At 56.1% G+C, this 115,343-nt stretch carries 98 protein-coding genes, 3 tRNA genes, 3 pseudogenes and 1 CRISPR repeat array (2 of these 105 only partly in view); of the genes and pseudogenes, 52 read left to right on the forward strand and 52 right to left on the reverse strand.

Annotated features, from left to right (window positions below; translation table 11 throughout):
• A protein-coding gene (locus HMPREF1292_RS02345; protein WP_023018573.1) for an MFS transporter crosses the window boundary here: on the forward strand, nucleotides 1-892 show its 3' portion. Its footprint begins 473 nt before the window's first position; 892 of the gene's 1,365 nt are visible here — the last part of the coding sequence; its start codon lies off the left edge, out of view; its stop codon occupies nucleotides 890-892.
• Between the two features lie 224 nt (nucleotides 893-1,116).
• Here HMPREF1292_RS02345 and HMPREF1292_RS02350 read toward each other — a convergent pair whose 3' ends face one another.
• Genes HMPREF1292_RS02350 through HMPREF1292_RS02360 form a run of 3 tightly spaced genes read right to left on the reverse strand, consistent with a single transcriptional unit; the run spans nucleotide 1,117 to nucleotide 3,029 of the window.
• Nucleotides 1,117-1,947: a VOC family protein gene (locus HMPREF1292_RS02350; protein ID WP_021352049.1), complete on the reverse strand. Its 831-nt coding sequence runs from the start codon at nucleotides 1,945-1,947 to the stop codon at nucleotides 1,117-1,119.
• Nucleotides 1,947-2,267, reverse strand: coding sequence for an RNA-binding S4 domain-containing protein (locus tag HMPREF1292_RS02355; RefSeq protein WP_023018574.1), 321 nt, complete (start codon nucleotides 2,265-2,267; stop codon nucleotides 1,947-1,949). Before HMPREF1292_RS02355 ends, HMPREF1292_RS02350 begins: the two co-directional genes overlap by 1 nt.
• Nucleotides 2,268-2,300: 33 nt before the next feature.
• A complete protein-coding gene (locus HMPREF1292_RS02360; RefSeq protein WP_023018575.1) occupies nucleotides 2,301-3,029 on the reverse strand; it encodes an SDR family oxidoreductase in 729 nt (242 codons plus the stop codon).
• 32 nt (nucleotides 3,030-3,061) lie between these two features.
• Between HMPREF1292_RS02360 and HMPREF1292_RS02365 the strand changes: the two genes are divergently transcribed.
• Entirely contained in the window at nucleotides 3,062-4,114 is a 1,053-nt protein-coding gene (locus HMPREF1292_RS02365) for an AbrB family transcriptional regulator (protein WP_023018576.1), read from the forward strand.
• Nucleotides 4,115-4,646: 532 nt separating this feature from the next.
• Here the strand turns inward: HMPREF1292_RS02365 and HMPREF1292_RS02370 are convergent.
• Complete coding sequence (locus HMPREF1292_RS02370) at nucleotides 4,647-4,922, reverse strand: hypothetical protein (RefSeq protein WP_023018577.1); 276 nt, start codon at nucleotides 4,920-4,922, stop codon at nucleotides 4,647-4,649.
• A gap of 249 nt (nucleotides 4,923-5,171) precedes the next feature.
• Here HMPREF1292_RS02370 and HMPREF1292_RS02375 point away from each other — a divergent pair, with 249 nt between their 5' ends.
• Genes HMPREF1292_RS02375 through HMPREF1292_RS02385 form a run of 3 tightly spaced genes read left to right on the forward strand, consistent with a single transcriptional unit; the run spans nucleotide 5,172 to nucleotide 7,768 of the window.
• Entirely contained in the window at nucleotides 5,172-6,002 is an 831-nt protein-coding gene (locus tag HMPREF1292_RS02375; protein WP_023018578.1) for a MetQ/NlpA family ABC transporter substrate-binding protein, read from the forward strand.
• A gap of 30 nt (nucleotides 6,003-6,032) precedes the next feature.
• Nucleotides 6,033-7,091 (forward strand): methionine ABC transporter ATP-binding protein, encoded by a 1,059-nt coding sequence (locus HMPREF1292_RS02380; protein ID WP_023018579.1) that lies wholly within the window; start codon nucleotides 6,033-6,035, stop codon nucleotides 7,089-7,091.
• Entirely contained in the window at nucleotides 7,091-7,768 is a 678-nt protein-coding gene (locus HMPREF1292_RS02385; RefSeq protein ID WP_023018580.1) for a methionine ABC transporter permease, read from the forward strand. Before HMPREF1292_RS02380 ends, HMPREF1292_RS02385 begins: the two co-directional genes overlap by 1 nt.
• A gap of 566 nt (nucleotides 7,769-8,334) precedes the next feature.
• Here the strand turns inward: HMPREF1292_RS02385 and HMPREF1292_RS02390 are convergent.
• A complete protein-coding gene (locus HMPREF1292_RS02390; protein ID WP_023018581.1) occupies nucleotides 8,335-8,682 on the reverse strand; it encodes a hypothetical protein in 348 nt (115 codons plus the stop codon).
• 120 nt (nucleotides 8,683-8,802) lie between these two features.
• Nucleotides 8,803-10,600: direct repeats of the CRISPR family, unit length 28 nt; unit sequence GGCTCATCCCCGCATGCGCGGGGAAAAC.
• A gap of 367 nt (nucleotides 10,601-10,967) precedes the next feature.
• Here HMPREF1292_RS02390 and cas3 point away from each other — a divergent pair.
• The 8 genes and pseudogenes from cas3 to cas2e all read left to right on the forward strand — a co-directional run bounded on the left by cas3 (nucleotide 10,968) and on the right by cas2e (nucleotide 19,943).
• Nucleotides 10,968-13,760, forward strand: coding sequence for a CRISPR-associated helicase Cas3' (cas3, locus tag HMPREF1292_RS02395; RefSeq protein WP_156912280.1), 2,793 nt, complete (start codon nucleotides 10,968-10,970; stop codon nucleotides 13,758-13,760).
• Nucleotides 13,761-13,805: 45 nt separating this feature from the next.
• On the forward strand, nucleotides 13,806-15,518 hold the full coding sequence (gene casA / locus HMPREF1292_RS02400) for a type I-E CRISPR-associated protein Cse1/CasA (RefSeq protein ID WP_023018587.1): 1,713 nt from the start codon (nucleotides 13,806-13,808) through the stop codon (nucleotides 15,516-15,518).
• Nucleotides 15,511-16,128, forward strand: coding sequence for a type I-E CRISPR-associated protein Cse2/CasB (gene casB, locus HMPREF1292_RS02405; RefSeq protein WP_023018588.1), 618 nt, complete (start codon nucleotides 15,511-15,513; stop codon nucleotides 16,126-16,128). The genes casA and casB overlap by 8 nt, the downstream gene beginning before the upstream one ends.
• A 26-nt stretch (nucleotides 16,129-16,154) precedes the next feature.
• Nucleotides 16,155-17,285 (forward strand): type I-E CRISPR-associated protein Cas7/Cse4/CasC, encoded by a 1,131-nt coding sequence (cas7e, locus tag HMPREF1292_RS02410; protein WP_023018589.1) that lies wholly within the window; start codon nucleotides 16,155-16,157, stop codon nucleotides 17,283-17,285.
• Between the two features lies 1 nt (nucleotide 17,286).
• Nucleotides 17,287-18,009: a type I-E CRISPR-associated protein Cas5/CasD gene (gene cas5e / locus HMPREF1292_RS02415; RefSeq protein WP_023018590.1), complete on the forward strand. Its 723-nt coding sequence runs from the start codon at nucleotides 17,287-17,289 to the stop codon at nucleotides 18,007-18,009.
• Complete coding sequence (gene cas6e / locus HMPREF1292_RS02420) at nucleotides 18,006-18,653, forward strand: type I-E CRISPR-associated protein Cas6/Cse3/CasE (RefSeq protein ID WP_023018591.1); 648 nt, start codon at nucleotides 18,006-18,008, stop codon at nucleotides 18,651-18,653. The genes cas5e and cas6e overlap by 4 nt, the downstream gene beginning before the upstream one ends.
• A 5-nt stretch (nucleotides 18,654-18,658) precedes the next feature.
• A pseudogene (gene cas1e / locus HMPREF1292_RS02425) lies at nucleotides 18,659-19,602 on the forward strand (type I-E CRISPR-associated endonuclease Cas1e).
• Nucleotides 19,599-19,943 carry a type I-E CRISPR-associated endoribonuclease Cas2e gene (cas2e, locus tag HMPREF1292_RS10620; protein WP_023018594.1) on the forward strand — a complete coding sequence of 115 codons (345 nt, stop codon included), beginning with the start codon at nucleotides 19,599-19,601 and terminating at the stop codon, nucleotides 19,941-19,943. Before cas1e ends, cas2e begins: the two are co-directional and overlap by 4 nt.
• Nucleotides 19,944-20,015: 72 nt before the next feature.
• Here the strand turns inward: cas2e and HMPREF1292_RS02430 are convergent, their stop codons facing one another.
• Nucleotides 20,016-21,731 (reverse strand): DUF885 domain-containing protein, encoded by a 1,716-nt coding sequence (locus tag HMPREF1292_RS02430; protein ID WP_051137423.1) that lies wholly within the window; start codon nucleotides 21,729-21,731, stop codon nucleotides 20,016-20,018.
• Nucleotides 21,732-21,943: 212 nt separating this feature from the next.
• Here HMPREF1292_RS02430 and HMPREF1292_RS02435 point away from each other — a divergent pair, with 212 nt between their 5' ends.
• On the forward strand, nucleotides 21,944-23,191 hold the full coding sequence (locus HMPREF1292_RS02435; RefSeq protein ID WP_023018596.1) for an ROK family protein: 1,248 nt from the start codon (nucleotides 21,944-21,946) through the stop codon (nucleotides 23,189-23,191).
• Nucleotides 23,192-23,292: 101 nt separating this feature from the next.
• On the opposite strand, the gene HMPREF1292_RS02440 is transcribed toward HMPREF1292_RS02435, so the two are convergent.
• The 3 genes from HMPREF1292_RS02440 to HMPREF1292_RS02450 are packed head-to-tail and all read right to left on the reverse strand — an operon-like array spanning nucleotide 23,293 to nucleotide 24,943.
• Nucleotides 23,293-23,811 (reverse strand): gamma carbonic anhydrase family protein, encoded by a 519-nt coding sequence (locus tag HMPREF1292_RS02440; RefSeq protein ID WP_021352842.1) that lies wholly within the window; start codon nucleotides 23,809-23,811, stop codon nucleotides 23,293-23,295.
• Between the two features lie 39 nt (nucleotides 23,812-23,850).
• Nucleotides 23,851-24,471, reverse strand: coding sequence for an HAD family hydrolase (locus HMPREF1292_RS02445; RefSeq protein ID WP_023018597.1), 621 nt, complete (start codon nucleotides 24,469-24,471; stop codon nucleotides 23,851-23,853).
• A gap of 46 nt (nucleotides 24,472-24,517) precedes the next feature.
• Nucleotides 24,518-24,943, reverse strand: a complete 426-nt coding sequence (locus tag HMPREF1292_RS02450) for a hypothetical protein (RefSeq protein WP_051137350.1) — start codon at nucleotides 24,941-24,943, stop codon at nucleotides 24,518-24,520.
• A gap of 403 nt (nucleotides 24,944-25,346) precedes the next feature.
• On the opposite strand from HMPREF1292_RS02450, the gene HMPREF1292_RS02455 reads away from it, so the two are divergent.
• The 5 genes from HMPREF1292_RS02455 (at nucleotide 25,347) to HMPREF1292_RS10350 (ending at nucleotide 31,819) form a co-directional block, all read left to right on the forward strand.
• Nucleotides 25,347-27,257: an HtaA domain-containing protein gene (locus HMPREF1292_RS02455; RefSeq protein ID WP_084521396.1), complete on the forward strand. Its 1,911-nt coding sequence runs from the start codon at nucleotides 25,347-25,349 to the stop codon at nucleotides 27,255-27,257.
• Between the two features lie 153 nt (nucleotides 27,258-27,410).
• Nucleotides 27,411-28,469: a hemin ABC transporter substrate-binding protein gene (locus tag HMPREF1292_RS02460; RefSeq protein WP_027018376.1), complete on the forward strand. Its 1,059-nt coding sequence runs from the start codon at nucleotides 27,411-27,413 to the stop codon at nucleotides 28,467-28,469.
• Nucleotides 28,450-29,580 (forward strand): iron ABC transporter permease, encoded by a 1,131-nt coding sequence (locus HMPREF1292_RS02465; RefSeq protein WP_023018601.1) that lies wholly within the window; start codon nucleotides 28,450-28,452, stop codon nucleotides 29,578-29,580. The genes HMPREF1292_RS02460 and HMPREF1292_RS02465 overlap by 20 nt, the downstream gene beginning before the upstream one ends.
• On the forward strand, nucleotides 29,580-30,395 hold the full coding sequence (locus HMPREF1292_RS02470) for a heme ABC transporter ATP-binding protein (RefSeq protein ID WP_021352848.1): 816 nt from the start codon (nucleotides 29,580-29,582) through the stop codon (nucleotides 30,393-30,395). Before HMPREF1292_RS02465 ends, HMPREF1292_RS02470 begins: the two co-directional genes overlap by 1 nt.
• 197 nt (nucleotides 30,396-30,592) lie before the next feature.
• Nucleotides 30,593-31,819: an HtaA domain-containing protein gene (locus tag HMPREF1292_RS10350; RefSeq protein WP_023018602.1), complete on the forward strand. Its 1,227-nt coding sequence runs from the start codon at nucleotides 30,593-30,595 to the stop codon at nucleotides 31,817-31,819.
• A 219-nt stretch (nucleotides 31,820-32,038) separates the two neighbouring features.
• Here the strand turns inward: HMPREF1292_RS10350 and HMPREF1292_RS02480 are convergent, their stop codons facing one another.
• The 4 genes from HMPREF1292_RS02480 to nrdI all read right to left on the reverse strand — a co-directional run bounded on the left by HMPREF1292_RS02480 (nucleotide 32,039) and on the right by nrdI (nucleotide 37,755).
• Nucleotides 32,039-33,529, reverse strand: a complete 1,491-nt coding sequence (locus HMPREF1292_RS02480) for a hypothetical protein (protein ID WP_156912277.1) — start codon at nucleotides 33,527-33,529, stop codon at nucleotides 32,039-32,041.
• A 260-nt stretch (nucleotides 33,530-33,789) separates the two neighbouring features.
• Nucleotides 33,790-36,099 (reverse strand): HtaA domain-containing protein, encoded by a 2,310-nt coding sequence (locus tag HMPREF1292_RS02485; protein ID WP_023018604.1) that lies wholly within the window; start codon nucleotides 36,097-36,099, stop codon nucleotides 33,790-33,792.
• 189 nt (nucleotides 36,100-36,288) lie between these two features.
• Nucleotides 36,289-37,293, reverse strand: a complete 1,005-nt coding sequence (nrdF, locus tag HMPREF1292_RS02490) for a class 1b ribonucleoside-diphosphate reductase subunit beta (protein WP_021352852.1) — start codon at nucleotides 37,291-37,293, stop codon at nucleotides 36,289-36,291.
• 3 nt (nucleotides 37,294-37,296) lie between these two features.
• Nucleotides 37,297-37,755, reverse strand: coding sequence for a class Ib ribonucleoside-diphosphate reductase assembly flavoprotein NrdI (nrdI, locus tag HMPREF1292_RS02495; protein ID WP_021352853.1), 459 nt, complete (start codon nucleotides 37,753-37,755; stop codon nucleotides 37,297-37,299).
• A gap of 703 nt (nucleotides 37,756-38,458) precedes the next feature.
• Here nrdI and HMPREF1292_RS02500 point away from each other — a divergent pair.
• Nucleotides 38,459-39,724, forward strand: coding sequence for a triacylglycerol lipase (locus HMPREF1292_RS02500; protein WP_023018605.1), 1,266 nt, complete (start codon nucleotides 38,459-38,461; stop codon nucleotides 39,722-39,724).
• Between the two features lie 66 nt (nucleotides 39,725-39,790).
• Here the strand turns inward: HMPREF1292_RS02500 and HMPREF1292_RS02505 are convergent, their stop codons facing one another.
• From HMPREF1292_RS02505 to bioB, 3 genes are all read right to left on the reverse strand, one after another.
• The gene (locus HMPREF1292_RS02505) at nucleotides 39,791-40,756 is read right to left on the reverse strand and encodes a Sir2 family NAD-dependent protein deacetylase (protein WP_126850135.1); all 966 of its coding nucleotides are present in this window, start codon (nucleotides 40,754-40,756) and stop codon (nucleotides 39,791-39,793) included.
• A gap of 87 nt (nucleotides 40,757-40,843) precedes the next feature.
• Nucleotides 40,844-41,092, reverse strand: a complete 249-nt coding sequence (locus HMPREF1292_RS02510) for a hypothetical protein (RefSeq protein ID WP_369707187.1) — start codon at nucleotides 41,090-41,092, stop codon at nucleotides 40,844-40,846.
• A gap of 87 nt (nucleotides 41,093-41,179) precedes the next feature.
• Nucleotides 41,180-42,160 carry a biotin synthase BioB gene (bioB, locus tag HMPREF1292_RS02515; RefSeq protein WP_023018607.1) on the reverse strand — a complete coding sequence of 327 codons (981 nt, stop codon included), beginning with the start codon at nucleotides 42,158-42,160 and terminating at the stop codon, nucleotides 41,180-41,182.
• A gap of 198 nt (nucleotides 42,161-42,358) precedes the next feature.
• Between bioB and HMPREF1292_RS02520 the strand changes: the two genes are divergently transcribed.
• Nucleotides 42,359-43,060: a PaaI family thioesterase gene (locus HMPREF1292_RS02520; RefSeq protein WP_023018608.1), complete on the forward strand. Its 702-nt coding sequence runs from the start codon at nucleotides 42,359-42,361 to the stop codon at nucleotides 43,058-43,060.
• Between the two features lie 36 nt (nucleotides 43,061-43,096).
• On the forward strand, nucleotides 43,097-44,437 hold the full coding sequence (locus HMPREF1292_RS02525) for a M20/M25/M40 family metallo-hydrolase (protein WP_023018609.1): 1,341 nt from the start codon (nucleotides 43,097-43,099) through the stop codon (nucleotides 44,435-44,437).
• 7 nt (nucleotides 44,438-44,444) lie between these two features.
• Here HMPREF1292_RS02525 and HMPREF1292_RS02530 read toward each other — a convergent pair whose 3' ends face one another.
• From HMPREF1292_RS02530 to HMPREF1292_RS02545, 4 genes are all read right to left on the reverse strand, one after another.
• The gene (locus tag HMPREF1292_RS02530; protein ID WP_023018610.1) at nucleotides 44,445-45,491 is read right to left on the reverse strand and encodes an iron ABC transporter permease; all 1,047 of its coding nucleotides are present in this window, start codon (nucleotides 45,489-45,491) and stop codon (nucleotides 44,445-44,447) included.
• Between the two features lie 2 nt (nucleotides 45,492-45,493).
• Nucleotides 45,494-46,585 (reverse strand): hemin ABC transporter substrate-binding protein, encoded by a 1,092-nt coding sequence (locus tag HMPREF1292_RS02535; RefSeq protein ID WP_023018611.1) that lies wholly within the window; start codon nucleotides 46,583-46,585, stop codon nucleotides 45,494-45,496.
• A 1-nt stretch (nucleotide 46,586) separates the two neighbouring features.
• Entirely contained in the window at nucleotides 46,587-47,270 is a 684-nt protein-coding gene (locus HMPREF1292_RS02540) for a heme oxygenase (biliverdin-producing) (RefSeq protein ID WP_023018612.1), read from the reverse strand.
• A 306-nt stretch (nucleotides 47,271-47,576) separates the two neighbouring features.
• Nucleotides 47,577-47,661: transfer RNA gene (locus HMPREF1292_RS02545), tRNA-Leu, on the reverse strand.
• A gap of 305 nt (nucleotides 47,662-47,966) precedes the next feature.
• Between HMPREF1292_RS02545 and HMPREF1292_RS02550 the strand changes: the two genes are divergently transcribed.
• The 8 genes from HMPREF1292_RS02550 to crgA all read left to right on the forward strand — a co-directional run bounded on the left by HMPREF1292_RS02550 (nucleotide 47,967) and on the right by crgA (nucleotide 58,170).
• Entirely contained in the window at nucleotides 47,967-48,872 is a 906-nt protein-coding gene (locus HMPREF1292_RS02550; protein ID WP_023018613.1) for a DUF3662 and FHA domain-containing protein, read from the forward strand.
• A 29-nt stretch (nucleotides 48,873-48,901) separates the two neighbouring features.
• Nucleotides 48,902-49,369 carry an FHA domain-containing protein gene (locus HMPREF1292_RS02555; RefSeq protein ID WP_023018614.1) on the forward strand — a complete coding sequence of 156 codons (468 nt, stop codon included), beginning with the start codon at nucleotides 48,902-48,904 and terminating at the stop codon, nucleotides 49,367-49,369.
• The gene (locus HMPREF1292_RS02560) at nucleotides 49,370-50,950 is read left to right on the forward strand and encodes a PP2C family serine/threonine-protein phosphatase (RefSeq protein ID WP_023018615.1); all 1,581 of its coding nucleotides are present in this window, start codon (nucleotides 49,370-49,372) and stop codon (nucleotides 50,948-50,950) included.
• Nucleotides 50,951-52,459, forward strand: coding sequence for an FtsW/RodA/SpoVE family cell cycle protein (locus HMPREF1292_RS02565; protein ID WP_023018616.1), 1,509 nt, complete (start codon nucleotides 50,951-50,953; stop codon nucleotides 52,457-52,459).
• Nucleotides 52,456-53,883, forward strand: a complete 1,428-nt coding sequence (locus HMPREF1292_RS02570; RefSeq protein ID WP_023018617.1) for a penicillin-binding transpeptidase domain-containing protein — start codon at nucleotides 52,456-52,458, stop codon at nucleotides 53,881-53,883. Before HMPREF1292_RS02565 ends, HMPREF1292_RS02570 begins: the two co-directional genes overlap by 4 nt.
• 3 nt (nucleotides 53,884-53,886) lie before the next feature.
• On the forward strand, nucleotides 53,887-55,716 hold the full coding sequence (locus HMPREF1292_RS10625; RefSeq protein WP_023018618.1) for a serine/threonine-protein kinase: 1,830 nt from the start codon (nucleotides 53,887-53,889) through the stop codon (nucleotides 55,714-55,716).
• A gap of 2 nt (nucleotides 55,717-55,718) precedes the next feature.
• Nucleotides 55,719-57,782 carry a Stk1 family PASTA domain-containing Ser/Thr kinase gene (gene pknB / locus HMPREF1292_RS02580; protein WP_023018619.1) on the forward strand — a complete coding sequence of 688 codons (2,064 nt, stop codon included), beginning with the start codon at nucleotides 55,719-55,721 and terminating at the stop codon, nucleotides 57,780-57,782.
• 115 nt (nucleotides 57,783-57,897) lie between these two features.
• Nucleotides 57,898-58,170: a cell division protein CrgA gene (crgA, locus tag HMPREF1292_RS02585; protein WP_023018620.1), complete on the forward strand. Its 273-nt coding sequence runs from the start codon at nucleotides 57,898-57,900 to the stop codon at nucleotides 58,168-58,170.
• Between the two features lie 18 nt (nucleotides 58,171-58,188).
• Here the strand turns inward: crgA and HMPREF1292_RS02590 are convergent, their stop codons facing one another.
• The 3 genes from HMPREF1292_RS02590 to HMPREF1292_RS02600 are packed head-to-tail and all read right to left on the reverse strand — an operon-like array spanning nucleotide 58,189 to nucleotide 60,116.
• Nucleotides 58,189-58,893: a hypothetical protein gene (locus HMPREF1292_RS02590; RefSeq protein WP_023018621.1), complete on the reverse strand. Its 705-nt coding sequence runs from the start codon at nucleotides 58,891-58,893 to the stop codon at nucleotides 58,189-58,191.
• Between the two features lie 3 nt (nucleotides 58,894-58,896).
• Entirely contained in the window at nucleotides 58,897-59,718 is an 822-nt protein-coding gene (locus tag HMPREF1292_RS02595) for a hypothetical protein (protein WP_126850004.1), read from the reverse strand.
• Nucleotides 59,715-60,116, reverse strand: coding sequence for a GntR family transcriptional regulator (locus HMPREF1292_RS02600; RefSeq protein WP_023018623.1), 402 nt, complete (start codon nucleotides 60,114-60,116; stop codon nucleotides 59,715-59,717). The genes HMPREF1292_RS02595 and HMPREF1292_RS02600 overlap by 4 nt, the downstream gene beginning before the upstream one ends.
• A gap of 187 nt (nucleotides 60,117-60,303) precedes the next feature.
• On the opposite strand from HMPREF1292_RS02600, the gene HMPREF1292_RS10355 reads away from it, so the two are divergent.
• The 3 genes from HMPREF1292_RS10355 to HMPREF1292_RS02615 all read left to right on the forward strand — a co-directional run bounded on the left by HMPREF1292_RS10355 (nucleotide 60,304) and on the right by HMPREF1292_RS02615 (nucleotide 62,462).
• Complete coding sequence (locus tag HMPREF1292_RS10355) at nucleotides 60,304-60,687, forward strand: hypothetical protein (protein ID WP_023018624.1); 384 nt, start codon at nucleotides 60,304-60,306, stop codon at nucleotides 60,685-60,687.
• A gap of 78 nt (nucleotides 60,688-60,765) precedes the next feature.
• Nucleotides 60,766-61,290 carry an RNA polymerase sigma factor gene (locus tag HMPREF1292_RS02610; RefSeq protein ID WP_023018625.1) on the forward strand — a complete coding sequence of 175 codons (525 nt, stop codon included), beginning with the start codon at nucleotides 60,766-60,768 and terminating at the stop codon, nucleotides 61,288-61,290.
• Nucleotides 61,290-62,462, forward strand: a complete 1,173-nt coding sequence (locus HMPREF1292_RS02615) for a hypothetical protein (RefSeq protein ID WP_023018626.1) — start codon at nucleotides 61,290-61,292, stop codon at nucleotides 62,460-62,462. Before HMPREF1292_RS02610 ends, HMPREF1292_RS02615 begins: the two co-directional genes overlap by 1 nt.
• A gap of 682 nt (nucleotides 62,463-63,144) precedes the next feature.
• Here the strand turns inward: HMPREF1292_RS02615 and HMPREF1292_RS02620 are convergent.
• Nucleotides 63,145-63,675, reverse strand: a complete 531-nt coding sequence (locus tag HMPREF1292_RS02620) for a peptidylprolyl isomerase (protein ID WP_023018627.1) — start codon at nucleotides 63,673-63,675, stop codon at nucleotides 63,145-63,147.
• 172 nt (nucleotides 63,676-63,847) lie between these two features.
• Between HMPREF1292_RS02620 and HMPREF1292_RS10360 the strand changes: the two genes are divergently transcribed.
• The gene (locus HMPREF1292_RS10360) at nucleotides 63,848-64,942 is read left to right on the forward strand and encodes a YihY/virulence factor BrkB family protein (RefSeq protein ID WP_023018628.1); all 1,095 of its coding nucleotides are present in this window, start codon (nucleotides 63,848-63,850) and stop codon (nucleotides 64,940-64,942) included.
• A 73-nt stretch (nucleotides 64,943-65,015) separates the two neighbouring features.
• Here the strand turns inward: HMPREF1292_RS10360 and metE are convergent, their stop codons facing one another.
• Both metE and HMPREF1292_RS02635 read right to left on the reverse strand, forming a co-directional pair.
• Entirely contained in the window at nucleotides 65,016-67,313 is a 2,298-nt protein-coding gene (metE, locus tag HMPREF1292_RS02630; RefSeq protein WP_023018629.1) for a 5-methyltetrahydropteroyltriglutamate--homocysteine S-methyltransferase, read from the reverse strand.
• A gap of 127 nt (nucleotides 67,314-67,440) precedes the next feature.
• A complete protein-coding gene (locus tag HMPREF1292_RS02635) occupies nucleotides 67,441-68,409 on the reverse strand; it encodes a methylenetetrahydrofolate reductase (RefSeq protein ID WP_023018630.1) in 969 nt (322 codons plus the stop codon).
• A 332-nt stretch (nucleotides 68,410-68,741) separates the two neighbouring features.
• Between HMPREF1292_RS02635 and HMPREF1292_RS02645 the strand changes: the two genes are divergently transcribed.
• The 3 genes from HMPREF1292_RS02645 to HMPREF1292_RS02655 all read left to right on the forward strand — a co-directional run bounded on the left by HMPREF1292_RS02645 (nucleotide 68,742) and on the right by HMPREF1292_RS02655 (nucleotide 71,350).
• Nucleotides 68,742-69,707 (forward strand): hypothetical protein, encoded by a 966-nt coding sequence (locus tag HMPREF1292_RS02645; protein ID WP_023018632.1) that lies wholly within the window; start codon nucleotides 68,742-68,744, stop codon nucleotides 69,705-69,707.
• A gap of 254 nt (nucleotides 69,708-69,961) precedes the next feature.
• Nucleotides 69,962-70,198: a hypothetical protein gene (locus tag HMPREF1292_RS02650; protein ID WP_021352486.1), complete on the forward strand. Its 237-nt coding sequence runs from the start codon at nucleotides 69,962-69,964 to the stop codon at nucleotides 70,196-70,198.
• Between the two features lie 9 nt (nucleotides 70,199-70,207).
• Nucleotides 70,208-71,350 (forward strand): glycosyltransferase family 4 protein, encoded by a 1,143-nt coding sequence (locus HMPREF1292_RS02655; protein ID WP_023018634.1) that lies wholly within the window; start codon nucleotides 70,208-70,210, stop codon nucleotides 71,348-71,350.
• 35 nt (nucleotides 71,351-71,385) lie between these two features.
• Here the strand turns inward: HMPREF1292_RS02655 and HMPREF1292_RS02660 are convergent, their stop codons facing one another.
• The 8 genes and pseudogenes from HMPREF1292_RS02660 to HMPREF1292_RS02695 all read right to left on the reverse strand — a co-directional run bounded on the left by HMPREF1292_RS02660 (nucleotide 71,386) and on the right by HMPREF1292_RS02695 (nucleotide 79,462).
• A complete protein-coding gene (locus HMPREF1292_RS02660; RefSeq protein ID WP_232218001.1) occupies nucleotides 71,386-72,222 on the reverse strand; it encodes an ATP-binding protein in 837 nt (278 codons plus the stop codon).
• 1,320 nt (nucleotides 72,223-73,542) lie between these two features.
• Nucleotides 73,543-73,848 carry a hypothetical protein gene (locus tag HMPREF1292_RS02665; protein WP_023018637.1) on the reverse strand — a complete coding sequence of 102 codons (306 nt, stop codon included), beginning with the start codon at nucleotides 73,846-73,848 and terminating at the stop codon, nucleotides 73,543-73,545.
• Nucleotides 73,849-74,205 (reverse strand): hypothetical protein, encoded by a 357-nt coding sequence (locus HMPREF1292_RS02670; protein WP_023018638.1) that lies wholly within the window; start codon nucleotides 74,203-74,205, stop codon nucleotides 73,849-73,851. It lies immediately after the preceding gene.
• A gap of 52 nt (nucleotides 74,206-74,257) precedes the next feature.
• Complete coding sequence (locus HMPREF1292_RS02675; protein WP_023018639.1) at nucleotides 74,258-74,944, reverse strand: DUF305 domain-containing protein; 687 nt, start codon at nucleotides 74,942-74,944, stop codon at nucleotides 74,258-74,260.
• 48 nt (nucleotides 74,945-74,992) lie between these two features.
• Nucleotides 74,993-77,123 (reverse strand): annotated as a pseudogene (locus HMPREF1292_RS02680) (copper-translocating P-type ATPase).
• A gap of 51 nt (nucleotides 77,124-77,174) precedes the next feature.
• Nucleotides 77,175-77,501 carry a heavy-metal-associated domain-containing protein gene (locus HMPREF1292_RS02685; protein ID WP_023018642.1) on the reverse strand — a complete coding sequence of 109 codons (327 nt, stop codon included), beginning with the start codon at nucleotides 77,499-77,501 and terminating at the stop codon, nucleotides 77,175-77,177.
• A gap of 114 nt (nucleotides 77,502-77,615) precedes the next feature.
• Nucleotides 77,616-78,743 (reverse strand): cell wall metabolism sensor histidine kinase WalK, encoded by a 1,128-nt coding sequence (locus HMPREF1292_RS02690; protein WP_023018643.1) that lies wholly within the window; start codon nucleotides 78,741-78,743, stop codon nucleotides 77,616-77,618.
• Complete coding sequence (locus HMPREF1292_RS02695) at nucleotides 78,740-79,462, reverse strand: response regulator transcription factor (protein WP_023018644.1); 723 nt, start codon at nucleotides 79,460-79,462, stop codon at nucleotides 78,740-78,742. Before HMPREF1292_RS02695 ends, HMPREF1292_RS02690 begins: the two co-directional genes overlap by 4 nt.
• A 403-nt stretch (nucleotides 79,463-79,865) precedes the next feature.
• Here HMPREF1292_RS02695 and HMPREF1292_RS02700 point away from each other — a divergent pair, with 403 nt between their 5' ends.
• The 7 genes and pseudogenes from HMPREF1292_RS02700 to HMPREF1292_RS02725 all read left to right on the forward strand — a co-directional run bounded on the left by HMPREF1292_RS02700 (nucleotide 79,866) and on the right by HMPREF1292_RS02725 (nucleotide 83,994).
• Nucleotides 79,866-80,441, forward strand: coding sequence for a CueP family metal-binding protein (locus tag HMPREF1292_RS02700; RefSeq protein ID WP_023018645.1), 576 nt, complete (start codon nucleotides 79,866-79,868; stop codon nucleotides 80,439-80,441).
• Nucleotides 80,442-80,512: 71 nt separating this feature from the next.
• Nucleotides 80,513-81,994 (forward strand): multicopper oxidase family protein, encoded by a 1,482-nt coding sequence (locus HMPREF1292_RS02705; RefSeq protein WP_023018646.1) that lies wholly within the window; start codon nucleotides 80,513-80,515, stop codon nucleotides 81,992-81,994.
• A gap of 42 nt (nucleotides 81,995-82,036) precedes the next feature.
• A pseudogene (locus tag HMPREF1292_RS11495) lies at nucleotides 82,037-82,223 on the forward strand (hypothetical protein); the annotation flags it as partial.
• A 101-nt stretch (nucleotides 82,224-82,324) separates the two neighbouring features.
• Nucleotides 82,325-82,612, forward strand: a complete 288-nt coding sequence (locus HMPREF1292_RS11500) for a DDE-type integrase/transposase/recombinase (RefSeq protein WP_023018648.1) — start codon at nucleotides 82,325-82,327, stop codon at nucleotides 82,610-82,612.
• A 79-nt stretch (nucleotides 82,613-82,691) separates the two neighbouring features.
• Nucleotides 82,692-82,874, forward strand: a complete 183-nt coding sequence (locus HMPREF1292_RS11505; protein WP_369707188.1) for an integrase core domain-containing protein — start codon at nucleotides 82,692-82,694, stop codon at nucleotides 82,872-82,874.
• Nucleotides 82,875-83,037: 163 nt separating this feature from the next.
• Nucleotides 83,038-83,397 (forward strand): helix-turn-helix transcriptional regulator, encoded by a 360-nt coding sequence (locus HMPREF1292_RS02720; RefSeq protein WP_021352515.1) that lies wholly within the window; start codon nucleotides 83,038-83,040, stop codon nucleotides 83,395-83,397.
• Entirely contained in the window at nucleotides 83,398-83,994 is a 597-nt protein-coding gene (locus HMPREF1292_RS02725; RefSeq protein WP_021352516.1) for a cadmium resistance transporter, read from the forward strand.
• A 588-nt stretch (nucleotides 83,995-84,582) separates the two neighbouring features.
• Here HMPREF1292_RS02725 and HMPREF1292_RS02730 read toward each other — a convergent pair.
• The 5 genes from HMPREF1292_RS02730 to gyrA all read right to left on the reverse strand — a co-directional run bounded on the left by HMPREF1292_RS02730 (nucleotide 84,583) and on the right by gyrA (nucleotide 88,340).
• Nucleotides 84,583-84,774 (reverse strand): hypothetical protein, encoded by a 192-nt coding sequence (locus HMPREF1292_RS02730; protein WP_232218002.1) that lies wholly within the window; start codon nucleotides 84,772-84,774, stop codon nucleotides 84,583-84,585.
• 371 nt (nucleotides 84,775-85,145) lie between these two features.
• Nucleotides 85,146-85,218 (reverse strand) — tRNA-Ala (locus HMPREF1292_RS02735).
• A gap of 13 nt (nucleotides 85,219-85,231) precedes the next feature.
• Nucleotides 85,232-85,305: transfer RNA gene (locus tag HMPREF1292_RS02740), tRNA-Ile, on the reverse strand.
• Between the two features lie 79 nt (nucleotides 85,306-85,384).
• Nucleotides 85,385-85,735, reverse strand: a complete 351-nt coding sequence (locus HMPREF1292_RS02745) for a DUF3566 domain-containing protein (RefSeq protein ID WP_021353187.1) — start codon at nucleotides 85,733-85,735, stop codon at nucleotides 85,385-85,387.
• Nucleotides 85,736-85,739: 4 nt separating this feature from the next.
• On the reverse strand, nucleotides 85,740-88,340 hold the full coding sequence (gyrA, locus tag HMPREF1292_RS02750; RefSeq protein ID WP_021353186.1) for a DNA gyrase subunit A: 2,601 nt from the start codon (nucleotides 88,338-88,340) through the stop codon (nucleotides 85,740-85,742).
• Between the two features lie 367 nt (nucleotides 88,341-88,707).
• Between gyrA and HMPREF1292_RS02755 the strand changes: the two genes are divergently transcribed.
• Nucleotides 88,708-90,357, forward strand: coding sequence for an ATP-binding protein (locus tag HMPREF1292_RS02755; protein WP_023018650.1), 1,650 nt, complete (start codon nucleotides 88,708-88,710; stop codon nucleotides 90,355-90,357).
• 21 nt (nucleotides 90,358-90,378) lie between these two features.
• Here HMPREF1292_RS02755 and pdxS read toward each other — a convergent pair whose 3' ends face one another.
• The 6 genes from pdxS to dnaA all read right to left on the reverse strand — a co-directional run bounded on the left by pdxS (nucleotide 90,379) and on the right by dnaA (nucleotide 99,129).
• Nucleotides 90,379-91,269, reverse strand: a complete 891-nt coding sequence (gene pdxS / locus HMPREF1292_RS02760) for a pyridoxal 5'-phosphate synthase lyase subunit PdxS (RefSeq protein WP_023018651.1) — start codon at nucleotides 91,267-91,269, stop codon at nucleotides 90,379-90,381.
• A 90-nt stretch (nucleotides 91,270-91,359) separates the two neighbouring features.
• Nucleotides 91,360-93,387 (reverse strand): DNA topoisomerase (ATP-hydrolyzing) subunit B, encoded by a 2,028-nt coding sequence (gyrB, locus tag HMPREF1292_RS02765; RefSeq protein ID WP_023018652.1) that lies wholly within the window; start codon nucleotides 93,385-93,387, stop codon nucleotides 91,360-91,362.
• A gap of 133 nt (nucleotides 93,388-93,520) precedes the next feature.
• On the reverse strand, nucleotides 93,521-94,198 hold the full coding sequence (locus HMPREF1292_RS02770) for a DciA family protein (RefSeq protein WP_023018653.1): 678 nt from the start codon (nucleotides 94,196-94,198) through the stop codon (nucleotides 93,521-93,523).
• On the reverse strand, nucleotides 94,195-95,529 hold the full coding sequence (gene recF, locus HMPREF1292_RS02775) for a DNA replication/repair protein RecF (protein WP_023018654.1): 1,335 nt from the start codon (nucleotides 95,527-95,529) through the stop codon (nucleotides 94,195-94,197). Before recF ends, HMPREF1292_RS02770 begins: the two co-directional genes overlap by 4 nt.
• A complete protein-coding gene (gene dnaN / locus HMPREF1292_RS02780) occupies nucleotides 95,529-96,716 on the reverse strand; it encodes a DNA polymerase III subunit beta (protein ID WP_021353388.1) in 1,188 nt (395 codons plus the stop codon). Before dnaN ends, recF begins: the two co-directional genes overlap by 1 nt.
• 706 nt (nucleotides 96,717-97,422) lie before the next feature.
• Nucleotides 97,423-99,129, reverse strand: coding sequence for a chromosomal replication initiator protein DnaA (gene dnaA, locus HMPREF1292_RS02785; RefSeq protein WP_369707189.1), 1,707 nt, complete (start codon nucleotides 99,127-99,129; stop codon nucleotides 97,423-97,425).
• An 867-nt stretch (nucleotides 99,130-99,996) separates the two neighbouring features.
• Between dnaA and rpmH the strand changes: the two genes are divergently transcribed.
• From rpmH to HMPREF1292_RS02815, 7 genes are read left to right on the forward strand one after another with little or no spacing between them, the layout of a single operon-like run.
• Nucleotides 99,997-100,140 (forward strand): 50S ribosomal protein L34, encoded by a 144-nt coding sequence (gene rpmH / locus HMPREF1292_RS02790; RefSeq protein WP_021353386.1) that lies wholly within the window; start codon nucleotides 99,997-99,999, stop codon nucleotides 100,138-100,140.
• Nucleotides 100,141-100,143: 3 nt separating this feature from the next.
• Nucleotides 100,144-100,566 carry a ribonuclease P protein component gene (rnpA, locus tag HMPREF1292_RS02795; protein ID WP_024272831.1) on the forward strand — a complete coding sequence of 141 codons (423 nt, stop codon included), beginning with the start codon at nucleotides 100,144-100,146 and terminating at the stop codon, nucleotides 100,564-100,566.
• A 59-nt stretch (nucleotides 100,567-100,625) separates the two neighbouring features.
• Nucleotides 100,626-100,868 carry a membrane protein insertion efficiency factor YidD gene (gene yidD / locus HMPREF1292_RS10635; protein WP_338133609.1) on the forward strand — a complete coding sequence of 81 codons (243 nt, stop codon included), beginning with the start codon at nucleotides 100,626-100,628 and terminating at the stop codon, nucleotides 100,866-100,868.
• A 19-nt stretch (nucleotides 100,869-100,887) separates the two neighbouring features.
• On the forward strand, nucleotides 100,888-101,895 hold the full coding sequence (gene yidC, locus HMPREF1292_RS02800; RefSeq protein ID WP_021353384.1) for a membrane protein insertase YidC: 1,008 nt from the start codon (nucleotides 100,888-100,890) through the stop codon (nucleotides 101,893-101,895).
• Entirely contained in the window at nucleotides 101,895-102,497 is a 603-nt protein-coding gene (gene rsmG, locus HMPREF1292_RS02805) for a 16S rRNA (guanine(527)-N(7))-methyltransferase RsmG (RefSeq protein ID WP_021353383.1), read from the forward strand. The genes yidC and rsmG overlap by 1 nt, the downstream gene beginning before the upstream one ends.
• A 10-nt stretch (nucleotides 102,498-102,507) precedes the next feature.
• Complete coding sequence (locus tag HMPREF1292_RS02810; RefSeq protein WP_023018657.1) at nucleotides 102,508-103,446, forward strand: ParA family protein; 939 nt, start codon at nucleotides 102,508-102,510, stop codon at nucleotides 103,444-103,446.
• Between the two features lie 16 nt (nucleotides 103,447-103,462).
• Nucleotides 103,463-104,689 carry a ParB/RepB/Spo0J family partition protein gene (locus tag HMPREF1292_RS02815; protein WP_023018658.1) on the forward strand — a complete coding sequence of 409 codons (1,227 nt, stop codon included), beginning with the start codon at nucleotides 103,463-103,465 and terminating at the stop codon, nucleotides 104,687-104,689.
• Between the two features lie 220 nt (nucleotides 104,690-104,909).
• Here the strand turns inward: HMPREF1292_RS02815 and HMPREF1292_RS02820 are convergent, their stop codons facing one another.
• The 7 genes from HMPREF1292_RS02820 to HMPREF1292_RS02850 all read right to left on the reverse strand — a co-directional run.
• The gene (locus HMPREF1292_RS02820) at nucleotides 104,910-106,094 is read right to left on the reverse strand and encodes an N-acetylmuramoyl-L-alanine amidase (protein WP_023018659.1); all 1,185 of its coding nucleotides are present in this window, start codon (nucleotides 106,092-106,094) and stop codon (nucleotides 104,910-104,912) included.
• A 149-nt stretch (nucleotides 106,095-106,243) separates the two neighbouring features.
• Nucleotides 106,244-106,567 carry a thioredoxin gene (trxA, locus tag HMPREF1292_RS02825; protein WP_021353377.1) on the reverse strand — a complete coding sequence of 108 codons (324 nt, stop codon included), beginning with the start codon at nucleotides 106,565-106,567 and terminating at the stop codon, nucleotides 106,244-106,246.
• Between the two features lie 185 nt (nucleotides 106,568-106,752).
• Complete coding sequence (gene trxB, locus HMPREF1292_RS02830) at nucleotides 106,753-107,682, reverse strand: thioredoxin-disulfide reductase (RefSeq protein ID WP_021353376.1); 930 nt, start codon at nucleotides 107,680-107,682, stop codon at nucleotides 106,753-106,755.
• Between the two features lie 127 nt (nucleotides 107,683-107,809).
• Nucleotides 107,810-108,373, reverse strand: a complete 564-nt coding sequence (locus HMPREF1292_RS02835) for an RNA polymerase sigma factor (protein WP_021353375.1) — start codon at nucleotides 108,371-108,373, stop codon at nucleotides 107,810-107,812.
• A gap of 138 nt (nucleotides 108,374-108,511) precedes the next feature.
• Nucleotides 108,512-112,177 carry a murein biosynthesis integral membrane protein MurJ gene (locus HMPREF1292_RS02840; protein ID WP_023018660.1) on the reverse strand — a complete coding sequence of 1,222 codons (3,666 nt, stop codon included), beginning with the start codon at nucleotides 112,175-112,177 and terminating at the stop codon, nucleotides 108,512-108,514.
• 15 nt (nucleotides 112,178-112,192) lie between these two features.
• Nucleotides 112,193-114,538, reverse strand: coding sequence for a hypothetical protein (locus HMPREF1292_RS02845; RefSeq protein ID WP_023018661.1), 2,346 nt, complete (start codon nucleotides 114,536-114,538; stop codon nucleotides 112,193-112,195).
• Nucleotides 114,535-115,343, reverse strand: partial view of an NUDIX hydrolase gene (locus tag HMPREF1292_RS02850; RefSeq protein WP_023018662.1) — the 3' portion only. Its footprint extends 22 nt past the window's final position; the window shows 809 of its 831 coding nt (coding positions 23-831); its start codon lies beyond the right edge, outside the window; its stop codon occupies nucleotides 114,535-114,537. The genes HMPREF1292_RS02845 and HMPREF1292_RS02850 overlap by 4 nt, the downstream gene beginning before the upstream one ends.

Consider the following 115,343-nt stretch of genomic DNA (forward strand, 5'->3'; position numbering starts at 1 on the left):
TGGCCCGCAGGTCGGTGTGCCTATGGGTCTACTCATGTCCTCTGGTGTTCTGTCGATCATGAACACCATCGCACCAGGTGACGCATTCCTGGAGTGGGGTTGGCGTATCCCGTTCCTGTTCAGCATCGTTCTGGTGGTCATTGGCTATGCCGTGCGCATGGGCGTCGACGAATCCCCGGTTTTCCGCGAGATTTCTGAACGCAAAGACGCCGAAGCACCCAATCCCATTGGCATCCTATTCAAGCGCTATTTGCCACTCGTATTCACCGCAGCGCTGGTCTTCGCGGGTAACGGAGCCGTGGGTTACATGACCACTGGTGGGTACATCCAGAACTACACCACCAATCCAGAAGGCCCCATTGGTCTGGCTCGTGGCGATGTCCTAAACGCTGTCACCTTATCTGCTGTGACCTGGCTCTTCTCGACGCTATTTGCTGGGTGGGTCTCCGACCATATCGGACGACGAATGACGTACCTGATCGGCTTCGTGCTGCAGGGCATCGGCGCAGCCGCACTATTCCCGCTGGTGAACACAGGCTCATTGGGCATGCTCTACCTGGCACTCATCGGTCTAACCGTCGGTTTGGGCCTAACCTACGGTCCACAGTCCGCGCTGTACGCGGAGCTATTCCCGGCCTCAATTCGTGCTTCCGGCGTATCCATCACCTATGCCATCGGGTCCATCTTTGGTGGTGCCTTCGCCCCAATGATTGCCGCCGCTCTGCTGGAAGCTACCGGCACCACGTTTGCAATCTCTGTTTACCTAGTCGGCATGTCCACTGTCGGGTTCGTCTGCACCTTCCTGCTGCGCGAGCGCAAAGGCATCCCGTTGGGGCCAGAGCAGGAAGCACAACAGATGACTGGACACTTCACTTTCGGCAAAAATTACTGACCGCAGTTATTCCCCAAGCACTGTCAGCGGGACGACGAAAACGCCGCAGAAATTGACTGGTCAAGATGGCGTTTTTGATAATCATGCACACCCTCAGCCTAGCAGCCTGCGGCATTTCTCCACTTCTGACTACTGGATTTCTCCAACCCTGCCTACCGGATTTCTCCACCAGAAGGTGCGGCATTTCTCCACCCAGATCTATGGCACGAAACTACGACGCAAGCCTACGGCAGGTCGATGCCGTCCAGGGGATCTTCTTCGCGGCCTTCCTCCGGTGCTTCTTCTACCTCGCACAAAGTGACGGTGGCGCCGGTCGGATCCGCGATCAAGCACAGTCGCCCGAACGGCGAATCCCACGGCTCGCGGATCACTTCCCCACCCAGCTCGGCACAACGACGCGCGGCTTCGTCAGCATCGGAGACTCCCAGATACGTCTGCCAAAAGCCCTTGACCTGCGGCGGGAACTGCCCTTCGGCCTTCCACAGGCCCGCGAAAGGTGCGCCGTCGGCCATCGCCGCGGCATACGTACCATTCGGATACACGCCGTCGGCATCGGCTTCGTCGTCGGTCAGCGTGCGGATGCCCCAGTCGAATAGCTCGTGATAAAACTCCACCGCATCCTCAAAACCGGCATTGCAGGTCAACTCATGCCACACCGGGGTCGACGGCTCACCAGCAGCGATGAACTTATCCTCACCCTTCGGCTGCAACAGGCCAAACAGGCCACCGGCGGCGTCGGCAAGCACGGTCATAGTGCCCAGCTCCACCTCGCGCGGGTCCGCCAACACACTGCCGCCGAGCTTCTGCACCTTCGCGATGTCACCGGCGATATCGGCGCTCAAGAAATACGTCACCCAGGTATCCGGCGCATTCGTGCCTTCCGGCTGCGGAATCACCCCGGCAACCGGCAAACCCTGCAGGCGCGCGATGCGGTAATCATCACCGCTGATCTCCCAGCCCAACAGCTCGGAATAAAACTCGGCCGCGGCCTGCGGGTTCGAGGTGGTCAGATCCGTCCAATAAGGCATGCCAACTTCGGCAATAAATGCGGGCATTACAGGTTCCTCCACTTCTCGGGATCAAAATCGTCATCGGCGGTGGCTTCGTCAAAGTAATCGTCATCAGCGAGATCATCGCCAAGATCATCTGCCGCAGCCACCAGCACGCATTCGTCGTCAATGCACACCACATCGCCAGGATGCAGCGCGGCGCCACGCTTGTCGACGGGCGCGCCGTTGACAGTCACCGCACCGGCAGCAATCAGCTCTTTCGCCTCCCCACCGGTGGCGACCAGGCTGGCCAGTTTGATGAATTGGCCCAGCTTGATCGACGCACCACTGATGTGGATCGAGGGGTAATTATCCGCAGTCGTCATAGCGGCCAGGTTACCGAACCGCGGCGGTATTCCTTACACCTGGTCGCGCGGGGTGATCTGCATGGTGTCGATGTTCATGTGCGCAGGCAACGCCACAACCCAGCGCACGGCCTCGGCGATATCCTCAGCGCTCAGATTCAGCTTGTCGGCATAGACCTCGGCGGCTTTTTCAGCATCGCCGCGGAAGCGATTCAGCGAAAACTCCTCGGTGGCCACCCGGCCGGGATCGATCTCTGTCACCCGCAGCGTACCCGGGTGTTCCAAGCGCAGCACCCGGTTGAACGCGCGCACCCCGTGCTTGGCGGCGTTATAGCCCGCACCACCGGCATAAGGAGTCCAACCAGCGACCGAACCAATATTGACCACCAGGCCGGCGTTACCGTCCACCGCCAACAGCGACGGCAAAAACGCTTTGGTCACGCGCACCGTACCCGCGACGTTGACCTCATACATGCGGTCCCAATCTTCCAGCGAGGATTCCGCGATCGATTCCAAGCCAATCGCACCACCGGCGTTGTTCACCAGCAGGTCGATGCGCCCAACGGCAGCCGCCAGCTTGTCGACGCTTTCCTGGCTGGTCACATCCAGCTGGTGCGCGGTGGCACCGATTCGTTCTGCGAGTTTCTCCAGCCGATCCATTCGGCGGGCAGCGATGACCACGCGCCAGCCGTCGTCGGCAAGAGCTTTCGCGGTGGCGGCTCCGATACCAGAGGACGCGCCGGTAACCAGGGCGGTTTTCTGCTGAGTAGTCATGGCCCACATGGTAGTGGACGGGCGGACTACAGTGGATAGCGATGAGACCGCATTCCTGGCGATGGTTCCTGCTCGCACCGGCGTCCGTGGCGCTCGGGTGGGCGCTGGATGCGGTGGGGTTGCCCGCGGCCTGGATCATCGGCGCGATTGTGGTGGCGGGCACGTGGAGCTTGTCGACGGGCGAGCAGCTGAATGTGCACCCGCTGTTTTATCGGTTTGGGCGCGGGATCATCATGACGCTGGCGGCGGTGCCGTTGACGCAGATTCCGGCTGCTGACCTGCTGCATTTCCTGCTTCCCGGGTTGTTTGTGACCGCGTTTACCGTGACCGTGGGGGTGGCTGGTGGCGTGCTGTTATCGCGTGCGCAGCCGCGGCACATCAGCCCGGAAACGGGTGTGCTGTCTATGTTGCCGGGTGGGGCGTCGGTGGTGTCCACGTTGGCGATCGATTTCGGGGCGAATTTCCGCTACGTCATGCTCACGCAGTATTTGCGGGTGCTGGTGCTGTCGCTGACGCTGCCGGTGATCGTGCATCTGTTTATGAGTGGGCAGCTGCACGAGGAGGGTTTAAGCAACGATAGCCCCTGGTGGATGCTGCTGGTTTTCGCCGCGATCGCCCTGGGCGCCGAGCCGGTGGCGCGGAAGTTGCGTGTGCCCGCGGCGACGGCGTTAGGGCCGCTGTTGGCGACGGTGTTGGCGGCCGCGCTGCTTCCCGACGACGTCGAAGTGGCACCGCCGGCGTATTTGGCGATTGTCGCGTTTTTGTCCATCGGCTGGGTCTGCGGTGGTTCTTTGCAGCGCGATACGCTGGCGTTTTTCGCGAAGCAGTTGCCTGCGACTTTCGCTTTCTTGGGTGCACTGATGGCGGTGTGTGCGCTGAGTGCGTGGCCACTGACGGGGTGGCTGGATATCTCGTATTTCGAGGCCTACCTGGCCACCAGCCCTGGTGCGCTGGAGACGGTGTTGGCGTTGTCCGCGGAAGGTAGCGCAGGCGCCGAGGTGGTGGCGATCCAAATCATCCGTTTATTGGCCGTGTTATTGCTGGCTAGCTGGTTGCCGCAGGTGCTGCATGGGGTGCGGAAACTGCGGCGGTAGGTGCGGTTCGGCCGGTGGGCGCGGTTCGAACTGAGGCCAGACCTAACAAAAATAATAAGCGCTGAAGTCTCGTGGAAGCTGCTATCGTTCACTCAAGACATATAAAGTAAGGAGCGGCTAATTATCTATAAGGCGTTACTCAATGGACTACTTGGAATAGCCATTGGCGGAATTGCGATCCTTATAGTGTGGGTCACGCTTCCCTCCCCTGAGTCTCCTTGGTTCTTCTTTGCCGCTTTTCTAGCAATAACCGCTGTCAGTGCTGTAGCTGAAATCATCCAAGGTTTAACAAAAAGAAAGAGAAAGAAGCCGGATTCAGGCCCAACCTGAACATAACACTCAACATAACACCGGTGTTATGTTATGTGGGAAGTTAAGGTGTTATGTTCGCTCACTACACTCATTTTTGGCGACATGCCAGCCCTTTGACCAGTAGCTTTAGCTCACCCGGCGCAACATAACACTACTTAACACAGGGTGTTATGTTATGTGAGAAGTTGAAAATTCACTCATCACCTCCACTACCCATTTGTCACTCCCGATACGCACGTGCCGCGTCTTCGTTCACCACTTTCGCAACGATTTCCATAATGACAAATATCGCGTAAGCTACCCCGCCCGCAAGTATTGCGCTAACAATCACAGTGGCGGAAATGAGAACGCCAGCAATAGCGCTTCCAGTGTCGTCTAAAGCAATAAAGAATGCGAGCACCCCGGCAATCACGCCGGCGCCAGTAGCGTAGCTGGCTAGTTTTTGCAGCTTCTCAGCAGTTTTGGTGTGGTGAGTGAATGGTGCATTGAATGTCATATTGCGACTCCTTATCGTTGGTTTCATTTCCCACCATTAAGCCTACGAGAACAGTGCACATACACCACACCCACATCGAACAATTAAGCGAATAAGCGCCATTAAGTAAGACAATTCCGCCATTCCGTACCGCTCTGTCTATACTTTTTGAACTATTTGGTCTACTGTGTGTAGACGTACGATTTCCTGCCAAGAAATCAGAACGAAACCAAACCCATTCGAAAAACAACCACGGACAAGGACCTACAAATGAAACAAACATTTTCCAAGATCACCGCAACAGTGGCAGCTACTGCTACCGCCTTTACCCTCAGCGCGTGCGCCGGTGGTGATGCCGACGACGAGAACACAATTAAAGTCGGCACTTCCCCCGGCCCCTACTCGGAATTATTTAAAGACGGTATTGCGCCAATCTTGAGCGATGAAGGTTACACCATTGATTACACGGACTTCTCCGAGTTGCGACAGGCCAACGTTGCCCTCACGGAAGACCGAGTTGACCTCAACGTCGACCAGCACATTGCGTACATGGACGTCTACAACAATGAAACCGGCGCTGACCTGATCAACCTCACCGATGTTCCGACGGTAAAGACCAAGATCTACTCAAAGTCCATTGGCTCTCTCGACGGCGTCGACAAGGGCCAAACCGTGGCCATCCCACAAGATGCTTCTAACCAAACCCGCGCATTCCGCATCTTGGTCAAGCTCGGCTGGCTGACCATGAATGATGATGCCGACGAGAAGCTCCTCACCGTTAATGACATCATGGAAAACCCACACGACCTGAAAATCCAACCGATGGATTCGGCCACGATCCCACGCGCCCTGGACGACGTTGATTGGGGCATCATCCCAGGTTCCATTTCCTATTCTTCCGGTGTGGACCCTGCGCTTGCCCTGGAAAGTGAGGATCTTAGCGACGACCTGATCTTGCAGGCAGTAACCACCGAAGATAAGAAGGATGCCAAGTGGGCACAGGCTGTCATCGATGCGTACAGGTCAGAAGAGTTCCTTGACTTCCTGGAGGGACAGAATGAGGACGACTACTGGTTCATCCCAGAGTCCCTAACCAACTAGTCCGGCCGCACCCTGATCTGCACATCTGCCATGCCTGAAGTATTATTTCGCGATTTACATAAGACGTTTACCAGTAAATCTGGTGAAATCAACGCGCTGCAAGACATCAACCTGGAAATACCGTCTGGTTCGATCTTTGGGGTCGTCGGCACCAGTGGCGCTGGCAAGTCCACGCTGCTGCGCGCCATCAACGGCCTGGAAAAACCAACCAGCGGTACGGTGCGCGTACTCGACCAGGACCTCGGCGCACTATCAAAAAAGCAGTTGCGTGGTCTACGCAGCGAGGTCTCCATGGTCTTCCAGCATTTCAACCTGCTAGAGACCCAAACGGTGGCGCAAAACGTCGCCATGCCACTGGTGCTCGCGAAAGCGAAGAAGCGTGAAATTGAGCAGCGCGTCACCGAAGTTCTGGAGATGGTGGGGCTAGCGGAACGCGCCGATCACCTGCCCAAACAGTTATCTGGCGGGCAAAGGCAACGCGTCGGCATTGCCCGTGCGCTAGTGACCAATCCGAAGATCTTGCTGTGCGACGAACCCACGTCTGCACTGGACCCGTTGACCACCGGCCAGATCCTCGATCTGATCATGCGGGTCAACGAAAAGCTTGGGATCACCGTCATTATCATTACCCACGAGATCGGCGTGATTGCCCGGATCGCCGACACCGTGGCGGTTATGGAAAACGGCCGGATCATCGAAAAAGGCTCGGTGACGGAGGTTTTTGCACACCCACAGCAGTCACTCACGCGCCGGTTCGTGGAAAATGTTCTGCCGCATTCGCTTCCCGACGCTGTACAAGAAGTGACCGACAATGCCGGTTACGGGGCAGTCGTTCGCTTGGTTCACAGGCACGGTGCTGCGAAAGACCTGGTTAATCACCTGGTTAACAAAGGCATTTCTACCGATATCATTCACGCCTCCGATACCCTGCTGCGCTCGGGAACTGTCGGGACTCTGGTGCTGGGTCTCACGGTCCACAATGCTGCGCACAAGACCACGGGCAACGATGCACAGGCCTCCAGCCTGCTCGACGAGGCGGTGCGGTGGATGAATGAGCAAGCCGATATTGATGTGGAGGTAGTCGGCTAATGGATATTACGCAGATCCTGGATACCAAGGTCACCCTGGAACAATATGCCGAGGCGGGCTGGCAAACCTTATACATGGTGGGGTTTTCCCTGTTGTTGGGCACGCTGGGTGGTATCCCATTGGGCATCATTTTGGTGCTGACCCGCCCACACGGTTTGTACCCGCAGCGCGTTCTTTTCCAGACCACTAACTTCCTAGTGAATACAGTACGTTCGCTGCCTTTCGTGATTTTGATGGTGGCGATCATCCCGTTCACCCGCGCATTGGTGGGCACTTCGATTGGCATGACTGCCGCGCTCGTGCCGCTGACGATCTTTATCGCGCCGTTCATGGCACGTCTCATCGAACAATCTGTGCTTGAGGTCAACGAAGGTATTTTGGAAGCGGCCGAGTCCATGGGGGCGTCGCTGTGGCAGACGATCCGGTACTTTTTGCTTCCTGAAGCCAAAAGCTCGATCATTTTGGCGCTGACCACGTCGACAATCACCCTGATTTCGGCCACGGCTATGGCCGGCACCATCGGTGGTGGTGGCGTTGGTGACCTGGCAGTATCCTATGGTTACCAGCAGTTCGATTCTGTGGCGATCATCCTGACCGTCATCATCTTGATCATCGTGGTGCAGGTGATCCAGGCGTTGGGCAATAAGCTCGCGCAGCGCGCTCGTAACGACGCCTAACCGATCGTGGGGACAGCCGCGCACAGATTCTGCCCTACCCCGCAATATGTTCCGCAGCCCGCGAATCATCCGGCAGCAGCGCACTCGCCTCACCGTGGGTGGTGATCACCAGCGCATCACGTGCACGCGAGGAAGCCGCATACAGTGAAGTGCCCTAAGAATTATTACTGGGCATACCAAAGTATTTCAGTCCGAAGTTCCATAGTTTTGACGCGTATACCCTGAGGAAAATATCAAAAGCCCCAAAAAGAGGAAAACACCGTACGGTATATACGACTTCACCATTACATATATCGTCAATGCGTAAAGAATAGATGACAATATATACAGTGTGGGACTTAACCTATCTATACCATTTGAAAACAGCTGAAATATTTTTTCACAAAGGTTGCAAATGTTAGAAATAGGGAAAATATCGTCGTACAGAAAAGTAGTACAACGGGGAATATCAAGTATTCAAACTTCCTTATTTTAATCCCAAAATCTAAAACTGCTCCTGCGAACCACTCATCCCCGCATGCGCGGGGAAAACCTACGGCATTGCAAATTGGGGAGAAGAATTAAATTCACGCCGCGACGAACTCAAAAACCACACCCCGCCGTGTAAGCTCCATCTTCACATGACCAAGCAACGTCTGGTATTCAAACGCCCTCATGCCCGTACGCTCACGGCACCGCGCATTATCATAAAAATAAGGCAGCAGACCACTGCGCTCCACCTCGGCGATAAGATCATCCGCGCGCTCAACCATTTTTTCCCACTTGCCCGAAATCCACTCAGCAGCATCAGCCGGGGGCTTATTCACTGTCTCCCACCGCTGCGCAGTCCTCACATTCACATAACACGCATTAGCCACATCCTGGGCCGATAGCCCCAGCGCAATGCGGAGTACGCGAAATTCACTAGATTCCATAATTATTTTTCTTCCTTTCGATTGTCTCGCCACACCTGTACCTGTGGCCTTTCGTCAATGTCGCCATCACTGCTACCGGCTGTATGGGGCGCGATAAAAACCGGTTTACGAAGCGCCCGGGGCTCATCCCCGCATGCGCGGGGAAAACCGTCGGCGTTTGGCATTCAGTCAACCTCCCGGGGGCTCATCCCCGCATGCGCGGGGAAAACAGTCATAGTGTGCCCTCTCCAAAACGGCTACAGGGCTCATCCCCGCATGCGCGGGGAAAACGTCGCAGCACTAGCCACCGCCGCCATAATCATTGGGCTCATCCCCGCATGCGCGGGGAAAACAACAACATCGTTGAAATGCACTGTGAGGGCGGGGGCTCATCCCCGCATGCGCGGGGAAAACGAAGCAATGTCGTGGGCTTCGCGCATGCAGTAGGGCTCATCCCCGCATGCGCGGGGAAAACTATCGCGGGCGAAGCGGAAACCCCACACAATTAGGCTCATCCCCGCATGCGCGGGGAAAACCATTCGGTATACCGTCTCGTCGCCGTATTCGAGGGCTCATCCCCGCATGCGCGGGGAAAACACAGTCCGGTCAACCGAGGCCCTAAAGTCCTCGGGCTCATCCCCGCATGCGCGGGGAAAACTTGAAACCCGGCCAAGCATTCCGGCCGACATGAGGCTCATCCCCGCATGCGCGGGGAAAACCCAGCAATACGAAGAGCACGCGAAGGACAACGGGGCTCATCCCCGCATGCGCGGGGAAAACCATTCGGTATACCGTCTCGTCGCCGTATTCGAGGGCTCATCCCCGCATGCGCGGGGAAAACTCGTCATTTTCGCCGGCGTTTTTATCCCCATCGGGCTCATCCCCGCATGCGCGGGGAAAACAAAGTGCTAATCGAATCGCGCACAATGATGGCCGGCTCATCCCCGCATGCGCGGGGAAAACGTAGTGCGAGGTTTGAATCACCACCCACAGGGAGGCTCATCCCCGCATGCGCGGGGAAAACTTAATCCACGCCGAAGTGCGTCGAAACGCCTACGGCTCATCCCCGCATGCGCGGGGAAAACGATGCACAGTCGGATTGGCTCGCCCCGGTGGGGGGCTCATCCCCGCATGCGCGGGGAAAACTCAGATGGAGCAACCCAAGTTGTCGATGACCTAGGCTCATCCCCGCATGCGCGGGGAAAACTAATGTGGTGATGGCAAGCCCTACACAATGCAAGGCTCATCCCCGCATGCGCGGGGAAAACAGCAGGATCTCAACGTCGCCGTCCATAGAGTACGGCTCATCCCCGCATGCGCGGGGAAAACAGGAGGCCACCAATGAGTAATAACCTGCGCGCGGGCTCATCCCCGCATGCGCGGGGAAAACAGCAGGATCTCAACGTCGCCGTCCATAGAGTACGGCTCATCCCCGCATGCGCGGGGAAAACAGGAGGCCACCAATGAGTAATAACCTGCGCGCGGGCTCATCCCCGCATGCGCGGGGAAAACGTTCGATTTGCGCGTTGAAGATAATTCCGTGCAGGCTCATCCCCGCATGCGCGGGGAAAACGAGCAAGGGCTGCCCCAGACTTCGTCGTAAAGGGGCTCATCCCCGCATGCGCGGGGAAAACTGCTATCTGCTGCATGTGGGACGCGTGAATCAAAGGCTCATCCCCGCATGCGCGGGGAAAACCTAAACGGGTATCAAGAATTCCTGATCAAAGACGGCTCATCCCCGCATGCGCGGGGAAAACCCCTTCACCCAACAAAACAGAAAGGCAACAATGGGCTCATCCCCGCATGCGCGGGGAAAACCGCCAGGGTGACCCTGGCTACCACGGCAAGGGGGCTCATCCCCGCATGCGCGGGGAAAACTGTTAGTTCAAAGTCGGTTGGGAATCCGCAAAAGGCTCATCCCCGCATGCGCGGGGAAAACACTCGCTGACCTGGATCAACACAGAGCATTCGAGCCAATTAGATATAACTTATCACGCACGATTACTGATATAAAGCCCCGCCAGCGCAGGGAAAAATTAGAACCATTATCAAGTAAAGGCTCACCCCCGCCACTGCGGGGCTATCCTTCAATTTAATATTCCAAAAGCCGCAGCTCAACAGACGCCCAGAATACGATTCGGTGTTTTTTCACAACTTACTTGATAAGGTTCCAAGGGGATATAAGTTGCAGCAATTTCCAGAACTTGCTACTACTGAAAAGTAGAGCACGTAATTAGCATTAACGAAAGAGCCAAATGGACACCACATCATTTTTGCCAAAATCTACAATTGATTTTGCAAACAACATGGAATCGTGGGTGACGAACAAAAGCCACCAAGCGAAATCATTGTGGGCAAAATCTGGCGACGAATCTGGCTACCTCAATCTTCCACAACATCTTGTCGACAGTGCCTGCACAGCTGCCGCCGTATTCGATATCTGGGTAAGCGATTCCATCAAGCAAAACCTCGGCCACCATCTTGGAATTTCGGTAGCCCAGCTTCGCGCTCTCTACACTTTCCTAGCCGGAGTGCATGATATAGGGAAAGCTTGCAAAACTTTCCAAACCCAACTCGACCAACTCCCAGACTACGCCCACCTAGCAGCAAATGTTTCGGATTCCGGGCTCGACACCACAAAAAGCACTCTCGAGCTGGGTCGACAAAAGATGCCTCATGGAATTGTATCTGGTGTTATCTTACAGTCCTGGCTCAGTCAACATGATGCAAAACCAAAATTAGCAATCTGGCTTTCATCAACCGTCGACGCACACCACGGAATCGCTTCTTCAAGCTCAGAACAAGAAAACATCTCCCGCGTCATGGATGAATACCCCACGTCTTGGCGCAATGTTCACAGCGAATTGCTCGACTCAATGGCAGAATCCACAAATTTTTACAAGATCATTGCCGCACTCAACAAAACTCGAAGCTTCCACGCTGGCGATGCCCAACTGCTTACAGGACTAGTTGTCATGGCCGACTGGATTGCATCAAACGCAGAAGCTTTCCCGATGCAGGTTACAGGTAGCCAAACCGAGCGAATAACCAACGGAATGGCCGCAACAGACCTTACTGGTCCATGGACAACAGAACTGCCACTTCAAAATATTGACCACTTTTTTACAAAATCTTTCGGCTGGCCAGATACGTTCACAGCGCGACCTGTCCAAAAATCCATGGTAGAAATCGCCCTAAACATAAAACAGCCCAGCCTTTTTATTCTCGAAGGCGAAACCGGAGTTGGCAAAACCGAAGGTGCCCAGGCAGCAGCCCACGTTTTGGGGCACGCGCAGCAATCTCAAGGAATTTATTTCGCCGCTCCCACAATGGCCACTGCGAATGGCCTTCTCGAACGCACCATCAATTGGGCCCAACAAACCACTGAAGCATCGTCAGTAGCATCCCTCTATCTAGCACATTCCAAAAACCAATTATCGCGGCCCTATCAAGAGCTCCGCTTCCGGGAGATCGGAGAAGATCGACTAAATCCCAACAATTCACATAAAACCAGTGGCGATGTCGTTGCCAGTTCATGGATGAGTGGTCGACGACGCGGATTACTAGCAAACATTGTCGTCGGTACCGTCGACCAAGTTCTGATGCTCGCTTTGCAGCAGCGTTACTCCATGCTCCGTCACACGGCGTTAGCTGGAAAGATCATCATTTTCGACGAGGTACACGCATACGACGCCTATACTTCCGACTACCTGGAAACCACTCTCGAATGGCTCGCATTTTATGGCGCATCCGTCATCATGATGTCTGCGACCCTCCCACCACAACGTCGGCAAGCACTAATTCAGGCTTATACCGGGGCGTCATCTGCTCTAGCGCCAAAAGCATATCCACTAATTACAGTAGCCAACGAAACTGAAACACAGTACGTGACACCGGAGCCAACACCGACAAACCTCACCGCACAGGTTCATATCATCGGCGATGAGCTCACTGCACTCACGACTCTACTGCAGGATTTGCTTGTCGACGGTGGCTGCGCCTTGATCATCTGCAATACAATCGCTCGCGCACAAGAAACATTAGCTGCTGTCGAAGAAACATTCCCCGGTGAAACTGAACTCCATCACGCAGGTTTTACCGCGCGGGATCGCACTGCAAAAGAAGATATGCTCCGCGCTCAGCTAGGGCCTGATGCAAACCGTTCAACAACGCGCCCATTCCGGAAAATCGTCGTTGCAACCCAAGTTGCCGAACAAAGCCTGGATATCGACGCCGATGTTTTACTCACCGACATCGCTCCAATTGACCTGCTAATACAACGACTTGGCCGGGTGCACCGCCACCAACGCCCGGCCAGCGATAGGCCTGATCAGCTGTGTAACCCCGCCATGTACATCCGCGGCGTTCATGCCCTCACACCAATTCCGGAGATCGATAGCGGCGCGATGACGATCTACGACCCCAAAATTATCCTCGCTACGCTGCTGCACCTGCCGGATACCTTCCGCAGGCCCGATGACATCGAACCACTCGTGCGGGCAGTCTATGAAGGTGAACAAAATATTCCCGCCGCCTGGCATGAGGTTTGGCAAACAGCCGAGGAAGAAAGCTGTGCGCGGATCGAGCGAGCGCATGCGCGTTCTAAAACCTACCGCACATGTTCACCGTTCGCAGCTAAAAGCTTGGAGAGACTATTCGAAAGAAAGCATCAAGATGTCATCAACAACAATGAAGAGACCGGCGCTGCCCAGGTACGAGACGCCGAACCCGCCGTAGAAGTAATCCCCATCATCGGAACAGATTATGGTTACACGCCGTGGGGCAAAAAAACAGAAATTCTGAAAAGTTCAGAATTGAATTATTCAGACGCCCACTACCTAGCGACAAGCACCGTACGTCTTCCGACACGAATGACCAGGTATGACCGTGATTTTGACGAGGTTATCACCACGCTGGAAAGAAATACGCCCGAGAACTGGTCGCAACACTTTCTACTTAAAGGACAGCTTGCACTTCAGCTAAATGCAGAGGGTTCATGTCAACTAGGACGGTTCCAGGTGTGTTATTCCAACCGGCTCGGAATCGAATGTTTGAGCGATACTTCCAACATTCGTGTTACCGCCAGCAATTACGTTTAATTACTAGTAACAAAGCAGCCCCGTACAAAATTAGAGGTGATCACAATGACCGCAACCCAACACAGAGACACACCAGCTACCAATACCTTTAATCTCATCGATGAGCCTTGGATTCCATGCCGGACTGTCAATGGTGCTCGTACACTGAGCATTCGTGAAATTTTCGATGGTTCCGGCGAAGCTTTAGCCATCGTAGGTGATTCTCCTACCCAAGATTACGCAGTGTTACGCGTGCTCCTCGCTATTTTCTGGCGCGCACATCACCACAAGCTCGCAGAAGAACTAACGGACCGGCGCGCCCTCGCGCAATTCGAATGGGACGAATGGTGGACTGACACCCGCACACAATTAAACGCCACCGGTGTTGATGACACAGTTTTAGATTATCTTGCAACGGTTCATCACCGTTTCGATTTACTCGATGCAGAAAATCCATTCATGCAGGTGGCAGATCTACACACGTCATCGAATACTCAACAAGAAGTATCACGTATTATTCCTGACGCAGAAAAAGATTACTTCACCATGCGTACCGCCGCGGGCCGACAAAGTTTATCCTACCCCGAAGCAGCACGGTGGTTGATTCACACGCACGCCTATGACTACTCCGGAATTAAATCAGGGGCAGTCGGTGACGAACGGGTCAAAGAAGGTAAAGGATCTCCGATTGGTCAGGGCTGGACAGGGATGACTGGCGGCACCTATGTCATCGGCAACAACCTGCTAGAAACGCTCATTCTGAATACCCCGGAATCGGCGGTCATTGATAGCGCCAAAGATGAACCGGCCTGGGAACGAAAGCAGGATACCGCGGCTCAGCGCTCCAAGGAGCCCCAGCCACAAGGAGCGGCTGACCTTGCCACTTGGCAGTCACGTCGTGTGAGGTTATTCGTTGACGCGGACAATGTCTTGGTGACACGGGTTTTGGTAAGCAATGGGGATCGAATCCCCGATGCCGGAAAAAATGTGCTCGAAGATCCGATGACCCCTTATCGCTTTAGCCCAAATAAATCGAAAAAAGGGCTAGACGCCTACTACGCACGTCCTTATGACACTAAGCGAACCATGTGGCGCTCACTCGATCCGCTGATTGTCGTCGATGGAGATCCTGGATTCAAAGGGAAAGATCGCGCCCCCATCAGGCCCGCAAACCTGGACAATCTCGCACGAATTTCCAAGGTGACTGGGAACTCCGAGACACTCGACGTCGCCATTGTATCGATGGAATATGGAGCACAGGCATCTTCAGTAGCAACAATCGTGTCTGCGAGTATCGGCTTACCACTACATCTGCTGCGCAACGACAGGCTGTCGAAGGCACACCGCCAAATCGTCCGAGATGCTGCGGAAGCAACCAAAAACGCTGCAATTTCCTTGGGCTGGTTCTCAGGACAACTGACGGTTGCAGCAGGTGGGGACTATGCCTTCGATGCTGACGTAGCCGACCGTTTATACACAATCCTTGAACCACATTTCGTTTCCTGGCTGCGCAACCTTAGCCCAGAGGATATCGAACAGAAGGCTGTGTCATGGCAGGGCCAAATCGAACAAGAGCTTCTGCTCATCGCCGAAGAGCTTGTTCGCGGCGCCGGACAAAAAGCCATGATCGGAAGAACCCTTGAAGGAGATGAGGAAGCAAATGCGCGAATTATTAACGCTGGATCGCTGTACAGGGCATTGCGTTACCGACTGAGAAAGGATCTACCACTACTAAAAGATCAAAAAGCTACTGAGCATAAAGGAAAATCAAATGACTGAAACAAATCTTAAGCATAGTGTCAGCTCCACGGTGTCACAGCTACAACGTGATTATCTGGAGCGCGGACATACACCTGACGGTGCGCAGGCGCGGGGTGCTCTCGCAGAACTTCGGAAAAGCGTATCTCGCAGCGTTGAACACGACCCGCTGAGTCTGCAACGGGTGCTGATGACCATGAATCCGCCACTGAGCGATGCCGAACTTGGACACTCTGACGCGATGTCACCGTCTGAAAAGGCAGCATTCCATGCCCTCGCACTATTTGGCCTACACATGCAAAGTGCGTCAGCGCCAGTGCACATTCCTACCATGTCCTTTGCGAATGCATGTGGACAGCTGTACCGCGGGGCGGACAGCAAATCAATCAAGCTTCGTTTCGACGCGATGCAGGCTGCCGGTAGTGAAGAGACACGGATCATCCATCTTCGCTCACTGATCACGCTGCTGCGATCTCAACAACTGGGCTTCCATTACGGTCAGTTCGCCGTCGATCTACGGAACCTGACCCACCCAGAACGTCGTACCGGGGTTTTGCTCCGTTGGGGCAGAGATTTCGCAGTCGGAGCTATGCGTCCATCAGCTCAAACCAAAACCGAACCTACTTCCTAATCTTCTGACCAGAAAGGACAATTCCTATGTCTCTCATCGTTGATACCCACGCTCTGCAAACTATTCCTCCATCACTGATCAACCGTGATGACACCGGGGCACCAAAATCCGCTGTATTCGGTGGAACCCCACGTCAACGAGTTTCTTCGCAATCGTGGAAGCGCGCCATCCGCAAATTCTTCGAGGACAATTTTGATCCAGAGCAGATCGGTGACCGTTCTAAGCGTTTACCGGAAAAAATCGCACGCAAACTTGAAGACGCTGGTCTGGAACAAGCTGAAGCAATCAGCCGTACAGAACAGCTGTTCAAAGCAGCTAAAATCAAAACCTCTGTGCAAAAGCTATCCAAAAAAGACATTGAAAACGGAGTAGAGGCAAACCCCTACCCCGAAACTGGGTACCTGTTGTTCTTGAGCCAACACCAAATTGATCGCGCAGTTTCAGAGCTTCTGGAACGTGACGGCGAAAATTTGAAGAAAAACGAGGCGCAAGAAATCCTGGACACCGGCCATTCCGTGGATATGAGCATGTTCGGTCGAATGGTCGCTGATGATGCCGCATACAACGTGGATGCATCAGTACAGGTTGCCCATGCCCTGGGAATTCACGCGAGTGCACCAGAATTTGATTTCTTTACCGCGGTCGACGATTTAGCAGAAGAAGGCGAAGAAACCGGCGCTGGCATGCTCGGTACTGTGCAAATGATGTCGTCGACGCTATACCGCTACGCTACCGTTAATGTCGATTCACTTGCAGAGAATCTGGATTCCCGCGAAAACGCGTTCCAGGCGACGGAACAATTCATCGATGCTTTCATCAAGTCGATGCCAACCGGCAAAATTAACACCTTCGCCAACCAAACTTTGCCAGACCTCGTCTACATCACTGTGCGTGATTCCCGGCCGATTTCGCTGGTAAATGCTTTTGAATCGCCAGTCGAAGCAACCGAATCAGCATCTCGCCGCGAAGTTGGTGCACAGAAACTGGCTGAAGAAGCCCACAATATTGAAAGCATCTATGGTTTCACACCGCGCGCTGCGTTTGTCCTCGGAATCGGAGAACTAACCAAACCATTCCAAAACCTCGCGGAAACTATCACGCTCCCAGACCTCAAGAACAAAATTTCCGACGAGCTTCGCCGCGCAGCTGGAGAGTAAAATGACGCATTCACTCTTACTTCTGTTGAAAGGACCGCTCCAATCTTGGGGCGATGCCTCACGGTACAGCAGCCGAGCCACCGCTGAGCGCCCAACTAAATCTGGGATTATCGGTTTGCTCGCTGCTGCCGAAGGACGCCGGAGAACAGACCCCGTCGAGGACTTAACCGCATTGAAATTCGCTGTGCGAGTCGATCAATCTGGCAGGCTGCTACGTGACTATCAAACCGCACATCCCTGGCAGTCTAAACCCACCGCATCTGCGAAATTATCAACTCGATATTTCCTCTCCGATGCAGCATTTGTTGTCGCAATCGAATCTAGCGACAAAGAGCTACTCGAAGGTATGGCAGAAGCGCTACGCAACCCAAGATTTCCATTATTCATGGGACGAAGGTCTTGCCCAGTGCATCCAGGATTAGTCATTGGGGTCACAGAGCACGATGCAGAGACATCGCTTCGTAAACATAAAACCTGGCATGCCACAAAAAACCACCAGGAGCAATCCCCAAAGACTGTGTATCTCGCAATCTACCGAGATGCGGAGATCACTGAAGAAGGTGCAGAAGCACGCCAAGACATACCTATTTCCTTCGATCCACAACACCGCCAGTACGGATGGAGAGGTGTCCTCCAATGCGAAGATGTAGTGCTTGATAACCCTGCGGGTTCAGAAGCAAGTTCTGATCCAGACCGATTTTTTGAGGCGGTGCTACGCGCATGACCACACTGACCCGAGTACAAATCAACCCAGCACGCCGAGGAGGTCGCAAGCTCCTCACTGACCCACAAGCCATGCATGCTGCTGTACGGTCCTCGTTTCCCCCAGACTTAGACGAATCCAATGCGCGTGTCTTGTGGCGTGCCGATAAAAGGCAACATGACCACGTGCTCTATATTGTTGGTCCAGAAAAACCCACCGGCAACCACCTAGTGGAACAAGCAGGGTGGGATACCCGCCCAGCAGAATCTGCTGATTATCAACGCTTCCTCGACACATTAATGGCCGGACAGCATTGGCATTTTGAATTAGTTGCAAACCCAACATATTCAGAATTCGCAAAGGGAAAACGCGGTAAAATACGAGCACACGTCTCAGCCGAACACCAACTTAATTGGCTGCACAAAAAGGCTGCTCAATCTGGTTTCGAAGTTGAGACTGGCGTGGTCACTGAGCGGTGGACTGATCACTTCCAGCGCTCAAAACAAACGGGGAACAACAACCGACCAGTCCGCATTGCGAAAGCTCGTTTTAGCGGTACCTTACGAGTAACCGACGCGACCAAACTGCGTACTGCTCTCACACAAGGAATCGGTCGAGCTCGTGGCTACGGCTGCGGACTACTTACTCTTGCACCCGCGCGGTAACCACAATGTCCACACCTAGTGAAGTTCCCATCACTCGACAAGCACTGTCACAAATGAGCGACCGCGTCTCATTTCTGTACGTAGAACGTGCAGTTGTAAACCGGGATGGCAACGCGCTGACCATAACTGATCAGCGCGGCGTTGCTCATGTGCCAGCTACAAAACTGGCTGTGCTTATCCTCGGCCCTGGTACCAGAATCACTTATGCAGCCATGGCTCTACTCGGTGATGCAGGTGCAGCAACCGTCTGGGCCGGGCAACGTGGGGTTCGTTATTACGCGCATGGAAGGCCTCCTGCTAAATCGTCACGCATGGCAGAAATTCATGCAGAAATAGTCACCAACCAAAGAAAACGATTGGACTGTGCACGAAAAATGTACAGCTTACGTTTTCCAGGTGAAGACGTATCTGCACTAACCATGGCACAATTACGTGGCCGAGAAGGTGCACGTATGAAAAGAGTCTATGCTGCAGAAGCAAAGCGAACCGGAATTGCCTGGAATCGAAGGGAATACGATCCCAATGACTTTGAAGCTGCAACACCAATCAATCAAGCATTGACTACGGCGAGTGCGGCTCTGTACGGCATCGCACATGCCGTGGTGGTCGGGCTCGGATTCATTCCAGCATTGGGAATTGTGCACAGTGGAACTGATCGGGCTTTCGTCTACGACATCGCAGATCTTTACAAAGCTGAGATTGCTATTCCCGCCGCTTTTCCGCAGTGGCAGCCGCACCAGATAATCCAATTCCACTTGTGCGACGTCTTCTCCGCGATGCAGTCGTCGACAAGCGTCTTATGCAACGCATGGTCCACGACCTCAAATCCGTCATGAGCGTGCCCGACGAAGAGCCGTTCAGCGACGCCGAACTTTACCTGTGGAGTGAGTTGGAAGTCGTTTCTGCAGGCATGAACTGGTCTGAATACGAAGAGGCACAATCGCAATGATCGTTCTCATCGTCACCGCATGCCCAGCTGGGTTACGCGGTGACCTAACAAAATGGCTGACAGAGGTCAGCCCAGGGGTATTTGTCGGCACCCCATCAGCACGAATCCGTGAACTGTTGTGGACAAGAACAGTGGAACTTTGCAAAGACGGGCGTGCTCTACTAGTACAAGCAGCCAAGAATGAACAAGGAATGGAATTCCGTACTCACCGACATGATTGGGAGCCCACGGATTTCGATGGCCTCACCCTGTTTATGCGGCCCAAAACCCGAAAGCCCGGACCCCGCCGAACCGGTTGGAGCAATGCCCGACGACAGCGACGTTCCTATAAGCAGCCTTAACAAAAACGGACGCGCCGTCAGCAATCGACATTAAGTTCCCGCCTGCAGCATTTTGATGCAGATTTCTCGAACCTAGTCCAGGATCTGCTCCCGCAGAATCGACATCGGGATCGAGCCATAACTCAACGCCTCCGCGTGGAACTGCGGCACGCTCATGCCCTGCGCCACGGCAGCATCGCGCAAATCCGACCACATGCGCTGCCCCAGCGCATACGACGGCGCCTGCCCCGGCCAACCCAGGTAGCGATCCAGCTCAAACGACAACGTGGCCTCATCCAACGCGCAATTATCACGCAAGAAGTTCTTGGCGTAACACACATCCCAGTGGCCCGGACCATCCGGCACCTTCTTGCCCAGGTGCACGCCTATATCCAGCACCACACGGGCCGCACGCAGACGCTGCGCATCCAACATGCCCAGGCGGAAGCCCGGATCATCCAAAAAGCCCAACTTCGCCATCAGCTGTTCGGCATACAACGCCCAGCCCTCACCATGGCCGGAGTTCCAGCAGGCCACACGACGCCACAGGTTCAAGTTGTCCCGTTCCATCAGCGTCTGCCCCAACTGCAGGTGGTGGCCCGGCACGCCCTCGTGGTACACCGTCGTCAATTCCTGCCAGGTGTGGAAAGTGGTGGTCTCCTTCGGCACCGACCACCACATGCGGCCTGGGCGCGCGAAATCATCCGACGGTGGGGTGTAGAAAATACCACCAGTACCAGCCGGATCAATCTTGCACTCGATGGTGCGCACCGGCTCCGGAATATCAAACTCCGTGCCGTGCAACGCGGTAATCGCGGCGTCGGCCTTCTCCTGCATCCACTGCACCAGCGCATCGGTGCCACGCAAAAGGTACTTCGGATCCTGATTCAGCCGACGGAAAACCTCACGACAATCCGTCTCGTCGTCGTAAATCTGCGCCGCAGTCTTGCGCTGTGCCTCGCTGATTTCCCGCAGCTGCTCCAGGCCCCACTGGTAGGCCTCATCCAAATCCACGCTGTCGCCAACGAAAAGCCGCGAAAAACGCTCGTAGCGGTCACGTCCCACCCCATCACGGGAACTGGACTGCGGCACCACTTCCAGCGTCAACCAATCCGCAAACTCACCAAAAGCAGCCTTAGCGTCAACCACTTCCTGGCTATGCGGGTCCAGGCCCAGCCCCTCCAACAGCGAGCCTGGCTGTGCCAGATCCTCACACTGGTTCACCACGGCATCCACCTGGCGATACTTCGGCGAGTGCCCATGCGCGCAGGCGTCCTTCAGCGATTCGCGGTAACCATCCAAGCTGTTGCGCACCAAGCTCAACCGCGAGCGCAGATTATCCAGGTCCTCGGTGGACTCATTGGGCATGAACACCAAGATGTCACGAATGGTCTGTACTGGCGAAGCGATATTGTTCAGCGCCGCCTCGGTCTCACCAGCATGGTGCAGGTCCAATTCCAACAGCAGCCGGTCGCGCAGCACGTTCGCGGTGACGTAATCGACTTCGTCGAAATCGTCGTCGTCATCCGACTCATCGGTGGCTTCGTCGAGTGCGTTGACGTCCTCGATCATCTCGCGGGTGCGATCAGCTACGGCCTCGTAATACTCCGGGGAGAAATCCTCCAGCTTGTCGTCGTAGCCCGCAATGCCCCACGCGGTGGCGTCGGTGGGGGAAAGTTCTGCTAAGTCATAGACAAAATTCTCGCAGGAAGCATCCAGCAAGGACGGCGGACGCGGCTCGGTGCGGTCCTGGGTCCACTGCTGCCCGGCGCGGTTTTCGCGCACGTCTGCGGTCGATTCGCTACTCATAGCAGGTGAGTCTAAACCCATTTGCCGGTAAGTTTCCACCCAGCCCGGTGTTAGTCGTCCCACCGTATACCGTTGGTTTTTACAACTGCCCCAGCAGTCACAGTAGTCACAGTAGTGCCTGCTTGCCGACGTTTGCCCGGCTGCCACACACGCGGGTTTTTATGCAGGTCAGTCGCCGGTACCGCCAGGGGTTCATAGTATTCTTAATAGCCATGGAGGAACCAGGAACAGCGACTGGAAAAGCAGCTGCCCACAGCAACGGCACACCGCCAGAGTCTTTCCAGCACCCCCAGGCATTCGGCCAGCCCACCACCCCTGCTGCGAAATGCCTGTATGTAATCCGCCAGAAGTCTGTGATTAGCCGGGCAGACCTGATTACCGCCACCGGTTTGTCTCAGCCGACGATCACACGCGCGATCACCACGTTGCTCAATGAAGGGTATGTGGTTGCTCGTGATGATCTCGCCCGTTCGCATGGCCGCGGTCGCCCAACGACACCGGTGGAGCTCGCGAAGCCGTTGTGGATGCTCGCCGGTATTGCGGTGGGCACGAAAGAAACTTTCCTGTCAGTGTTCGACATTCGCGGCCGTACCATCCGCGAGTCCACCATTGACACTCCCGTCGCCGAGCTGACCGAGAGCGACTTCATCCAGCACATCATGGCCGGGTTGCACCGTTTGGTTACCGGTTTGGAGCACACGTTGTTATCGGTGGGTGTGACCACCTCTGGCCAGGTCAGCCGCGACGGCGTGGTTAGCGCGCCAAACTTGGGCTGGGAGCAAGTCGACGTTGCTGCTTCCTTGCGTTATCAGTTCTCTGTGCCGGTTTCGGTGTCCTCGGCAGTACCGGCGATCCTTGGTTCCGAGATGCAGGCTGGTGATTTGCTGGTTTCCGATGATTCCGAGCGCACGTTGGTGCTGTTCGCCGACGACTCCATCGGCGCAGCCTATACCAACCCTTCCGGCGTACACCCCATCGACGTGTTACCGCCGATCAGCAACACAGAGCTGGATATTTCTGCCAAAGCCCCGGAAAAAACCCTGATCACCCACTATATTCTGCAACAGATTGCAGCCCTTTCCCCGGCCACGGAAAGTGCTTCTTCTGCGCCAGCCGAGTACTCCCCACAGACTCTTGCCGACGCCGTCGCCATCGCGGACTCGGACACCGCAGTGCGTAAAATCCTGGATGCCCGCGCCAGCGCACTAGCGAAACTCACGGTGGATCTGGTGAAAGAGCACAAGATTTCCACGGTGGTAGTGGCGGGCTCGGCCTTCGTGGATGATCCACTCGCTCCGAAGATCTTTGCCGCTACCGTCCGCGAGATCATGACTAAGGAGAAAGCCCCGAAGATGCGCATGGTGCCTACTCACGAGGAAGTCGTGCGCTCCATTACACGTGCGGCGGCACTGGATCAGATGTTGCGTGAGCCGCTGAAGCTGGTGCCCAGCGACGATTAGCCGTACGCGGGATCGCCAGGCTACGTCGGCTCAACGGGCTGCGTGGGATAAACGAGCTCGCCGGGCTACGTGGGCTCAGTTGGTTCAGCTGGTTCAGTGGGCTAGCCGTTGAGTTCTTTGTGCGCGGCAGCGGTTTCCACGTATTTTGCTGCGTGCGGGATGAACGCCTGAGACTCTTCGTCGGAAAGCTCGCGGCGCACCTTTGCTGGCACCCCAGCGGCCAAGACTTTATCCCCGATTTCCGCGCCTTCCAGCACCACCGCCCCAGCAGCAATCAGCGCGCCGGCACCAATCACTGAGCGCGAAAGCAACGCGGATTTCATGCCGATCAGCGTTCCATTGCCCACGTGCGCTCCGTGCACGAGCGCCATGTGGCCGATGGTGACGTCGTCGCCAAGCACGCAATCGGCATCGGCGTCGACGTGCAACACCGAATTGTCCTGGATATTAGTGCGAGCACCAACTTTGATGCGGTTGGAATCTGCGCGCAACACACAGCCATAAAACACAGAAGCCTGCGGACCAATTTCGACATCGCCGATCAAGGTGGCATTCGGGGCGATGAAAGCCGATTCGTGCACGCGCGGAGTTTTGCCATTAAAAGGAAGGATCAAAGCCATGCCACCATGCTAATGCGATAGTGCTTGCCGACGGCATGTTTAACGTGAAACTTGGTCCACCAATTCACACAGTTGCCCGACGCCCAAATACAGCCGGGCGCACATCCCAAGCTCCGCCGCAGCAGCCAGATGGCCCTCGTTCGTGCTGATAAACATCGTCTCGCGCACGCTGCCCCCGATCGCGTCGGCAGCAACTTCCAGCATGCGTTCGTCGGGAAGCGCCACCCCGATATCGCAGGAAAGCACCAGGGCATCGAGCTCTGCGAACTGCGGGTGCTGGCTGCGCAAGTTCTGCGCCTCGCTCAATGAACAATTAGCGGTGCCACCAACGGACATGCCGGCGTCCAGCAGGCTATCGATGCAGCCCCACACCTCGGTATCCAGATGGTTAGACGGGTTGGTATCGGCGGCAATGGCCTCGGCAATATCGCAATCGTCCAGGCCTACGCGGGCGATCATTTGCTGCCAAAACCGCTGATCGCCCAGGTCACCGCTGAAATAGGCTGGGCGGAGACCGGCGAATACCTGCCAGAATTTCTGCGCTTGCTCCGAGGCCACGTCATAGATACCTGCAGCCTGCAGCAATGCTCGGTCGCGCGCGTCACGCGGGGTACGCACCAGCGCGCCTGGCAAGTCCACCAGCAGTTTCATCTGTGCCATACCCGCCCAGTATAGAGCGGGAAGAATCCACGCGCCGTGGGGTTGGCTAGTGCATGGTGTCCGGTCCTGGGTTCTGCGAGCGCTGATTCACCGGCGCCCACTGCACGCCTTGTTCGCTGCGCAGACGGCGGTTCCACACCGGGTTGGCACCAGGCATAAACCAGATCAGCACCCCGGAGATCGCGGCAATCAGCGCCCCGCCGAGCACAGAATAATCGTGTGGGATCCACCAGAATCCGGCCATCGTCATCGCGATGATCACCAGCCAAATCAATGGAATATAGAGGTTTAGATTCAGGCGACTGGCCGTGCGGTATTCACTCCAATCTTCAGCCGGGAAGCGATTTCTGGCTTCGGAACGAATACGACGGGCCGTCTTTTGCGATAGCGCCACGACAGCAAACAGCAGCAGAGCCAAGCCAACGCCAGCGATGAGCAACTCCCCGTTGACGCAGCCATAGATCAACACCATGCAGGCAACAACTAAGGTTAATCTTTCCACACCAGTGAGGGGTAAACCATTAGTAGGATTCACATCCGGATAAAGACTGCGAAAAGAGCTGGCAGTGGGGGCATTCACGGGTTTTCTCCTGAATAAAATACAAAGACATGGCCAATTGGTTTTAGCCTAGCCTATTATTTCTTAGGTTTTCCAGGTATTCTACAGATGCACAAAATTCGGGAAGCTCTGCTAGAAGAATATCTGCAGGACAACCCCACATTTCACACAGTTTTACCGCCGCGTCTATTCACCACTGCCTGCGCGGAAATCCTGCCCGGAACCGCGCGGTACCTGAAAGACACCTGCATGAGTTTAGGAGTCCACAGTGTCTCAGCAGTCGACGTCTCGACTACGCACGCTTTCCCGCCGCGCTATAGCCAGTAGCTTTGCCTTATCTTTAGGCTCGCTCAGTGCGCTGGCTGTAGCATTCACCCCCACCGCTCATGCGGCAGAACAATGCAGTTTCAACTGGGGCATCAAGCAGTCCTACCGCAACTACATCCAGGGCCCAGTAGCGAAAGGCGGCTGGGGAGCAGACGGCATCGGTTTTAGCGGCAGCGAGACCGGCCCGGACGGTGCCTTCGTATTCTCCCCGAAAAAGACCGAGGCCAACGGCAACAGTGTCACCTTCAACTTCAACGGCACACTAAAGTTCAATGGCCACGGACACCACGGCAAAACTAATATCGACCTGCTGGATATGACGCTTTCAGACTGGAAGGTTCGCGCCGAAGGCAACCGGGCAGACATCATCGTCGACTACGTTTCCTATGAATCCGACATGGTCGACACCAGCAAACGCGGCCCGCAAATCACCGGCGACGACGTCGCCATCGCCACCATCAACCTGAACACCCCGGTCGAATCCGGCGCCAGTGAGGTCAACCTGGCCGGCACCACCAACCTGACCGCCGAAGGTCAAAAGCTGTTCTTGGCTTATGACGCGGGCCAAGAAATGGATCCGACCTCCGGTGCCATTAAAACCGATGGTAGCTGCGATTCCGGTGGCAATTCTGGTGGCTCAGGTTCCGGTGGTAACAAGCGCACGCTAAACACCATCAAGGGCAATTTCACTGGTTTCAACAAAGAAATCATGTCCATGCTGCAAGAATCCAACGACACCCTGAACGCCTTCACCACGTTCATGGGCAACAGCCAGGCGTTCTTGGATGAATACGAGTCTTATCAGAAACGCTTCGGCGGCGGCTCCGGCACCAGCGGCACGGGGAACAACAGTGGCGGCACGACTTCCGGTGGCAGCAGATCGGGCGGCGGTAACTCGAATTCCGCTCAGTCTCAATCCGGTGGCGCTGGTGGCAACAGTGGCACCGGTGGTACGGGTGGCGGAACTACCTCTGGTGGTGGTGCCAGCAATGCAGCTGGCGCTGGTGGAGGAACCGGCAACGTCGCAGGTGGCAACACGGGCGAAGCAGGCACAGGCGGTGCGGGCGAACAATGCCATGCCACCGGGGTCACCTCTTCCACACTGGGTTGGGGTTTGAAGAAGTCTTTCCGCTCGTACATCACCGGTTCTATTGCCAAGGGATCCTGGACGCTGCAGGGTAGCGACTACGTCGACGGCCAGTACCGCTTCAGCGGTAACACCGGCAACGTAGATACTGGCGCGAAAACTGGCAGCATCCGGCACAACGGCGCGGTGCAATTCGATGGCCACCACGGCGTGCTGGATTTGAATGTCTCGAACCCAGAGATCACGTTCAACGGCAACTCCGGCAAACTGCTTGCCGACGTCCGCTCGTCCACCATGGAAGGCGAAAAACTCAACTTCGGCCGCGTAGCGGTCGCAGATCTGCAGTTCGACTCGCTCAATGTGGATGCCAACAAGGCCAGTGGTAAAGCTCGAGTGTTCCTGACCGATACCGGTGCAAAGGCCTTCGCCGGTTTCTACGAGCCCGGCCTGGAATTGGATCCGCTGAACTTTGATGCCCAGCTCGGCGGTGCGGGCGACTGCTCTGCAGCCGGAGGCGCTTCTGGTTCTGGCACCGCGGGCGGTGCCGCTGGTTCCGGCGGTGCTGGGGGCACCGGCAAGGTCGCTGGTGGCGGTGGCACCGGTGACGTCGCAGGCGGTGCTGATAATCCGCTGTCTGGGGAAGGCCAGACCACCGGCTACGAAAACGGTTCCGGAAACTTCAAAATTAAATCCGCTGGCGCCAACAACTCTGGCCTGGGCGAAAACCCAAGCACCTACATTCTGTTGTTCTTAGCCGGCTTGATCGTCGCTGGTGGTTCCATGAGCCACCTGGTCATGCGCAACCCGGCCTAAGCCCCTCCCCGCGTCTATCCCACGCCTGTCCTGTGACTATCGCACGACTGCGCAACAACTCCCAATGACTCCCCAAGCTCCCATACCGCACCCCGAAAGGATAAGCCCGTGCTGACCACCACTCCTGTGCTGCCGAAAACCAGCGCCCGAAGCATGCTCACGGCGATCATACTGGCTGCCTCGCTCGTACTCACCGCCTGCGGCATCCAGGGAGAATACGCCCACACCGGCGATTCCCAGCTCCGCGAGCAACTACCCGCAGCAGGAGATCTCAACGATCCACGCTCATTCACCGGTGTCACCCACGTCGACGATTTCGAGGACGTCGTTCCGGTCGTGGACAACCCCGAACCACAACTACCGGTGGAGTTGACCGACGCTGACGGCTACGACGTCGTCGTCGAGGATGTCTCCCGCATCCTAGCGCTGGACTTGTACGGCACGTACACCAAAACCCTGACTGGCCTGGGCCTAGCGGACAATATCGTCGGCCGCACGGTCTCTTCCACGGAAGACATCATGGCGGATAAGCCCGTCGTCACCGAAGGTGGCCACAACATCAACGTCGAGGCTGTCCTGGAGCTACAGCCGTCGATCGTGATCGTGGATCACTCCATTGGCCCACGGGATGCTATCGATCAGATCCGCAATGCGGGTGTGACCACCGTGGTCATGGAGCCAACCCGCACCATTGATTCCATTGCAGAAGACATCACCACCCTGGGCGGAGTTGTCGGTTTGCCGGATGAGGCAGAGCAACTCGCCCAACGCAGCGTCGACGAGCTGGAAAAGGATCTCGCGGCCATTCAAGAGCTCGTCCCAGAAGATCCGATGCGCATCGCGTTTTTGTACGCCCGCGGCACAGCTGGCGTGTTCTTCATCATGGGTGAAGGCACCGGCGCGAAAGACCTCATCGAAGGCGTCGGCGGTATCGACCTAGCAACCGAGCACAACCTGTCCTATGTGGAACCAGCGAATGCGGAATCGCTCGCGAAGATCAACCCGGAACTCATCATCATGATGACCAAGGGGCTCGAATCCACCGGCGGCATCGAAGGCCTCATGGAACGGCCGGGTATCGCACAAACCATCGCCGGACAGAAACAACGTATTGTTACACTTCCCGACGGCCAATCCCTGGCCTTCGGCCCGATGACCGGACAAACCCTCTTGCGTCTAGCACAGGCGATTTATGACCCAGAACAGCAATAAGACCACCACTGCCCCGTCGGCTGCGCGCGCGGCCACGACGGCGCGCCACCGCCGAGAAAACCCCCGGGCACCCCAGCAACACCACGATGTCTTCGCTCAACGCCACCGTTTGCGTGTGGGCACCTTCGTCGCACTGATCGTGCTGCTGGTGGGTTCTGTGCTCTTGTCGACGGCGCTGGGCCAGTACTACCTGTCCTTGCCGGATCTGCTCAGCATTTTGACCTCCGGGCCACGTGCAGAAACTGATATTGCCGCCAGCGTGGTGTGGGACATTCGCCTGCCGCGAATCTTCCTAGGCTTTTTGGTCGGCGCCGCTTTAGGTGTAGCTGGCTGTTTAATGCAGGCGGTGTTCGCTAACCCACTGGCAGAGCCCAGCATCGTCGGCGTAACCTCAGGTGCCGGTGTCGGTGCGGCCCTGGTCATCGTGTTTGAGGTCAGTTTTTTAGGTACGTTCACCGTGCCTGCCGCAGCTTTTCTCACCTCACTGATCGTCACTGCAATCATTTATCGCCTGGCGCATAACCGTGGCAAAGTGGCCGTCGTCAACTTGATTTTGACCGGCATTGCCGTCAATGCGGTGTGTGGCGCCTTGATTTCTTTCATGGTGTATCTGGCGCCGACGACCAGCCGCGAGCAGATCATTTTCTGGCAGATGGGTTCGCTCAACGGTTCCCAGTGGAAGCATGTCTGGGTGGTTTTGCCGATCGTCGTCGTCGGTTTTGCCATCGCCTCGCGTTTGGGCGCCCAGCTTGATGTGTTGGCTTTGGGTGAAAAAGCTGCCGGGCACACGGGCATCAACGTCGCAGCATTGCGCATGGTCGCTATCGTCGCTTCGGCGGTGCTGACGGCTGCGGCGGTGTCTTTCGCCGGCCTGATTGGTTTCGTCGGTTTGATCGTGCCGCACGTGTTGCGCACCATTGTCGGCCCGGAAAATAAGATTCTGCTGCCAGCTTCGGCGCTGGCCGGTGCGTTGTTGATTGCGCTTGCCGACGTCGCCGCCCGGACCCTGATCCCGTTTGCGGATCTGCCGATCGGTATTTTCACCGCACTGGTTGGCGGGCCAACCTTCTTCATCCTCTTGCGTAGGATGATGCGGAAAGGATCTGTCTAGTGAGTATCGTCGAAATTTCTCAGCTAAGCGTAGAGGTTGGTCAGAAGACCCTACTGCGCGATATCAGTGTCCACGCAGAAGCCGGGCAGGTCACCGGGCTGATTGGGCCGAATGGTGCGGGCAAGTCCACGTTATTGGCTGCGATGTGTGGCGATCTCGAGGCTTCGACTGGCACCATCAGTTTGGCTGGCGTGAACCCAGCGCAGGCATCCCCGAAAGAGCTGGCGCTGATCCGCGCGGTGATGCTGCAGGATGTTTCGGTTTCTTTTGAGTTCTTAGTACGCGATGTGGTGGCTATGGGCCGTCGTCCATGGGCGAAAAAGGTGGAGCCGCACGTCGACGAGCAGATCATCGATGCCGCGCTTGCAGCCACAGACACAGTGCATCTTGCTGGGCGCGATATTGCGACGCTTTCTGGTGGCGAGCGGGCCCGGGTGGCATTGGCGCGGGTGTTGGCGCAGCAGACACCAATCGTGTTTTTGGATGAACCGACGGCCGCGCTGGACATCAGTCACCAGGAGCAGGTGTTGGCGTTGGTGAAGAATTTGGCACGTGAGGCCAATATTGCGGTGTTTGTGGTCATGCATGATTTGAATGCGGCCGCGGCTTATTGCGATCGGATTATTTGTCTTGCCGACGGCTCCATCGCCGCCATGGGGGAGGTTTCTGAGGTATATACCGATGAGATTTTATCTTCTGTCTACCAGTGGCCTATCGAGGTGACCTCGCATAATGGGCAATACTTGGTGAGCCCAGCACGCCAGTACCCTACCCCTGAGCAGGACGATTTGGTGCGGTTATTGGGTGCCCGTTAAACGCTTACCGACGGTAGGTGCGGCGCTGAAGCCAGCGCTTATCGTCGTTATTAATGGGGGCCGAAATCTTTAGGTACGGACACCCTAAATTGATTACCCCCACAAGTGACACCTTACCTAATCACTCTATTGTGAACCTGCCCTAAATATTCTAAACTTTTCCTTGTCTAAACCGGTCATTTCTTCGAGGAGATTACATGAAGAATAAATTTTCCCTGGGAGCTTCCCTCTGTGTTGGTCTGGCAGTCATCGGCGGTGCTCTGACGCCAGCAGCCTATGCCCAGGATGCCCAGGGTAACGCCGCTAATACCTGCCAGAACCCAGGCGTCGAAATCGTCGACGGCAAAATTCACTGGGGCATTAAAGAATCCTTCCGTAAATACATCAACGGGCCGATCGCAAAGGGCAATTGGAATATCCAAGGTGCAGTAACCCAGGATTCTGAGGATAAGCAAAAACAACGCGCAGCAGACTTTAAGTTCCACTTCGATGTGGACCCTTCGAAGTCCGCGATTGAGCTGGACAAAGAAGGCAATGTTCTTAGCTCAAATATTCAAACCCAAGACTCAACACTCATTTTTGAAGGTCACAAGGGTGCGCTCTACACCCAAATGCAGTCCCCATACATCAAAACAGAAGGACAAAATGTTCAAGCTGGCACTGGCTACGTTGGTTATCACGTACCGGGTAAAGGGATGACCGAATACACGCCAGAAGATCGCACTGAAGAAAACAAGAAGACCGGAACAGGCGAGTTCGCTGCTGGCACCACCGCCGGTTGGACTAACGGCAACAATAAGCTGACCTTGTCTGGCACCAACATGCGCTACAAAACCCAACCAGGTACTAACTCAGACACTGGGGCTATTGAAGGCGTTGACGTCATCTTCATGGGAATCTACAACGACAACTACAACCCAGAAATCGATGACGTTAATGTTGAGCTGAACGTCAAAAACACCTGCTTGGACAAGGTTGAAGACAACACCGCTCCCGAGGGTAACCAGCCGCAAGAAGGCGCTAACCCTCCTGCACAGGCCCCTGCTCAGCCTCCTGTAAAACCAGAAAAGCCCAACGACAAACAGCCGAGCGAGAAGCAACCAAACGATAAGCAGGAAGAAGGCGCAAAACCTGGAGACAAGCAGCAGGATAAGAAGCAACCTCCTGCGGATAAGAAACCTGGCGAGAACACCACTCCAGGCAAAGAAGAAGCAAAGCCAGAGGCTCCTGGTTCCTCGCTGGGTGCAGACTTCAGCAGCAACCCTGCTGATAACAAGGGCCTGAGCAAGCTACAGCAGTTCTTCAACGTTGCTCTTGGTCTAGCAACTTTCGCTGGCATGGCCACGATGATCGGCAACCTGTTCCACAAGGTATTCGGCCCACAGTTTCAGCACTTCATGAATAACTTGCCATTCAAGATCTAAAACTGCTGAAACCTCCTGGCTCAGCATAAATAAGCAATCCTGAACGGTACGCACTCGGCGGGTAAGCCCTTTAACAGGGTTTACCCGCCTTTTGCATGTTTACACAAAATGACAAATCCGGGGCCTGAATACAGACCCCGGATAAGCGACACTGCCGTCTAACTAGCAGATCACGACATCAAGTAGTTCACAACAACCTTGCAGTGCTTTAGTCATACTTTAGAACTGCAGCAAAGAACGCAGTGAACCGAAGATGTGTTGCAAGATCTTGAATACGGTTCCACCCAAGGCACCGAAGAATCCACCGTTTTCAAAATACTTCGCGACGGTATCAAAGAAGGATCCCTCACCATTGCTGGAGCCGGAGTCATTCTGCTGTGCAGAAGGAGTCTGGACGCCAGCATCACCAGTACTCGAACCTGTTTGCGTCTTCTTATTGGCTTCTGCGACCGATTTCTCTACCTCAGCCAGCTTCTGCGAGACCTTCTCCACCTCTTGTTTGGTGGCTGCAAGCTCAGTCTGCGCAGCCTGCTTTGCCTGCTCCGCGTCGGCAAGCTTCTGCTCGAGCTCCTGCTTTGCGGCCTGTTCTTTCTCCAGCTCAGCGGTTACTTCAGCAACCTTAGATTCCTGCGCTTCACCAGATTCTTTGGCTTTGACGTACTCGCTCTGCAGCTTTCCAATCAATTCAGCCTGGCTTTCAACCTGAGCTGCCAGCTCAGCAGACTTTTGCTGCGTCTCAGCCGCGGTTGCCTCCAGCTCCGCCAACTTGGCCTTTGCAGCTTCTGCATTGGTGACATATTCGGGAACGCTGATTCCTGCACCGACAGCGAATGGCTCCGAGACAGTCTTGCCGAGGGGTTCCCATTTGCCACCACTCTGACGGTTGGCTTCAACCTCAGCGATATATACACCTGGGTCAGAATCCGCGAAAGTGTATTCCCGGGCTACGCCAGAGTTGACGTCATACTGCCGAGTTTTTTTGAAAATACGATCACAACTGGTGATACACTGCAATGTCGTGCGCCAGCGCATATTCGGCAGATTGTGCTCAAACTCCCAATTCAGCTTGACGTTATTCCGTGCGTCGACCTCTGCCTTCAAGTTCGTGGGAGCAGCGATCTTGTCGATCTTCGGAGCATCCGGAATTTTAATATTGATGCCGCGGTCAAAGTAACGTTCAGTCAACACTGGGCCGTGTGCGGCTGCAACGCCGACGGTGTATGTCTTACCAGGCTGGAAAGTCTCTGGTGGAACTACAATTTCTTTTTCCCATTCCCCGTCTTTCATCTCTGCACGGGTAATCCAACGCTCGACCAAGCCATCGCCCTGGCCCGAGATGCCCAAGCACTTGTTCAGCTTCCACTTCGCGTTATCAATGATGATGAGATAAACACCGTGCCGTGACGCGGGTTCGGTATTTGCATCGTAGCCTTTGCCCTTGAATTGGAATTTCGTTTCCTGTGTAGGGTCAATTGGCTCTGGCGAGTAGGTGACGTCCAGTTGCACATTGGATTTCCGCTGGTCCAATGTTTCTGGAACTTTACATCCGTGGTTTACGTCCGGCACGGAAGCTGGCTGTGCTGACTGTGGGGCTACCGCATCTGGGGTTTCGGCTGGTGCGGCTGTAGCAGCAGCGCCTGCACCCAACATGATGGATGAGGCTGTCAAGGCAGAAAGAACGATCCGTCCTGCCCGGAAATTGGCTCGCAAAGTAGTTCCTTTCTGAAAGGATTTTGATAGAGGAATGCGCAAAGCGCACAAATTAATCATAGTATTTTAAGCTACGCCTAACAATACTAACCAATACACATTATTATTTAGGCTGCCTATAAGCAAAATGTCGGGAGGCGAAAAGAAAAAGGGCGCCGATGCTTTTCGACGCCCCGGCCAGAATTACTACCTACCCAAAGGTGGCGCAAAACTAGCCTGCATGCGCGCACCTAAAACGCCACATACATTTAACTTATGCGTTAAGAGGAAAACCAAACGCGTGGCAGCGAGAATAGCCAGTTGAAGAACCTGGCGATCTTCTCAAGGCCATTCGAGAACAGTCCAGAAATACGCTCCCAAATAGACTGCGACTTCTTGTCGTCCTTAGATTTCTTGGAATCAGCAGGCTTTTCTTTCTGCTCAGGCTCGGTGGTGGATTCTGCAGCGGAATCTTCACCAGGCTTAGCTTCCGTGGCCTGCTCGCCTGCTGGCTTGGCTTCCTCAGAAGGCTTGCTCGGCTCGGCAGGTTTATTGTCGTCAGCAGGTTTCTTGTCAGCGGGTTTCTCGTCTTCAGCTGGTTTCTTCTCGTCAGCCCCAGCTTGTCCTTCCGCTTCAGCTCCTGGCTTTTGTGGATTTTCTGGGGTTTCCGGCTTTTCCGGCTCTGTAGGCGCTGGTGGCTCTACCTGTTCAGTGTGGTCGCCGACCTGTGGATCAGTGGAATCCAGACGCAGGATGACGGCGTTTTCAAGATAGGTCTCGTTGTTCGTCTCGATGGAATAAGCGAATACCTTATCTTTCCACTGCAACAGGTTGCGGTGCTTTTTCGCGGTATCTTTTTGGTTCGGCAGTGAGATATTCTCAATGATTTCCCGGGTTTCTGGATTAACCCAGCTCAACTGCGAAGTTGCCTCATTAGTAACCAGCGCTTTGTCACCCACGAACGCAACCTCAGACACTTTCTTCAGGTCACCAACCACACCACGCTCAGACTGCGGTTTTAACACACCATCTTCATACCGGAAGAACTGCATCCCAGAATTGTGGTGGTCTTGGCTATAAAAAGCTACGTTATTGCCATCAGTTGCCATCTCGGTGGCGTAATTCGCACCATTTCCCGGCGTTCCCATCTCTGTGCCGCCGTCCGCAAGCTTCGCCGTACCGTCCGGATGAATCAGCAGCGGTGGCACACGATAGCTTCCATTTTTCAAATTGACTGCACTGGCAGGCAAATAAAGGATATTGCCATCCGGCATAACGTTCATCTGGGTAGGAAGCGAAATATTGCCGATTTCACCATAAAGGTCGCGGTTGTAGCCATTGCCGTACAAGAAGAGTTCTTCATCATGGGCTTTCACCACATCTTGAGGTGCGGTCAGTGTCGCAGTCGTTTTTTCACCAGAAGCCGTGACCCAGGTCAACGTGGAGTCATTATCGTTGGTGCCGCGTGCGATAATTCCTACTCGATCGTTGGCAGCATCGTAAGCAATACCGGCAGGCTCGACACCAACGCCTTCAGCAACGGCCATCGGATCAGACCAGCCCTCTGCAGACGCGGTTGCGGCCTTCAGGGTCTGCCCTTCGACCCAGTAAATCCGATTGCCAGCCCCCTTGGTATAAAGCTGCGATTCATTATATGGAAGCGGTCGTTGCAATTCCCCCAACGACTGCATCGTTGCAGGATCAATGAGCTCCAGCGTTGAGTGGTTGGCGCCTTTCCGCGTCGCAAGCACCACATAATCTTGCAGCCCAATCATGGTGTCTTCGTTAGCTTCGTGTGCAGAGACAAATTTGTCGCCAATGGTCAGTGGTGCCGAGTCATTACCCGGACGGGCGCCCTTACCCTCATATTCGAAGCTCAACGGAGCCAGCGGGCCACCCAAATCATAGAAGTTCGAGAACGTGCGCACGCCATCTTCAGTCAGCGAGGTGTTGATGCCTTCCCAAGAGACCTTGCCATCTTTTTCTTCGAACTTGGCGGTCTTGGTCCAAGCATTCGCAATTTTAGCGTCTTCTTTTTCGAAGATTTCGCCACTTGGGTACTGCTTAGAACGCACATCTGCTTCCACGTAGGAGCCTTCTGGGCTCAACACGATGGTGGGATCTTTGATGGTCAGCTCCAACGAGCAGTTGCCACGCTGCGCTGGCTTACCCTCGCAGTACTTGAAGTATTCGATGCTGCCTTCAAATTCCGCTCGAGTGATGTGAGTCGCGTCCTCGAAGCTCGCGTTTTTCAAGTTAAACTTGTAGTACTGCTCAACGGTGTCGCTTTCCGACGATGGCGTCGTGGTGCCGTTGGAGTAGATCTTGGTGGCACCGTCACCAACGTTGGTTGCGCCCAAGGAATAGCGCAGGAACGAATCGCGCAATGCCCAGTTCAAGCTACCTTTACCGTTTTCCGGGACCATGTTTTCAGTAGCGCCGTTTTCGGTAGCAACATTCTGTGCTTGTTCGGCACCGATTGCCGGTTGCCCTGTCTGCGCCCCGGCAATCGGGGTTAAAGCAGGTACCAAACTGAACAGTCCCAGCGCGATACCCACCGAGCTAATCCGGCGGGATTTTTTAGCTGCCACAATCATCTCCTCGAAATACAATAGCTTGCACTTACATAACCGAGGAAAGGTTAACCTAGAGATTAAAAATAAGTAAGGATTAGCTTGCAGGTATACCCCCGGATACCCCTAAAAATGGGGCCAGGTGCTTGTGGCAGCGCAAAACTCATCGAGATTCCCCAGACAGAGAATCTCACCCGCAACTACGTCTTAGAAATCCCAGTCGTCGTCTTCGGTTTCTTCGGCTTTACCAATGACATACGAAGACCCAGAACCAGAAAAGAAATCGTGGTTTTCATCCGAGCCCGGAGTGAGCGCGGCCAGGATCTCTGGTTTCACCGTGGCCTCTTCGGCACTGAACCGCTGGGGCAGACCCAGATTCATCAGCGCCTTATTAGCGTTGTAGCGGATGAACTTCACAACCTCGTCGTAAAGACCCAAAGGACGGTAAAGCTCCTCCGAATAGCTCAGCTCCAGTTCATAGAGTTCGTCGAGAAGCACATAGACGAAATCTTTGATTTCCGTCTGCGACACCTCGTCGTAGGTTTCTAAACCACGCTGGAATTTATAGCCCGAGTAGTAGCCGTGCACAGCCTTATCGCGCAAAATGAGCCGAACCATATCAGCAGTATTGGTCAGCTTGCCGCGGGCTGCGAAATACAGCGGCAGGTAGAACCCGGCATACAGGGAGAACGACGACAGCAGCGTGGCAGCCGCCTTGCGCTTGAGAGTGCTATCACCGTAGTAGTGCTTGAGCACGGCTTTCGACCGGGCCTGCAACACGTCGTTATCCACGGCCCACTTATAGGCCGCATCGATTTCTGTGGTGTTCGAGAGCGTGGAAAACACGGAAGAATAAGACTTCGCATGCACCGCCTGCATGAAAGCAATATTGGTATAGACAGCTTCTTCGTGTTCGGTGCGCGCATCCTGAATCTGGCTCACCTCGCCAACCGACGCCTGCACGGTATCCAGCATGGTCAAACCGGTGAACACCTTCATTGTCAGCTCGCGCTCAATCTCACTGAGATTACGCCAATCAGAATGATCATTAGACAGCGGCACCTTTTCCGGCAACCAGAAATTCGAGGTCAGACGGTTCCACACCTCCAAGTCCTTCTCGTCCTGGGTCCGGTTCCAGTTCACCGGCCGTAGGCGCACCTTGGGGTCGTCGCGAAACGCCGTTGGAGTGGCGGAATAGTCATAGATGGTCATTAATTACTGCTCCTTCCAGAATTTATCCAGGCCTTCGCGCACAACTGCAGCGTCGCGGTCTGTGCCCAACAGCTCATAGTGATAGAGCTCGGGAACCTGGCATTTAGATGAGATGATTGCTCCGGCAATACAAAAATCGGAGCCGAAATTGGTGTTTCCCGACGTAATGACACCGCGGATGAAACCACGGTTAATTTCGTCGTTAAGAAACGCAATAACCTGCTTGGGTACGGCACGACGACGATCGCCGCCGCCATAGGTCGGGGTGACCAGGACAAACGGGCGCGAAACCCGGATCATGCCCTCTTTTCGTGGGTGCACGGGGATGCGTACTGCAGGACGGCCTAGTTTTTGAACGAACCGGTGCGTGTTTTCAGAAACACTGGAGAAATACACCAGGTCTGGCGATTCCTCCGGGGCGAGTTCGGCGAAAGTTAGTGGCACTTTCGCTGTGGAAGCCACAAGAAAACCTCCTCGAAGTAGATATATAAGTATTTGCTTACTAGGCTTTTGGGTTACGAAAGAAGTATTACAGACTGCCGACGCGTGCCACAAAAGCCCAGGATTGGCTATCTTGAAGGTTCGGCAATCACTGGTCGTGCTACTTAACGCTGCTATTTACCTGAATCTTGTGTCTTTTTTGCAAATAGGCCTGTTAAAAGCGGCCTTTTTCGTCCACTATTTGCAAAAAAGGCACAATACGCCGGTCGACGCCCCGACCAGACACACTTTTGCTACTTAACCCCAGCTTGTCGCACACCCCCGCTTTGTCGCATATCCCTCACATATCCCGAGAATCACAAATAAAGAGGGTTATACGGGGGTTAATAGACAAAAAGGAACAACCGCCGACTCTCGCCGACGGTTGTTCCTATTCCCATGACTGATTATTTTAGATGGTTGAGCCGGAGCTTGCTCCTCCATCACCCCTTGAGGTAACCCTCACTTTAGGCGTCAAAGTTAGGGTTGTCAACCCTAGTGGTAAATCTTTCATTCTTTTTATTCATCGACCCTGTACAAAAGATTGATACCAGCACATCGTCGCTGTTCAGCGGGCTGCAACATCACGTCTACTGTTTCCAATCTTCCGGAACGCATCCCGAACAAAACAACCTACGCTCTACAATGGGGCTCATCTTCAATCCGAGGAAGTTGGACATTCGCCATGACAGACAGGAAGCGCGGCGCGAAACGCAGCAGGAAACACGGCACGGAACAGAACACTGGACAGAGCACGGAACAGAACACTGGACAGAGCACGGAATCGTTCACCGAATCCGTCAGCAACTCACTCACCCGGCTGAAAAACTCGCTGCGCAGGCACCTAAGCCAACAGTGGACGGAACTGACCTCACCGTCGTTCAGTGTGCCCGCCTCCAAACTCCCCGAACCACTAGCGCATCACGCCACGGAAGTCAGCGCCAGCACAATCCCAGAAAGCGTCGTTGCCGAAATCGCAGAATCGCTGAACCTGCGTGGCAAACACGACCACCATCACGCCGCCACCGACCAAGAATCAGAAAACGCTCCAGAACCAGAGGACGGCCCGCAAACCGCGGAAAAATCCGATTACAACTTCGATAGCTCCCGCCACCTGCCGCTCGGCGCACGCTTTAAGCCACGCGGCGTCTTCGAAGACGACTGGTCCGCCCGCCCCAGCGCAGACAAACCATGGCCGGTCATCCTGATCCACGGCACCGTCGATACGAAAGGCGTGTGGCAAGAACTCGGCACCGAGCTGCGTGCCGACGGCTGGTGCGTGTTCGCCCCGGACTACGGCAAGCGCGGCACCGCCGCCATGGAAGAATCCGCGGTTCAGCTCGGGGCCTATATCGAGGCGGTACGCACCATCACCGGAGCCGAACAAGTCATCCTCATCGGACATTCCCAAGGCGGGCTGCTGGCCCGCTACTGGATGCGCACCAGTGGCCAAGCCCGCTACGTCAAACACCTGGTCAGTCTCGGCGCACCGAACCACGGCACCACCATGGGCGGAATCTTAAGCCCACTGGTGACCAACAATCTGACAGAAAACATCATGCACTCGCTCATCCAGCACTGGTTCGGGCCAGTTGGGTTTCAGCAGATCACCGGATCAGAAATCTTTGCGGTCTTCAACAACGGTGCCGACGACCGCGACGGCAACAGCGATGACAGCAGTGGCACCAACACACACGGCAGCAGCGGCGAGCTAGAAGACGGCGTCGACTACACCTGCATCGCCAGCCGGCAAGACACCGTCGTCCAGCCACCAGAAACCTGCTTTCTCAACGGTCCAGCACACCAAGTACGCAACGTCTGGGTGCAAGACATCATCCCGCGCGCCAATGTGCAACACCAGGACCTGCCCATGAACAAACACGTCCGGGCGATCATCCGCACCGGGCTAAAAAAGGGCGCCAGCGAGGAAAACCTAAAACACAAAATCTAAAGCGCAAAACCCAAAACACGGAGCCTAAAACCCGACGCCTAGAGCACGGAGTCTAGAGCGCGGTGCCTAAAGCCCAAGCGCATCCAACAAATCATCAAACGCCGGGCCCACCTGTGTGCGCCATAGCACATCCACGCGGGCGTCGGCACGGCCCGGCCCACCATTGATCACCGCCACCGGGCGGCCCGAAGCCAGCATGTCCAGCACAAACCGGTAACCGCTCATCACCGCCAGTGACGAACCCGCCACGATTAACGACGCCGATTCCGCCGCCATCGCTCGCGCCTGCTGCTTGCGCGCCTCCGGTACAGCCTCACCGAAATACACCACATCCGGTTTCAAACGCGCCGAATCACACCGCAGGCAACCCACCATCTGAAACTGCTGCACCGCAGACTGCGGCAAATCCACATCACCATCCGGATTCACCTGTGTGACCTGCGATAATAACGTTTCCAAATATCCCGGGTTCGCCGCTTCCAAGCGCGCATCCAACCCGTCGCGGTGTTCACGCAACCCGCAATCCAAACACGAAACCGTATCCAAATTCCCATGCAGCGCGACCACGTTATGCTGCCCGGCCTCGGCATGCAGCCCGTCCACGTTTTGCGTCAGCACCCCGCGGACAAACCCGGCACGTTCAAGTTCCACCAACGCATAATGCGTGCGGTTGGGTACGGCCCGGTCCAGCTGTCGCCAGCCGATGAAACTGCGCGCCCAATACCTGTGCGAGGCGGCCCGATCGTGGCAAAATTCCTGGTAAGTCATCGGCCGGTGTGTGTTCATCTTGCCTTTGGGCCCGCGATAATCCGGGATCCCAGAATCAGTGGACACCCCTGCCCCGGTCAGCACCATGGCTGGGCCTAGGTGAAGCTGGTCGACGATCTTGTCGACGACGTCCGGGTAGGGGTGTGGGGTGCCGGTTTCTTCCACCACCCGCTGCATGGAGCGGACCGCGCCCCGGTGGGCGCGGTTGATGGCTTCGGAAACGAAGGCTGGTTGTGGGCGGAAATCCTGCGACAGTGAACTCACGCCCGCCAGTCTAGGGGCTAGTGCTGGGGGCTGGAGCACCTGCACATAATTAACGGCTAATTTATCTAGGGCTGAGATCAGCCGCCGTTAACCAGCGCCCAACCTGCGGCGTAGTTGGGCTTCGAAGATCCACTCGGAATCGACCAGCCCGTGCCGGGAGCATTCCGCGTGCCAGCCGTCGGGGCGGATCTGGACTTTCATCCGCCGTCCGCACAACTGGCAGAACCGGGGAGCATCGTAGCCTGCTTGTTGGGAAGGACTGAGTCGGATTTCCTCGCCGCTAGCGATCTCCGTGCCAGTGTTCGGGTGAAAGACTGGCTCGTCGTCGCTGCACATTGCCACCGCGAGCGGGGAGTTTTTCGTCTGCAGCGCGGGATCTTTTGCTCGTGCCATGGTGTTTGTGCCTACAACTCTATTTTCGGCCTACAGCGCCTTGATTGGTAGGTCGATGCGGTTCAGGGTTTCCAGGTCGGTTTCGATGCGCTCACCGAGCGTCGTCAAGTAATTACCGGCGATGATCGCATTAATGCCGCCGAGCAGGCCCTTTTCGAAGCCTTCGGTGCCCAAGGACAGTTCACGGCCGCCGGCGAAGCGGATGACGGTGCGTGGCATGGCCAGGCGGAACATGGCGACAGCGCGCAGGGCTTCGCCGAGCGGAACCAGTGGATAATCCGCAAACGGGGTGCCTGGGCGTGGGTCCAGGAAGTTCATCGGGACTTCACGTGGTTCGATTTCGGCCAGCTGCGCGGCGAATTCGGCACGCTGTTCCAGGCTTTCCCCCATGCCGATGATGCCGCCCGAGCAGACCTCTAGCCCAGCATCGCGCACGTTTTGCAGGGTTTCGCGGCGTTCTTCCCACGTGTGGGTGGTGACGACGTTCGGGAAGTGGGAACGTGCGGTTTCCAGGTTGTGGTTATAGCGAGTCGCGCCGGCGGCCTTGAAACGCTCCACTTGCTCACGGGTGACGGTGCCTAGCGAGCAAGAAATTTCGATATCTACTTCTTCTTTAATGCGCGGGATGGCACGCTCCACCTGACGCACAAGGTTTTCGTCCGGGCCCTTTACGGCCGCAACGATGCAAAATTCTGTGGCGCCGACCTTTTGGTTGCGCTTGGCTGCTTCGATGAGCTCGTTAATATTCAGCAGTACCGCACGCACGGGGGATTCAAACAAACCTGACTGAGAGCAGAAGTGGCAGTCTTCTGGGCAACCACCGGTTTTCAGCGAGATAATGCCTTCGACTTCCACATCAGGCCCGCACCATTTCAGGCGGGTTTGGTGGGCAACATCGGCGATTTCTTTCAGAGTTTCATCATCAACCTGCAACACCTGCAGGAGTTCGTCTTGGGTCAGGCCAATGCCTTGTTCCAGTGCTTTTTCCCGGGCGATATCAACAATGCTCATGCCGTTATCCTAATCACAGCACTTAAACACCGTTCAATTAACACACCACCCCAGCCATCGAATCCACCCCCAATTGTGTCCTAGAACAACTCCAGGCCAACTTGCGTAAGCTAGAAAACTGTGAAATTAAAAAATATCATCAGCCCACAAAACCGCACCACAAAACCACTTTCGTTACAGAAACGATTAGTAAAACGCATGATGTCGAGCCCGGACAGCCTGCGCCGCATATTAAATCTCTGGCCACCCCTGCGAGCTTCCGGCATCCGCATCACAGAAATAACTGCCGACGCCTCTTACGCCAAAATTGTTTGGAACCGCACCTGGAAAAACGTCAACATGCACGGCGTCGCCTTCGGCGGCACGCTATTTTCCATGGCCGATGTCATGATCGGCACCCTGTTGCAGCGCCGTTTAGGCTCTGGCTTTGAGGTCTGGACCCGCTCGGCCTCTTTCCAATACCTCAAACCTGGCCGCAACGGCGTCAATATTGAAGTGGAGCTTTCCGACGAACTCGTCGAATGGGTCCTGCACACCATCGAAGAAGACGGCTACTGCAATGTGCCGTATAGCTGCATGTTGAAAAACCCGGATGGCGAAGTTGCCTCCATTAGCCACCAAGAATTGCACGCCCGCCCACGCGGCGGAGGTAAACGCACCGCACGGCCGAAGCATGCCAGCAAACCCCGCGGATACATCCTGGAGCACATGGCCACCGCGATCGCTTGGGCCGCCTTTAGCGAAACCCCGGAAACACTCACCACGCTGCTCAGCAGCATGCGTCGTATGCCGAGCCAGGCTGAACAGCTACGCCACGTCTGTGCAAAAGCCAAAGAAGAAGCTGGCTGGGACGACGCACAGCTGCACAAATTTGGCGTTCCCGGTGGGTACCTGAACTAGCAGCATCTCCCATGCCGCTGCACTACCCTGGTGCTTATGAGCCTTTACGACGACACCTTCACCCTGCTGCAGGAGCTCATCCGCAACGGCTGCGTCAATGACCTCACCGCTGATTCTGGCGCTGAGGAACGTAACGTTGCCACCCTGGAAAGGTTTTTCGCCGATACCCCCGGCATCCGCACCGAGAAATTCGAGCCGCACCCCACGCGCACTTCCCTCGCGGTCACAGTGGAAGGCTCCGATCCGAACGCCGAACCGCTGACCTTACTCGGCCACATCGATGTCGTGCCTGTCGACGAGCCAAAATGGACCACCCAGCCGTTTGCCGGTGAAGTCATCGACGGTTTTATTTATGGCCGTGGCGCGATGGACATGCTGTTCATTACCGCAACCATGGCCGCCGTCACCCGTGACATCGCCCGGCGCGGGCAACCTGCCGGAACCTTGACTTTCGTGGCGCTTGCCGACGAAGAAGCCCGCGGTGGTTTCGGCGCTAAGTGGATTTCCGAGCACCGGCCCGAAGCCTTTTCTTGGAAGAACTGCCTTTCCGAAACCGGCGGTTCGCATTTACCGGTGCGTGATGGCTCGGATGCCATTGTCATCAACGTTGGTGAAAAAGGTGCCGGCCAGCGGCGCGTGCGCATCAGTGGTGATGCCGGGCATGGGTCCACGCCCTATGGCAAGGATTTTGCCGTCGTCAAGATTGCTGAGGTGGCTCGCCGCATCGCCAACATCAACCCGCCAATGCTAGATAGTGAGACCTGGCAAGGGTTCGTGCGCGCATTCCGCTTCGATGAGGCTACCGAGAAAGCACTGCTCACAGGCGCTTCAGCAGAAGCCTACGAAGCTTTCGGCGATCTCGCCGGCTATGCGCACGCGTTTTCCCACACCACTATTTCGCAGACGGTGCTGCGCGCAGGCGGTGCCATCAATGTGCTGCCTTCCGATGCTTACTTAGAGATGGATATTCGCCCATTACCTGGGCAAACCCAGGATGACATCGACGAGTTACTCCGCGAAGGTTTGGGCGATCTGGCCGACGACGTCACCATCGAACACTTGATCGTCGAACCGGCCTCGGAATCACCAGCCGAGGGCCCGCTGTGGGAGGCCATTGTGCAGACCATCGGCGAGTTCTTCCCGGATGTTCCCGTCATTCCGGTATTAGCCACCGGAGGCTCTGACCTGCGTTTTGCCCGCCGGTTGGGTGGGGTCGGTTATGGCTTTGCGCTGCACGCGCGCGAACGCACGATGTTTGAGGCAAACCGGCAGCTGCATTCGCACGACGAATGCTTGGCTGTGGAGGACTTGGAACTGACCGTGCGCGCTTATTCGTCGCTGGTCACGAAATTCGTCGGAGCACCACGTACTGCTTAGCGCGGCGTTATACCGCGCCCCGGCGCATCATCGCGCGCAACAGAATGAAAAATGTTGGCCCGCCCACCAGCGCGGTGAAAATACCAATCGGCAGGTCGGCAAAATCGATGATGCTGCGCGCGGCGGTATCTGCCAACACAATCAGCGCCGCTCCACCGAGGGCAGAAGCTGGCAGTAACACCACATTCGACGGGCCAGCCACCGTGCGAATGATATGTGGAACCACCAAACCCACAAAACCAATCAGGCCGGCATACGATACCGCCCCAGCCGTCAGAAGCGTGGCTAAGAGCAACGCCAGCACCCGCAACCGCGCGACATCAATACCCACGTGACCAGCTGCACGATCACCCAGCGCCAACACATCCAGCTTGCCGACGAGAAGCAGCGCAACCGCGATACCCGCACCAATCAGCACCGCCACCACAGAAATATGTGCCCACTTGGCACCGGAGAGCGAACCCATCTGCCAAAACACCACCTGCTCGCGGGAGCTGGTCGGGGCAATGAATATAAAAAATGAAATGAGAGCGCCTGCGACCGCGTTGACCGCAATCCCAACCAAAACCAGGTTGATCACCCGGATGCGCCCGGCAAAACGCGCAAGTTGATACACCAGCCACGTGGTTAACAGCCCGCTCAAGAATGCGAATACGGGAACCGTCGTAGCCCCAAACCAGCTAATGCCCAGCACAATCGCGAGCGAAGCCCCTACCCCAGCTCCTGCTGTTACACCGATGACGGACGGTTCTGCCAAGGGGTTGGCGAACACCGCCTGCATCAACGCGCCACCGACACCGAGCGCAGCGCCCACCAAAAGCCCAAGTACCAGGCGCGGCAACCGGATCTGCCAAATCACAGACTCGTCCATGGCACTCACCCCTAGCGGGCCAACAGCCAGGATTCGTGGCAGTTCGCCGATAGGGATTGTGTACTGTCCGATGACCAATGAAGCAATAGTTCCGGAAACCAAGGCGAAAACGAGCACAATAAACAACAGCACCCGGTTGCGGTTTCGGGCGCGGAGAACCTGTTGGGTGCGTTGTCTGTCCATAACTATTCGTTATGATAGATCGCTCGCGCAGCCTCCAAGAGCAACTGGCCCGATTGTGGGCCAAAAGCTAACGCTTGCCCGTCGGGAAGCGCAATCACACGTTGTTTTTGTCCCGCGATAGTTTGCGCCACGCCGGGCCGTTCCAACAGCCCCTCAATGTCGCCGACAGAATCGAGGCTACCGGACATCATGATGTAGACCTCCGGGTTTAATTCCGCGAGTGCCTCTGGGCTGGCCGGCGACGGTGCACCAATATCATTCGCCGTAGCCACATCGATGCCACCGATTCCTTCGATCAAATCATTGGTACCGGAATCACGCCCCAAAATATAAAACACGCCATTAGCGCCACGGGCATATAAAAAGGCGATGCGCAACGGCTCATCCGGGGCGATCTGCGCGATAGCGGCTTTCGCATCCGCCAGTTCTTCCTCACTACGCTGGGCGAGCGCGACACCTTCGTCGGCAAGTCCCAAGACTTCGCCCAGCCTTCGGATCTGCGCACCCATTTTTTCCAAACTGTGGTCATCTTCTACCACCACAGTGGTAACCCCGGCTTCCCGCACCTGGTCAATCACCTCACTGGGGCCAATGGAGTGATTAATCACCAGGACGCTCGGGCGCAACTCCAAGATTGCCTCGGCGTTCAACGCGTGCGCACCATGGGTAACCACCGGCAAATCCTGCAGCGATTCTTCTTGCGAAGCCACAGTCCGGCCGACGAGATTATCTGCCAACCCCAAACCACGCACAGTTTTGGTGAAAGTACCGTAGAAATCGAGCGCCAAAATGCGAGATACATCCTCCACGACGACATCGTAACCGTCCGCATCGGTCAGGCTCACAGGAAGCTGCGGCTCGGGTGAGTTGGTTACGGGAACCACTTCTTCCAGGTCAGAAACAATATTTCCGCCCCGGAAGTCGCGCGGATCGGCATCAGCACCATGCTCAACGACGTCTTTTTTCAAGTTCTGATGCGCCGAAGGCTCATCCCACGATGCACATGCCGAAACCCCCAACCCAGTCACTGCTAACAAAACAGTGCAGGTGGGGGCTAAGATCCAACCTCGCTTTTGGGGCTTTATCCAGGGCATATTAGCTTTCTGCTGGGAAGCGACGCGACAGCGCCGCAAACAATTCAAAGTTACAGCGGAATGCGGCGACCGCTTCTTCCAAAAGATCTGTACGCTGTTGATCCGTCAACTGCAAAGAATCCAGGGTGGCACGGTAGGCATCGCGATAAGGCTTGATCTTACCGACGGCAGAGAAATCATAGAAGCTGAGCTCCTGCTCCCCCATACCATAGTGGCGCTGCAGCATACGCGAAATAACCTGGCCACCAGAGACATCGCCCAAATAACGCACATAATGGTGCGCCAGAACGCGGACTTCGTTGCCGGGCAGATCCATCTTTTCGATGCGCTCTACGTAGGCGGCGGTAGCCGGCATCACGCGAACATGCTCACCCCAGTGCGGGCCCACCATGCTGACCAAATCGGAATCCAATGCCATACGGCGCTCCAGGCGTGGATCGGCATAGCAGGCACCAATTGGGCTAGAGGCGACGGTGCGGACCGCGTGCTCGAGGGCATCGTAAATAAACCACATTTGTGCATGGTATTCAGCAACTGCCTCGCGGCTAAGTTTGCCTTTCAATAGGCGGTCCATGAAGTCGGAGGTTTCTGCATCTTCATGGGCTGCCATCGTGTGCTCACGCAGCTGCTTGGACAGTGGCTGCTGTTCGGTGTGTTCAAAAAGCGCAGTGGTTGCAGTAGTCATTGTGGTGTGTCCCTTTCTCATCAGACCCCGACCAGCCCGTCGCGGTCTGAGTCTCACCTTATTAAGATAGCCCTATCCTAACCACGCCCGCACGGCTTAGACAAGGATTTGCACTCCTAATTGCAAGATTTCGACCAAAAGTATGATCAGTCGGATAACCCCGGTTCAACCCCGGACTACACAAAGGACTTAACGACGGACTCCACGGCGAACCCCGCCGCAAGCTCCACGGCGAACACACCCCCGCAACGCAAAAACCCAGACCATCGCGTGCATTGTGCAACTCGATAATCTGGGATGAAATCGTGCCCGGGGCGGGACTTGAACCCGCACGTCCTATAAGGACACTGGCACCTGAAGCCAGCGCGTCTGCCAATTCCGCCACCCGGGCTGGGTGTCCATGAGGCCAAACACTTAGTACTAGATGCACAGTGCTTGATTTGGCGACTTAATGAAGATAACACGATATTTGCATTAATTAGCAAATTAGCTGTTCATGAGCGGTTTTTCTGCACAGCAAAATTTCGAAAAAACCACCAACCACACCGTACTGGCTTACGGTTTTTGACCTAGAACACTTTATACTGGGACACACTTGGTTTTCAGATATCTTCCAACAATCACGCACAACCGCAAGATTGACTGGGAGAAAACGCCCAGGCCCAGTAGCTAGATTCAGAAAGGAGGGCTCGCGCAATGGCACTTATGTCACGGTTTGCCAAGCTCGACAGCGCCATGCAGCGCGGCCTCGATAACGGCATTGCCCTGATCTTCGGTGGCAAAGTCGTCCCGGCAGAGATTGAAGAGCTTCTCAAACAAGAAGCACAAGACAACCTTTCCGCCACCGCCCGCGGCTTTGTTCCCAATGTGTATACAGTGGGTGTCTCATCAAAGGACCTGGAGAATCTCTCACGGGATCGGCAGCTGCCCATCAGTCTGGCCGACCAACTGGCGCGTTTCCTACGCAACGAAGGAATGGAAACCTTTGGCCCCGTGATCGTGCGCATCGCCGAAGAATCCGGCTTACGCACAGGTCAACTTCGGGTCTCATCTTTCTCTGATGCGCAGCCGGTGGAGCATTCCGGCTTCGACGCCATCATCACCCATGACGATAATCCCGAAAACGACGGCGCTGGCGAACAAACCAGCAGCCGACAGGAGGAATCCCCTGCCATGACTAGTTCCCCGTATTCCGCTGGATCAGGACAACCAGCCGGCCACGACGCCACGACAACGATGTTCCGTAGTGAAGACGTCGACAAGCAAAACCGGGCGCAGCAGGATCGGCAGCCAGAAGAAGAAACCACCCGCGTTTCTTTGTTGCTGCAGGATGGTTCTTCGCGCAGCTACTTGGTGGAAGAAGGCTCCAATATCATCGGCCGCAGCAATGATGCCGACCTGCGCATTCCAGATACTGGCGTGTCACGCCAGCACGCAGAAATTAGCTGGGATGGCCACGACGCAATCCTGGTGGATCTACAGTCGACCAATGGCACAACTGTGAATGACACACCAATCGAAAATTGGCTTCTAGCTGACGGAGACGTCATCACTGTGGGACACTCTCATATTGAAGTCCGCATTACTTACCCCAATTCTTAACCTCGACTCCTAGCGAAGGAAGGGCCACCATGGATTCAGTCCTCGTGTTTGGGCTACGCATCGGCCTGTTAGTGCTGTTGTGGCTATTCATTCTGGTGGCGCTTAACGCCATGCGCCGCGACGCCAAGTTTGCTTCCGCAGGCACCGCCCCGAAAACCGCAAGCAACACTGGTTTCGCGGCACCGGTTCCACGTTCGCGCAAGCCAGCCGCCCAAATCACGGTAGTCGAAGGCCCACTGCGTGGCTCACACATGCAGATTTCTTCCCTGGAAGAATTCACCGTCGGCCGGGCACCAGATTGTGATTTCGTCGTCGGTGATGATTACGCTTCTTCGCGTCATGCCCGGCTCTTCCGTCGTGGCAGCGAATGGTTCATCGAGGATTTGGACTCCCGAAACGGCACCTTTGTCTCTGGCGCCCGTATTGACCAGCCAGAACGCATCGCCGTGGGAACTGAGATTAAACTGGGGCGTTCACTATTGAGGCTGGTGCCATAGATGTCTCCATCGCAGAATTCACTGAAACTTAACTACACCGCGGCCTCGGACCGCGGTCTTGTTCGTACTAACAACGAAGATTCCGCTTTCGCTGGCCGGAATCTTTTGGTGCTTGCCGACGGCATGGGTGGCCACGCCGCCGGTGAGGTTGCTTCCCAGCTGCTGGTCACCACGATGCAGCGTCTGGATCGTGACCCAGGCGAAAACGACATGCTGGCTTTGCTGGGCACGGCTGCCGACGACGCTAATACCGCCATCGCCGATACCGTGCGACAGCGGCCCGAAACTCAGGGCATGGGTACCACGTGCACCGCCCTGATGTTCAATGGCACCACGTTTGGCATGTGCCATGTGGGTGATTCGCGTGGCTACCGCCTGCGTGGGGGCAAGCTGGAACAAATCACTATCGACGACACTTACGTGCAGTCGCTAGTGGATTCCGGCAGTTTGAAACCTGAGGATGTATCCACACACCCGCAAAAATCGTTGATTCTGAAGGCTTATACCGGCCGTCCGGTAGATCCGACGCTGCGCATGATCGACGCCCAACCTGGTGACCGGCTGCTGTTGTGCTCGGATGGGCTTTCCGACCCCGTCACTGCCGATACCATCGAACAAACCCTCAAAGAGGGCACCCCGGAACAGGCTGCCAGCAAACTGATTGACCTGGCGCTGCGTTCTGGTGGCCCAGACAATGTCACCGTCGTAGTAGCTGATGTTTTAGCTGGTGACGACGAATCCACCACCATTCCGGCGGCTCCAGTGAGCGCCGGCGCTTTGGCATTGCCCGAAGCAGAACGCGCCCACCCGAATACCGCGGCCGGGCGCGCAGCAGCGTTGAACCGCCGCCCACAGGTGGTGGAGCCGAAGGCGCAGGCCGCCGGTGCGCACAACCATGGAACTGGCGCCAACGCAGGTAACGGTTCTGGACCTGGGAATGTGGCTGGAGCTGGTTCCGGAGCTTGGGCTGGCAGTAGCGCTGGGGCCGCTGAGAACAGCGCACACGATAATGCCAGCAAACGCGGACGCAATTGGACATTGGCCATCGTCGTGCTCGTCTTGCTCGCCGGCCTGATCGGTGGCGGCTGGTGGGTGTATGCATCTTCGCAGGACAAGTATTACATCGCCACAAATGATTCCGATGAGCTAATCATCGAACGCGGGGTGGATTATTCGCTGTTCGGTAAGGACCTGCACGAGCCATACCAGCGGGTGTGTCTCACCAAAGATGATGAGGTTCGCACGACCGACCTGGGTGAAAAACCCAGCAATGATTGCCACCCATTTTCGCTGACTGACCTGCCAGGTTCCGTGCGTGGATCCATCACGCACCTGGATTCAGGTTCCTATTCGGAGGTCACCGACCAGCTACAGCGTCTATCCGATAAAGCTTTGCCTGTATGCGTAAACCGTGCCGAAACCGACAACAACGGCAAGAACAACGAGGGCAAGAACAACGACGACAACAGCGGCGCGAATAAAGACACAGACAAAGACACAAACAAAGACGCCGCAAATGCGGAATCTGCCGATGACGGTGGCCTGTCCACCCCCGGCGTGAACTGCAGGGAGGTGTCCTAAATGTCCCGGATTTTCATTCGTAGCACAGAACTGGGTTTGCTCATCGTCGCAGCGATTGCCTTCGCCGCGACCTTGGCGAGCTTTGAGCTGTCCCAAGGATCAACGCTGTCGGTGACGTTCCTGTATCTGGTAGGAGCATTCATCGGCGTGTTTACCGTCGCACACATCGCACTCACGATCTGGGCGCCCTACGCAGATCAGATCATGTTGCCGGTGGTCAGCCTGCTCAATGGTCTGGGTCTGATTATGGTTTATCGCATCGACACCGCCAAAGATCTGGGCTTGGCAAACAGGCAGGTCATGTGGTCGGTTATCGGCGTAGCGCTGTTGATTGCCGTGCTGATCATCGTGCGCGACCACAAAGTGCTCACCCGCTATTCCTATTTGCTGGGGGCACTAGGTTTGGTTCTGCTGGCACTGCCTTTGGTATGGCCCACCTCGATCAACGCGGATGCCCGCATCTGGATTCAGATCGGTAGCTTCACCCTGCAACCAGGCGAATTCTCCAAAATTTTGCTGCTGATGTTTTTCGCGCAGCTTTTGGTGCAAAAACGGGCCCTGTTTACCGTCGCGGGTTACCGTTTCTTCGGCATCTCCTTCCCGCGTCTACGCGACCTCGCCCCAATCTTGCTGGTCTGGGCCATCGCGATTTTGATCATGGCGGTTTCCAACGATTTCGGCCCAGTTCTCCTGTTATTCAGCACCGTGCTGGGCATGTTGTTCATGGCTACCGGACGCTGGTCTTGGCTGATCATTGGTTTGGGCCTCACCGCCCTGGGCGGTGCTTTTGTGTACTCCCTTTCGGCAAAGATCCAGGACCGTTTTTCTGCATTCCGAAACCCGCTGGACGACGTCGACGGCACCGGATTCCAGCTCTCCCAGTCCTTGTTCGGCATGTCCTGGGGCGGAGTCACCGGTACCGGGTTGGGCGAAGGACACCCGGATATCATTCCCGTTGTATGGACAGACTTCATCCTCGCCGCCATTGGTGAAGAACTCGGCCTGATCGGTCTCACAGGCGTACTTATCCTGTTTGCCCTGCTCGTCTCGCGCGGGTTTAACACTTCCCTGAAGGTCCGTGACTCCTACGGTAAATTGCTGGCCGCTGGGCTTTCGCTGACGATGGCTATCCAAATCTTTGTTGTCGTCGGTGGCATCACTGCCCTGTTACCGATGACGGGGCTGACTACCCCATTCATGTCTGCAGGTGGCTCTTCCCTGATGGCTAACTACGTGCTGTTGGCACTGCTGCTGCGCATCTCTAATTCTGCGCGTCGTCCAGCAGACGAAGCCTCCGGAAATAATGCAAACGCCAACGGCGGGCACGCACAACCAGCAGCAAATGCGGCGCCTGGTATGGAGCACACCGGCGTCTTCGATATGCAGCAAGCTCAATACGCTCAATATTCTGCACAGCCACAACATCCACAGAATTCACAACGTCCACGCCGTTGGCAGCGTTCCCAAAGTTCACAGCGTTCCCAGCGTTCCCAGGAGGCGAAACGATGAACCGTTCCATTCGCCTAGTCGCCGTATTTGCGATCATTCTGACAATCATCCTGCTGGTCAACCTGACCATCGTGCAGGCCTTCCAGGAAGACAAGTACGCCAACCACCCAGCGAACCAGCGTGGCTTCTACGACTCCCAAACCATCGCACGTGGCCAAATCTCTGCCGGCGGGCAAGTCTTGGCCGAGTCGTTGCCGAACGCAGATGAAACTTACTCCCGTAACTATCCAACCAACCCACCGGCATTCAGCAATATCGTCGGCTATCTGTCGGATCAATTCGGCGCTTCGCAGTTGGAACAGTCCCACAATGAGATCCTCAACGGCACTGACCCTTCTTTGCTGAGCACCAATTGGCGCGATGTGATCACCGGCAAGCAACCAAACGGCGCCAACCTGGAGTTGACCATCAACCCAGAAATGCAGCAATTTGCTTACCAGCAGCTAGCCGAACTGGGCTACCAAGGTGCCTCCGTCGCTATTCAGCCGTCGACAGGCGCGGTAAAAGCCATGGCTTCCACCCCAAGCTTCGACCAAAACGCGTTACTCGGTGACGGCGCAGAAAATTCCTGGGCAGAGTTGACCAGCACGGACGGAAACCCGCTGTTGAACCACGCCACCCAAGAAACGCTGCCACCGGGTTCCATCTTCAAGATCATCACCACCGCTGCGGGTATCGAAGCTGGTTACGGTCCAGAATCAACACTGACCGGCGCACCGTCAATCACATTGCCGAATACAACCACAGAGCTGACGAACTACGCCGGCCAAGCGTGTGCCGGTTCGGATGCGGTGAGTTTGCTGACTGCATTCCAGTACTCCTGCAACACAGCCTTCGTTGAAATGGGTATCGACATCGGCGACGAAGCACTGCGCAACACCGCGCAAGCCTTCGGCGTGGGCGAAAACTACGATCTCGGAATTCCCACCTCACCGGGCGCACTCGGCGACCTACCAGACCCGGCTGCGCTAGGACAGTCCTCGATTGGTCAGCGCGATGTCACCATGTCCGCATTACAGGCAGCCGTGATGGCAGCAACTATCGCGAACAACGGTGAGCGGATGAAGCCTTACGTCGTCGACAAGATCACCAGTTCCAACCTGCGTGATATCACTACGACAAAACCGCACTCACTAAACCGCGCGATCCCGGAAGAAACCGCAGCAACCATCGAACAAATGATGCTGGCTTCGGAGCAACACACCCTCGGCGCCTCCGCTCCCGATGTGGCGTCCAAGACGGGTACCGCAGAACACGCAGAAGGCTCCGCCCCGCACACCTGGTACGTGGCATACCTGCCGGATGCAGACTTGGCGGTGGCTGTCGTCGTCAAGAACGGTGGCGGCCAAGGCGAAGGTGCTACCGGTGGCTCTGTTGCCGCACCGCTGGGCCGGGCTCTGCTCGACTTTGGCAGGGGGCAATAATTTATGGCTGATGTGAACAACCGCGAAAGCATTCAGACTCTGGTCGGCGATGCCTATGAGCTGCAATGGGTCATAGGCCACGGCGGCATGTCCACGGTATGGCTTGCCGACGACCACGCGAACGACCGCGAAGTGGCGATCAAGATTCTGCGCCCAGAGTTTTCCGACAACAACGAGTTTTTGGATCGCTTCCGCAACGAGGCCGATGCCGCGCGTTGCATTGAATCCGACAATGTGGTCGCCACCTACGACTATGGTGAAGTCACAGAAGATAATGGCCACACGTTCTGCTTCATCGTCATGGAATACGTTCGCGGTGAATCGCTAGCCGATCTTTTGCAACGCGAAGGCAACCTGGATGAATCACTCGCGCTCGACGTGCTGGAACAAGCCGCACACGGCCTGTCCATTATCCATCGCATGGGTTTGGTGCACCGCGATATCAAGCCGGGCAACCTACTCATTACACAAAACGGTCGAGTGAAAATCGCCGATTTTGGTATCGCGAAAGCCGCCGAGGCCGTCCCGTTGACCCGCACCGGCATGGTGGTGGGTACCGCGCAGTATGTTTCCCCCGAACAGGCGCAAGGCCACTCCGTGACCCCAGCATCAGATGTGTATTCCCTGGGGGTTGTGGGCTACGAGATGTTAGCCGGAAAGCGCCCATTCCACGGAGATTCTTCCGTTTCGGTAGCACTGGCGCACATCAACCAAGCACCAGAAGCCTTGTCGACGCAAGTCAGTGCCCCGGCGCGCGAATTGATTGGTATTGCGCTGCGCAAAGATGCCTATACCCGTTTTGCTGACGGCAACGAATTCGCGGTAGCCGCATCCAAGGTGCGCTTGGGGCAACGCCCACCGGCACCAAAATCGGCCGCCTTGGCGACGGTCGCGCAAGAACCAGCCCCTTCGGCTTCGACGCAACAACTGAGCCGGGTAACGAACGCGCGCACCGCCAGCCCATCAACTGCACGTCCGCGTACCCCGCAGCCTGTGCCTGCTCCAGCTGGCCACGTAGCGCAGGTGCAACAACCTGCAGTGGGGCACCCTTATACCGGTGCTGGCCAAGCCGCAGTGGCTCCGGTAATACAGCCCGTGCACCAAAAGAAAAATTCGAGTGCCGGAGCTGGTTTTGGCTGTGGCATGTTCGTTGCCGTCGTGATCGCTGGTATTGCCGCTCTTGCCCTGTGGTTCATGGCAACTTACAGCAACGCTCTCGACGGCATCTTGGACCGCAGCCCAGCATCATCAACGCAACCGAGTGAGACCGAGCCGGTCATCGTGACTGAATGGGTTAATCCCCCGGCAAACCAGGGTGGTTCTGGTGGTTCTGGTGGCGGCCAGGGCTCGGGTGGTTCCGGCGGCGCTGGTGGTTCTGGTGGTACGGGTGCCGGGCAAGGTTCCGGTAGTACTGGCGGTTCCGGCAATGGCGCTGGCACTAGTAACGGCGGTAACGCACCACAGGCGCCAAATCAACAGCCCGGTGGCCAAGGCCAGCAAGGCGGACAAACCGGCGGCGACGCTGGAAATGATGCCAATGAAAACGCTACCGACGCCACCTCTGGTATCGGCCAACGCGGCGGCCAAACCGGACAGTCGGGACAGTCGGGACAGTCAGGCCAGTCCCATTCTGGCCAGTCCGGCCAGTCCGGGCACGGTGCCGGCGCTGGTGTCGGGCACGGTGCTAACCAGGGCCAGTCTGGAAATAGGAACCCAGGCAATGCTGGCAACGCTGGAAACGCTGGCAACACTGGCAACGTCGGCGCCGCAGCTGGCAACCAGCAATCTGGTGGATCCCGCCCACTGGGCGCGGCTGAGCAGGAGACGGAATAACAATGAATTACAGCTTGGCGCAGCGCTATGAACTAGGCGAGATCATCGGCAGCGGTGGCATGTCTGATGTGTACGCGGCGCAGGATACTTTGTTGGGACGCGACGTCGCAGTCAAGATGCTGCGTTCCGAGATGGCGCGGGATATGAACTTCCGCGAACGTTTCCGCCGGGAAGCACGCAACTCATCGAAGTTGAACCACCCGAATATCGTGGCAGTCTATGACACCGGCGAAGAAACCATCGACGGTATTGGTATTCCATACATCGTGATGGAGCGCATCCACGGTAATACGCTGCGGGATCTGCTGCGCAATGACGGGCCTATGAGCCCGCAGGAGGCCGCCGAGATTCTGCAGCCGGTGTGCTCTGCATTGCAAGCCAGTCATGACGCTGGCATCATCCACCGCGATATTAAACCGGCAAATATTATGCTCACCAACACCGGAATGGTGAAGGTGATGGATTTCGGCATCGCCCGTGCCTTGGATGATTCCACGTCGGCGATGACGCAGACATCCGCAGTCATCGGTACCGCGCAATACCTTTCGCCGGAGCAGGCTCGTGGCAAGAATGCGGATGCACGCTCGGATGTATACGCGCTGGGTTGCGTGCTGTACGAGGCAATCACCGGCGGCACCCCGTTCCAGGGCGAAACTCCGTTTGCCGTGGCCTACCAACACGTGCAAGAAGACGTCACCCCGCCGTCGGAACGCATGCCAGAGATAGACTTGGCCCCAACCGCGTTACTAAACGTCGATGCCGTGGTGATGACCTCCATGGCGAAGCACCCAGGCGATCGCTATCAATCTGCCGCTGAAATGGGCCAGGATCTCGAGCTTTTGTCCCGTGGCTCCGTGACTCAGGCGGCCCGCGCGCATGTGGCACCGTCTCAGGAGCAATTCCCAACCCAAACCGTCGGTTATCCAGAAACTCATGCTGCACAACCGCAGCAGGCGTACCCAGAAACCGCGATGGCCGGTGCGCCAGGTCCAGCTAGTGCAGCTGGTACGGCCGCCGGAGCAGCGCGAGCACTACCAGCCAATGCCCCGGGCGCGCACACGGCACCTCCAACGGCGACAATGGCGAAACCGTCAAGCCATTTACGCTGGTTAGTCGCGTTTATTATGATTGCGCTACTGGTGATTGGCGCTGGCTATGCCTGGAGTGTGCTCAACGACCGGGACTCGCGCAGACAGTCGGATAACCTCGCGCAATCCGAGACCGTGTCAGTGCCGAATATCATTGGATTGGAACGCAACGAGGCCATCGCGAAGCTTGAAGAGGTTGGCCTGCGCCCAGAAATCGTCGACGCGCCAGATCCAGAAATTCCAGAACACCACGTCGTGCGCACCAATCCGAGTGTGGGTTCACAATTGCAACGCAACACCACGGTGACCGTGACGGTGTCGACGGGTAAAGAAGACACCCAGGTTCCGCGTCTGGTGAATATGACCCCACAGGAAGCATCAGCCGCACTGGCCGAAGTTGGTCTAGAACTAGAGCCGGAGGTTGACGAGGAGTTTTCAGATTCCATCGAGCAGGGCCGGATCACCCGCCATGAACCAGCAGCTGGCGCTAATTTGCCGAAAGGTTCCAGGGTGCGAGTAACCATTTCCCGGGGCCCGGAGATCGTCGACGTGCGAGTGCCAAGCTTAACTGGCATGAAATGGAGTCAAGCTCGCGAGACACTGGAATCTTTGGGCTTCGTGCCAAAACCACAGTTTGTGGATTCACTGGAGCCAGCCGATCGCGTGCTCGGTGTAGATGGTGCTGGCCAGATGCGCCCAGAGGGTTCCGATGTGCGCGTCGAAGTATCCAATGGCTTGTTGACGACTATGCCGGATATCACGCGGAAAAACCGCAGCCAAGCATTAAACGCCCTGCGTGATGCAGGCTGGGAAGCAAATGAGTCGAAGTTACTTACCGGTGAACCAGTCGACACTGCCGTGGTCACCGACCAAGGCTTGATTGCAGTCACTAGCCCGTCGCCAGGCGAGACGATTCGCAAGGACCAGGAGATTAACATCCGCTTCTACGAATTCAATCTGCGCGCCCTGGTGCCGTAACGAAAACTGCACGCCCCCTACAGCGTCGTCGTCCTGCTTATCAGGAGGCGGCGCTGTTAAACTAAACAGCATTAAACTATCCCTAACCCAACGACGATTTTGATGAAGGTGCATCATGCCTAAGGCAAAGGTCTCACAATCTAGCAACCAGTTCTCCGGCCAGTCCTCCAGCGCCAGCCGCACCCCGGTCAAGATCAACACCGGCGGCACCCCGAAGTGGTACAAGGGCTTGATGTTTTTCTTCATCCTCGCTGGGCTGCTGTATTTGGTGCTTAACTACTTGGCTGGCCCGTCGATTCCGTTAATGCGGGACCTGCAAGCCTGGAACTACGGCATTGGCTTTGGCTTGTTCATCATTGGTCTGTTGATGACCATGGGGTGGCGCTAGAAGCTGGCATGCTTGGAGCTAGCGACCATAGGTTCTGGCGATAGCTTCGCCACGCAACTCGGTGCGATATTGATGAACACCAAATGTAGTCACTCCGATGACTAATAAAGTCAATGTGAGATAGAAGATGACCATTGCGGGTGATGCGCTGTTTAATGCTAGGTGTGCCTGTTCCGCTAGGTAAAGAAATGCCAACATCAGCACAGCCGCGGCTCCTCCGGCAAGACAAATTTTTGCTGTCGCACCCACCTTCGATGCCACTCCAAGGGCAAGCCCCAACCCTCCAGCTGCGCTAAAAATGCTGGCGAAAGTGGCAAACAACCCGACTACTAGTGGCAATTTGTCCGCTGCCGACATAGCTGGAATTCCACCATCTTCTAGCACGGTGAAAAACGAGGTCACCCCGGAAAAATACAGGTAAAAACTTCCGAGTGGTCCGAAAATCGTCACCGCTATAACCGCCAGACTGAAAATACTGGCTACCGCCACCACCGCTAACAGAGCGGAAGACCACCACCTACGGGCAGTAACATTATATTTCAACGCTGGGATACTCGATCGGGCGCTGACTGTAAAAATTGCTGTGAGACTGAAAAACGCTGCGAATAACAACAGGTGACCATCAATGTGGCGTAATCTTCCTAACACCATAACCACGAGGGTGAGAAGCAAGCTTCCGTAAGCAAAAGGCGCGGTGGGAGCAAAAAATAATGGTGATCTCATGATTTATCCCTTCAGTAGGAGATTGTTCTGCTTCGGATTCTTCGTTTCTGTATTCACAGGCCAGCTGTCCCCTTGTTCTGAATAACGCGAGGTTTCAGCTACTACGGCATCGAGCAGTTCGATGTTGCTGAGGAAACTCACCTCGATAGCGAGCTGGTTTGCGCGACGACGAGCAGAATCGCTGAGTGGCCGCGCGAGAACTACCTCCCTATAACCAGCCAATGAACTCTGCCGGATCATCGGCATTTCTCGCGTCAATTCTGCTAGGGCATCATTCGGACCACGTAATACGGGATGATTGTCACGAAGCTCATCAATACTGATCGCATCGCTCGCATGATAATCGCGCAGAGTGATGATCTCAGATGCGATCGTCGCTATATCTGATGCGTGATGCGAACTGATAAGGATTTCTTCGGGAGCATCAGTGCTGGAAACAAGCGTTATGAGTGCGGTATGCAATTTCTGACGCTGCGATGAATCCAAGCCATTGAATGGCTCATCCAAATAGATATGTGGCTCTCGCGCTGCCAATGCAGTAGCTGTCACGAGTAGTTGGCGCTGGCCAATGCTTAAATCCCGAATCCGTGCCGCAAGTGGGAAATCCAATAAAGATTCCACCGCTTCCGCATCCAGACTCTGCCATCCGCGCTGTACTACGCGAAGATGGTCTTGAGCTGTGCGTCCGAAAAGCTCGGTTTCCATGAGAGAAAGCGATAGTGCAACGGATGACGAATTCGCTGCACGGCGGCGCAAAAATGTTGTTTTCCCGGCACCGTTGGCTCCAATGATGCCAATTATTCGCGTCGACGTATCCATAGTCATACTCCTTTCATTCCTGCCACTGTTCGCGGTGTAGTGCTTTCGGTCTCTTTCATATCTGTGATGACTTCGTCGACGGTGAGCCCAAGAAGCCGTGCTTCTTCTAGAAGCGGGGCAACAAAATTGTCATGGAATTGGCGCTGCCGCTGTTCACGAATTCGCTCACGCGCCCCTTCAGTGACGAACATTCCAACCCCACGCTTCTTTTCCACTAAGCCCTCAGTATTGAGTAGCGTCAGCGCTTTTGCCGAGGTGGTGGGGTTCACGGAATGGTGCATGGACAATTCATTCGTCGATGGTGCGCGCTCACCCTCGTTGAGATTGCCCAACAAGATCATATGTTTTAGCTCATCAACGATCTGTTGGAATAAGGGTCTCGGATCCGTTTGCGAAATGGCCACTGCGCAGCACCTCCTTTCTGGTAGCTAACTTTCTTAGTTAATAGGTTTACCACTTAACCCATAAACCCGCAAGGATGTAGTGACAGCGGCCCAAGGAAACTTTTTTCTCTCCGCGTGTAATGACTCCGGGTGTAGCGACACAAACATGACGTAAGCACTTCAAGCCCGTGAGTTAAGGAGAAACAACATGAAAACTCGTGGCACTGCTATTACCGCTGGAATCATCGGAACCATAGCCATCGCTGGCGGCGGCATCGCACTGGCAACCTCCGGCCAGGAGCCATTCAGCGAGAACGCTTTCGAGGTCACTGGCCAGAATGAAAACCTGGATGTCACCGTCGACGGCATTGTGCAGCCAGGCGAAGAGCTTCTCATCGCAGCTACCTGCCCAGGCCAAGACGTCCGTGCAGATCTGGACACCAGCTTCGGCGAGTCGACCACCATGTCCCCGGGTGCGGACGTCGGCAAGCTGATCGGCTATATCACCCTGCCGGCTGATTTCGCTGACGAAGGCGCCACCGCCACCATCACCTGCTCGTCGGGCGTGACTGATACCGTTGTTATCAATTAGGCAATTAATTAAGCAACGGCCCTAACGGTAACCCCTGCATTAGTACCCGCAAAGCACCCCGCGCAGTAGGAATTATTTGTGACCAGCGATTCCAGGTCGTCGCAAGATCAGGCGACCTTCACCACTATCTACCGGGAACACTACCCGCAGATTTTGGCCTACCTTCGCCGACGCGTTGCGGCTGCGGTCGCAGAGGAATACTGCGCGGATGTTTTCGGACGCGCGTGGGCGAATTTTTCTTCGTTGCACAACCCGCAGCGCCCCTTGCCGTGGCTGTATGGCATCGCCGGCAATGTGGTCAAGGAATATTACCGCGGCAAGTCCGCCCGCCAGGACCGCGTAGAAGAAGAGGCGGAGCTTGACCAGATTGCTGCCGACGACTTCAGCCAGGTCGCTGATTTGTCGCTCGATATCAACCGCGCATTAAACGCACTGTCTTTTGCGGATCGCGACATCATCGCACTGCATGCGTGGGAGCAGTTGAGCATTCCGGATATCGCTGCCAGCTTAGGTATCACCGAAAATAACGCGCGAGTGAAACTGCACCGTGCACGCACCAGACTCAAAGAAGTGTTGGAACCAGAAAACTTAGGTCGGTCATAATGACACATTTTGATGACGAGCTCACCCGGCAACTTGCCGACGCCAACCCGGTCCGCAACCCCGAGCTGAACGAGTTGGAACGACGCCGCAGCGAAAAACACCTGCAGGCAATTCTGGGCGACGGTGCTGCGGACGTTTCGGGCGCTTCGGCCAACCAAAGCCGTAGCAACCGCGGCCGCTGGTTACTGGGCGCAGCCGCCGCCGTCAGCGCTATCGCACTAGGTACCGGCTTGTTGCCCAGCCTGTTCAACGGGCAAGAATCCACCGCCACAGCCGAAGAAATCCTGGCCACTGCCGGTGAATCTTCCCTACACGCTGCCGATGCCACTGACATTGCGGTCACCGCCCAGGAATACCTGGAGCGCACCGATCGCTTAGGCGAAGAGTTCGTTTCTACCGCGTACGAAGTTTCCTCCGATGGTCAGGTGCGAACCTCCACGGCGCAAAGCAACAATGCACCGGCCGAATTACAGAATGCAGACCGCAACCTCTCCGTGGATCCAGTGCAGCTACAAGCCACCGGCGCGGATACTGAAAGCCTGCGCGCACTTGCAGATTCTTTGGATGATTCCACTGCACGCGGCGTTTTGAAGTTGCTGTTACACCCGGCTTTATCCAGTGCACAGCAAAAAGCGTTGTATGAGCTGATGGCCTCACTAGACGGCAATGACTTGGCTGGTGTGGAGCAATCCACGACCGGCGGTGACGACGAAATAGTAACCGTGATCCGCGACGTGGATCAGCTCAGTTTTTCGGTGATTCCGGCAACCGGACAGTTAGTGCGCGTACATGGTTTAGTAGGGCCGGGGATCACCACGGAGGTTTCTGCCACCGCAATCGTGGATTGTGTACACGTCACTGGGTTGGAAGGCCCCGAGATGATTTCGACCGCCTGCGCGGACAATAACTATTACGTGGAAGATCTCGAATGGGAAAACTGGGGCGCTGGCACCGCTACTGCCACTGGCACCGCGTGGATCAACAATTGTGATCCTCTGTGCGCCGATGGTGAATTTGCAACCTTCCCGGTGCGTCTGACTTTGGATAACCGCGAGGAATGTGGCTACAACGCCCGGATTTATTCCCGCATGCTCCTGGAATACCCGGAGAACCCGGACCGTAACGAGGAATTTTCTATCGGCTGTGCACAACCCACCGAACCAGCCCACTAATTACAGATGCCGGTGTCTGCCGTTTCCTATACCTCGTTGCTAAACCAGACCACGCCCTAACCCCAACGCCGTAACCCCAACCACGCACTAGCCCCGACGCCGTCCGCGGCGTGCGATGCCATCCCCATGGTGTCCACAACTTGTGAATTGTTGTGGATAACCATGGGGATTTTTCTACTAGCTGACCACAACTTGTCGACAAAGTTATCCACAATCTGTGGACTAATTTGTGAAAAACATGAATTGTGGACAAACTTCAGGTCATTATTTCACTGGCTGTGAACAAAGCCGTGCAGTGAATTCTGCAATTCTGTGCCTCTAGCTGCCTAAATAACATTCAAGTGAAACTTGAGGCTGTAAATTACAATCATGGTTTTCCACATTATCCACAAGACTTGTGGATAACTTCCCGGGGTTTCTTCACAATGAATACCGGTGGATAACTTCGTGGATAACCGAATTACATTGTTAATAACTCTGATTGCTAACTCTGTTTTGGCCGAAGCTTGTGTTGCTTCTGCTTACTGTTCTGTCTGTGCTGTCTACGCTGTCAATATTGTCAGTGTTGTCTGTTTTCTGTGCTTAGGCATAGAAAAACCCGGGGCCAACACACGGTGTGTGCCAGCCCCGGGTAACGAAGTACAAGCAGTAAAAAGCAGCGAAAGCTAGAGCTTATGCAAGCTTATGCTTCCTCGGAAATTTCCACGGACTCGATGACGACGTCGTCATGCGGACGATCCATGCGGTCGGTGGAAACCTTAGCGATCTTGTCGACGACCTTCTGCGAATCCTTATCGGTGACCTCACCAAAGATGGTGTGTGCACCGGTCAGGTGTGGGGTTTTGCCGACAGTGATGAAGAACTGCGAACCGTTGGTACCTGGGCCAGCGTTCGCCATGGCCAGCAGGTATGGACGGTCGAAAGAAAGCTCTGGGTGGAATTCATCGCGGAACTGGTAGCCCGGGCCACCACGACCGGTGCCGGTTGGGTCGCCGCCTTGGATCATGAATCCGTCGATGATGCGGTGGAAGATGGCCCCGTCGTAGAACGGACCTTCCTGGCCACCCTGTGCGTTCTGGGTGGAGTATTCCTGGGTTCCCTTGGCCAGGCCGACGAAGTTTTCGACGGTCACTGGTGCGTGATTGCCGAACAGCTCAATCACGATATCGCCATGATTAGTATGCAAAGTTGCCTTGGCAGTGGATTTACTCATGCCCACCACTATAGACGACAGAACGCTGCAGCTGGTCGCACTGGCAGCCCTCCACCGGGTTTCTTGCCCTAAAGCTCTTATCCGTTCCCGCCCCGCTGCCACCACTCACAGTAGCTTTTCAGTACACTACGGTGGTCCCCTAAGCCCCCGAGATCGTAAGGACGCTACCACCATGGCCGGCGCCCACCGCGCAGAACCCGTCACTCCCCCGCCACGGCCGCAACTGACCCGTGTCGGCTGGTGGTATACGATCCGCCGCATCGTGGTGCAATCATTGCGGTTGCAAATCCCAGACATGGGCGCTGGGCTTACCTATTTCACATTGTTGGCACTGGCGCCGACGTTGCTGGTGTTCTATGGCATCGGTGTGCTCATCATGGCCAATAACCGCGATCTCCTGGAAAACCTGTTGTGGGATTTCCTGGGCGGAATTTTGCCGGTCAACCAAACCGAAACCGTGCTCAACACCGTCGATACTGTTTTATCCAGCACGTCGACGAACCTACTCGGCCTGCTCGCCGGTGTGGTCTTAGCCGCGATCTCCTCATCCGCCTACGTGCGCGCCTTCGCCAGGTTTTCCACCCGCGTGTACGGCGATATCGACGGCCGCCCCCTCCTACACGTCTGGTCATCCATGGCCTTGTTATCCGTAGCCATGATTTTGGGCGTGTGCCTGATCTTCTTGGCGCTCGTCGTCAATGTCACCGTGGTGGAAACACTGATCCACCCCATCGCCGGGCCACTGGGCATCTATGAAGAAATTGAATTTCTCACCACCGCCATCTTGCCCATTTGGGCGTGGGTGCGCTGGCCAGTCATCGTGATCATGGCCGCGGGTCTTATTTCCGTGCTGTATTACTATGCGCCGAACGTGCGCCCGTACCGGTCCAAGTGGCGGATCTTCACACTTGGGGCATTCGTCGCCCTGGTACTGATCTTCCTCACCGGCGGTGGGCTCTACGTGTATTTCGTGCACCTATCGTCGTTGAATTCTTATGGTGCACTGGGCTCGATCGTGACGTTTTTCTTCGGCTGCTGGATCGCTAACACCAGCCTGGTCTTCGGCGTCGTCATCGATGCAGAAGTCGAGCGCACCCGCCAGCTGCGCGAAGGCATTTTGGATGCTGATAGCGACGACAACACCCGCCTTGCCGAACAAACCCCACACCTAGAGCACCGTTCGACAAAACAGCAAGAAAAAATGGAGCGCGTCCTCAGCTCGCTGGAACATGATGCCCAGCAGCTCAAGGACGCACCCCAAAATTAAGCGGTAGCGCCTCAGGCCAGCTGTCAGCGCCGCCCAATTATGCTTGGCGACGCCGACGCTAGCCATCTCACTGTTAGTTCAGCGATTCCACCACGTTGTTACGGGCGGTTACCATGTTGCGCAGCGACTCCTCGGTCTCTTCGTAACCGCGGGTCTTCAAACCACAGTCCGGGTTGATCCACAGGCGCTTCTCGTCGACGTTCTTCAGCGCCGCACGGATCAACTCTTCCATCTCCTCCACCGATGGGATGCGTGGCGAGTGAATGTCGTAGATGCCTGGTCCGATTTCGCTGGTGAAGGAATCGTTGAGATCTTCGAGCAACTCCATGCGGGAACGAGCGGCCTCGATGGAGGTCACGTCAGCATCCAGTGCGGCAACCGCGTCGATGATCTGGCCAAACTCGGAGTAGCACAAGTGGGTGTGGATCTGCGTCTTTGGCTTCGCCTCCAGGGAGACCAAACGGAAAGCACGTACGGCCCAATCCAGGTAGGAAGCGCGGTCGGATTCGCGCAGTGGCAGCAGCTCGCGCAGGGCTGGTTCGTCGATCTGGATGATGTCGATGCCAGCTTCTTCCAGGTCAGCGACCTCGTCGGCAAGCGCGACACCGATCTGGTCGGCGGAGACGGACTGGTGGACGTCGTCACGAATGAACGACCAGGCCAGGATGGTCACCGGGCCAGTCAGCATGCCCTTGACGTGCTTGTCGGACAACGACTGCGCGTACTTCGCCCACTCGGTGGTCATGGCCTCTGGGCGGGAGACATCGCCGACGACGATTGGTGGACGGGTGCAACGGGAACCGTAGGACTGTACCCAGCCGTTTTCGGTGACGACGAAGCCGTCGAGAAGCTCCGCGAAGTACTGCACCATGTCGTTACGCTCTGGCTCGCCGTGTACCAGCACGTCGATGCCCAGGTCTTCCTGCAGCTTGATCACGGAAGCGATCTCGCCGCGCAGCTCTTCGACGTACTGCTCGTCGGTGAGCTTGCCGGCGCGGTGATCAGCGCGGGCACCACGGATCTGCTTGGTCTGTGGGAAGGAACCAATGGTGGTGGTAGGCAGCTTCGGCAGGCCCAGTTCCTCTTGGATTTCGGTACGCTCGGCGAACTTCGGCTCACGAGCAACCTGGCCTTCTGGCAGCTTGGCGACGCGCTGGGCGACGGCCTCGTTGTGCGTACGCTCGGATTCCTTGCGGGTGCGCAGGGCGCGCTCAGAGCGGGCGAAGGTCTGCTCTACCTCGTCGCGCCTGCCGTCCAGGGCAGCAGCGATGGCAACGACCTCGGAGATCTTCTCGTCTGCGAAGGAGAACCAACCGGCGACGTCGACAGGCAAGTTCTTTTCTGCCTCAACGGTGTGTGGCACGTGCTGCAGCGACACGGAAGTGGTGACGTGCTTGGTGCCAAGTTCTTCGGCGGTTGCTACCAGCGCGTTTAGGTCGCCAGCCCATACGTTGCGGCCATCGACCACACCGGCCACCAGGGTGGTCTGTGATGACTTGGCGACGGCTTCTTTAACGCGGTCCAGGTAGTTCGAATCCAGCGCCTGGGTTGGGCGAGAAACATCCACCTGGAAAGCCTCCGGGGCGGCAGCCAGCAACTTATCCAGGCCAGCCTGCAGCGAACCATATGGGGTGGTCAGGTACACCTGCGGGCGGTTGTCGTTACCCAGCAGTTCCGTCCAGATGGCACCGGCGCGATCGGCGAGTTCGGCATCGGAAAGGCCAGTGTGATCGGCAACCAGGGCTGGTTCTGCAACCTGTACCCATTCCACGCCGGCTTCCTTCAGTGCCGCGAACACCTTTGCGTAGGATTTCGCGAGGTCATCCAGGCGATCCAACGGGTTGGTGGTGCCGTCGGCGGCCTTGGATAGAGCCAACACGGTGACTGGTCCCACCAGGTATGGGCGGATGGTGTGTCCGGCTTCGCGGGCTTCGTCGACCAGCTTCAGCAGGCGCTGCGGGCGAGCGGTGAAGGCCTGCTCAGCGCTGATTTCTGGGACGATGTAGTGGTAGTTGGTATCGAACCACTTGGTCATTTCCAACGGGGCGGTATCAGCGTTACCGCGAGCCAGGGTGAATTCCTCGTCCAGGCTCACTTCTTCGGCGTCGCCGCCCAGAGCACCCACGGTCAGTGCAGTTTCCAGCACCTGGTCGTAATACGCGACGTCGGCTGGGATGGCGTAGTCGTCGGCAAGACCCAGATCCTTCAGGCGGGCATAAGTGTCTACGCGCAGCGAGTGTGCAGCGGATTCGAAGGTTGGGCGGTCGATGCGGCCGGCCCAGTAAGACTCAAGAGCGCGCTTGAGCTCGCGGTTAGCGCCAACGCGAGGATAGCCCTCGATGGTTTTTGTTGGGAATGGTGTCTGCGACATGGGAGTGTCGGGTCCTTCCTGGAGACAAGAAAAACAGTGTGATTTCTGTTTATGCGGTTTTGTTGCTTATGAATTCTGGTTATGAAGTTATGGGTTCTGTAGAGGTGTGGCGGGCCTAGCCAGAGAATCAGCCGGGCGCGGTTGGCGGGCGAATCCCGACCGCGTCCAGGAGCTCTTGGGTGACCTCCGCGTTGTTGTGGGTGTAGATGTGCAGGCTGCCGACATCGTTGTCCACCATCGCTTGCACGAGTTCGGCGGTAATCGCGATGCCCTCGGCGCGCTCGTCCCGGGCGTTTTCTAGCCGACGCACCAGGTGCTCCGGTACCGGCAGGCTGGAAAATTCCGCCATGCGGCGCAGGCGGCGCACGCTGGTAATCGGCATGATGCCCGGGATCTGCGGGATGCGAATGCCCGCCAGTTCTGCACGACGACGGAACTGCAAGAAATCTTCGGCCTCGAAAAACAGCTGGCTGATGGCCAGGTCTGCGCCACTGCGTTGTTTGGATAGCAGCACGTCGAAGTTTTCGTCGTCGGTGCGTGCCTGGTAGTGGCCGTTCGGGTAGCTAGCCACGGCGACGGCTAAGCGTCCGGCGGCGAAGCGGGCGGCCTGCTGGCCTTCGACTTCGCGGATTAGGCGCACGAGTTCGTCGGCATACTGCAAGTGATCCTCTGGTAGTTTGACCTCGCCTTCTGGCAGGTCACCGCGTAGGGCTAATAAACCACGCACACCGGAATCGATGAGACGGTTGATCCACGCGACCATCTCTTGCTTCGTGCCTGCAGTACACGCGAGGTGCGCCAGGGTGCGCATGTTGGTTTCGCGGTCGATGCGGGAGATGAACTTCGCGGTGCCGTCCAACCAGCCGGAACGGCACGAGCTGGTAACTGAGATGTAGTCCGGCCGATAGGATTCCAGCGTTTCCAACAAGTGAGAGATTTTCTTCTCGTCGGCATCGTGGCGCGGTGGAATAACTTCGAATGACAGTGCGGTGCGTTCGGATCTGGTACGCGGTTCCGTGTTTTCTGCGTTATCCGGGTTATCCGGGTTATCGCTGGACTCATCCAACGGCGCAGAGGCAGATACTCGTGGGGCCATTGCTGGTCACCTCCTTCCGGCTGATTGCGTCTTGATTGTGAACCAAGCTGTCTAGTGTTGGCATCAATCTAATGCTTATGCAGCTAACAAGGAAGATTCCGTAAAGGTAATACCTTTGCTCGGGCCGTTCATGCTGGAAAAACAGTCCAAGAAGCAACTGAATATAATTCGTCGCCGAGCAGAAAAAATGAACCAAGCTGTCTATGGTATTACCATTGGCCTGTGCTGAGAAGAAGATTTTTCCGTCGTTATCTCCCACATCACCTTCCACAGCAACTATCCTGGAACTATCTAGCTAGTGACAACCATGTAATTAACGAGGTGAACGAACCATGGGTTCTGCAAACGTCAACCTGCGCATCGCGCGCAACCTCAGCTCAACCGGCTGGGAAAAATTCAAGGATTACCGCGACAAGAAGTCCCAAGAAGCATTCGACTTCCTGGAAAGCGCGGCAAAAACCGTGGATAAGAGTGCAGAAAAACACTTCCCGGAAGCACGCAAAGAAGCTGGCAAGCTGACCAAAGCTGCCCACGCCCGCTTGGATAAAAGCCTGGAAAGCCTCCAAGGCACCGGCCGTGAACTTGCCGAAGGCAACGTATCCGAAACCGTAGAAAATGTCCGCGAGGCCGCCAGCGAAAACTTCTCCAAGGCCACGAAAAAGGCCCAGAAGCAAGCCAAGAAATTGCGCAAGAAAGCTAATAAAAAGCTGGGCCGGAAAAACCGGAAGCGCCTATCCCGCGTAGAGAAAAAAGCCAACGCTGCTGCGCAGAAGGTCAAAGACAAAGCAGCCAAGAAACTAGATAAAAAGACCAAGTCTCAATCCCGCGGCTTTGGTTTCTACGCCTTGTGGGCCGCTGTTCTCGCCGCGGTCGTTGGTGTTATCGCCTATGTGCTGAACAAGCGCAACTCCGGCGCGCAAGAACAGCCACCAAAGGCTAGCGATTACAGTTCGAATACCACCAGCACGCTGGTGTACTCCTCGACCAGCGAAGATGACCTGGAAGCACCAAATGCAGATGCTTCCGAGGAAAACAAGAAGGCAGAAAAGAAAGCCGGCGAGTTGGCCGAGGATCCAGCCGAGCGTGACGAGGAACTGCTGGCAGACATCGACGAACAGCTGGCCAAGAACCTCTCCCAGGGTGCTGCAGAAAACCTGGCTGCTTCCGAAGCCACCCGCGCTGTGGCTCACGACGATGCCGACGCTGCCGAAAAAGCAGCGCAGATCGACGAACAGCTGAAAGACACGTTGGATTCCGAGTCTGGACCTGAATCCGGTTCTGAGTCCGGCAACAAATAATCGTCGTCAAGCTGGGTGCCCCAAGCCCGGCGTCGGCAAGATATTCTGGCCAGTTCAGCGCAGCGATTCACCGGCGGGGCGTCGGCAAGCGGCGTCGTAAAGAGACATATGCCATAAAGTCGTTACGTGAGCTAAGCCATCTGCTTCGATAGGGTTTGTGGTGCAAGGGAATTATCAACACCACAGGCCCTATTTCTATGGCCACATTTTGTTTGGCCACGGCCCATCGTCGGCCGGTTATAGGACAGAGCGGTGTGAAAGACGAGGAGGAAATTGCTTTGGGCGTGCAAGAACTGTCAGTGAAACTCGACAACGGCGCAACCTACTATTTCCCCGCCGGAATTGCCCCAGGTGAGCAAGGCAACCGCATCGAGATGCTGCGCGAGGCCATCGAAAACGATTCCGTGTTTCAGAGCGTCGATATTAACGGCAACGAGCGCACCATTTATGGCAGCGAAGTGAAAAACTATCACTTGAGCGACGCGCTATAACCACCGACTATGCCGAAAACACTGCTGGTCACCAATGATTTCCCTCCGGTAATCGGGGGGATTGAATCATATCTACGGGATTTTGTTTCCCTGCTGGACCCCAACGAGATCATCGTTTTTGCGCCCACACGGGATAAAGCCGCCTGCGAGAGCTACGATGCGCAGCTGGATTATCCCGTGATTCGCTGGCCACACCGCCTGTTACTGCCGACGCCGCGTTCGGCAAAGAAACTCCGCGAAATCATCCGCACCCACGACATCGACACCGTGTGGTTTGGTGCGGCCGCTCCCCTGGCCTTGTTGGCAAAGACCGCGAAGCAGGCTGGCGCCAAGAAGGTCATTTCCACTACGCACGGCCATGAGGTCGGCTGGTCCATGATCCCGGGGGCACGCCAGGCGCTGCGCGTGATCGGCAACAACTCTGACGTGCTGACGTATATCTCGTCCTACACGCGCCGTCGGCTGGAAAAACCCTTCGGTAACCGCCCGCGGTGGGTGCATCTGCCTTCCGGGGTCAACGCGGATAATTTCGGGGTGGCGAGCCCACAGCGGCAAGTGGAGGCGAAGCAAGCCTTTGGCATTGCCGCGTCCGCGCCGACGATCGTGTGCATTTCGCGTTTCGTCCCACGCAAGGGCCAGGACAAGCTATTGCGGGCGTTTCCGGTGTTGCGTCGGCAGTTCCCGGATGTGCAGCTGATTTTGGTGGGCCGTGGGCGTTCGTATCGGCGCCTGGAAAGGCTGCGAAAGAAATACGCTCCCGATGCTCTGTTGCTGAACAACACGGATTATCAGCAGAACCAGGTGCGTGTCGACGATGCGTTGGCTGCCGCGGATGTGTTCGCCATGCCTGCCCGCACGCGCGCGGGAGGACTGTCCGTGGAGGGGCTCGGCATCGTCTATTTGGAAGCGCAGGCGTGTGGCATCCCGGTGGTCGCGGGCAGCTCCGGCGGGGCGCCGGAAACCATCACCGACGAGACCGGCGTGGTAGTCAACGGGCACCGGGTGAGCAGCATTGTGCGTGGCCTACAAGGCTTGCTTGCCGACGCCCAGCTGCGCTCTGAGATGGGTGCTGCGGGCAGGGCGCACGTCGTCAAGAATTGGAACTGGGATTTGCTGGGTGCGCGGCTGAAACAGGAACTGCGCGAGATTTAGGCACTGCGGGAGCTTTAAGCCGTCCGTTTAACTGCCTAGCGCCCGAGTGCACCAATGGCGATGACGTTGACGCCATCAGGCCGACGGTATGACATTCCACCGCCGGTCACGACCAGAAATTCAGCGGGCTCAGGCATCACCGCTGCGAATTTCTGCAGACTCGCCGCCGCACCGTTGACCACATTGGGATGGTGCCCGAGTTTGATCTCCACAAGCACTGTTCTCCCAGCGAGCGTCGTAATCGCATCAACTTCGGTGCCATCCCCGAGGCGAGCGTGATAGACCGGCTCGTTCGTCAGCGCGCATAATTCATGAACCACCAGCGATTCAAAAAGCTGACTGAAAAATTCGAAGTCGTGTAAAAGATCGTCCGGCTGTTTTTGTAGCGCAGCAACTGCTAACGCTGGGTCTGCAAAGTGCCGTTTGGCTGCTTTGCGTAGTGGGGTACGTGAGCGCAGGGATTGTGACCACGCCGGTTGGTCTTGTCTGATGAAAATACGCTCGAGAGAATCCAAGTAGTCAATCGCAGTTTCTCTGTGCAATTCAGCATCTGTAGCGATTGCAGTCGTCGACATTTCAGTGCCAATCCCACGAGCCAGAGATCGCATTACCCGCAGAACCCGAGCTGGGTTACGCTTCACCTTGTCCGGTGTGGAAATGTCGAGCTCCACGATGGTCCGTACATAATCACGCAGGTTTGCTTGTGCATCCGCAACACTGAGACGCAAAAAGCCTGGCCACCCGCCTCGGCAAATCCTTTCCGCAAGATCATGGATAGTTAGTTCCGTCTTGCCGACGCGCGGTGCCTCGCCCTTCACCATGTTGAGCAGTGAAGCTTGTCCAGTGGATTCTCCCGATTCTGCCAGTGTCATGGTGTGCATTGTTAAGCGAGAGAATCTTCCGGCTCCAGAATGGCCTTGCACCGCTTCGGCTGGGGCGGTCGATCCTGTCAAAATAAATTGTCCGGGCTACCCACGCCCATCAATTTCGTGGCGTACTACATCCCATAATTTTGGTTGTGCCTGCCATTCGTCCAAAACTCTCGGCGTCGGCCCTTGTAATACAAGAGCCGGATCTACCCCCATTGAAATCTCCACATCAGGATCGATGTCTACTTTGATTTCGCTCTCGGCATGGTGACGGGCGGTCGCAGTCTTGCCACAACCCTTCGGTCCCTCTCAATCAACAAGGCTCCAGTGCGCCGCAACGACTGCTCCACAAAAACATCCGCTATCCGCGGAATATAGTCCTGAGACAACACCACTATTTCACCATCCGACAGTTTGAGGCGATTCTAACCGACACTTTGAGGAACTCGTGTCTGAATTCGCGCGTGATTGAGTCCATGTTTCACGTGAAACATTGTTTATCGCGATACCGGTGGATTGGTGGAACGACGCCATGCTTCATCAGAACCTTGACTACCGCACGCCAACAGAGGTTGAAGCAGAGTTTTGCAGCCGACAACCGGCTCGAGAAATAATGGAAATTAAGGCACATGCCTAGGAACAAAACCCAGGGCACTTCAAACTTCAAGCACAAAAATTGATACTATTTTTTATTCCCCTTATCTTTCCGCAAAAGCATCAAAGATACAGTTACCGAATAGGTAAAGAGAAAAATGATAATAACTGTGTGCATACTTACCCCTTAGCCTCAGACTTTCTTAGTCGCAGCAGCCTGCGGAACCAAACCCAAACCGCCAACAAATGCCAGAAAAATGGAGAGTAAAAACTTTCCGCGTATTTCAGCTTGCACATCTCCTCCAAAAATGCATTCGTAAGATGCGAGCCCCTTTTTAAGGAAGCAACCTCATCGTAAAACAGTAGATTGTAAGCTGCAACACAATTTTTCGACTTTTTACTTATTCCCCTTATATGGGGTGAGTATGACCGCCATCTAACCTAAGTAAGGGCATTTTGCGTTAGTTTCCGCATCCCCAGCGGTGGCTTACCCCGACCGATTCTCGGATTACTTATAAACTAAACCCCGCACACAAACTAACAGACACTCTCCCCGACTGGGTTGGGTATCAGGTGTCCACCAAACAGGGGTCAGATCCCTCTCCATTAAGTCCAGAACAGACCAACCATCACGAGTACTTCTAACAATTAAGCTTCAGACCATTCCCAACGGGGTACACGGTCCGCAGCGGAGACAACCACAAATATTCAGCCTTCTTAGGATGAAGATCATGAGTCTTCTTCATCCTGAAACAACAAGAATGTTAGCTTCATGAATACCACATGACTAATCGCTAATGGTGTAGCTACAGTGGTGGCCATCCACATCTCAGCTACACGGAAATCAGCATCGACCATCACGATACCGAAATAAGTCAGAAAAGCAATCACAAAGACACAGAAATATTTTCTTATTCTAAAAGTAATATTATATTTACTGTAGTAATTTACATAAATAACAACCAGAGCAGAGGGAACCCCAAACAAGATCCCAATAATAGCGGCAAATAAAAGCAATCCAGGCAGGGTCACCATCTAATTGTCCTCTTCGAGCTCATTTGCGGCTTCACTAGGAATTTCCGAAGGATCAACATAAATCGTATCAGGAGAAGGCTCATAGGTATCTTCATTAGCCCCCTCAGGTGAACGATTTTGAGCCGACCCCACTGCTTTATCCACAGTTATATAATCAGTCTCAGCATCATTAAGCTTTCCTTCACCAGTAAAAGTAAAATAAGTACTCAGGTTTTGAGTAACCTCAGCAGCAACAGATTGCGCTGTCCAGCGCTTACCCGGAGGGAAAATATTAAAAGCTAAGCTATACCCTCCCCACCCAGAAGTATCACCTTCAGGTAGGCTAGCTTTTTTCGGTGCAACCCACTGTATATTCAAATTCTGGAATTTCAGATTCCTGTCCTCGGGATCAGAAAAAGACAGGGACCTGTCATAGGTCAGTGAGCATCTGCTGCATCTGAGCGATCTCGGCCTCCTGGTCGTTGATAATTTGTTCGGCCAGGGTGATCGCATGGGGATTCTGGCCGTCAGCAACCTCGTCACGGGCCATGTCGACCGCACCTTCATGGTGAGCGGTCATCTGCTCCAGGTAGAGGCGGGCAGCCTCGGTGCCCTGGGCTTCCTCAAGGGCTGTCATGTCCTCCTGGCTCATCATCCCGCTCATGCCACCCATCTCGTCGTGATCCATTCCACCCATCTCATCCATGGTCCCCATGCCCCCAGAGTCGGTGACCGGCTGCTGGCCCCAGGCCTCGAGCATGGCGTTCATCCGGTCAATCTCCGGTCCCTGGGCGTCAATAACCCCCTGGGCAAACTCCACGACCTGGGCGGGGATGCCCTCCTTGGCCAGGAGCATCTCACTCATCTCCACGGCCTGTTGATGATGGGGGATCATCATCTGGGCAAACATGATGTCCGCGTCGTTGTGATCGGCGGAGATCTCCCCGTCCGCCTCAGTCGTCGCCGTGGTGGTCTCAGTCGTCTCAGCGGTAGTCGTTGCAGTACTGGTGGCCGAGGTGGTGGTGTCGGTGTTGCCTGACTCGGTGGCCTCACCGCAGGCGGTCAGCGCCAGGGTGGAGGCCACGGCGAGAGCGGAAAGAACAAGGGTGCGCTTCATGGTGGAGCCTTTCAAAGTCATATGGGGGCAGTGGAGAGAAGTGGTGGATCAGTGGATGGCGGTGGATGCTGGAGTAGGCGTGGTGTGTTCCTCCTTCGACTCGGTCGGAGCCAGGTGAGCCGGCTCCAGATCAATGCGGCGCAACAGCTGGGCGTTCAGGGCCACCACGATGGTCGAGGCAGACATCAAGATCGCGCCCACGGCCGGGGACAGCACGAACCCGATCGAGGCGAGCACTCCGGCGGCCAACGGCACGGCGAGGATGTTGTAGCCAGAGGCCCAGATCAGGTTCTGGATCATCTTGCGGTAGCTGGCCTGGGACAGCTCAATCATCGACAGCACTGCCCGCGGGTCATCACTGGCTAGGACCACCCCGGCAGATTCCATGGCCACATCCGTGCCGGCACCGATAGCGATACCGACGTCCGCGCGGGTCAGAGCGGGGGCGTCATTGACACCGTCACCGACCATGGCCACGCTCAAACCCCGGTCCTGCAGCTGCGTGACCTTGGTGTCTTTGTCCTGGGGCAGGACCTCGGCGAAGACCTCATCAATGCCTAAGTCCTGACCGACGGCGTGGGCCACCTGCTGGGCGTCGCCGGTGATCATCGCTACCTTCACCCCACGGTCCTGCAGGGCTTTCACGGCGGCACGGGATTCGGGGCGGATCTTGTCCTCGACGGCCACCGCACCGATGATCTGACCGTCGCGGAGAATATGAAGCACACCGGCCCCACGCCCGGTCCAGGCGCTGGTGGTGTCGGTGAGCTCGGCCGGGGTGGTGAGGTTGAACTCGCGCAGCATGTTCGGCCCGCCCACGAGGATCTCAGCGCCATCGACAGTGGCCCGGACCCCCCCGGCCGGAGGCGGCACTAAAACCAGTTGCACGGATTTGCCGACGGGAAGCCTCGGGATGGGCGGCCGCGGCCGCCACGATGGCGCGGGCCACGGGGTGCTCGCTGTCGGCCTCCGCGGCGGCGGCCAGGGCCAGCAGCTCGCCCTCGGTGACGCCGACAGCTGCCGCGACACCGGTGACCGCGTGCGAACCCTCGGTCAGGGTGCCGGTTTTGTCGAAGAGCACCACGTCGATGGTGCGCATCCGCTCGAGCGCCATCCGGTCCTTGATGAGCACCCCGGATTTCGCGGCCCGCTCGCTGGAGATCGCAATGACCAGCGGAATCGCCAGGCCCAGGGCGTGCGGACAGGCGATGACCAGCACCGTGACCGTGCGCACCACGGCATCGTCCGGGCTGCCGATGATGGTCCACACCACCGCGGTGATCAGAGCGGAGATCAGCGCGAACCAGAACAACAACGCCGCTGCCCGATCCGCCAGGGCCTGGGCCCGGGAGGAGGACTCCTGGGCGTCGGCAACCATGCGTTGGATCCCGGCCAGGGCGGTGTCCCCACCAGTAGCCTCCACCCGGATGCGGACGGTGTTGTCGGTGGCCACGGTACCGGCGACCACCTTGTCACCGGTGTCGCGGAAGACGGGACGGGATTCGCCGGTGATCATCGCCTCATCGAATTCGGCGGCTCCGTCGAGGATGGTTCCGTCGGCCGGCACCCGGGCACCGGCCCTCACCAGCACGACGTCGTCGACGACCAGCTCGGAGATGGCCACGGTGCGGGTGGTCCCGTCGATGACTTTCTCGGCCTCATCCGGCAGCAGGGCAGCCAGCGCGTCAAGCGCGGAGGACGCGGCCCCGAGAGCGCGCATCTCCAGCCAGTGGCCCAGCAGCATGATGGTCACCAGCAGGGCCAGCTCCCACCAGAAGTCCAGGTCAAAACCGCCCAGCCCCAAAGTGGTGACCCAGGAGGCGACAAACGCCACGGTGATGGCCATGGCGATCAGGAGCATCATCCCGGGTTGGCGGGATTTCAGTTCTTTCCATCCGCCCTTGAGGAAAGGCGTTCCGCCGTAGACGAAGATGATCGTGCCCAGCACCGGGGGGATCCAGGTGGATCCGGGGAATGCCGGGAGGTGGTAGCCGAGCAGGTGGGCGACCATGGGGCTGAAAATAACGACGGGAATGGACAGAATCAGCGACCACCAGAAGCGGTCCCGAAACATTGCGGTGCTGTGTCCGGCGTGTTCGCCGTGACCATGAACGTGGTGGTCTGTTTCCGGAGCGGGGTGATCACCATGGTGATCGCCGGAATGGTGGGGAGTGCTCATGACGTTCCTTTCGCTCAACCCGGTCGGGGTCGAGATGATGGGTAAAACTGATCAGGATAAAACGGTGTAGCCGGCCTCCTCGATGGCCCGGCGAACCATCTCCGGAGGTACGACACCGGTGACCGTGACGGTGAAAACACCATCAGCAGCGAGATCAATCTGGACGTCGTCGACCTGGGGGAGGGCCTGAAGGGCCTGGGTCACGCTTTTCGCGCAGTGCCCGCAGGTCAGGCCGGTGACCTGGTAGCTAAGGGAGGACCCTCTTGCTGACGAGTCGCTGGCGGCAGGGATGGAGGCGGTGTCGGCACGTGAGGCAGGTCCGCAACAGCTGCAGCCGTGGGAGGCCATCGGCAAGAGGCTGGGCGGGGAGGTGATCATGGGAAAGCTCCTCCGGGTCGGTGGGATGCGGCGATGCTATTCCCTAGCGTATACCCCCCTGGGGTATATTTTCAATGGGTGGAGGGCACGGCCCTCACGCGGGGCAGGGTGTGGTCACCGAGCAGCCTCCTCACTGTCGGGAGGGGACAGCGGGAGGCGGAGGGCAAACACCGCTCCACGACCGGGTCCGGGGGAGGTGGCGGTGAGAGTGCCGCCGTGGGCCTCGATCAATGCCTTGGAGATGGTCAGACCGATACCGGCCCCGCCGTTGTCCCGGCTGCGGGCGGCATCCCCCCGGTAGAAGCGTTCGAAGATGTGTCCGAGCTGGTCAGGTGGGATGCCCTCGCCGTCATCGGCGATGTGGATGAGCGCGGTGGACGCCCCCTGCCGGTGGACGCTGATCCGGACCTGCCCGCCGGCCGGGGTGTGCCGTAGCGCGTTCGACAGGAGATTGCTCATCACCTGGCCGAAGCGTTGCCGGTCCACGAGCACCCGGGCGGTGTCTGTAATGGTCCCGACCTGTAAATCGACGCCTTTGTCAGCATAAGCTTCCCCCGCGGCAGCAGCGGCGGTATGGAGCAGATCCCCGAGCCCTTCCTCCACCAGGTCCAAATCGATCCGGTGTTCCTGGGCCCGGGAGACATCGTCGATGTCTTCCATCAACCGGGTCAGGCGGGTGAGTTGGTCAGCCATGATCGTGTGGGTGGCATTATTCCAGTCCACGACCCCGTCCTGGAGACCATCGAGGTAGACCGTGAGCACCGATAAGGGGGTGCCCATTTCGTGGGCCAGATCAGAGAGCATCTGGCGGCGGACCTGTTCGGTGTGTTCCAGCCGGTCGGCCATGGTGTTGAAGGCATGCGCCAGGGTGGTGACCTCGGGGCCTGCTTTTCCGGCGGGCACGCGGATACGGGAGTTGCCGGCCGTCAGGCTGGTAGCGGCGCGGGTGAGATCCTGCAGGGGGGTGCGCAGACGACGTGATAACCACAGGCTGGCCAGCAGGGCGCTGGTCAAGGCGGTGGGCAGGGCGACGGCCAGGGTGATCAGGTTGGCGCCCCGGTAGGCCTGCTCGGCATGGAACAGCTCCAGCGAGGGGTCCTCCCGGCCGGTCATCAACATATGATCATGGAACAGGGTCGGGCCCACCATCGTGGCCACGGCCGCGGCCACCAGCAGGCTAATCACCACGACCAACACCTGGGCGGCCAGGAAGCGGAAGGTCAGGCCGGGTCCGTGATTCATGGCTGCTCCACCCGGTAACCCACGCCACGCACGGTGTCGATAAACCCCCGGCCCTGGGTGTCGGTGCCGAGCTTGCGACGCAAGTTGCCGATGTGGACATCGACGATGCGTTCATCACCGACCCAGGTGGTGTCCCAGACCTCGGTGACCAGGTCGTGGCGGGTCAGCACCTGGCCGGGGCGCAGGGCCAGGGCAACCAGCAGCTCGAACTCCGTGCGGGTGAGCTCCACGGTCGTCTCCCCCACCCGCACCTGATGGGCGACGGGGTCAAGGATGAGGTCACCAACGATCAAGGGGGTGGTCACCTGCGGTGGGGTGGTGCTGGTGCGCGGGCGGCGCAGCACCGCATGCACCCGGGTCACCAGTTCCCGGATGCTAAAAGGTTTGGTGATGTAGTCATCCGCCCCCAGGGTCAAACCGCTGATCTTGTCGTCCTCGCTGCCACGCGCGGTGAGCATGAGGATGTAGCAGTCCGAGAAGGCGCGGAGCCGTCGGCACACCTCCAGGCCGTCGAGTTCGGGCAGCCCCAGATCCAGCACCACAACATCGGGGAAAAAGCGACGGGCCTCGTCCACGGCCTGGGTGCCGGTGTGCGCCTGGCGGGTATCGAAGCCGGCCCGGATGAGGTAGGAGGCCACCATCTGAGCCAGGGGTTGTTCATCATCGACGACCAGCACCCGCCCCGGGGGCGTGGCGGTGGTCGGTGTGCGGTCAGCCATAGACCCCAGTATCGCTCCGGCCAGGGGGGAATACCACCCTCGCTCAGTGCCCGGCGGGGAATCTTCATCAAATCTTCAAACATCACCCTTCGACCGCCGTCACCCCTGTGCCCCACCCCGGGCCGGCGGCATCGCCTCCCCTGGTCGGTTCAGCAGGCACCACCAGGGATTTCACTGCCTGCACCGCATACCCGGGGCGGGTAGAAGGACATCGCCCACGGCTGTGGGGTGGTGTCCCGGTGGTGACCCAGCCCACCGAATTCACCCCATTTTCGCCCTGCTGTAAGGCTGTGAGCAGGGTTTTTGATTGCTAGTCCGTCAGGCACCCGTGCTAGATAAAGGTATGGCACCGACCTTGAGGCGGTGTCTTCTCACGGTATTACCACGATCCAAGGAGATTGACGTGAAACGAGCAGCGATCGCAGCCGCCGCCCTTGCCCTCGCCCTCACGGGGTGTTCGGCCGCCGACCCGGAACCCACCGCCGACGGGACGGTGTCCCAGGATACATTCCTGACTACCCATGGCCTGGCCGCCATGGACGCGGTGAAGATCATTGATCACCTCGACCGGCAGAAGGTCACTGAGCGTCCCACGGATCTGATCGCCTCAGTGCGTGCCGATGAACTGCTGCTCTCGAGCGATGACCAGGAAGTCGTGGTCGATCTTCCCGACAATCAGACGTATGTCTCGATCGCACCCTATCTCACCTCCACCCACGACTGCTTCTACCACAGCCTCACGACCTGCCTGGGGGAACTCGACAATGAGGATATCCAGGTCACGATCACCGATGAGGCGACCGGTGAGGTGCTGGTGGACGAGGCGACAACCACCTTCGACAACGGGTTTATTGGCTTCTGGCTTCCCGATGATGTCACCGGCCTGATTGAGGTCAGCTACCAGGGGCGTACCGGCACCACGGAGTTTTCCACCACCGACGACGGTGCAACCTGCGTCACAGACCTGCGCCTAACGTGATGGCTCAGCAGGGTCCTCACCTGCGCCTGTCTCCCGTGTCACTGAAATCTTGCACCAAGGAAGGTTAAATCATGACGAACGCGTTTTCCCGACGACAGTTTCTGCTCGGCGGGCTTGTCCTCGCCGGCACCGGGGCCGTGGCCGCCTGCACCAGCTACCCTGGACCCGCTGCCTCGGCACCAGGTCCCTCCCTTCGCCCCACTCCCACCCCCACTGCGCTCGGTGAGCCGACGGTGCGCCGGACACTGACCGCCCGGCCCCTCTCTCTGGATATCGGCGGCATCGAAGCCAAGACGTGGGGATACGTCTCTGACACCGGGGATGCGGCCATTGAGGCCACCGCCGGCGACGTACTCCAGGTCGATATCACCAATGAACTGCCTGAGAGCACCTCCATCCACTGGCATGGCATCGCACTCCACAACGCAGCCGACGGTGTGCCCGGTATGACCCAGGACCCCATTGAACCTGGCGAGTCTTTCTCCTATGCTTTTGAAGTCCCCCACGGTGGCACCTACTTCTACCATTCCCACACCGGCCTGCAGCTTGATCGCGGCCTCCACGCCCCACTGATCATCCGTGACCCGCAAGACGCTGAGGATCAGGACGTCGAGTGGACCATCGTGCTCGACGACTGGGTCGATGGCATTCAGGGCACTCCCGACGATGAGCTCGACAAGCTCACCCGAATGGGTTCGGGCGACCATAACGGGAGGATGGGAATGGGAGGTCACGGCCAGATGATGCACGGCACCCCGGACCGGGTACTGGGCGGGGATGTCGGCGATGTGATGTATCCGCACTACCTCATCAACGGACGTATCCCCCGTGCTCACCGGACCTTCGAGGCTCGCCCGGGCGACAAGGCCCGCCTGCGGTTTATCAACTCCGGCGGTGACACCATCTTCAAGGTGGCCCTCGGTGGTCACCGCATGACCGTCACCCACACCGACGGCTTCCCTGTCCAGCCCTGGGAGACCGAATCGATCTACTTGTCGATGGGCGAGCGTGTCGACGTCGAGGTCATCCTCGGCGACGGCATCTTCCCGCTCACGGCTTTGGCGGTGGGTAAGGACGACCGCGCCTTCGCCGTCATCCGCACCGCCGGCGGCCAGGCCCCCCACCCCGATGTCGACTTCCCCGAATTGTCGTCCACCGGACTGCTTCTGTCCTCCCTGAAGCCAGCAGACCGTGCACTCCTGCCCGAGGGCACACCAGACCGAGAAGTCAGTATCGACCTGGGCGGGCAGATGATGCCGTATGAATGGAGCATTCTCACCGACGGCCAATCCTCCTCCGCGACCGTGCAGGAGGGCCAGCGCCTGCGGATGGTAATGCGCAACAGGACCATGATGCCCCATCCCATGCACATCCACGGCCACACGTGGGCGCTACCCGGCAGCGGCGGGCTACGGAAGGACACCGTCCTTCTCCGCCACGGTGAAACCATGATCGCCGACCTGATCGCTGACAACCCCGGTGAGTGGGCATTTCACTGCCATAACGCCTATCACATGGAAACTGGGATGGTCAGCTCGCTTCGCTACGAGTAACCCCCACAGCAGGGTAGAGTGCCGAGGTGGGCGGGGTGTGAAGTGTCCCAGGTTTTGTTCCGTTTGAGTAGATGGGAAAATCTGGAAGATGCCGAGAAAATTTGGCAAGGATGCCAAGGATCGTGTGGTCCGTCTCGTGGAAGACCGCATCTTGGCAGAAAACATGTCGATGCAGGAAGCGTGTAAGATCGCGGCACCAAAACTAGGTGTCTCGTGGCATACTGCCCGTTTAATGCGCTTGGCCGGTGTTTCAGGCAAAGGCAAAGGCCGATCACCAATCACAACGCGCACACCTCAACGTGCCGGATCTGCGCCCAGACTTGGTCGAGCGTGAATTTAAAGCTCAGGGCCGAAAATAAGCTGTGGGTGGCTGACATTACGTATGTGCGCACGAAGAAAGGCTTTGTGTATGCCGCATTTGTCACCGACGTTTACTCCAGGCGGATCGTTGGGTGGGCGCTATCGGACTCGATGCGCACCAAGGCTTTGCCGCTGCAAGCACTCAATCAAGCGATTGTGAGTGCGAGGGAAACAACAGGTCTCATTCACCATTCGGATCACGGCTCACAGTACGTCAGCGTTGTCTACAACGAGAAACTTGCTGAATTCCGGATTTAATCTTCCACTGGAACGGATGGCGATTCCTATGACAATGCTTTGGCTGAAAACGTAAACGGCCCCTCACAAGAACGAGCTGATCCATACTCGCAGGTGGGGTGATGTTGTCGAGGTAGAAATCGCGACATTCGAGTGGGTGTCATGGTGGAACGAGACAAAATTGCATCAAAGTTTGGGATACCGCACCCCGGTCGAGGTTGAAGACGCGTTGTGGGAACAAGATGAGTCCCGGGAAACAATAGAAAATAGGGTAAATGCCTAGGAACAAAACCTAGGACACTTCACAGGCACAGATTCAACAACCGCACAAATACGAAAAGGGGAGACACTAAAGCCACGCGGAAACAAGCTCAGAAACACATCACCGTCGGGCCGACGTTCGACCCTCGTGGCAACAGTTCAGCATCTGCTGTATAGTACAGTGCATGCTGACTATTGCTTCGCGCTTGGACGTGATGAACCGATTGGGTCGGGCGATGGCCGATCCCACCCGATCCCGTATTCTCCTGACCCTGCTGGGCGGCCCGGCCTATCCGGCCGCTCTCGCCCGGGAGCTGGAACTGACGCGGTCAAATGTGTCGAACCACCTCACTTGCCTACGGGACTGCGGAATTGTGGTCGCCGAACCGCAGGGGAGGAAGACCCGCTACGAGATCGTCGACGCCCATCTTGTCCAGGCGTTGAACTCACTGCTAGATACCACTCTGGCTGCCGACGAGAATGCCCCGTGTATTGACTCGGCATGTGACGTGCCCGGGTGCACCACCGGAGAGGGGAACAGGTAAGTGGTAACTGGTCTCCTGGGGGCGGTTGGTCTGTTTATCGCCACCAATATCGACGACATCATCGTGCTCTCGCTGTTCTTCGCCCGTGGGGCCGGCCAAGCAGGGACCACACTTCGGATCCTGGCCGGGCAGTATCTTGGTTTCGCGGGCATCCTCGCAGCCACGATTCTGGTCACCCTAGGGGCGGATGCCTTCCTGCCCACCGAGGCGATCCCCTACTTCGGGCTGATCCCCCTGGCCCTGGGGCTACGGGCGGCCTGGCAAGCCTGGCAGGGAAACGATGATGACGACGATGACGCGAAAGTCAGCGGAAAGAACGTAAGCGCCTTGATCGTCGCCGGGGTGACCTTTGCCAACGGTGGCGACAATATCGGCGTCTATGTCCCGGTTTTTCTCAACGTGGATACCGCCACCGTTATCATCTACTGCGTCGTCTTTCTGATCCTGGTGGCGGGCCTGGTCCTGTTGGCGAAGTTCGTGGCCACCCGTCCACCGATCGCGGAGGTTCTCGAACGCTGGGAGCATGTGCTGTTCCCGATCGTTTTGATTGGCCTGGGTATCTTCATCCTCGTCAGCGGCGGTGCCTTCGGCCTTTAATAAGCTCATCCCCCATGCCCCCCAGGGCCTCTCTAGGTTTCCTCACCGGCGTCAACTGAACCGCCCATGAAGTTGTGAAAAACCGTTGCCGCAGGGGCTCGACCACGCTAGGGCGACAGAAATTCCAGTGGGATGCTGAGATGGGCGAACGGATTGCGGACATCCTGGGGGATACGTCATTAAGTCGAGCACGCATTGAGGCGGTCGCCGGGTCGTATCGTGCCTTGTCGATCATGGCGTCGAGGCTGTCATATGCTTTTACATTAATTCGGTGGCCGAAGGCTTCTGCTTCACCGGGGCCATCTGTGCCAACGCTTTCTGACTCTGACAGTAATTTTAAACCTGCCCTATTGGGGTGTACCTCGTCGAGGATCGCACGGGTTGTCGGAACGGAAGGCCTGCACGCGGTTCCTGACGCCAAGGCCAGGTGTAACGAAGTCTCGTACTACTAGGCCCGGATCGAGAACACAACGTCGATAAGGGCTGTACTGATCTCTTGAGGGCAGCCGCCGCGGTAGGCGGTGAAGTTTGCTTCAGGGATGTGGCGGGTTGCGGCAATGACAGCGTCAAACTGAGCCGAGGTCGTTGTCATGCCGGCGTTATCCCCGTATCAGTGGTATTTGGTACACCACAGGGTTTGGCCAGCGCGAGGCCTGCCAGGTGTTTCTGCAAGCGCTTGGCCATGGGCGGGAAGGTCGCGAACGTCAGTCCTCCCGAGATGACTGCACCGACTACAGGAATGGTTTTTGCTGCTCCCTTAGCGAAGCTCTGTTTCGTCATGCGGAAGCCGAGGTTGGCGGCGACCTTTTTTAGGGTTAAACGCCAAAAAGTGTGTGCCAAACCCCGTATATCTACACCTCTAGCAGCACAAACCCCGAAATAATAAGCCCAGCAGGCATATTCCACACCAAAAACCAGAAAATACCCACACCAACCAGCTACCTGGTCAGCCAGCCCTCTACGACCAGGGTATCGATGTTGAATACACGCACTCAATCGGTATCCGGAAAGGCCAGATCTAGGGAATTGGCGACACGCCGGTCAGACACATTTTTTGCTACTTAACCCCTTTTTATCGTTTACCCCACCCAGTAGGCCTTGAACGCAAAACATCCCCCGATCCGATGGACCGAGGGATGCAGGCTATGCTGTGGAGCATAGGAGAATCGAACTCCTGACCTTCTGCTTGCAAAGCAGATGCTCTACCAATTGAGCTAATGCCCCATGTTTCCGCCTGTGGGTCTAGCAGGAATCGAACCTGCGACCTCATCGTTATCAGCGATGCGCTCTAACCGACTGAGCTATAGACCCTGTGTGCGGAACGATTATGTACTTTAATACGTATCTTAGATACACACAAATCGCCAGGTCAGGTGACGTTTTTTGTAGCTTATTCGTCGACTTCCACGATCTGTTGTAGATCCACTTGGATACCACCAAACAACGCCGCTACAGCGTTGTAGATGAGCGCAAACAGCGGAGCCAGGATCGTCGCCAAGATAGCCGCCACAGCACCCACCAGAGCCGACAGAGACAGCACCAAGCCGTAGTCGATGAGCATGCCAGCCCCCAGACCGTCCATGAAGCCGTTGATGTACTCCCAGACGCCAAACGTGGCCATCACGAAGTACACCACCGTCACAGCGATCAGCCAGGCCACCAGCCCCACCAGAGACACCGCCAGGCCCACCCGAAAGGCAGATAGCGGCGAGATTCGAGTAATCGCGATGTTTCTTCCCATAGTGCTACTCCTCTTCGACCTTTGCGTCGCCGTCAGCTTCAGCCTCAGTCTTAGCCTCAGCCTTCGACTGGCCTTCCTGAACTTGCGCTTCCTGCACTTCGTCGATGGTCTTTTCGCCCTTAGCCACAGCTTGGGCTTCTTCCACGCCTTCGCTCTCGACGTTCTTGTCGATAGCCAACAGCTCGACGTCGTCGGCAAGATTCACCAGCCGCACACCCATCGTGGCACGCGAGGACGGACGGATCTGCCCGGCCTCAGTACGCACGACGCCACCGGCAGAGGTGATAGCGAAGATTTCATCGTCCTCGTTCACCGCAATCGCGCCAATCAGCTTGCCGCGCTTCGGGGTGTACTTGAACGTCATTACGCCCATGCCACCACGGCCCTGGGTGCTGTATTCCTCAATCGCGGTGCGCTTGCCGTAACCGCCGCTGGTAGCCACCAACAGGTACTCGCCATCGTGCACCACGGACATCGCCAGCAGCTGGTCATCACCCTTAAAGCGCATGCCCTTCACGCCGGCGGTCGCGCGACCCATCGGCCGCAACTGATCATCGTCGGCAGTAAAGCGGATGGACTGGCCTTGCTCGGAGGTCAGCAACAGATCATCCTCGTCGCCCGCCAGGCAAGCACCAATCAGCGCATCCCCCTCATTGAGATTGATCGCGATCAGGCCAGCTGAACGCGCCGACTCATAATCCGTCAGATGTGACTTCTTCACTCGGCCCTGCTTGGTAGCTAGCACCAGGTACGGCGCATCGGTGTAGGACTGCAGCTGAATAACCTGAGCAATGCGCTCTTCCGGCTGGAACTCCAACAGGTTCGCCACGTGCTGGCCCCGCGCGGTACGGCCGGCCTCCGGCAGCTCGTAGGCCTTGAGGCGGTAAACGCGACCAAAGTTGGTGAAGAACAAAATCCAGTCGTGCGTCGAACACACAAAGAAGTTCTTGACGACGTCATCCTGCTTCAACTCCGCACCACGCACACCCTTGCCGCCGCGCTTTTGCGACTTGTAGGTGTCGACCTTCGTGCGCTTGGCATAACCAGTGGCGGTGATGGTCACGACCACGTTTTCGCGGACGATCAGATCCTCATCAGAAACCTCACCGTGCGCGGCCACGATCTCGGTGCGACGCTCGTCGCCATGCTTGTCGACGATTTCCTTCAGCTCGGTCGCCACGATCTCGCGCTGGCGCTCCTCGCGATCCAGGATGTCTTTTAAGTCATCGATAACAGTCTGGATTTCTTCCAATTCGTCGATGATCTTCTGGCGTTCCAAGGCAGCCAGGCGGCGCAGCTGCATCGCCAGAATGGCCTCGGCCTGCTCGTCGTCGACGCCCAGCAGATCCTTCAAGCCCTCACGAGAGGCTTCTACCGAACGGCTGCGGCGGATCAACGCAATGACCTCGTCGAGCATGTTCAGGGCCTTGACCAGGCCACGCAAAATGTGCGCACGTTTTTCGGCTTCCGCCAGGCGGTATTGCGTACGCCGAACAATAACCTCAATCTGGTGGGTGACGTAATAACGCAGCATCTGATCCAGACGCAGCGTACGCGGCACACCATCGACGATGGACAGCATGTTAGCGCCGAAAGAAGTCTGCAACTGCGAGTGCTTGTACAAGTTGTTCAGCACCACACGGGCGACGGCATCACGCTTTAGAGTGACCACGATGCGCATGCCGACGCGGTCAGAAGACTCATCGTCAATATTCGAAATGCCAGCCAGCTTACCGTTTGCAACCTGCTCGGCGATATTAGCCACCATGGTGTCCGGGTTGACCTGATACGGCAACTCGGTAATCACGATGGTCTGCCGGCTGCCGTTTTCCTCGATGCTGGACACGCCACGCATACGAATGGAACCACGGCCGGTGGTATAAGCATCCTTGATGCCATTAGTGCCGACAATCATGCCACCGGTCGGGAAGTCCGGCCCAGAAACCCGCTCCATGCAGGCTTCCAGGGTTTCTTCCTCGCCCGCATCTGGGTTCTCCAGCAACCAGTAAATGGCCTCCGCCAGCTCATTCAGGTTGTGCGGCGGAATATTAGTGGCCATACCGACGGCAATACCACCGGAACCATTCATCAACAGGTTCGGCACCCGCGACGGCAGCACCGTCGGCTCCGTCGTCTTGCCGTCGTAGTTCGGCTGATAATCGACAGTGTTTTCCCGAATATCCCGGGTCATCTCCATCGCCAAAGGCATCAGCTTCGACTCGGTATAACGCATCGCCGCCGGGCCATCATTACCCGGCGAACCGAAGTTACCCTGGCCGTCGACAAGCGGATAACGCATCGACCACGGCTGGGCCATACGCACCAACGTGTCATAAATAGCGCTGTCGCCGTGCGGGTGATAATCACCCATCGTGTCCGAGACCGGCTTCGAGGATTTCACATAACTGCGCTCCGGCCGGTAACCGTTGTCATACATCGCGTACAACACACGCCGGTGCACAGGCTTCAGCCCGTCACGCACATCTGGCAACGCACGGCCCACGATCACGGACATGGCGTAGTCGATATAACTCGACTCCATCTCCGCGGAGATATCTATCGGCTCAATGCGATCTAACAAACCGCCTTGGTTATCGTCACTCATAACCTCCCAGTCTAGCGCCTAACGCGCCCAGAACGACGGTGCGCAACCCCTCAGCGGCAGGTGCGAAGTACAGACTGCACAGTCAAAGGGCATGGAAGGTGCAGCTGGAGAAAATGCCTCAAAGTCGTTCAGCATTTTTGGCATCGTTGTTCACTACTATTTCCGGGCCATAGGGAAAGTTCTAGTCAGACTTGCAATCAGACTGGAATTTTTCACAGTCTAATAGTCTCAGTGCCAAAGTTAGTATTAGTTTGAGTGCAACTCTGCGATAAAATTTTCACAGTCTGCGGTAAAAATTTGAGAGTGATAGTTGGAAAAGTGTTAGTCTAAGAATCAAAATCTTCACAATTACCCAAGAAAAAACGCCATGAACACTAATTTTCCCACACCCGAAGAATTACAAGTCTGGTTAGATACTTTTCGCACTTACGGCGGCGACACTACAAATGTAGAAGTCAAAGCTGCTCAAAGCGGGCTTCCCGAAAACCTAGCCGAAACCACGGCCGCCTTTGCCAACATGCCGGAAGGCGGGCTGATCATCTTAGGTGTTGCCGAAAACCAGAATTTTTCCGTAGTCGGTGTGGACAAACCAGCGGAGTTAGAACAAGCGCTCGTCAGCCAAGCACACAACTCGATTACCCCGCCACCGTTTATCAAAACCACTGTTGTAACCCTGCATGGCAAAAACCTCGTTTTAGCGCGCGTGCATAGCCTCAATATTCTAGATCGCCCAGCTATGTATCAAGGCAAAGCCTATTTACGGCAAGCAGATGGTGAATACGAAATTCCGGCTTCCGAATTACGCATGATCGAGGTTGCGAAGCTGCATGCCGAGCAAGAAGAACTCTATGACCGTCGGCCTGTTCCAGATACCACCATTGAAGATCTTGACAACGACCTACACCAACAATTACTCCGCACAGCCCGGGCAAGCATCACGCAGTTGCGCAAAACGCCTGAACCCACGCTCCTTCGTAACCTCGTGGTCACTAACGGTGACGTTTTATCAATCGCTGGTTTTTACGCACTCGGACATTTCCCACAAGGCCCTTTACCATCGTTAGCGGTTACCGTCGCGGTTCGGTTGCCCGAAACCGAACGCCCACGACGCACCCGCAACCTAGCCACGTTCTATGGCCCGGTTCCAGCACTGCTGAACCAAACCATGGACTGGGTCGAAGCCAATATTCCGCAAACACAGACCTATCAGGAATCCGGGCACATGCGGAGTGTTCCCGTCATCCCGCTGGCAGCAATCCGGGAAGCTGTCGCCAACGCACTGATTCACCGTGACCTCGGTCCAAATACAGTCGAAGCTGGCAAAGCCATTGACGTGCGTATTACCCCGGATCGCTTAATTATCACTAGCCCAGGTGGGTTGAAGAACCTGACAGTCGCGCAACTATACAGTGCGGATTTTCGGCGCATCGAAGTCAATCAGCACCTGTACCGCCTAGCAAAATTACTCACCGACACAGATGGAAATCGGATTATCGAAGGTGAAGGTGGTGGCGTTAACGCCATGTTTGAACTCTGCGAATCGGCGGGCTTGCCACAGCCAAAGATCATCAACACCGGAGTCAAAGTTACTGTCATTTTCTTCTTCCCCAAGCAGAGTCACACTTCAGGCGATGCTCCAATGGAGGCTCCAGCCCCCAAAACTGCTCCAAATAACGGCGCAGAGCTAGAAGACAACGCCTCGTTAGCTTCGTTAGGCAACGGTATTCAAGTATCTGATGACCAATACCTGCGGAGCCTCGGAAAAAACGTCCCTCGCATCCTGAGTGCCGCACGCAATCTCGCAGTACCCCCAGCACCAGTAACACCACAAACAGCGTCAGCACCAATGCCGAACCACACTGCCGAATTCAGTTTTCACCAATTAGTAGCAGAATCTGGGCTGAGTAATTCCCAAGTTCGCTATGGGCTAAGCCCGCTGCTCGAACACAAAATTATTGTGCGCAAGGGCGGGCAAGGGAAAAAAGCCACCACGTACCAACTCGGCAAGCGTGGCTAGCCTCCCCCCCCCTAGCCGGGTTTACCAGCCGCGCTCTGCCAAACGGTGAGATACTGGCAACTCATCGACGTTGATGCCAACCATGGCCTCACCCAAACCACGCGAAACCTCAGCGATAACCTTGGCGTCGTCGTAGTTCTTGACCGCACGCACAATAGCCTTCGCACGAGCCTCCGGGTTACCGGACTTGAAAATGCCTGATCCGACGAACACGCCATCGGCACCAAGCTGCATCATCATCGCAGCATCAGCTGGGGTAGAAACGCCACCGGCAACCAACAAACCAACCGGCAAACTACCAGTCTCTGCAACCTCAAGCACCAACTCATACGGTGCCTGCAGCTCCTTGGCAGCAACGAACAACTCGTCTTTCGACATGGAAGACAAACGGTTGATCTCCGCGCGGATGCTCCGGATGTGGGTCACGGCGTTAGACACATCACCAGTGCCGGCTTCCCCCTTAGAACGCACCATGGCAGCGCCCTCGTTGATACGACGCAACGCCTCACCCAAGTTGGTAGCACCGCAGACGAATGGCACATCGAAAGCGAATTTGTCGATGTGGTGAGCGTAGTCAGCTGGGGTCAATACCTCAGACTCATCGACGTAATCAATACCCAGAGACTGCAGCACCTGCGCCTCAACGAAGTGGCCGATGCGAGCCTTGGCCATAACTGGGATGTCGACGGCTTCGATGATTTCGGTGATCATATCCGGATCCGACATGCGGGCAACACCACCCTGGGCGCGGATATCAGCAGGCACCCGCTCCAAAGCCATCACGGCTGAAGCACCAGCAGCCTCGGCGATGCGAGCTTGTTCCGGGGTAACGACGTCCATGATGACGCCACCAAAAAACTGCTCAGACAAACCGCGCTTCACGCGGGCTGCGGAACCATTGGCATTACTCAAAACGAGTTTTCCTTTCGGTCAGGCTAAGAATATGACTTATAACGCACAAAATATTGGGCGCGTCCAATCCTAGCCCCCAACAGCACAGGATTAGACGTCGAGGAAGCGGACATCCTTAGCACGGCGGGTAATGAAGCTACGACGTGCAGAAACATCATCGCCCATAAGAATAGAAAACAGCTCGTCGGCCTTTTGTGCATCCTCCAGGTCCACGCGGCGCAGGATACGAGTGGTTGGGTCCAGCGTAGTTTCCCACAGCTCTTTCGCGTTCATCTCGCCCAGACCCTTGTACCGCTGGATACCGTCGTCCATGTTGATCTTGCGGTTCTGCGCAAAGCCTTCTTTCAGCTGGGCATCGCGTTCACGGTCGCTAAAGGCGTAGCCAGGCTCACCCTTCGACCACTTCAGCTTGTACAACGGCGGGTTCGCCAAATACACATGCCCATTTTCGACGAGCTCCGGCATGAAACGGAACAGCAGCGTCAGCAGCAGCGTGGCGATGTGCTGGCCATCGACGTCGGCGTCGGCCATCAACACGATCTTGTCGTAGCGCAGCTTCTTGATATCGAATTCTTCGTGGATACCGGTACCCAACGCGGTGATAATCGCCTGCACCTCGTTGTTTTTCAGCACCTTATCCATGCGAGACTTCTCGACGTTCAAAATCTTGCCGCGCAACGGCAAAATCGCCTGGTACAGCGACTCGCGCCCAGCTTTCGCGGAGCCACCCGCGGAGTCACCCTCCACGATGAACAGCTCGGAAACCTTCGGATCCTTGGAACGGCAATCTGCCAACTTACCTGGCAAACCACCCAGGTCAGTAGCGGATTTACGGCGCACCAACTCACGAGCGCGACGAGCCGCCACGCGTGCCTGCGCAGAAGCCACCGCCTTGTTCATAATCGCTTTAGCCTCTGCCGGGTTCGCATCAAACCAATCCGCCAGGTGCTCATTGACAGAACGCTGCACGAAAGAGCGAATTTCCGTGTTACCCAGCTTGGTCTTCGTCTGGCCTTCGAACTGGGGGTCGCCGACCTTCGCGGAAATAATGGCCGACAAGCCCTCGCGGCAGTCATCGCCAGTAAGCTTGCCGTCTTTTTCCTTCATCAACTTATGCGTTTTCGCATAGTTGTTCATCTGCGTGGTTAACGCAGCGCGGAAGCCTTCTTCGTGCGTACCACCCTCGTGCGTATTAATCGTGTTGGCAAAAGTATGCACGGACTGGTTATAACCACTGTTCCACTGCAGCGCGATTTCTACCTCGTGGTCCTCGCCCTTGGCTTCAAAACTAATGATCGTCGGGTGGATCGAGGTTTTCGCGCGGTTCAGATAATCAACGTAATCGACCAGGCCATTCGGGTAGCAGAATTCAATCTTCTTGACGGCTTCTTTATCGCTGAGCGCAGCTTTGTCTTCCGGGTCCGGATCATCGAAAGAGCTGGCAGTCTCGCCTTCTTCCGCGAGAGCCTCCAACTTGAGATCCTCGGCAGTCACGCGCTCGTCGACAAGCGTGATGGACAAACCCTTGTTCAAGAAAGCCATTTCCTGCAGGCGGCGCTTGATGGTATCAAAATCAAATTTAACGGTCTCGAAAATCTCCGGATCCGGCCAAAAACGCACCGTCGTACCAGTGCCGCGGGCATTTCCGCCTTCGACGAGTTCTTCCGGCACCGCGCGCTCAAAATTCTGGTACCAGTGCTTGCCATCGCGCTTAATCGCGGCTTCCACGCGCGTCGACAAAGCATTGACGACGGAAATACCCACGCCGTGCAGACCACCCGAAACCGCATAAGAATCCGAGTCGAACTTACCGCCGGCATGCAGCTGCGTCATCACAACCTGCACCGTTGGTGCCCCCGAGGCGTGCATCGAGACCGGGATACCACGGCCGTCGTCAGTAACCTGCACGCCGCCGTCGGCAAGCAAACGCACCTCCACCTTGGAGGCATAGCCAGCCATGGCCTCATCGACCGAGTTATCAACAACCTCCCAAATTAGGTGGTGCAAGCCACGCACGCCGGTAGAACCGATATACATACCGGGGCGCTTACGGACGGCTTCCAAGCCCTCCAGGATGGTAATTGATGAAGCGTCATAATTCGGTTGCGCGTTAGCCACGTGAAACTAGCACTCCTTAAAGAGGAAATCTTCGACATTCCAATCTTACACCCCAGACACCCCGCCCGGGTGGAGCTAAGCCGCAGGCACACCGCACGGTCGCATGTCAGAACCGCAGCTGCTTATCAGTGGTTTATCCGTACGTATCGCGCGGACCGCGACCTTTCACATGTAGCTTGCCCTTACGCCAATTCGGTGCCTGCGGGCCAAAGATCTTCAACTCAGTGATCACGTCCGGTCCAGCTTTCTCGCGGATCGAGCGCAGAATCTCCCGCTGCATATACCGCAAATTCGTCGCCCACGCGGTGGAGTCACAACTGATAAATAGCGCCGTATCTTTCACCATCTCTACCTTGGTGTGCTGCGCGATCTTCTCACCCACCAGCTGCGCCCAGTGCCCAGTCACCCACCCAGAGGCCAGGTTTTTCTCCCAACCGCGGGAGGTAATTTCTTTGTTCAGTACCGCACCCGCCGACGGCAAATTCAATTGCCTGCGCGGACGCCTGCCATCAGGCCCGGATTGCCGGTATTTCTGCCAATTCAGCGCACCGAGGGCGCCAGGAGTGTTCTGGGCATTACGTTCCTGGTGCGCCCGTGCTTGCCGACGGCGGCGCAGATAACTTTGTGCACCCGTCTGCGAAGTGCCCAGTGGTGGTGCGAATCCACGTTGTGCAGCAGCTTCCCGGACGGCGGCAAAGGTGGCGTCGACAAGATCACGAGGCTGGCTTGGTATCTGTGGCTGGTTAGGGGGCAGTTTTTGTGACTGATTCTGTGACTGGTTGCCTGCTGAATTATCGGCAGAAGCACTCATCGTGATCCACCGTCGCCAGGCTGGGGTGTGTCTTCGGCACCAGCACGTCGCTCGTTCTGGCTGGTGTCGATAAAGGACACACGTGAATACTCACCGCTGGCGCTCATAGAATCGTGGACGCCGATGCGAACTACAGAATTCGGTTCTAGTTCCTCGGGAATATCTTCTTCCACCGCAGCGGTAATCAGCACCTGTTCCACAGAGCTCGCAAGCTTGACCAGGTGCCGCCGACGCTTCACATCCAGTTCCGCAAACACATCATCCAGAATCAGAATCGGATCCGTGCCCGATTGCCGCAAAATCTCGAATTCTGCCCAGCGCAACGCAATGGCATAAGACCAGGTCTCACCATGCGAAGCAAAACCTTTCGCCGGATTAGCACCAAGTAGTGCTTCCATGTCATCACGGTGCGGGCCGACGAGGCTAACGCCGCGCTCAATCTCTTTGTTCCGTGCATTGCCTAATGCTCCCAGCATGGCAGCCTCGATGAGTTCGACTTGCACGTGACCGTGCTCATCCCGGTAATACTCGTCGGTGATGCGCCGAGACGGCATCGCTGTCGAATTCCCAGAACCAGCAGCCACCCCAGAATTACCGTTTTCTACCACGGTATCCAGGGTGGAATTATAAGAGACATCTGCTGGGCGAGATTCTGGAGCGATAGCCGCATAGGCCTTACGAACCTGAATTTTTAGCTCATCAACCAACTCGATACGCGCAGCAATTAGCTGTGCACCCAATCCAGCTAAACGATTGTCCCAGGCATCCAAGGTTGCTAAGGCAGATGCGGAATCATCATCTCGATACCCACGCTTCAATGCCGCACTAGCTGACTTCAGCAGTGCATTTCGCTGACGCAAGACTTTGTCGTAATCAGCCTTCACGCCGGCAATTCGTGGGGTTCTACTAGCCAGCATCCTATCGAGATAGCGGCGGCGCTCCCCTGGCTCGCCACGTAATAGAGCCAAATCTTCCGGAGAAAACAGCACGGTCTTTGCTACCCCAAGCAGTTCCCGGGGTGTTTTCAACCGAGTTCGGTTTATCTGTGCACTATTGCTACCACTAGATTTGACCAATAGGTGCGCAGTGAGCTCGCGACCTTGATTAATAATGCTGGCGGATATCCGTGCATTATCTTGGCCAATGCGGATCAGCGGCGCATCGGTTGCTACCCGGTGTGAGCCGAGGTGCGCAAGATAGCCAATGGCTTCGACAATATTGGTTTTACCGTAGCCATTGCGGCCGACGAACACGCTGATTCCCGGCGCAAACCGCAGGGAGAATTCCGGCCAAGAGCGGAAATCACGGAGCTGCAGGTTTTGGAGATACATTACCCAGGCAAACGAACCGGCATCAGAAGGTAAGTGAAATCAGACTGTGGGCTCGGGAATTGGCCGTCTTCGTTGGCTTCCGGCATGTGCTCCGGCTGCGGCAGCAAGATGGCAGGACGAGATGATTCAGTAAATCCGAAGAAGACCTTCTCGGTGCGTACAACGGACAAACCATCTTTCAGGTATCCCGGATTGAACGCAATGATTAACTCATCACGACCGGAGAATTCGCACGGTACTGCTTCTTCTGCATGGCCAGATTCTGCACCACCCGCAGACAAAATAACCTGGTCCTCAGAAAATTCCATGCGTACCTGAGCGTTTCGTTCGGTTAACAACGAGACGCGACGAATCGCTTCTTGTAGTGGGGCAATGTCGACGCTAGCAACGCAGCTATGGGTTTTTGGCAATAGTGGCTCAATATTCGGAAATTCTGCATCTAGCATGCGAGTGGTGGTTTCGCGATTGTGCGAGTGCAAGCCAAATAGGCCTTCAGCACCGACATTATCGCCAGCTCCCACAGCGATTTGTACGGGCTGATCCAAACTAGTGTCTAGGCTTCGCGCATTTTCTTGCAAAGTTTTTGCTGGTACCAGCAATTTAGCCGAGACGCCTTCGCTAACCGGATCCCAATTCAGTTGGCGAATAGCCAAACGGAAACGGTCTGTAGCAGCAAGTTTAATATCTGAGCCGTTAATGGCGAAGTGCACGCCAGTGAGCATCGGCAAAGTGTCATCACGGCCGGCTGCAGAAGCAACTTGCGTAACGGCATCGGTAAATAGCGATGGGTTCAGGCTGCCGGTAACTTGTGGTAGTTCCGGCAGTTGTGGGTAATCATCCAGCGGAATCAGAGGTAGCTCGAAACGGGAAGAACCGCAACGCACCAACGCAGTGGAATCATTGACTTTCAGTTCGACTGGCTTGTTGGCCAAGCTAGCGACGATATCTGCTAGCAATTTACCCGCAACTGCAATAGTGCCTTCGGTCTCTACTTCTGCGGGGAGCTTAATCTTGGTGGAAACTTCGTAGTCAAAGCCAGAGAGCTCCAGGCCGGATTCATCAGCAGTAATCAGCATCGCGCGCAAGACAGGCTGAGTCGCTTTGGAAGGCAGATTCTTAGCTACCCAAGCGACGGCGTCTGCCAAGTCTTCCTTGGCAACACGGAACGATACTGCGGAGGAATCCATGTTGGTATCAAGCTCTCTTTAGAAGTTGTAATTCGCGAATTCGGGTTACGGGAATTCTGGTTGCAGAAATATCTGAAGTTACCCGAAATCCTAACACTTTTCCAGTAGCAGAAGACGGCTTTTTAGGGGAATTCTTGTCATTTAGGGTTAGCTAATTTAGCTATCTGAATTACATTATTCGTATTCAAGAGCATATCCAGGATGCTGAGGTTACATCGTTGTAATTACCTCCTACAGGCGAGCTGGTCTTTGTCTATTTTTCGGTGCAAAACAAAAATTCTTCCGTTCCTTCACACCCTCTTTCTCTTAATAGATTTCCAAGTTAAAAAGATAGTAGTAACAATAAGCCTTGTTATATCTGTGAATAATGGGTCATCGGCAAAGCTCAAAGCCATTTTTTAGATTGTGTTTATGCGTGTGTAGTTCTTGTGGATAAAACGGTGCAATTGTGGATAACTCCCGTGTAATTCTGCTTCTCCACAAGATGGACCGATTTTTCCACAATTCTTCCACCGGTAGATTCACACAGCTCAGAATTCTTTCACAGCCAGTATTTATGGTCTGGGTTACAAAAAACATAAATTACAAACGTGTAATTACACAGGTGTGGAGAACCTTGTGGATAAAGAAAACCAGGCCCTGGACAATCCAAGGACCTGGTGGGGTATTGAGCTGGGATGGCTGCAGTGTCAGCCGAACACGAAGCTTAAGAAACGCGACCTCGCGTCTTAATAATTTGCGTCAGCTGTTGAATTTCATCGTAGGTATTCCGATTTTCTGTCATTTCTTTCCGGATCTTCCGATCCGCATACATCACAGTGGTGTGATCTTTACCGCCGAAGGCTTCGCCAATCTTGGGCAAAGAGTTATCGGTTAATTCGCGGCACAAATACATCGCGAGCTGACGGGCATGTGCAATCGCCCGAGTTTTGCCGGCACCAGTCAGTGCCTTGAACTCGATATTGAAATACTCTGCAGTCACTTCCATGATCGTGGACATAGTAATTTCCAGGTTCGCTGTATCTGGAAGGATGTCGTGCAGCGCGATTTCTGCAAGCTTCATATCGATCGGCTCGTTGATTAGTGAAGAATATGCAGAAACGCGAATCAGTGCGCCTTCTAATTCGCGAATAGAAGACTCGAATTGAGAAGCAATAAATTCCAGTACCTCCCTGTCGACGCGGGTGCCGTCGGCGGAAGCTTTCTTCATCAAAATCGCGATGCGTGTTTCCAGATCAGGTGGCTGCACATCAGTAATTAATCCGCCTTCGAAGCGGGTACGCAAGCGATCTTCCAGGGTGGTTAGCTGCTTCGGCGGGCGGTCGGAGGACAAAATGATTTGCTTATCAGCTTGGTGCAGCGCATTGAAAGTATGGAAAAACTCTTCTTGCGTAGACTCTTTGCCTTCTAAGAATTGGATATCGTCAACCATCAAGATATCTAAGTTGCGATAGCGGCGTTTGAAAGATTCCTGCCGGTCATCGCGCAAAGAATTGATGTAGTCGTTGGTGAATTCCTCCGAAGACACATACTTTACTCTCAGTTTTGGTTGTAGCACTTGGGCGTAATTACCTGCTGCATGCAAGAGGTGTGTTTTGCCCAAACCGGATCCGCCCCAAATGAACAGCGGGTTATAGGCACGTGCTGGATTTTCCGCCACCGCGACGGCGGCACCGTTGGCGAAGCGATTCGACGAACCGATAACGAAATTTTCGAATGTGTATTTGGGGTTGAGCGATTGTTCCTGGTTGGGATCATGTGCAGGAGCTTCGCGGTGTAGACGGCGGGCAGAATCGGGCTGCCCGGTGTCTGTGGCGCCAGCTTTCTGTGCCTGTTGTTGCTGGTATGCCTGTGCTAGTTCATCGAGACTGGCTGCTGCCCGGGGCGGATTGGCTTCTCGAGGGGCAGCGCTAGGCTGGTGGTCGCTAAAGCCGATTTCGATTTGCGAATCGTGATGATTACGCGGTGTTCGTCGCGGAGCACTCGGCCGTGAAGTGGAAGAAGATTGCTTTCCCGATTGGCTGGCTGCGGGGCTGGATGCCCCAGGTTCATTGCGTTCTGGGGATACTGGTGACTCTTCTCGCGGGCTGTAGCGAGAGGTGTATCGCGGTTCGTAATCCCGGCTGGCCTGAGCTGGAGAATGCGAGGACTGCCATTCGTCGTCTTGTGGCGCGGCGATGGACACAGCCAATGAACAAGATTTACCTAGGTAATGATTCAGGATACGCACGATGTGTGGGCCTAAATCATTTTCAATCGTCGCCTTGACATTTTCGTTTGGAACGGTCAGTAGCGCGTAGCTATTGACCATGGTGATTGGTCGGGCGCGCTGCAGATGGGCACGCTGTTGGTGAGTGAAAGACGGTACGTCAGAATCCGGTTGGTCAGAGATATAGAGAAGGTCATCGACCATCTTCTGCCAATTTTCTGCGAGCGTGGACGCATCGTCTGCCACAGTGCCTCGATTCTGTCTAGTTCGGTCGTCGTTTCGTGTTTGCTGGTGTTTTAGCCTTGGGTTCTCGGAGAGTCTTTCGGCGATTTTTGTTATCTAGTTAGTTATGTCTGGTCAGCAAATTCCAGAGCAAGCTCCAAATGAAATTCCCCAGGAGGATTCCACAGGGTAGCTGCTGCCAGAAATATAGCTTGACCAGTATTTCACAGAGTTATCCACAACTGTGAATAGACTCGCGGGAAATGTTATTCACAGTTATTCACATTATTGTGGATAACTTGTTGTTGGTAATTATGGCCTTCTACCTGCATTTTTATCCTAACTATAAACTTCCTGTTGAGAGTTATCCACAGTTGAGGTTGTGGATTCTTGTGAGTAGAAGCTCCTCTTCATTACTACCCGCTGGTGTGGAAAACTGTCTAGCAAGCGGTTTTTCTTCGATAGCCTGCTTGAATCACATAGTTGTTATTTACGGATCCTGTATTCGATGCTTTGTGGAGAACGTGCAGCACTGCTCCGGGTTGTATTTCACAGGGGTTGATTCATTCCTGGGGATAACATTCTTGTGATTCCGGGGGTACCCGCATGGCTGGCGGTTGGCGAGAGCAAAATCGCCAGGCTGTTACGGCGTGTTGATTTGTTTTTCCTGCTCGCTGTGACGTAGTCTGGCTAAGTCTTTTCACAGTCTCGGACTGTGTACTGAAGAACCGAATGGCACTCGTGCGTTGCAGCGCTTTCCCAAGCTCGCTGGCGCGGAGTGTTGGTTCTCGAACTGCATCTGACGCGCCACTATGGCAGCGTCGCACCGCTTAGTGAAGGAGATCTACCGTGGCAAAGGGTAAACGCACATTCCAACCAAACAACCGTCGTCGCGCACGCGTTCACGGATTCCGTACCCGCATGCGTACGCGCGCTGGCCGTGCCATCGTGGCAGCCCGTCGCAAAAAGGGTCGTTCGAAGCTGACTGCTTAAGTTATGCTTCCCCGCCAACATAAACTGACTTCGCCGCAACAATTTCGGCGGGTCACGAAAAAGGGACGGCGGGCAGGATCACGCAGCGTGATAGCGCACTGCTATCAGCAACAGGGATCAGAAACACTTGCTGTTTCTGGTCCCCGTTTTGGTCTTATCGTCTCTAAAAGCATTGGCAATGCCGTCGTCCGGCACCGCACCGCCCGCCAGTTGCGTCATATCTGCCGCGAGCTATGTGTAGAACTTGACCCTGCGGTCGACGTCGTCGTGCGTGCTCTACCTGCGCTTGTCGACGCTGAGCCGCAACAGCTGCGCAAAGACGTGCGTAGTGCAGTGTTCCGTGCGCTGAAAAAGCTCGAGAAAACTTCTGCGCATATCGCGCCAAATGCTTCTACTGCAAAGAATGCGGAAGCGGCTACACAGTGACGTATTACAACACGGATGGGGAAGCTATCCCCGCAGCGCGTGGTCCTTCCCGGTTGCTGGTGGCAATGGTGAGGTTTTACCAGAAAAACTTGTCTTCCCAGAAACCGATGTCGACTTGCCGTTTCGAGCCCACATGCAGTGCCTATAGCCTGGAGGTTTTCGCGCGTCACGGGGTTTTTAAAGGCCTGGTCTGTGCTATCGTGAGAATTTCTAAATGTGGCCCTTGGCACCCGGGTGGCTACGATCCGGCAAGTCCGTTTGCACACTTGCCGGAAGCTCCTCGTCAGAACGAATCAGAATAAGTCAGAATAAGGATTATTTGTGCTTAATTTCATCTATTATCCGATTTCGTGGATCTTAGGTTTTTGGCGTGATGTCTTAAGCCTGGTGATGGATCCGCACTCCGGATATACCTGGGTTTTGTCCATCATCTTGCTGACCATGACCATTAAAGCTTTGTTGGTCAAGCCCATGATCACGCAGTTGCGCTCCTCCCGGAAAATGCAAGAGCTGCAACCAAAGATGAAAGAAATCCGGGATAAGTACAAAAATGATAAAACGAAGCAGAGCCAAGAGCTGCAGAAGTTTTATAAAGAATCCGGGATGAACCCACTGGCGGGATGTCTGCCGATGTTGGCACAGATCCCAGTCTTCATTGGTCTGTTCCACGTGCTGCGCATGTTCAACCGGACGGAGGAGCGTTTTGGTTCCCCTGGTTTGACGGTAGAAGAAAACCGCAATATTCCGAACTATTCGTTCTCCGTCGAAGATGTCCAGTCCTTCTTGGACGCTGACGTATTTGGCGTGCCTCTTTCTGCGTTTATCTCCATGTCGGAAGACGCTATGCAGACTTTTGGGGCAGACTTCACCCGTCTTAACATCATTGCTGTTGCGGTGCCGTTGGTGCTGACCATTGCGACGCTGACTCACTTGAATGCTCGTTTTACCGTCGGCCGCCAGGAAGCTCGCCGCGCAGCGGGCAAGACCCCGCAACCCACCGGGGATAACGCCGAAATGATGCAGATGCAGATGGGCATGATGAACAAGATGATGCTGTGGGTCATGCCAGCAATCACCTTGGCCACCGGCTTCATCTGGACTATCGGTCTGCTGTTTTACATGCTGACCAACACCGTGTGGACCTTCATCCAAACCCGTATCATCTACGGCAAAATGGACCGCGAAGAAGAAGCAGAAGAAGAGGCAAAGCGCGAAGCTAAGCGCTCTTCCGCACCAGCTCCGGCGGCTCGCAAGCTAAATAAACAGACGAAGAAGCAGCGCAAGAACCAAGGCCACAACCAGCAACAAAACCAGGGCAAGAAGAAATAATGCTGGCTCGTATTTTCGGCGACCGGCAGGATCTAGCGCTGGCCTATCACGAATCCTTGGCGACGGATGCCACCACCCGTGGGTTTATTGGTCCGCGGGAGGCCCCACGACTGTGGGATAGGCACATTTACAACTGTGCGGTTATCGGCGAGGCAATTCCAGAAGGCTCACGCACTATTGACATTGGTTCCGGAGCTGGCCTGCCTGGTATCCCTTTGGCTATTGCCCGCCCAGACCTACACGTAACGTTGTTGGAACCTTTGCTGAAACGTTCCAATTATCTGAGCGAAGTCAGTGAGAAACTCGGACTCGACAACGTCACCGTCATCCGCGAGCGCGCCGAAAACCTTGGCAAAGACACGAAATTTGACGTGGTGACCTCCCGTGCGGTGGCTCCGCTGGCTAAGCTGGCACGGTGGTCGCTGCCCCTGTGTCGTCCTGGCGGAATAATGCTGGCGATGAAAGGTTCGTCGGCAAGCGAAGAAATCGAGCGTGATCAAGCCGCGATTAAACGCGCTAAAGGCGAACGCGCCGAAATTATTACTGTGGGGTCTGAGCTGGACGAACCCACCACCCTGATACGTGTTCACCGCGTAAAGTAAGCTCATTGGCATGACACAGCAGCCCCGCTTGATCACGATCGCCAATCAAAAAGGCGGCGTTGGAAAAACCACCAGCGCCGTGAACCTAGCCGCTGCCCTCGCCCACCAAGGCCATACGGTGTTGGTCATAGACCTCGACCCGCAGGGCAACGCTTCTACGGCGCTGGGCGTCGAGCACCGCACAGGCACGAAATCTAGCTACGAGGTCCTACTCGGCAACGCCACGGCGAAACAAGCCGTGCAACAGTCTCCAAACCGTGACAATCTCTGGTGCATCCCTGCCACGATTGATCTGGCTGGTGCAGAGATTGAGTTGGTGAGTTTGGTGCGCCGCGAATATCGGCTTTCCGACGCTTTGAAGAACGGTTTTTTGGACGAATACGGGTTCGATTACGTCTTCATTGATTGTCCTCCATCACTGGGCCTGTTGACGATCAACGCGATGACGGCGGTGCAGGAAGTGATTATCCCGATCCAGTGTGAGTATTACGCTCTGGAGGGAGTGGGTCAGCTGCTGAACAACATCACTATGATCCGCGAGCATCTGAATGCAGATCTACACATTTCCGGTGTGTTGCTGACGATGTACGACGGGCGCACCAAGTTGGCCGAGCAAGTCGTCGACGAAGTGCGCGGGCAGTTTGGTGCCGTCGTCCTGGGTAACGTCATTCCGCGCTCTGTACGCGTCTCAGAAGCCCCCGGATACGGGCAGACGGTGATTGACTACTCCCCGAGCTCCCACGGCGCCTATGCCTACGGAGCGGCGGCGAAAGAGTTGGATGAGCGTGGTGACTACGTGCCCCACAGCTCGACGGGGCCGATTGGTGTGAGCCCGGAGATTTTTGCGCAGCTCTCCCAACAGAACGCCGACGAAGCCACTGAAACAGCCGAAGAGACTGCAGATCAGGCTGCCGACGATACGGTGCACGACACAGCGGACGAAGCATAAGGAGTAACGAGTTTTCATGGCGGAGAAAAAACCACACCAAAAACAAGGCGGCTTGGGCCGTGGCTTGGCTGCCCTGATTCCTTCTGCGAACGACGAGGATCAGTCCGCGCGTCCTAGGCTAGGAAATTCCGCGGCTGATGTGATTCTGGGATCGGCGCTCGGCAACCGTGGGGCCCACGGTGCTGGTGACGCTGGCCCGGCTGGCCAGAAGAATATGGCTAAGGGAAAATCCCCTAACTCTGGCACTGGTTCTGGTACAGGATTGGCCGGGGCCCCGAAGTTCGGCACCACCGGCGGTGGTCGTGACACAGGCAAAGACGATGCCGCAGAGGCCGGAAAATCCACCAATAAACCCAGTGTTCCAGGCGCGCCAACGATCGCATCTTCGTCGTCCAACGCGACCCGCTCACGCGCAGGAAGTCTTGGCCCGCAATTCGGTGCTACCTACCGTGAGGTGCCCGTCGGCCAGATCTCGCCAAACCCGAAGCAGCCGCGTACCGTCTTCGATGCTGATGACTTAGCAGAGCTAGTGCACTCCATTAAAGAATTCGGGCTTCTGCAGCCCATTGTCGTGCGCCCGGCGGAAGACGGCTTCGAACTCATCATGGGTGAGCGACGTTGGCGGGCAGCTTCTCGGGCTGGCTTATCGACGATCCCTGCTATCGTGCGGCAAACCACAGATGATGCCTTGCTGCGCGACGCATTGCTGGAAAATATCCACCGGGTGCAGCTGAATCCACTGGAAGAAGCCCATGCCTATCACCAGTTGCTGGAAGAATTCGGTGTGACACAGGAACAGCTAGCTGACCGGCTGGGGCGTTCTCGCCCGGTAATCACCAATACTCTGCGTTTGCTACGCCTGCCAGTAGATGTGCAGCGGCGAGTAGATGCTGGTGTGCTTTCTTCTGGGCATGCTCGTGCGTTATTGGGGTTGCAGGAAAAAGAACAAATGTCGCAATTGGCAGAACGCGTGGTAGCCGAAGGCCTATCCGTGCGAGGCACAGAAGAAGCCGTTGTACTGCTGAATAAAGGGCAAAAACCAGCAGCGAAGAAGAAAAATTCGCCAGCACCACAACCAGAGTATTTGACGAATACAGCCGAACGTCTGGCCGATAAATGGGACACGAAAGTTACTGTGTCCATGGGAAAACGTAAGGGAAAAATGGTTATCGAATTCGGTGACCAAGATGATTTCCAACGCATCATGGAGCTCATTGAAGGTTCTGCCGGAACCGCGGACTAAATGTGGGCAGAAACCTCTGCGGAACCCAAGGAAAACCCGGGCGCTGTGCCTCGTTACTTCGACTAGTGCACAGCGCCCGGGTTATTTGTTTCCTGTTGACCGTCTCTGCTGATTACTTTGGTGCTGATTGCCGACTGTTTGCGTTACTGTTTGCGTTCATAGACGGAAAGCCCAGTGTGATTAGCGTGATGCTGCATGCACGAGACCGGAGAAACACTGGCTAAGACTGTTCGGCTTCCAACAGCTCTGCGAAGTTGTAGGTGCCGGTCTTCATATCGTCCTGATCCAGCAAATACAACCGCTTCACACCAACGACGATGGCTTCCGCGATGGCATCGCGGTGCTTTGGCTGCGTCAAAATTTGGACATCCTGTGGGTTCGTCAAATACCCCAGAACGACATCGATGGTTGGCATCTGTGGCAGGCGCAGTACTTCCCAGGTACGTGCGTGATTGCGGCAATCCTGTAGTTCTGTGCGGGCAACGATTTCGCGTTGTACAAAGCCAGAAAGTTTTTCCCCGATCATTGAGGAAGAACCGTAATTCGAGCCGAAATAGAATGTTGCTGCGCCATTCGCCTTATCATTCCGATAATGATCGCAGTGCAAGCTAATCACGAGGTCCGCACCAAAAGCATTGGCGATATCAGCACGCTCCCGCTCGCTGGGATCATCCATGCGAGGGCGGGAAATAATAGTTTCCACACCAGCGGCAATCATGCGTCCTTCGATACGAGAAGACAGATCCCAGAGGATTTCTTCTTCCGTGATCTCACCAAAACGTCCGCGGACAGTCGCTCCCTTGTTGGCGCCGCCTAGCGCGGGATTAATGACGACACGTTTATCTGCCAGTTTTGGCCCGGCACGGCGAACCCACTCGCGTTCCCGGATGGCTTGTGCCGATCCGCCTGTGGAGATGCGGCGACCGAGTAAAGAAAGAGAGTGGATGGTGTTCGGGCCACAGATTCCGTCATCTTGTAAACCGGAGTTGAGCTGGTAATTGCTCAATGCTTCGTGCGTGTTTTGTCCAAAATGACCGTCGAGGTTGTGGCTGTAAAAGCCTAATTCCTGTAGCTGGCGCTGCAGTTGGGCGACGTCGTCACCAAATAGTTCTTGGTTGGGTTGGAAAGACAGCACCCGGGCACCCAGCGTGTACGAGGCATGACGAAGTTCCCGTAGGGTGATCTCATCGATCGTGCCCGACGGGATGATGCCGCGGGATTGCTGGAAAGCCTTCAACGCGTCCGCCAATTCAGCGCTGAAGTATTTGTCTTCTTCGCTGAATTTCTGAGTCTTCCAGTCCGCCACGTCACCGTCGAAGTGGGATAGCATGCCCAGGCGGGCCAAAGTGGCACGAGCTTCTGCTACGCGAGCTGAAGAATCGCCCACCTTCAATACTTTCGTCACAACGCTCCCTCATGCAGCGTGATAGCCATGGTCGTGGTGTTCATATTTGGAATTTGTTCGGTCCTGCAGCCACTCCCGCCAGAAAATGTTGCCCGCGTGAATGCGGGACGGCGAGAATGACCGCTTTCGGGTCTCCCTCTAGGTTGAACCTAGAGAACGGCCTCGACCTTGCTGATGATTTGCTTTTTCGGCAAATTGCCGGTGAACTCGTCCACCTTGGAACCACCCGAGTAGATCATCACCGAAGGGATAGACATGACCTGAAACATGGCAGCCAGGGTGCGTTCAGTGTCAACGTCTACTTTGGCGACCTTGATCTTGCCGTCGTATTCCGCGGCGATCTCATCCAGCACTGGGCCTAATTTCTTGCAAGGACCGCACCACTGTGCCCAGAAATCGACGATGACTGGGACATCTGATTCGACGACCTCAGACTTGAACGTCTGGGACGTGATGTCAATTGTGTTGCTCATGTGACTTGTCACCTCGTAGTTTTCTAGAAAGAATTACTAAGAATTCTAGTGTAGTCACAACGAATTAGCGCCATGGCGCGCGAAAACGCGTCTGCCATGACCACAAGTAAACGTTGCGCAAAATTCTATTTTGCAGCGGGGGAATTCCCAGCTGACTCCCAGTGAACTGCCGCTGCCAACAGCCCTCAACGGGCGACAGCAGCCAAGTACTCGCCGGCGTCGATGGCTGCACGACAGCCGGAACCAGCAGCAGTGATGGCTTGCTGGTAGTGGTCATCCACCAAGTCACCGCACGCGAATACACCATCCAGGTTGGTGTGGGTGTGTGGGTGGTTGACCTTGACATAACCAGTTTCTTCCAAATCGACCTGGCCTTGCACTAAGTCTGTACGCGGGTCTGAACCGATTGCGACGAATAGTGCAGTCACGTCCAGCTCGCTGGTTTCGCCGGTCTGGGTGTCTTGCAGAGTCAGGCCAGATACCTTACCTGCAGATTCTTGAATGGCAGCAACGGTCTTATTCAGCTCCCAGGAGATTTTCTCGTTGTTCTTTGCCCGGTCCAGCATAATTGGCGAGGCAGAAAAACCTTCGCGACGGTGCACGATGGTGACCGATCGGGCGAATTTGGTGAGGAAGGTAGCCTCTTCCATTGCGGAATCTCCGCCACCGACAACAGCAATATCGTGGTCCTTAAAGAAAAAGCCGTCGCAAGTAGCGCATGTAGACACGCCACGGCCTGTCAGCGCCTTTTCTCCTTCTACTCCCAGGTGACGTGGTGCCGAACCCGTCGCCAAGATTACGGTGCGGGCGGCAAATTCCTCATCGCCGACGTAGATCTTTTTGATTTCACCGTCAAGCTCAACGCGATCGACTAATTCCATACGCAAGTCAGCACCGAAACGTTGGGCCTGTGCGCGCATTTCTTCCATTAGCTCGGGGCCCATGATGCCCTTTTGGAAGCCGGGGTAGTTCTCTACCTCGGTGGTGTTCATCAATTCGCCGCCGTACTCATAGCCCTCAAAAACGATTGGGTTGAGTTCAGCACGGGCAGCATAAAGCGCGGCACTGTAGCCGGCTGGGCCAGAACCAATTATGGCGACATCGTGAACGATCATTATTTTCCTCCGTTGCTGGATCTGTCTGCCAGATATTCTACGCGCTAATGAAACAGAATCTTGGCGACGCAAGCATGGTCGCAATGGCACGGAGGTGTGGTTCTGCCCACGATGATTGCCCTAACAACTAGCCGGTTTGAGCGCGTTCGACGGCGTCGCGAATGGCCTGGCGTGCCCGCCAACGTCGTGATTTTACGGTTCCCGGTGCCACGCCTTGCTGTTTAGCGACTTCAAAAATGCTGTAGCCTGCGATATCTGTCAGGGTCAGAGCTTCGCGTTGTTCCTCGGCGAGTTCTGCAAGAGCATCTTGCAGGTAAATTCGCGCATCCACACTTCCAGCGGGATCATAACCCAAAGCTGGGTTGTGGTCGTGTGGCACCACTTCTGCGTCAATCGTGGGGGTTTCCCGGCGATGCTTGTGGTTGAGGTAGTCATAACCGGCATTCATGACTAACCGGTGCAGCCAGGTGCTCAACGCAGATTCTGCCCGGTAGGTGTCTAGCTTCGTGCTGGCTTTAAGCATCGCATCTTGCATGATGTCGTCAATATCGTGATCGTTGCCTGCATAGCGGCGCGCTACCCCACGCAATCGACGCCGGTGCTTGGTGAAAATCGCGTTAAAAGCACTGGCATCGCCACTGCAGAAATCGTCGACTAACTGTTGATCAGAAATTTCAGTGTGTTCTGTCATGGTCCCCCCGATTATGTTTCCCCAAAAATTTCCCCTGTGGCCCCCATTACACCGTAGGTACGACGAAAGCGCCGTCCGGAATTGCACATTTCAATGTGCAACAAAACCGGACGGCGCTTGGAATACGTGTTATGAAGGCTACTGCAACTGCAGATTATCGATAGTGTTCAAGCCAGTGAGCATGACATCACGTAAGCGCAATTCATCTTCCACGCCACTGAATTGGATCAATACGCCACCAGAAAATTCATTGCGGCCATTCAAGGTGACATTATTGCGGCCCTCCGACAGTGTGCCGGTAGCAATCCGCGGTAACGATTCCCGGTCAATGGTAGCGGGATCTATGGGTGTCATGGCAGTGACACCGTCGTCGCCAGTAATGTCATTGATCGCAAATACGGAGAATTTTCCACCGGCGGTCTCAGAGCGAATGACTAGGTCTTGCAAGATCACCGGGTCTCGGGTGGCAACCAACAACGCTGGGTCAGATTGATTTGTTTCCCAGACCGTTTCTGGAATTCCGTCGATGGCCTCGGGGGCTTCTGGGCCATCGGGGAACAAACGCGCGTGGGCCAGAATTTGGATCACCGGCAAATCAATAACCGGTGCTGGTGGAGCGCTGGTGGTGTGAATGGCATCCGAGGAGACCGGGCTGGAATCGTCGTTTTGGTTGAACAACGAGAAGACGTAGGCAGACAAAGCAGCTACAGCGATGATCAACAAGAACGTGAATGTGGCAATGACGATGACCCCACCGTTGGAATAACCACGGGCTCCGAAACCGGCGCGCTCTTCCACATCTGGCGTGGCTTCATCTTCGACCGGCAGCGCCTCGACCTCACCAGGTTCTTCTTCTTGCTCGCCGCGGATAAATCGCTGCAATCGGTCGGAAATCTCGCGTGGGGTGGGCTCCACCGGTTCGGTTGCTTGGGCAGCAGCGTGCGCCGCTGCGGTCCCACTCGGTGCTGAAGTACCACTTAGCTTTGAATCATCCGCTGCGGATGCTTGCGAGCTTGCGGATTCTGCCACATTGGCTGATTTCTCCGTGCCGTGGCCAGCCCTGTCGCTATCGTGTTCTCTGGCTGCTGTCGCCGATTGCCTAACTGCTTGTGCATTCTGGTTGTCAGCCTGACCAGCCTGGTTGGCCTGATCAGTTTGGTTGGCCCGATCAGCCTGCTCAACTGCGTCTGTTTGTTCAGCCTGTTTAGCCAGTTCTGCCGTTTCAGTTTGTTGCGGGATACGCGGTTCTGTAATCGTGGACAACTCTTCCGGCGTCGGCGAGGTCGACTCCACCAATTGCGAAATCGCAGAATTCAGCGAGGAACGATCGCCCTCAATGGTGTTATCACTCAGCACAGCCGGGAAAGCCAGCATCGCGGTGCCTTTGGTGGAGATACGTACCCGGCTTCGGTTATCCAAACCGACGGTCTGTCCCTTTTCGTGCGCGGTGGCGATCGTATCGGCAAATGGGGCCAAAGCCTCGGCCACGGCAGCAGGATCCAAACCATCCGATTCCGCCACCGTCTTCAGATCGCTGCCGGGGATCCAATCCGCGACCACCAAGCAACCGGAACGATAGGACAGCACACGGATATTTGGTGCAATACCTGGCAAATTCAGCTGTGCCAAACGACGCGTACGACGCGAAACCTCCGCAGCCGCGCGGGCAGACTGCGCAGGGGTCATCGCTGCCATTGGGGCATTACCTGTCGTGGTGACAAACGTCAGCGCAACCTCTTTACCCGTGGCGTTTTCTTTCGCCTGCCAGAACTGCGCTCCGGCGACACTGCCGTGATCGCGTAGCAGCCGGAAACGTCCGTCGGACACTGGAGCGCCAGGGGTCAGGCGGGCGCCACGGACGACGCCAGCAGACATCGGTGGTGGCACCGGACTGGAGTTGAAGGTATCTTGCGCCAAAAAGCGTGCGGAAATATCTTGCAGGTCGATCTCGCCATCGGCGACGTCGTCGGAATCATTGACTTTGATGAGCTTGGACAGACCCGGCAGACGACGAGCAACCCGGCCCAGTGACTGGATTTCCTGGATCCTGGAGAAGGACAAAACGATGCCGGTGACGGTCAAAAATACCAAGCCCGCGATGATCGTGGATACCAGTGTTCCCGCCGAACGCAAAGCTGATTGCAGCGTTTCTGGTGCGAGGTCCACAATTGCCAGCCCCCAGGAATCCGGCAACATTCGTAACAAGAACAGAACCGCATACGCGCCCAGCAAACCGGCGAAAGCAGCGCCCAGCGACCAGCCAGAAGCGGACAGCACCTCCCGAGCACGCAGCGAGCCTAACTTCCGGCGCAGCAAGAAAATACCGATGATGGCACCGGTGATGAAGCCGAAGCCATTCGCTGCGCCCAGCAGAATAACCACCGTCTCGGGGCGGGCAGCAATGACCGGAGCCAACAAGGAAAGCGCAATTTTCGTTGCTGTAATGCCGGCGATAATAAATGTTGGTGTCCAGGCTTCCTCACGCGCGTAAAACACTCGCAGGTGCAACAGCACTAATGCGTATGGAATCAGCGTGAACGCAGAAAAACTCAGTGTCCAACCGAGCAAAACCGCGCTCTCTTCACCGAACAGGCCGTACTGGAACAGGCCTTGCGCGATAGGAGTGCCAAAAGCGGTAAAAAACACGACGATGGGGATCAGCGCGATGAACGTCAGTTTGGTGGCCACCGTCAGGTCGCGAACCACGGCTTTGTCGTCGCCGTCGGCAGCATTGCGGGAAAGCCGTGGCATGATCGCAGTCAGCAGCGTGACGCCAATGACGCCATACGGCACCTGAATTAACAGCCACGCCTGCTGGTAAATGATTGGCGCTTGGGCGTCGGCAAGCGCACCGATGCGCGTGGTAATGACGTACCCCAACTGTGAAATCGCCACATAAACGATAATCGCGGCAGCCATGCCACCGAACTGCTTTAAGCGTGCATCCACGCCCCACAGCGGCTTTAGATTGACCTTCGCCCGGCGCAAATACGGCACCAGAAGCAGACACTGGACGATGACACCAGCGGTGGTACCCAAGCCGAGCAATACGACGTGGATATCCGTGATCGGTGATGGTGCAGCCGGGTTCAGCGAGCCCGGAACCGTCCAGTACAACAGCAACACGCCGATGGAGATAACGTTATTCGCCACTGGTGCCCAGGCACCGGGTGCGAAAATCCCCTTGGTGTTTAGCACTGCTTGGAACAGGGCAAAAAGCCCATAAAACATGATCTGTGGCAGCAGCAAAAACGCGAACGACGTCGCCTGAACTTCATTGACCTGGCCGGATTCCGGCAGCATCAACCTGGTGATCCACGGCGCTGTCAGCAAAGATATCAGCGTGATCGTGCCCAGTAGGCTAATCGCTAAGGTAAATAATCGGCGGACAAAGGCCTCTCCCCTATCGGGATCTTCCTTTTCGGCACGCACCAACACTGGAACCACCAGTGAGGTCAACACCGCGCCTAGGACGATCTCGGTGATCAGGTTGGGCAGCGTATTCGCCGTGTTGAAGGCCGAAGCTACCGCAGCACCCAAGGTGGCGGTGATCAATACATTGCGCAGAAAGCCCGTGATACGAGAAATCAGCGTGGCGATCGCCATCGAACCTGTAGCGCGGACGACATCAGCATCGCTGGCCTTTTCGTCATTGCGTCCGCGACGCAGATCGGATTTATCTTCGGCGTCCGGCACAGCGAGGGGCTGCGGACGTTTCTTCGGTACCGGAGCCGGTGGTGTCGGCTCGACGATGCGTCCGCGAGTAGATCGAACCGAAGTAGTTTCAGTATCTGTCAACGACACACCAATCTATTCATGCTAATTCTTTCTGCGACGCCGCACCCGCAACGTCACTGTCGTAGCCAATACCAGGGCCAGCCCGGCGACGACGCTGTATATGATCACAGAATCGCTCCGAGTGTTTACCGTGATTTCCACTGGTTGCGAAATTCCAGAGCCGTTGGGTGTGGCAAGCCACAGCCGGATATCAGTTCTTCCGCGATCCGCTGGGATATCAGCTGTCATTGTTACGGTAATCGAGCCACGAGCGGGAATGCTAACCTGCTCCGGCGTGTTGAGACGCGTTCCTTTTGGAGAGTTGTACGACAGCTGCGTAGTCACCGGTAGTGGAAGCTGATTCTTGGCGACGACAAGCAGTGGAGAGGAATCTGAGACGCGCGTATAGACATTGCCTGGGGGTGCGAGTGAAACGGACTCGCGAAGCTCTTTCAATACTGCGCGATTGGCGTTGATGCGCTCGGAGGTGGCGGCGACTGCCCTGTCATAACCTGAAAGTGTGTTGCGCTGGTGGTGCGACAAGGCGATAAGCATGTCGCGACGTAGTGCCAGAGTATACTCATAACGAGTCATCGAGATTGCGGGATCATTGTTCATGATCGACATGAGCTCGTTAATATAGCGCACCTGTTGCCGCACCTGGGTGAGCTCCAGGTCGGTGAACACCGTGGGGTCTGGATACGGGCTTCCGGATGCGGGGGTTGTGGAAGCATCGGTGTGCGCGGCTAGTTCGTGGGCGTCTGCGGGATCGATAGCGTTCTTGTCGACGGCTGCGCCCAGTGGTTGCGGGGTGATGCCCGGTTCTGACAGTAGTTCAGCTGCGGTCTCGAGCAAGGTATCGGCGACGGTGGCGTCGACAAGCGCAGGTAGCAACGCGATGGTGTTGCCGTTGGTAGCAGTATCGGTTGACTCCGTACCTTGGTTGCGAACGGTGGCGCGGAGCGTGCTGGCAGCGGTGATCGTGCGCGCATGTTCCGAGGCTTTCGTTTCCCCGGTGCGGTGTGCCAAGGGCGTGAAGGGGGACGTGACTGGCTGCTGGCCGGTATCGCTTAAGATTGCCGCCAGTGCACTGTCGAAGGTGGATGCTCGCAGGTGGATCTCTGGGTCCGCGAGAGCCTCGGCAGCGGTGGCTACCGCATTATCTGCCAGTATTAAGTGAGCACCTTCCGGAAGGTTTCCTAATGCATAGGATGTTTCCCGTGAAACATAGCCGTTTCCGGGAAGCGTTAGCGGCTTGGCGTCCAGGCCAAGGATCCGCTGCAGCAACTCCGGGCCGCGATCGGTGGCTTCATGCAACATCCAGCCGTCATGGGTGCCTTGTACAGCGTTGAGGTCCGTGTTTGCCCACGGCATCGCCAGGACGCAATCGATCTCACGCAACATATCCAGCCAGACCCGTGCATTGTCAGCCCCTGTGCCTTCGATGCCGAGATCTGGTTCTTTGTTGGTTCCCCAAGAATCCCGCAGACGCACTGGCTCGTTATTAATTTCTGGGCGTTGCTCGTTGACGTAGTAGCCCTCGGTCATCCGCGATGCGAAATTCACCACTGCGGGGTCTAAAGCCATGCATGATGCACCACGAAGTTCGTGTTCGCGATACGTTTTGACTAGCTCATACAGCCGTCCGCCTGCGGAAATTTGGTGGGTGAAATCTTCCGAGCGCACGATTAACGGATCATCACCCGTGGCTCCCGGCACCGGATCAATCATTGTCGAAACCGGCACGATGAGAGACAACCCGTGTTCGCTGTTAGCAATAGCAGGGGTGCCGGTAGCGTCGTCAAGGTCCACGGTATTAGGATCCCCCACGCTTAAAATTAGGCGTTCGCTAGCCAAATGTACCGGGTCGCCATCCTGAATCCCCGTGAGCGTGAACAACAACGGGTAAGCTCCTGGCTTTTCAATGCTCAGGCTCGGCGAGGCCGCCAACGCAGTATCAATATCCAGAAACGCCGCCGTGGAACTATTCGGCTGCACCGAGTCCACCTTCGTCGCGTTAGCCCAATACGGAAAATCACTTCCCGCCAGTGCGGCTTGCGCCGCAGCCGCCGAATCCACTGCAGCAGCACGACGTACGGTGACCTGAACGTCCGTCAACTCAGACGTCGAGCGGTTATCCACACGGAATTTCGCGCGCAGCTTCTCCCCCAGCTTCACAGACCCAGTTGCGGAATCTCCGGAAGCAGCTTCTTTCAAAGAAGTCAGTGACAGCGAGACATCATTGTCAGCTAGCTCATCGTGCGGCAATCCCCATAGGTCAGAATTATCAGGTGATACCGGCACCGGTTCGGGTGCCGCCAGAGCAGCAGGAGCAGTGACAAGAGCGGATAAAGCCACCAACGCAGACGAAGCAGCCAACCGATTCATCGCGGGGTGATCCTTCCCGCCTCTTTTTCTGCACGTGCCAACTCCGGCAATAAATCATGGGCCTTTCGCGCTAATTTGCGCTCGTCGGCATATGCCAGGCGCTCGATAAGCTCGGAGGCTGGGATCCAGGCAACCTCAGTCACCTCAGGATCTTCATCGTTGAGCCAGCCGTCAACAAAGCGCAACAAATGGTGGTGCACAGTTTTATGTATGCGTACTCCATCGGAGACGAACCAATAATCAATCACACCTAGGTGCGCAAAAACCGCACCATGGATGCCCGTTTCTTCCCACACCTCCCGCTCGGCGGTGACGTTATGATCTTCATCCGGCTCCACGTGCCCTTTCGGCATTGACCACAGCAGCCGACCCCGGCGATCCAAACGGCCGATCAGTGCAACGTAGATGCTGGCAAGGTCCACCTTCCCGTTTTCTGCCACAGCTTCGGCGAGACCGGAAAGCACCAAACCGCCCGCGGAGGTTTCCGTGCGGGTTTCCATAACGGAACGTTGGGAGTGGTGTCCCTTGCGTTGGTGTGCGCTTTTATTCGAGCGTGCAGGCTGTTTGGAGGGATGCTGCTTTGCTGGCTGCTGTTTGCTCTGCTGGTTTTGGTGGTTTTGCTGGCTCTTGTGTGCAGCTTTTGGACGTTTCTTCCCGGAATTATTTTCCGTATCCTTCGCGCCACTGTTCTTTGCAGCAGAGTTCTTCGCGCCAGAGTTCTTTGCAGCATTATTGGTGCCGCCGGCGGGATGTGGACCTCCCTTCTGCGCGGCCGGGCGACGTCGGCGTCGGCGTCGGCTTTTGT

Origin of the sequence: Corynebacterium sp. KPL1995, from assembly GCF_000477935.1 — a bacterium.
In the GTDB taxonomy this organism is placed as follows: domain Bacteria; phylum Actinomycetota; class Actinomycetes; order Mycobacteriales; family Mycobacteriaceae; genus Corynebacterium; species Corynebacterium pseudodiphtheriticum.

What these genes read in the sequence shown, in the direction of transcription:
- HMPREF1292_RS02695 (WP_023018644.1), bottom strand. Translation starts at nt 79,462, where the DNA reads ATGGCTGACCGCACACCGACCACCGCCACGCCCCCGGGGCGGGTGCTG.
- HMPREF1292_RS02435 (WP_023018596.1), top strand. Translation starts at nt 21,944, where the DNA reads ATGGAGGAACCAGGAACAGCGACTGGAAAAGCAGCTGCCCACAGCAAC.
- HMPREF1292_RS02705 (WP_023018646.1), top strand. Translation starts at nt 80,513, where the DNA reads ATGACGAACGCGTTTTCCCGACGACAGTTTCTGCTCGGCGGGCTTGTC.
- casB (WP_023018588.1), top strand. Translation starts at nt 15,511, where the DNA reads ATGACTGAAACAAATCTTAAGCATAGTGTCAGCTCCACGGTGTCACAG.
- rnpA (WP_024272831.1), top strand. Translation starts at nt 100,144, where the DNA reads ATGCTTCCCCGCCAACATAAACTGACTTCGCCGCAACAATTTCGGCGG.
- HMPREF1292_RS02590 (WP_023018621.1), bottom strand. Translation starts at nt 58,893, where the DNA reads ATGAGATCACCATTATTTTTTGCTCCCACCGCGCCTTTTGCTTACGGA.
- HMPREF1292_RS02745 (WP_021353187.1), bottom strand. Translation starts at nt 85,735, where the DNA reads ATGGGAAGAAACATCGCGATTACTCGAATCTCGCCGCTATCTGCCTTT.
- HMPREF1292_RS02755 (WP_023018650.1), top strand. Translation starts at nt 88,708, where the DNA reads ATGAACACTAATTTTCCCACACCCGAAGAATTACAAGTCTGGTTAGAT.
- HMPREF1292_RS02520 (WP_023018608.1), top strand. Translation starts at nt 42,359, where the DNA reads ATGATGTCGAGCCCGGACAGCCTGCGCCGCATATTAAATCTCTGGCCA.
- cas6e (WP_023018591.1), top strand. Translation starts at nt 18,006, where the DNA reads ATGACCACACTGACCCGAGTACAAATCAACCCAGCACGCCGAGGAGGT.
- HMPREF1292_RS02510 (WP_369707187.1), bottom strand. Translation starts at nt 41,092, where the DNA reads ATGTGCAGCGACGACGAGCCAGTCTTTCACCCGAACACTGGCACGGAG.
- rsmG (WP_021353383.1), top strand. Translation starts at nt 101,895, where the DNA reads ATGCTGGCTCGTATTTTCGGCGACCGGCAGGATCTAGCGCTGGCCTAT.
- HMPREF1292_RS02365 (WP_023018576.1), top strand. Translation starts at nt 3,062, where the DNA reads ATGAGACCGCATTCCTGGCGATGGTTCCTGCTCGCACCGGCGTCCGTG.
- HMPREF1292_RS02525 (WP_023018609.1), top strand. Translation starts at nt 43,097, where the DNA reads ATGAGCCTTTACGACGACACCTTCACCCTGCTGCAGGAGCTCATCCGC.
- HMPREF1292_RS02530 (WP_023018610.1), bottom strand. Translation starts at nt 45,491, where the DNA reads ATGGACAGACAACGCACCCAACAGGTTCTCCGCGCCCGAAACCGCAAC.
- trxB (WP_021353376.1), bottom strand. Translation starts at nt 107,682, where the DNA reads ATGATCGTTCACGATGTCGCCATAATTGGTTCTGGCCCAGCCGGCTAC.
- HMPREF1292_RS02635 (WP_023018630.1), bottom strand. Translation starts at nt 68,409, where the DNA reads ATGGCCCCACGAGTATCTGCCTCTGCGCCGTTGGATGAGTCCAGCGAT.
- HMPREF1292_RS10360 (WP_023018628.1), top strand. Translation starts at nt 63,848, where the DNA reads ATGGCCGGCGCCCACCGCGCAGAACCCGTCACTCCCCCGCCACGGCCG.
- HMPREF1292_RS02390 (WP_023018581.1), bottom strand. Translation starts at nt 8,682, where the DNA reads ATGGAATCTAGTGAATTTCGCGTACTCCGCATTGCGCTGGGGCTATCG.
- nrdF (WP_021352852.1), bottom strand. Translation starts at nt 37,293, where the DNA reads ATGACCATCTATGACTATTCCGCCACTCCAACGGCGTTTCGCGACGAC.
- gyrA (WP_021353186.1), bottom strand. Translation starts at nt 88,340, where the DNA reads ATGAGTGACGATAACCAAGGCGGTTTGTTAGATCGCATTGAGCCGATA.
- HMPREF1292_RS02465 (WP_023018601.1), top strand. Translation starts at nt 28,450, where the DNA reads ATGACCCAGAACAGCAATAAGACCACCACTGCCCCGTCGGCTGCGCGC.
- HMPREF1292_RS02595 (WP_126850004.1), bottom strand. Translation starts at nt 59,718, where the DNA reads ATGACTATGGATACGTCGACGCGAATAATTGGCATCATTGGAGCCAAC.
- HMPREF1292_RS02460 (WP_027018376.1), top strand. Translation starts at nt 27,411, where the DNA reads ATGCTCACGGCGATCATACTGGCTGCCTCGCTCGTACTCACCGCCTGC.
- HMPREF1292_RS02550 (WP_023018613.1), top strand. Translation starts at nt 47,967, where the DNA reads ATGGCACTTATGTCACGGTTTGCCAAGCTCGACAGCGCCATGCAGCGC.
- HMPREF1292_RS02655 (WP_023018634.1), top strand. Translation starts at nt 70,208, where the DNA reads ATGCCGAAAACACTGCTGGTCACCAATGATTTCCCTCCGGTAATCGGG.
- trxA (WP_021353377.1), bottom strand. Translation starts at nt 106,567, where the DNA reads ATGAGCAACACAATTGACATCACGTCCCAGACGTTCAAGTCTGAGGTC.
- HMPREF1292_RS02675 (WP_023018639.1), bottom strand. Translation starts at nt 74,944, where the DNA reads ATGAAGCGCACCCTTGTTCTTTCCGCTCTCGCCGTGGCCTCCACCCTG.
- HMPREF1292_RS02810 (WP_023018657.1), top strand. Translation starts at nt 102,508, where the DNA reads ATGACACAGCAGCCCCGCTTGATCACGATCGCCAATCAAAAAGGCGGC.
- HMPREF1292_RS02570 (WP_023018617.1), top strand. Translation starts at nt 52,456, where the DNA reads ATGAACCGTTCCATTCGCCTAGTCGCCGTATTTGCGATCATTCTGACA.
- recF (WP_023018654.1), bottom strand. Translation starts at nt 95,529, where the DNA reads ATGTATCTCCAAAACCTGCAGCTCCGTGATTTCCGCTCTTGGCCGGAA.
- cas5e (WP_023018590.1), top strand. Translation starts at nt 17,287, where the DNA reads ATGACGCATTCACTCTTACTTCTGTTGAAAGGACCGCTCCAATCTTGG.
- HMPREF1292_RS02370 (WP_023018577.1), bottom strand. Translation starts at nt 4,922, where the DNA reads ATGACATTCAATGCACCATTCACTCACCACACCAAAACTGCTGAGAAG.
- HMPREF1292_RS02770 (WP_023018653.1), bottom strand. Translation starts at nt 94,198, where the DNA reads ATGAGTGCTTCTGCCGATAATTCAGCAGGCAACCAGTCACAGAATCAG.
- HMPREF1292_RS02500 (WP_023018605.1), top strand. Translation starts at nt 38,459, where the DNA reads ATGACAGACAGGAAGCGCGGCGCGAAACGCAGCAGGAAACACGGCACG.
- HMPREF1292_RS02690 (WP_023018643.1), bottom strand. Translation starts at nt 78,743, where the DNA reads ATGAATCACGGACCCGGCCTGACCTTCCGCTTCCTGGCCGCCCAGGTG.
- HMPREF1292_RS02660 (WP_232218001.1), bottom strand. Translation starts at nt 72,222, where the DNA reads ATGACACTGGCAGAATCGGGAGAATCCACTGGACAAGCTTCACTGCTC.
- HMPREF1292_RS02835 (WP_021353375.1), bottom strand. Translation starts at nt 108,373, where the DNA reads ATGACAGAACACACTGAAATTTCTGATCAACAGTTAGTCGACGATTTC.
- HMPREF1292_RS02440 (WP_021352842.1), bottom strand. Translation starts at nt 23,811, where the DNA reads ATGGCTTTGATCCTTCCTTTTAATGGCAAAACTCCGCGCGTGCACGAA.
- HMPREF1292_RS02560 (WP_023018615.1), top strand. Translation starts at nt 49,370, where the DNA reads ATGTCTCCATCGCAGAATTCACTGAAACTTAACTACACCGCGGCCTCG.
- HMPREF1292_RS02815 (WP_023018658.1), top strand. Translation starts at nt 103,463, where the DNA reads ATGGCGGAGAAAAAACCACACCAAAAACAAGGCGGCTTGGGCCGTGGC.
- dnaA (WP_369707189.1), bottom strand. Translation starts at nt 99,129, where the DNA reads ATGGTCGATGACCTTCTCTATATCTCTGACCAACCGGATTCTGACGTA.
- HMPREF1292_RS02535 (WP_023018611.1), bottom strand. Translation starts at nt 46,585, where the DNA reads ATGCCCTGGATAAAGCCCCAAAAGCGAGGTTGGATCTTAGCCCCCACC.
- cas7e (WP_023018589.1), top strand. Translation starts at nt 16,155, where the DNA reads ATGTCTCTCATCGTTGATACCCACGCTCTGCAAACTATTCCTCCATCA.
- HMPREF1292_RS02615 (WP_023018626.1), top strand. Translation starts at nt 61,290, where the DNA reads ATGACACATTTTGATGACGAGCTCACCCGGCAACTTGCCGACGCCAAC.
- HMPREF1292_RS02730 (WP_232218002.1), bottom strand. Translation starts at nt 84,774, where the DNA reads ATGACGAAACAGAGCTTCGCTAAGGGAGCAGCAAAAACCATTCCTGTA.
- HMPREF1292_RS02445 (WP_023018597.1), bottom strand. Translation starts at nt 24,471, where the DNA reads ATGGCACAGATGAAACTGCTGGTGGACTTGCCAGGCGCGCTGGTGCGT.
- HMPREF1292_RS02360 (WP_023018575.1), bottom strand. Translation starts at nt 3,029, where the DNA reads ATGTGGGCCATGACTACTCAGCAGAAAACCGCCCTGGTTACCGGCGCG.
- HMPREF1292_RS10350 (WP_023018602.1), top strand. Translation starts at nt 30,593, where the DNA reads ATGAAGAATAAATTTTCCCTGGGAGCTTCCCTCTGTGTTGGTCTGGCA.
- bioB (WP_023018607.1), bottom strand. Translation starts at nt 42,160, where the DNA reads ATGAGCATTGTTGATATCGCCCGGGAAAAAGCACTGGAACAAGGCATT.
- HMPREF1292_RS02385 (WP_023018580.1), top strand. Translation starts at nt 7,091, where the DNA reads ATGGATATTACGCAGATCCTGGATACCAAGGTCACCCTGGAACAATAT.
- cas2e (WP_023018594.1), top strand. Translation starts at nt 19,599, where the DNA reads ATGATCGTTCTCATCGTCACCGCATGCCCAGCTGGGTTACGCGGTGAC.
- HMPREF1292_RS02355 (WP_023018574.1), bottom strand. Translation starts at nt 2,267, where the DNA reads ATGACGACTGCGGATAATTACCCCTCGATCCACATCAGTGGTGCGTCG.
- HMPREF1292_RS02665 (WP_023018637.1), bottom strand. Translation starts at nt 73,848, where the DNA reads ATGGTGACCCTGCCTGGATTGCTTTTATTTGCCGCTATTATTGGGATC.
- HMPREF1292_RS02845 (WP_023018661.1), bottom strand. Translation starts at nt 114,538, where the DNA reads ATGAATCGGTTGGCTGCTTCGTCTGCGTTGGTGGCTTTATCCGCTCTT.
- HMPREF1292_RS02430 (WP_051137423.1), bottom strand. Translation starts at nt 21,731, where the DNA reads ATGAGTAGCGAATCGACCGCAGACGTGCGCGAAAACCGCGCCGGGCAG.
- metE (WP_023018629.1), bottom strand. Translation starts at nt 67,313, where the DNA reads ATGTCGCAGACACCATTCCCAACAAAAACCATCGAGGGCTATCCTCGC.
- HMPREF1292_RS02645 (WP_023018632.1), top strand. Translation starts at nt 68,742, where the DNA reads ATGGGTTCTGCAAACGTCAACCTGCGCATCGCGCGCAACCTCAGCTCA.
- HMPREF1292_RS02555 (WP_023018614.1), top strand. Translation starts at nt 48,902, where the DNA reads ATGGATTCAGTCCTCGTGTTTGGGCTACGCATCGGCCTGTTAGTGCTG.
- crgA (WP_023018620.1), top strand. Translation starts at nt 57,898, where the DNA reads ATGCCTAAGGCAAAGGTCTCACAATCTAGCAACCAGTTCTCCGGCCAG.
- HMPREF1292_RS02380 (WP_023018579.1), top strand. Translation starts at nt 6,033, where the DNA reads ATGCCTGAAGTATTATTTCGCGATTTACATAAGACGTTTACCAGTAAA.
- cas3 (WP_156912280.1), top strand. Translation starts at nt 10,968, where the DNA reads ATGGAATCGTGGGTGACGAACAAAAGCCACCAAGCGAAATCATTGTGG.
- HMPREF1292_RS02450 (WP_051137350.1), bottom strand. Translation starts at nt 24,943, where the DNA reads ATGGTGTTGATCTATGGCTGCGTCAACGGGGAGTTGCTCATCGCTGGC.
- dnaN (WP_021353388.1), bottom strand. Translation starts at nt 96,716, where the DNA reads ATGGATTCCTCCGCAGTATCGTTCCGTGTTGCCAAGGAAGACTTGGCA.
- HMPREF1292_RS02620 (WP_023018627.1), bottom strand. Translation starts at nt 63,675, where the DNA reads ATGAGTAAATCCACTGCCAAGGCAACTTTGCATACTAATCATGGCGAT.
- pknB (WP_023018619.1), top strand. Translation starts at nt 55,719, where the DNA reads ATGAATTACAGCTTGGCGCAGCGCTATGAACTAGGCGAGATCATCGGC.
- HMPREF1292_RS10625 (WP_023018618.1), top strand. Translation starts at nt 53,887, where the DNA reads ATGGCTGATGTGAACAACCGCGAAAGCATTCAGACTCTGGTCGGCGAT.
- HMPREF1292_RS02720 (WP_021352515.1), top strand. Translation starts at nt 83,038, where the DNA reads ATGCTGACTATTGCTTCGCGCTTGGACGTGATGAACCGATTGGGTCGG.
- HMPREF1292_RS02565 (WP_023018616.1), top strand. Translation starts at nt 50,951, where the DNA reads ATGTCCCGGATTTTCATTCGTAGCACAGAACTGGGTTTGCTCATCGTC.
- HMPREF1292_RS02540 (WP_023018612.1), bottom strand. Translation starts at nt 47,270, where the DNA reads ATGACTACTGCAACCACTGCGCTTTTTGAACACACCGAACAGCAGCCA.
- HMPREF1292_RS02685 (WP_023018642.1), bottom strand. Translation starts at nt 77,501, where the DNA reads ATGATCACCTCCCCGCCCAGCCTCTTGCCGATGGCCTCCCACGGCTGC.
- HMPREF1292_RS02350 (WP_021352049.1), bottom strand. Translation starts at nt 1,947, where the DNA reads ATGCCCGCATTTATTGCCGAAGTTGGCATGCCTTATTGGACGGATCTG.
- HMPREF1292_RS10355 (WP_023018624.1), top strand. Translation starts at nt 60,304, where the DNA reads ATGAAAACTCGTGGCACTGCTATTACCGCTGGAATCATCGGAACCATA.
- HMPREF1292_RS02375 (WP_023018578.1), top strand. Translation starts at nt 5,172, where the DNA reads ATGAAACAAACATTTTCCAAGATCACCGCAACAGTGGCAGCTACTGCT.
- casA (WP_023018587.1), top strand. Translation starts at nt 13,806, where the DNA reads ATGACCGCAACCCAACACAGAGACACACCAGCTACCAATACCTTTAAT.